This is a genomic window from Methylobacterium sp. GC_Met_3 (assembly GCF_026540775.1).
Classification (GTDB): domain Bacteria; phylum Pseudomonadota; class Alphaproteobacteria; order Rhizobiales; family Beijerinckiaceae; genus Methylobacterium.
Genome location: NZ_JALNUL010000001.1, coordinates 110,860 through 222,983 on the forward strand (window position 1 = coordinate 110,860; position 112,124 = coordinate 222,983).

The 112,124-nt window shown below is 70.1% G+C and carries 107 protein-coding genes and 1 pseudogene (2 of these 108 only partly in view); 58 read left to right on the forward strand and 50 right to left on the reverse strand.

Features of this window, described 5'->3' with window-relative positions; translation table 11 throughout:
* Positions 1–92, reverse strand: partial view of a DUF3971 domain-containing protein gene (locus OXS27_RS00550; RefSeq protein WP_267353514.1) — the beginning only. 3,274 nt of this gene lie to the left of the window's left edge; the window shows 92 of its 3,366 coding nt (coding positions 1–92); its start codon is at positions 90–92; the stop codon falls past the left edge of the window.
* Positions 93–344: 252 nt separating this feature from the next.
* Between OXS27_RS00550 and OXS27_RS00555 the strand changes: the two genes are divergently transcribed.
* The 6 genes from OXS27_RS00555 to OXS27_RS00580 all read left to right on the forward strand — a co-directional run bounded on the left by OXS27_RS00555 (position 345) and on the right by OXS27_RS00580 (position 6,167).
* Positions 345–812: a peroxiredoxin gene (locus OXS27_RS00555; protein ID WP_267353516.1), complete on the forward strand. Its 468-nt coding sequence runs from the start codon at positions 345–347 to the stop codon at positions 810–812.
* Positions 813–897: 85 nt separating this feature from the next.
* Positions 898–2,091 (forward strand): M23 family metallopeptidase, encoded by a 1,194-nt coding sequence (locus OXS27_RS00560; protein ID WP_267353518.1) that lies wholly within the window; start codon positions 898–900, stop codon positions 2,089–2,091.
* A 57-nt stretch (positions 2,092–2,148) separates the two neighbouring features.
* The gene (locus tag OXS27_RS00565) at positions 2,149–2,709 is read left to right on the forward strand and encodes a Uma2 family endonuclease (RefSeq protein ID WP_243919903.1); all 561 of its coding nucleotides are present in this window, start codon (positions 2,149–2,151) and stop codon (positions 2,707–2,709) included.
* A gap of 149 nt (positions 2,710–2,858) precedes the next feature.
* Positions 2,859–3,200 (forward strand): hypothetical protein, encoded by a 342-nt coding sequence (locus OXS27_RS00570; RefSeq protein ID WP_243919976.1) that lies wholly within the window; start codon positions 2,859–2,861, stop codon positions 3,198–3,200.
* Between the two features lie 100 nt (positions 3,201–3,300).
* Positions 3,301–4,152 carry a DUF1206 domain-containing protein gene (locus tag OXS27_RS00575; protein ID WP_243919902.1) on the forward strand — a complete coding sequence of 284 codons (852 nt, stop codon included), beginning with the start codon at positions 3,301–3,303 and terminating at the stop codon, positions 4,150–4,152.
* A 77-nt stretch (positions 4,153–4,229) separates the two neighbouring features.
* A complete protein-coding gene (locus OXS27_RS00580) occupies positions 4,230–6,167 on the forward strand; it encodes an SDR family NAD(P)-dependent oxidoreductase (protein ID WP_267353520.1) in 1,938 nt (645 codons plus the stop codon).
* A gap of 143 nt (positions 6,168–6,310) precedes the next feature.
* Here OXS27_RS00580 and OXS27_RS00585 read toward each other — a convergent pair whose 3' ends face one another.
* The 4 genes from OXS27_RS00585 to OXS27_RS00600 form a co-directional block, all read right to left on the reverse strand.
* Entirely contained in the window at positions 6,311–7,231 is a 921-nt protein-coding gene (locus OXS27_RS00585; protein WP_267353521.1) for an NAD-dependent epimerase/dehydratase family protein, read from the reverse strand.
* Positions 7,228–8,265 (reverse strand): glycosyl transferase, encoded by a 1,038-nt coding sequence (locus OXS27_RS00590; RefSeq protein WP_267353522.1) that lies wholly within the window; start codon positions 8,263–8,265, stop codon positions 7,228–7,230. The genes OXS27_RS00585 and OXS27_RS00590 overlap by 4 nt, the downstream gene beginning before the upstream one ends.
* Before the next feature lie 47 nt (positions 8,266–8,312).
* A complete protein-coding gene (locus OXS27_RS00595) occupies positions 8,313–9,998 on the reverse strand; it encodes a methyl-accepting chemotaxis protein (protein ID WP_243919895.1) in 1,686 nt (561 codons plus the stop codon).
* Positions 9,999–10,108: 110 nt separating this feature from the next.
* Positions 10,109–12,163 carry a protein meaA gene (locus OXS27_RS00600; RefSeq protein WP_267353523.1) on the reverse strand — a complete coding sequence of 685 codons (2,055 nt, stop codon included), beginning with the start codon at positions 12,161–12,163 and terminating at the stop codon, positions 10,109–10,111.
* 451 nt (positions 12,164–12,614) lie between these two features.
* Here OXS27_RS00600 and ccrA point away from each other — a divergent pair, with 451 nt between their 5' ends.
* Together ccrA and OXS27_RS00610 are read left to right on the forward strand one after the other, a co-directional pair.
* A complete protein-coding gene (ccrA, locus tag OXS27_RS00605; RefSeq protein ID WP_243919892.1) occupies positions 12,615–13,901 on the forward strand; it encodes a crotonyl-CoA carboxylase/reductase in 1,287 nt (428 codons plus the stop codon).
* Between the two features lie 187 nt (positions 13,902–14,088).
* Entirely contained in the window at positions 14,089–14,388 is a 300-nt protein-coding gene (locus OXS27_RS00610; RefSeq protein ID WP_243919891.1) for an alkylphosphonate utilization protein, read from the forward strand.
* Positions 14,389–14,534: 146 nt separating this feature from the next.
* Here the strand turns inward: OXS27_RS00610 and OXS27_RS00615 are convergent, their stop codons facing one another.
* The 3 genes from OXS27_RS00615 to OXS27_RS00625 form a co-directional block, all read right to left on the reverse strand.
* Positions 14,535–14,726, reverse strand: coding sequence for a hypothetical protein (locus OXS27_RS00615; RefSeq protein ID WP_243919890.1), 192 nt, complete (start codon positions 14,724–14,726; stop codon positions 14,535–14,537).
* A 68-nt stretch (positions 14,727–14,794) separates the two neighbouring features.
* Entirely contained in the window at positions 14,795–16,114 is a 1,320-nt protein-coding gene (locus OXS27_RS00620; protein WP_243919889.1) for an MFS transporter, read from the reverse strand.
* A 117-nt stretch (positions 16,115–16,231) separates the two neighbouring features.
* Complete coding sequence (locus OXS27_RS00625; RefSeq protein WP_267353528.1) at positions 16,232–16,792, reverse strand: cupin domain-containing protein; 561 nt, start codon at positions 16,790–16,792, stop codon at positions 16,232–16,234.
* 167 nt (positions 16,793–16,959) lie between these two features.
* Between OXS27_RS00625 and OXS27_RS00630 the strand changes: the two genes are divergently transcribed.
* Complete coding sequence (locus OXS27_RS00630) at positions 16,960–18,294, forward strand: aspartate aminotransferase family protein (protein WP_267353530.1); 1,335 nt, start codon at positions 16,960–16,962, stop codon at positions 18,292–18,294.
* A gap of 475 nt (positions 18,295–18,769) precedes the next feature.
* A complete protein-coding gene (locus tag OXS27_RS00635) occupies positions 18,770–19,831 on the forward strand; it encodes an SDR family oxidoreductase (RefSeq protein ID WP_267353532.1) in 1,062 nt (353 codons plus the stop codon).
* A 56-nt stretch (positions 19,832–19,887) separates the two neighbouring features.
* On the opposite strand, the gene OXS27_RS00640 is transcribed toward OXS27_RS00635, so the two are convergent.
* Positions 19,888–21,180 (reverse strand): ArgE/DapE family deacylase, encoded by a 1,293-nt coding sequence (locus OXS27_RS00640; RefSeq protein ID WP_267353534.1) that lies wholly within the window; start codon positions 21,178–21,180, stop codon positions 19,888–19,890.
* Between the two features lie 323 nt (positions 21,181–21,503).
* On the opposite strand from OXS27_RS00640, the gene OXS27_RS00645 reads away from it, so the two are divergent.
* The 3 genes from OXS27_RS00645 (at position 21,504) to OXS27_RS00655 (ending at position 23,580) form a co-directional block, all read left to right on the forward strand.
* Positions 21,504–22,139: a L,D-transpeptidase gene (locus tag OXS27_RS00645; protein ID WP_267353536.1), complete on the forward strand. Its 636-nt coding sequence runs from the start codon at positions 21,504–21,506 to the stop codon at positions 22,137–22,139.
* Positions 22,140–22,552: 413 nt separating this feature from the next.
* The gene (locus OXS27_RS00650; protein ID WP_243919873.1) at positions 22,553–23,038 is read left to right on the forward strand and encodes an SRPBCC family protein; all 486 of its coding nucleotides are present in this window, start codon (positions 22,553–22,555) and stop codon (positions 23,036–23,038) included.
* Between the two features lie 197 nt (positions 23,039–23,235).
* Complete coding sequence (locus OXS27_RS00655) at positions 23,236–23,580, forward strand: hypothetical protein (protein ID WP_267354264.1); 345 nt, start codon at positions 23,236–23,238, stop codon at positions 23,578–23,580.
* Here OXS27_RS00655 and OXS27_RS00660 read toward each other — a convergent pair.
* A complete protein-coding gene (locus OXS27_RS00660) occupies positions 23,571–24,521 on the reverse strand; it encodes a LysR family transcriptional regulator (RefSeq protein WP_267353538.1) in 951 nt (316 codons plus the stop codon). The two genes, OXS27_RS00655 and OXS27_RS00660, sit on opposite strands and share 10 nt — an antisense overlap.
* Before the next feature lie 92 nt (positions 24,522–24,613).
* Between OXS27_RS00660 and OXS27_RS00665 the strand changes: the two genes are divergently transcribed.
* Positions 24,614–25,399, forward strand: a complete 786-nt coding sequence (locus OXS27_RS00665) for an NAD(P)H-dependent oxidoreductase (RefSeq protein WP_267353540.1) — start codon at positions 24,614–24,616, stop codon at positions 25,397–25,399.
* Positions 25,400–25,418: 19 nt separating this feature from the next.
* Here the strand turns inward: OXS27_RS00665 and fdhE are convergent, their stop codons facing one another.
* The 5 genes from fdhE to OXS27_RS00690 all read right to left on the reverse strand — a co-directional run bounded on the left by fdhE (position 25,419) and on the right by OXS27_RS00690 (position 31,947).
* Positions 25,419–26,402, reverse strand: a complete 984-nt coding sequence (fdhE, locus tag OXS27_RS00670) for a formate dehydrogenase accessory protein FdhE (protein ID WP_267353542.1) — start codon at positions 26,400–26,402, stop codon at positions 25,419–25,421.
* Between the two features lie 3 nt (positions 26,403–26,405).
* On the reverse strand, positions 26,406–27,128 hold the full coding sequence (locus tag OXS27_RS00675; RefSeq protein ID WP_267353544.1) for a formate dehydrogenase subunit gamma: 723 nt from the start codon (positions 27,126–27,128) through the stop codon (positions 26,406–26,408).
* A gap of 283 nt (positions 27,129–27,411) precedes the next feature.
* Entirely contained in the window at positions 27,412–28,347 is a 936-nt protein-coding gene (gene fdxH, locus OXS27_RS00680) for a formate dehydrogenase subunit beta (RefSeq protein WP_243919854.1), read from the reverse strand.
* Between the two features lie 13 nt (positions 28,348–28,360).
* The gene (gene fdnG / locus OXS27_RS00685; protein WP_267353547.1) at positions 28,361–31,441 is read right to left on the reverse strand and encodes a formate dehydrogenase-N subunit alpha; all 3,081 of its coding nucleotides are present in this window, start codon (positions 31,439–31,441) and stop codon (positions 28,361–28,363) included.
* Between the two features lie 164 nt (positions 31,442–31,605).
* Positions 31,606–31,947, reverse strand: coding sequence for a hypothetical protein (locus OXS27_RS00690; RefSeq protein ID WP_243919850.1), 342 nt, complete (start codon positions 31,945–31,947; stop codon positions 31,606–31,608).
* Between the two features lie 201 nt (positions 31,948–32,148).
* On the opposite strand from OXS27_RS00690, the gene OXS27_RS00695 reads away from it, so the two are divergent.
* The 7 genes from OXS27_RS00695 to OXS27_RS00725 all read left to right on the forward strand — a co-directional run bounded on the left by OXS27_RS00695 (position 32,149) and on the right by OXS27_RS00725 (position 37,898).
* Complete coding sequence (locus tag OXS27_RS00695; protein ID WP_267353549.1) at positions 32,149–32,334, forward strand: hypothetical protein; 186 nt, start codon at positions 32,149–32,151, stop codon at positions 32,332–32,334.
* 364 nt (positions 32,335–32,698) lie between these two features.
* Positions 32,699–33,736, forward strand: a complete 1,038-nt coding sequence (locus OXS27_RS00700; protein ID WP_267353551.1) for a sulfate ABC transporter substrate-binding protein — start codon at positions 32,699–32,701, stop codon at positions 33,734–33,736.
* Positions 33,737–33,748: 12 nt separating this feature from the next.
* Positions 33,749–34,603: a sulfate ABC transporter permease subunit CysT gene (gene cysT, locus OXS27_RS00705; RefSeq protein ID WP_267353552.1), complete on the forward strand. Its 855-nt coding sequence runs from the start codon at positions 33,749–33,751 to the stop codon at positions 34,601–34,603.
* Positions 34,596–35,477, forward strand: a complete 882-nt coding sequence (cysW, locus tag OXS27_RS00710; protein WP_267353554.1) for a sulfate ABC transporter permease subunit CysW — start codon at positions 34,596–34,598, stop codon at positions 35,475–35,477. Before cysT ends, cysW begins: the two co-directional genes overlap by 8 nt.
* 28 nt (positions 35,478–35,505) lie before the next feature.
* Positions 35,506–36,531 (forward strand): sulfate ABC transporter ATP-binding protein, encoded by a 1,026-nt coding sequence (gene cysA / locus OXS27_RS00715; RefSeq protein WP_313899331.1) that lies wholly within the window; start codon positions 35,506–35,508, stop codon positions 36,529–36,531.
* Positions 36,532–36,570: 39 nt separating this feature from the next.
* Complete coding sequence (locus tag OXS27_RS00720) at positions 36,571–37,620, forward strand: cysteine synthase A (protein ID WP_267353556.1); 1,050 nt, start codon at positions 36,571–36,573, stop codon at positions 37,618–37,620.
* Positions 37,621–37,742: 122 nt separating this feature from the next.
* Positions 37,743–37,898, forward strand: a complete 156-nt coding sequence (locus tag OXS27_RS00725; RefSeq protein WP_085987623.1) for a DUF3309 domain-containing protein — start codon at positions 37,743–37,745, stop codon at positions 37,896–37,898.
* Between the two features lie 148 nt (positions 37,899–38,046).
* Here OXS27_RS00725 and OXS27_RS00730 read toward each other — a convergent pair whose 3' ends face one another.
* Complete coding sequence (locus tag OXS27_RS00730; RefSeq protein ID WP_267353561.1) at positions 38,047–39,438, reverse strand: serine protease; 1,392 nt, start codon at positions 39,436–39,438, stop codon at positions 38,047–38,049.
* Between the two features lie 208 nt (positions 39,439–39,646).
* On the opposite strand from OXS27_RS00730, the gene OXS27_RS00735 reads away from it, so the two are divergent.
* Positions 39,647–39,823, forward strand: coding sequence for a hypothetical protein (locus OXS27_RS00735; protein WP_243919840.1), 177 nt, complete (start codon positions 39,647–39,649; stop codon positions 39,821–39,823).
* A 184-nt stretch (positions 39,824–40,007) separates the two neighbouring features.
* Here OXS27_RS00735 and OXS27_RS00740 read toward each other — a convergent pair whose 3' ends face one another.
* The 3 genes from OXS27_RS00740 to OXS27_RS00750 form a co-directional block, all read right to left on the reverse strand.
* Positions 40,008–40,877 (reverse strand): amidohydrolase family protein, encoded by an 870-nt coding sequence (locus tag OXS27_RS00740; RefSeq protein WP_243919838.1) that lies wholly within the window; start codon positions 40,875–40,877, stop codon positions 40,008–40,010.
* Between the two features lie 2 nt (positions 40,878–40,879).
* Positions 40,880–42,184 (reverse strand): MFS transporter, encoded by a 1,305-nt coding sequence (locus tag OXS27_RS00745; RefSeq protein WP_267353566.1) that lies wholly within the window; start codon positions 42,182–42,184, stop codon positions 40,880–40,882.
* Between the two features lie 132 nt (positions 42,185–42,316).
* Positions 42,317–42,811, reverse strand: coding sequence for a hypothetical protein (locus OXS27_RS00750; protein ID WP_267354265.1), 495 nt, complete (start codon positions 42,809–42,811; stop codon positions 42,317–42,319).
* A 209-nt stretch (positions 42,812–43,020) separates the two neighbouring features.
* Here OXS27_RS00750 and OXS27_RS00755 point away from each other — a divergent pair, with 209 nt between their 5' ends.
* The gene (locus OXS27_RS00755; protein ID WP_267353568.1) at positions 43,021–43,773 is read left to right on the forward strand and encodes a phosphodiester glycosidase family protein; all 753 of its coding nucleotides are present in this window, start codon (positions 43,021–43,023) and stop codon (positions 43,771–43,773) included.
* Positions 43,774–43,924: 151 nt separating this feature from the next.
* On the opposite strand, the gene OXS27_RS00760 is transcribed toward OXS27_RS00755, so the two are convergent.
* Complete coding sequence (locus OXS27_RS00760) at positions 43,925–44,503, reverse strand: TetR/AcrR family transcriptional regulator (RefSeq protein WP_267353570.1); 579 nt, start codon at positions 44,501–44,503, stop codon at positions 43,925–43,927.
* 113 nt (positions 44,504–44,616) lie between these two features.
* Here OXS27_RS00760 and OXS27_RS00765 point away from each other — a divergent pair, with 113 nt between their 5' ends.
* Positions 44,617–45,315, forward strand: coding sequence for a glutathione S-transferase C-terminal domain-containing protein (locus tag OXS27_RS00765; RefSeq protein ID WP_267353572.1), 699 nt, complete (start codon positions 44,617–44,619; stop codon positions 45,313–45,315).
* A gap of 313 nt (positions 45,316–45,628) precedes the next feature.
* On the opposite strand, the gene OXS27_RS00770 is transcribed toward OXS27_RS00765, so the two are convergent.
* Positions 45,629–46,303 (reverse strand): PAS domain-containing protein, encoded by a 675-nt coding sequence (locus OXS27_RS00770; RefSeq protein ID WP_267353574.1) that lies wholly within the window; start codon positions 46,301–46,303, stop codon positions 45,629–45,631.
* Between the two features lie 119 nt (positions 46,304–46,422).
* Between OXS27_RS00770 and OXS27_RS00775 the strand changes: the two genes are divergently transcribed.
* Entirely contained in the window at positions 46,423–46,689 is a 267-nt protein-coding gene (locus tag OXS27_RS00775) for a hypothetical protein (RefSeq protein WP_267353576.1), read from the forward strand.
* A gap of 217 nt (positions 46,690–46,906) precedes the next feature.
* Here the strand turns inward: OXS27_RS00775 and OXS27_RS00780 are convergent, their stop codons facing one another.
* Positions 46,907–48,025 (reverse strand): NADH:flavin oxidoreductase/NADH oxidase, encoded by a 1,119-nt coding sequence (locus tag OXS27_RS00780; protein ID WP_267353578.1) that lies wholly within the window; start codon positions 48,023–48,025, stop codon positions 46,907–46,909.
* 190 nt (positions 48,026–48,215) lie between these two features.
* Here OXS27_RS00780 and OXS27_RS00785 point away from each other — a divergent pair, with 190 nt between their 5' ends.
* Positions 48,216–48,692 carry a hypothetical protein gene (locus OXS27_RS00785; protein WP_267353580.1) on the forward strand — a complete coding sequence of 159 codons (477 nt, stop codon included), beginning with the start codon at positions 48,216–48,218 and terminating at the stop codon, positions 48,690–48,692.
* Between the two features lie 21 nt (positions 48,693–48,713).
* Here OXS27_RS00785 and OXS27_RS00790 read toward each other — a convergent pair whose 3' ends face one another.
* The 4 genes from OXS27_RS00790 to OXS27_RS00805 form a co-directional block, all read right to left on the reverse strand.
* Positions 48,714–49,934 (reverse strand): PHB depolymerase family esterase, encoded by a 1,221-nt coding sequence (locus OXS27_RS00790; RefSeq protein ID WP_267353582.1) that lies wholly within the window; start codon positions 49,932–49,934, stop codon positions 48,714–48,716.
* 74 nt (positions 49,935–50,008) lie between these two features.
* On the reverse strand, positions 50,009–50,428 hold the full coding sequence (locus OXS27_RS00795; RefSeq protein WP_267353584.1) for a CopG family transcriptional regulator: 420 nt from the start codon (positions 50,426–50,428) through the stop codon (positions 50,009–50,011).
* 167 nt (positions 50,429–50,595) lie between these two features.
* A complete protein-coding gene (locus tag OXS27_RS00800; RefSeq protein ID WP_267353586.1) occupies positions 50,596–52,521 on the reverse strand; it encodes a propionyl-CoA synthetase in 1,926 nt (641 codons plus the stop codon).
* Between the two features lie 215 nt (positions 52,522–52,736).
* Positions 52,737–52,919 (reverse strand): DUF465 domain-containing protein, encoded by a 183-nt coding sequence (locus tag OXS27_RS00805; RefSeq protein WP_243919813.1) that lies wholly within the window; start codon positions 52,917–52,919, stop codon positions 52,737–52,739.
* Positions 52,920–53,095: 176 nt separating this feature from the next.
* On the opposite strand from OXS27_RS00805, the gene OXS27_RS00810 reads away from it, so the two are divergent.
* The 4 genes from OXS27_RS00810 to OXS27_RS00825 all read left to right on the forward strand — a co-directional run bounded on the left by OXS27_RS00810 (position 53,096) and on the right by OXS27_RS00825 (position 56,207).
* Positions 53,096–53,314 carry a DUF465 domain-containing protein gene (locus OXS27_RS00810; RefSeq protein WP_243919811.1) on the forward strand — a complete coding sequence of 73 codons (219 nt, stop codon included), beginning with the start codon at positions 53,096–53,098 and terminating at the stop codon, positions 53,312–53,314.
* Positions 53,315–53,392: 78 nt separating this feature from the next.
* Positions 53,393–53,884, forward strand: coding sequence for a 5-(carboxyamino)imidazole ribonucleotide mutase (gene purE, locus OXS27_RS00815; RefSeq protein WP_243919809.1), 492 nt, complete (start codon positions 53,393–53,395; stop codon positions 53,882–53,884).
* 22 nt (positions 53,885–53,906) lie between these two features.
* Complete coding sequence (locus OXS27_RS00820; protein WP_267353589.1) at positions 53,907–55,016, forward strand: 5-(carboxyamino)imidazole ribonucleotide synthase; 1,110 nt, start codon at positions 53,907–53,909, stop codon at positions 55,014–55,016.
* A gap of 318 nt (positions 55,017–55,334) precedes the next feature.
* On the forward strand, positions 55,335–56,207 hold the full coding sequence (locus tag OXS27_RS00825) for a tetratricopeptide repeat protein (RefSeq protein ID WP_243919805.1): 873 nt from the start codon (positions 55,335–55,337) through the stop codon (positions 56,205–56,207).
* A gap of 173 nt (positions 56,208–56,380) precedes the next feature.
* Here OXS27_RS00825 and OXS27_RS00830 read toward each other — a convergent pair whose 3' ends face one another.
* From OXS27_RS00830 to OXS27_RS00845, 4 genes are all read right to left on the reverse strand, one after another.
* Positions 56,381–57,535, reverse strand: coding sequence for an acyl-CoA dehydrogenase family protein (locus OXS27_RS00830; protein ID WP_267353592.1), 1,155 nt, complete (start codon positions 57,533–57,535; stop codon positions 56,381–56,383).
* A 47-nt stretch (positions 57,536–57,582) separates the two neighbouring features.
* Positions 57,583–58,779 (reverse strand): acyl-CoA dehydrogenase family protein, encoded by a 1,197-nt coding sequence (locus OXS27_RS00835; RefSeq protein WP_267353594.1) that lies wholly within the window; start codon positions 58,777–58,779, stop codon positions 57,583–57,585.
* A gap of 4 nt (positions 58,780–58,783) precedes the next feature.
* The gene (locus OXS27_RS00840) at positions 58,784–59,971 is read right to left on the reverse strand and encodes an acetyl-CoA C-acyltransferase (RefSeq protein WP_267353596.1); all 1,188 of its coding nucleotides are present in this window, start codon (positions 59,969–59,971) and stop codon (positions 58,784–58,786) included.
* A 166-nt stretch (positions 59,972–60,137) separates the two neighbouring features.
* A complete protein-coding gene (locus OXS27_RS00845) occupies positions 60,138–62,210 on the reverse strand; it encodes a 3-hydroxyacyl-CoA dehydrogenase NAD-binding domain-containing protein (RefSeq protein WP_267353598.1) in 2,073 nt (690 codons plus the stop codon).
* Positions 62,211–62,538: 328 nt separating this feature from the next.
* Here OXS27_RS00845 and OXS27_RS00850 point away from each other — a divergent pair, with 328 nt between their 5' ends.
* The 4 genes from OXS27_RS00850 to OXS27_RS00865 all read left to right on the forward strand — a co-directional run bounded on the left by OXS27_RS00850 (position 62,539) and on the right by OXS27_RS00865 (position 66,803).
* Positions 62,539–63,555: a nitronate monooxygenase family protein gene (locus OXS27_RS00850; protein WP_267353600.1), complete on the forward strand. Its 1,017-nt coding sequence runs from the start codon at positions 62,539–62,541 to the stop codon at positions 63,553–63,555.
* Between the two features lie 390 nt (positions 63,556–63,945).
* Positions 63,946–64,701 carry an enoyl-CoA hydratase-related protein gene (locus OXS27_RS00855; RefSeq protein ID WP_267353602.1) on the forward strand — a complete coding sequence of 252 codons (756 nt, stop codon included), beginning with the start codon at positions 63,946–63,948 and terminating at the stop codon, positions 64,699–64,701.
* Positions 64,698–65,513 (forward strand): IclR family transcriptional regulator, encoded by an 816-nt coding sequence (locus tag OXS27_RS00860; RefSeq protein ID WP_267353604.1) that lies wholly within the window; start codon positions 64,698–64,700, stop codon positions 65,511–65,513. Before OXS27_RS00855 ends, OXS27_RS00860 begins: the two co-directional genes overlap by 4 nt.
* Before the next feature lie 87 nt (positions 65,514–65,600).
* The gene (locus OXS27_RS00865) at positions 65,601–66,803 is read left to right on the forward strand and encodes a CaiB/BaiF CoA-transferase family protein (RefSeq protein WP_267353606.1); all 1,203 of its coding nucleotides are present in this window, start codon (positions 65,601–65,603) and stop codon (positions 66,801–66,803) included.
* 280 nt (positions 66,804–67,083) lie between these two features.
* Here the strand turns inward: OXS27_RS00865 and OXS27_RS00870 are convergent, their stop codons facing one another.
* Positions 67,084–68,052 carry a GDP-mannose 4,6-dehydratase gene (locus tag OXS27_RS00870; RefSeq protein ID WP_267353608.1) on the reverse strand — a complete coding sequence of 323 codons (969 nt, stop codon included), beginning with the start codon at positions 68,050–68,052 and terminating at the stop codon, positions 67,084–67,086.
* Positions 68,053–68,093: 41 nt separating this feature from the next.
* Positions 68,094–69,329, reverse strand: a complete 1,236-nt coding sequence (locus tag OXS27_RS00875; protein ID WP_267353610.1) for a complex I NDUFA9 subunit family protein — start codon at positions 69,327–69,329, stop codon at positions 68,094–68,096.
* A 220-nt stretch (positions 69,330–69,549) separates the two neighbouring features.
* Here OXS27_RS00875 and OXS27_RS00880 point away from each other — a divergent pair, with 220 nt between their 5' ends.
* Positions 69,550–69,750: a hypothetical protein gene (locus tag OXS27_RS00880; RefSeq protein ID WP_243923316.1), complete on the forward strand. Its 201-nt coding sequence runs from the start codon at positions 69,550–69,552 to the stop codon at positions 69,748–69,750.
* A 31-nt stretch (positions 69,751–69,781) separates the two neighbouring features.
* On the opposite strand, the gene OXS27_RS00885 is transcribed toward OXS27_RS00880, so the two are convergent.
* Together OXS27_RS00885 and OXS27_RS00890 are read right to left on the reverse strand one after the other, a co-directional pair.
* On the reverse strand, positions 69,782–70,723 hold the full coding sequence (locus OXS27_RS00885; RefSeq protein ID WP_243923318.1) for an MBL fold metallo-hydrolase: 942 nt from the start codon (positions 70,721–70,723) through the stop codon (positions 69,782–69,784).
* Between the two features lie 205 nt (positions 70,724–70,928).
* Positions 70,929–72,113: a murein L,D-transpeptidase family protein gene (locus tag OXS27_RS00890; RefSeq protein ID WP_267353614.1), complete on the reverse strand. Its 1,185-nt coding sequence runs from the start codon at positions 72,111–72,113 to the stop codon at positions 70,929–70,931.
* An 855-nt stretch (positions 72,114–72,968) separates the two neighbouring features.
* On the opposite strand from OXS27_RS00890, the gene OXS27_RS00895 reads away from it, so the two are divergent.
* Positions 72,969–74,288, forward strand: coding sequence for an MFS transporter (locus OXS27_RS00895; RefSeq protein WP_243923327.1), 1,320 nt, complete (start codon positions 72,969–72,971; stop codon positions 74,286–74,288).
* Between the two features lie 222 nt (positions 74,289–74,510).
* On the opposite strand, the gene OXS27_RS00900 is transcribed toward OXS27_RS00895, so the two are convergent.
* On the reverse strand, positions 74,511–75,125 hold the full coding sequence (locus OXS27_RS00900; RefSeq protein ID WP_267353617.1) for an NIPSNAP family protein: 615 nt from the start codon (positions 75,123–75,125) through the stop codon (positions 74,511–74,513).
* A gap of 497 nt (positions 75,126–75,622) precedes the next feature.
* On the opposite strand from OXS27_RS00900, the gene OXS27_RS00905 reads away from it, so the two are divergent.
* On the forward strand, positions 75,623–76,735 hold the full coding sequence (locus OXS27_RS00905; protein WP_267353619.1) for an FAD-binding domain-containing protein: 1,113 nt from the start codon (positions 75,623–75,625) through the stop codon (positions 76,733–76,735).
* A gap of 82 nt (positions 76,736–76,817) precedes the next feature.
* On the opposite strand, the gene OXS27_RS00910 is transcribed toward OXS27_RS00905, so the two are convergent.
* Positions 76,818–77,291, reverse strand: coding sequence for a hypothetical protein (locus OXS27_RS00910; RefSeq protein WP_243923332.1), 474 nt, complete (start codon positions 77,289–77,291; stop codon positions 76,818–76,820).
* Positions 77,292–77,486: 195 nt separating this feature from the next.
* A complete protein-coding gene (locus OXS27_RS00915; RefSeq protein WP_243923334.1) occupies positions 77,487–80,060 on the reverse strand; it encodes an ABC transporter ATP-binding protein in 2,574 nt (857 codons plus the stop codon).
* A gap of 279 nt (positions 80,061–80,339) precedes the next feature.
* Here OXS27_RS00915 and OXS27_RS00920 point away from each other — a divergent pair, with 279 nt between their 5' ends.
* From OXS27_RS00920 to OXS27_RS00990, 15 genes are all read left to right on the forward strand, one after another.
* Positions 80,340–80,999, forward strand: a complete 660-nt coding sequence (locus OXS27_RS00920) for a cytochrome c3 family protein (RefSeq protein ID WP_243926000.1) — start codon at positions 80,340–80,342, stop codon at positions 80,997–80,999.
* On the forward strand, positions 80,996–83,956 hold the full coding sequence (locus tag OXS27_RS00925) for a TAT-variant-translocated molybdopterin oxidoreductase (RefSeq protein ID WP_267353622.1): 2,961 nt from the start codon (positions 80,996–80,998) through the stop codon (positions 83,954–83,956). Before OXS27_RS00920 ends, OXS27_RS00925 begins: the two co-directional genes overlap by 4 nt.
* A 2-nt stretch (positions 83,957–83,958) precedes the next feature.
* Entirely contained in the window at positions 83,959–85,971 is a 2,013-nt protein-coding gene (locus OXS27_RS00930; protein ID WP_267353624.1) for a quinol:electron acceptor oxidoreductase subunit ActD, read from the forward strand.
* A complete protein-coding gene (locus tag OXS27_RS00935; protein WP_267353626.1) occupies positions 85,968–86,501 on the forward strand; it encodes a cytochrome c in 534 nt (177 codons plus the stop codon). The genes OXS27_RS00930 and OXS27_RS00935 overlap by 4 nt, the downstream gene beginning before the upstream one ends.
* Complete coding sequence (locus tag OXS27_RS00940) at positions 86,498–87,559, forward strand: hypothetical protein (RefSeq protein ID WP_267353628.1); 1,062 nt, start codon at positions 86,498–86,500, stop codon at positions 87,557–87,559. The genes OXS27_RS00935 and OXS27_RS00940 overlap by 4 nt, the downstream gene beginning before the upstream one ends.
* Complete coding sequence (locus OXS27_RS00945) at positions 87,556–88,041, forward strand: hypothetical protein (protein ID WP_243925990.1); 486 nt, start codon at positions 87,556–87,558, stop codon at positions 88,039–88,041. The genes OXS27_RS00940 and OXS27_RS00945 overlap by 4 nt, the downstream gene beginning before the upstream one ends.
* The gene (gene coxB / locus OXS27_RS00950) at positions 88,038–89,027 is read left to right on the forward strand and encodes a cytochrome c oxidase subunit II (RefSeq protein WP_243925988.1); all 990 of its coding nucleotides are present in this window, start codon (positions 88,038–88,040) and stop codon (positions 89,025–89,027) included. Before OXS27_RS00945 ends, coxB begins: the two co-directional genes overlap by 4 nt.
* Entirely contained in the window at positions 89,024–90,700 is a 1,677-nt protein-coding gene (locus OXS27_RS00955) for a cbb3-type cytochrome c oxidase subunit I (protein ID WP_243925987.1), read from the forward strand. Before coxB ends, OXS27_RS00955 begins: the two co-directional genes overlap by 4 nt.
* On the forward strand, positions 90,697–91,356 hold the full coding sequence (locus OXS27_RS00960; RefSeq protein ID WP_243925985.1) for a cytochrome c oxidase subunit 3: 660 nt from the start codon (positions 90,697–90,699) through the stop codon (positions 91,354–91,356). Before OXS27_RS00955 ends, OXS27_RS00960 begins: the two co-directional genes overlap by 4 nt.
* A 1-nt stretch (position 91,357) precedes the next feature.
* Positions 91,358–91,669 (forward strand): oxidase, encoded by a 312-nt coding sequence (locus OXS27_RS00965; RefSeq protein WP_243925983.1) that lies wholly within the window; start codon positions 91,358–91,360, stop codon positions 91,667–91,669.
* Between the two features lie 131 nt (positions 91,670–91,800).
* Positions 91,801–91,998 (forward strand): hypothetical protein, encoded by a 198-nt coding sequence (locus OXS27_RS00970; RefSeq protein WP_267353633.1) that lies wholly within the window; start codon positions 91,801–91,803, stop codon positions 91,996–91,998.
* 79 nt (positions 91,999–92,077) lie between these two features.
* Positions 92,078–92,863 carry a class II glutamine amidotransferase gene (locus OXS27_RS00975; RefSeq protein WP_243925979.1) on the forward strand — a complete coding sequence of 262 codons (786 nt, stop codon included), beginning with the start codon at positions 92,078–92,080 and terminating at the stop codon, positions 92,861–92,863.
* Positions 92,864–93,026: 163 nt separating this feature from the next.
* On the forward strand, positions 93,027–93,767 hold the full coding sequence (locus OXS27_RS00980; RefSeq protein WP_243925977.1) for a NepR family anti-sigma factor: 741 nt from the start codon (positions 93,027–93,029) through the stop codon (positions 93,765–93,767).
* A 138-nt stretch (positions 93,768–93,905) separates the two neighbouring features.
* Positions 93,906–94,319, forward strand: a complete 414-nt coding sequence (locus OXS27_RS00985) for a DUF1236 domain-containing protein (protein ID WP_243925975.1) — start codon at positions 93,906–93,908, stop codon at positions 94,317–94,319.
* A gap of 134 nt (positions 94,320–94,453) precedes the next feature.
* Positions 94,454–94,744 carry a hypothetical protein gene (locus OXS27_RS00990; protein WP_243925973.1) on the forward strand — a complete coding sequence of 97 codons (291 nt, stop codon included), beginning with the start codon at positions 94,454–94,456 and terminating at the stop codon, positions 94,742–94,744.
* 5 nt (positions 94,745–94,749) lie between these two features.
* Here OXS27_RS00990 and mscL read toward each other — a convergent pair whose 3' ends face one another.
* The 5 genes from mscL to OXS27_RS01015 form a co-directional block, all read right to left on the reverse strand.
* On the reverse strand, positions 94,750–95,169 hold the full coding sequence (mscL, locus tag OXS27_RS00995) for a large conductance mechanosensitive channel protein MscL (protein ID WP_243925972.1): 420 nt from the start codon (positions 95,167–95,169) through the stop codon (positions 94,750–94,752).
* Positions 95,170–95,229: 60 nt separating this feature from the next.
* On the reverse strand, positions 95,230–96,090 hold the full coding sequence (locus OXS27_RS01000; protein WP_267353637.1) for a phosphatidylcholine/phosphatidylserine synthase: 861 nt from the start codon (positions 96,088–96,090) through the stop codon (positions 95,230–95,232).
* A gap of 4 nt (positions 96,091–96,094) precedes the next feature.
* Positions 96,095–96,805 carry a phosphatidylserine decarboxylase gene (locus OXS27_RS01005; RefSeq protein ID WP_243925968.1) on the reverse strand — a complete coding sequence of 237 codons (711 nt, stop codon included), beginning with the start codon at positions 96,803–96,805 and terminating at the stop codon, positions 96,095–96,097.
* Positions 96,806–96,897: 92 nt separating this feature from the next.
* Positions 96,898–97,176, reverse strand: coding sequence for a type II toxin-antitoxin system RelE/ParE family toxin (locus OXS27_RS01010; RefSeq protein ID WP_267353639.1), 279 nt, complete (start codon positions 97,174–97,176; stop codon positions 96,898–96,900).
* A complete protein-coding gene (locus OXS27_RS01015) occupies positions 97,173–97,403 on the reverse strand; it encodes a hypothetical protein (protein WP_267353641.1) in 231 nt (76 codons plus the stop codon). Before OXS27_RS01015 ends, OXS27_RS01010 begins: the two co-directional genes overlap by 4 nt.
* Before the next feature lie 137 nt (positions 97,404–97,540).
* On the opposite strand from OXS27_RS01015, the pseudogene OXS27_RS01020 reads away from it, so the two are divergent.
* Both OXS27_RS01020 and OXS27_RS01025 read left to right on the forward strand, forming a co-directional pair.
* A pseudogene (locus tag OXS27_RS01020) lies at positions 97,541–97,639 on the forward strand (type II toxin-antitoxin system RelE/ParE family toxin); the annotation flags it as partial.
* A 2-nt stretch (positions 97,640–97,641) separates the two neighbouring features.
* Complete coding sequence (locus tag OXS27_RS01025; protein WP_267353643.1) at positions 97,642–97,938, forward strand: addiction module antidote protein; 297 nt, start codon at positions 97,642–97,644, stop codon at positions 97,936–97,938.
* A gap of 18 nt (positions 97,939–97,956) precedes the next feature.
* Here OXS27_RS01025 and OXS27_RS01030 read toward each other — a convergent pair whose 3' ends face one another.
* Both OXS27_RS01030 and OXS27_RS01035 read right to left on the reverse strand, forming a co-directional pair.
* Positions 97,957–99,894: an ABC transporter ATP-binding protein/permease gene (locus tag OXS27_RS01030; protein WP_243925960.1), complete on the reverse strand. Its 1,938-nt coding sequence runs from the start codon at positions 99,892–99,894 to the stop codon at positions 97,957–97,959.
* Between the two features lie 88 nt (positions 99,895–99,982).
* Complete coding sequence (locus OXS27_RS01035; protein ID WP_267353646.1) at positions 99,983–100,177, reverse strand: translation initiation factor IF-2; 195 nt, start codon at positions 100,175–100,177, stop codon at positions 99,983–99,985.
* A 104-nt stretch (positions 100,178–100,281) separates the two neighbouring features.
* Between OXS27_RS01035 and OXS27_RS01040 the strand changes: the two genes are divergently transcribed.
* Positions 100,282–101,616 (forward strand): PLP-dependent aminotransferase family protein, encoded by a 1,335-nt coding sequence (locus OXS27_RS01040; RefSeq protein ID WP_267353648.1) that lies wholly within the window; start codon positions 100,282–100,284, stop codon positions 101,614–101,616.
* 7 nt (positions 101,617–101,623) lie between these two features.
* Here the strand turns inward: OXS27_RS01040 and OXS27_RS01045 are convergent, their stop codons facing one another.
* Positions 101,624–103,069 (reverse strand): LysM peptidoglycan-binding domain-containing protein, encoded by a 1,446-nt coding sequence (locus OXS27_RS01045; RefSeq protein WP_267354266.1) that lies wholly within the window; start codon positions 103,067–103,069, stop codon positions 101,624–101,626.
* Positions 103,070–103,278: 209 nt separating this feature from the next.
* Here OXS27_RS01045 and OXS27_RS01050 point away from each other — a divergent pair, with 209 nt between their 5' ends.
* Positions 103,279–103,875, forward strand: a complete 597-nt coding sequence (locus OXS27_RS01050; RefSeq protein ID WP_267353650.1) for a TIGR00730 family Rossman fold protein — start codon at positions 103,279–103,281, stop codon at positions 103,873–103,875.
* 393 nt (positions 103,876–104,268) lie between these two features.
* The gene (locus tag OXS27_RS01055; protein ID WP_276592776.1) at positions 104,269–106,056 is read left to right on the forward strand and encodes a methanol/ethanol family PQQ-dependent dehydrogenase; all 1,788 of its coding nucleotides are present in this window, start codon (positions 104,269–104,271) and stop codon (positions 106,054–106,056) included.
* Here the strand turns inward: OXS27_RS01055 and OXS27_RS01060 are convergent.
* Positions 106,010–106,939, reverse strand: coding sequence for a LysR family transcriptional regulator (locus tag OXS27_RS01060; protein WP_267353651.1), 930 nt, complete (start codon positions 106,937–106,939; stop codon positions 106,010–106,012). The genes OXS27_RS01055 and OXS27_RS01060 overlap by 47 nt on opposite strands.
* A 92-nt stretch (positions 106,940–107,031) precedes the next feature.
* Between OXS27_RS01060 and OXS27_RS01065 the strand changes: the two genes are divergently transcribed.
* Entirely contained in the window at positions 107,032–107,901 is an 870-nt protein-coding gene (locus OXS27_RS01065) for an aldo/keto reductase family oxidoreductase (protein WP_243925952.1), read from the forward strand.
* Positions 107,902–108,055: 154 nt separating this feature from the next.
* Here OXS27_RS01065 and OXS27_RS01070 read toward each other — a convergent pair whose 3' ends face one another.
* The 4 genes from OXS27_RS01070 to OXS27_RS01085 form a co-directional block, all read right to left on the reverse strand.
* The gene (locus OXS27_RS01070) at positions 108,056–109,285 is read right to left on the reverse strand and encodes an ABC transporter substrate-binding protein (protein WP_243925950.1); all 1,230 of its coding nucleotides are present in this window, start codon (positions 109,283–109,285) and stop codon (positions 108,056–108,058) included.
* A gap of 351 nt (positions 109,286–109,636) precedes the next feature.
* Positions 109,637–110,521 (reverse strand): 3-keto-5-aminohexanoate cleavage protein, encoded by an 885-nt coding sequence (locus OXS27_RS01075; RefSeq protein WP_267353654.1) that lies wholly within the window; start codon positions 110,519–110,521, stop codon positions 109,637–109,639.
* Between the two features lie 17 nt (positions 110,522–110,538).
* Positions 110,539–111,297: an SDR family oxidoreductase gene (locus OXS27_RS01080; protein ID WP_243925946.1), complete on the reverse strand. Its 759-nt coding sequence runs from the start codon at positions 111,295–111,297 to the stop codon at positions 110,539–110,541.
* Positions 111,294–112,124 carry the 3' portion of a 3-hydroxyacyl-CoA dehydrogenase NAD-binding domain-containing protein gene (locus OXS27_RS01085; RefSeq protein ID WP_243925944.1) on the reverse strand. Its footprint extends 120 nt past the window's final position, so only the last 831 of its 951 coding nucleotides appear in the window; its start codon lies beyond the right edge, outside the window; the stop codon is at positions 111,294–111,296. Before OXS27_RS01085 ends, OXS27_RS01080 begins: the two co-directional genes overlap by 4 nt.

The window sequence follows — 112,124 nt, forward strand, 5'->3', positions numbered from 1 at the left end:
AGGCCGTCGATCTGCAGCGGCCCGTTCGACAGGCGCAGGGCCACGAGGCCGATCCCGGCGCCGAGGACCAGCACCAGGGCGAGCGCGCTCACGAGGCAGGCGCCTCCCACGCGCCGTGCCCTCCCCCGGGGGTTGCCTGCCGACGTCGTCTCGTCCGCCATCGGGACCCTTGTTCCGGGGACTCTGCCCGCGGAGCCCGCAGGCTTCGCGGCCGGTGGATCGAAGCGCGCCTGCGCTTTACAGCGGCCGCGACTCCGGTTTTGGCTCAGATGTGCGCGGCGCGATTGCATGTTGCCGGGCACGAGATCGGTTGCACATCATCATTCGGCCGAAAGGAAGGCACGATGCCGCTGTCAGAGGGCGATCCGGCCCCGGATTTCGATCTGCCCGCCTCTGCGGGAGGCCGCATTGCGCTGTCTGCGCTCAAGGGTCACAAAGTCGTGCTCTACTTCTACCCGAAGGACGACACGAGCGGCTGCACCCTGGAGGCGCAGGACTTCAACCGCCTGCTGCCGGATCTCGCGGCGGCCGACGCCAAGGTCGTTGGCCTCTCGCCGGACCCGGTGAAGAGCCACGACAAGTTCTGCGGCAAGTACGGCCTCGCCTTTCCGCTCGCCTCCGACGAGGACAAGGGCGTGCTCGAATCCTACAGTGTCTGGGTCGAGAAGAGCATGTACGGGCGCACCTACATGGGCGTCGAGCGCACCACCGTGCTGGTCGACCGTGAAGGCCGGATCGCAAAGGTCTGGCCGAAGGTGAAGGTGCCGGGCCACGCCGAGGCGGTGCTGAAAGCCGCCCGGGCGCTTCCCTGAGGAAAGTTTCGGCAGACCGTAATTGGTCTCGACGGATCCTTAACCTTACCCGGTCTTGAATGACGGCTCTCGCGGGGCCGTCCCGATGTATCGTCTGAAGATTTCTTCACCCTCCACCTCGCGCCGGGCCGCGCCGTGGCTCGCCGGGGGGCTCGCGCTCGCGCTGCTCTGGGCGTTGGGCGCGACCTACCTGATCGTCTTCCACGATGAGGTGCTGGCCGGTTTCGTGGCCCGGCAGGCGGCGATGCGCGACGCCTACGAGGCGCAGCTTGCCGACCTGCGCGACCGCCTCGACCGCGGCGGTCGCGACCGGGCCGGCACCGAGGCCGGGCTGGCAGACCGCGTCACGGCGGCGCTGGAGCGGCAGGCCGAGCTGGAGCGGCGTGCAGCCGCCCTGGCCGGCCTGGCGCGGCAGACGCCCCCTGACCCGACCGTCACCGGCGCGCTGCCCCCACGCCCCGGCGCGGGCCTCGCGCCAATCGACGATGAGCCGAGCCTGCGCTCCGATGATGGGGCCAGGCCCGCCCGCGCCCTGCCGCGCCGGAGCGCCCTCGAGGTCGAGACCGGGCTGATCCGGCTGGAGGCCCGTCTCGAGGGCCTGCAGGCGGCTCAAGGCGAGCGCCTCGTCGGCCTGGCCGCGCGGGCCGGCGAGGAGGTCCGGCGGCTGCGCGGCCTGATCCGCCGGACCGGCCTCGATCCCGGGCGCTTTGACGCGCCGTCCGCCGGGGTTGGCGGCCCGCTGGTCCCCCTCGACAGCCGCGTCCTGGACGGCGCCGGCTTCGAGGCCGGCCTCGCATTGGCCCGCCGGGCTCTTGCGGAAAGCGAGCACCTGCGCCGGAAAGCCGCCGGGCTGCCGCTCGGTCGGCCGATCCGGGGCGAGGCGATCGTGTCGAGCCCGTTCGGGACCCGTCTCGACCCGTTCACCCGCGGCCTCGCGCTCCACACGGGGCTCGATCTCAAGGCCGAATACGGCGAGCCCGCCCGGGCGACCGCCGCCGGTCGGGTGATCGCCGCCGAGGCCGCGGGCGGCTATGGCAACATGGTGGAGATCGATCACGGGAACGGCCTGACCACCCGGTTCGGCCATCTCGCGCGCATCGCGGTTTATCCCGGGCAGCACGTCGCCGCGGGCGACATGATCGGTTCCGTCGGTTCGACCGGGCGCTCCACCGGAGCGCACCTGCACTACGAGACCCGCATCGACGGCGTGCCGGTCGACCCGCAGCGCTTCCTGAATGCCGGCGCGACGCGCCTGAGCGCGCAACTCGGCGCCGACTGAGGCCGTCGCGGCGGTACCCGGCCCGTGCTAGTCTCCGAGTCGCGATCGGAGGCCGTCATGGCATTGGCTGTGAAGCGCGACGCACGCATGAGCGTCGCCGAATACAGGCGCTGGGTGGAGCCCCGCCCGGACGAGGAGCGCTGGGAACTGCTCGACGGCGAGCCCGTGCTGATGGCGCCGCCGAGCGCCCGGCACCAGCGCATCGTCACAAACCTTATCAGGCGGCTCGATTCGTCGGCCGAAGCGCGTGGTTGCGGCGCCTATCCAGGCTTGGCGATCCTCAGCGACGCGATGGACGATTACGCGCCCTACCCGGATGTCGTGGTCCAGTGCGGGCCGATGCCGCCCACCGGCTTCGTCGACGATCCCCTCGTGATCGTCGAGGTGCTGTCGCCGGGCACCATGACCAACGACCGCGGGCGCAAGCTCGCCTTCTACGCCACCGTGCCCAGCCTTCAGACCCTGCTGATCGTCTACCAAGACGAGATCCGGATCGAGGTCTGGCGCCGCGATGCCGGCTGGATCATGCGGCCGGTCGGAGCGGACGCGGTCGTAGACCTGCCGGAACTGGGCGGTCCCCTACCGGTGGCCGACATCTACGACCGCGTGACCTTTTGAACTGGCGCTGGTGCGCGCCGGCACCGTGGCGTTGCCGGAGCTTGATGACGCCGTGCTGGTGCCCGACATCTATCATGGGCTCACATCCTGAGCCGCATCCGATCTCAACGGCCGGCTTCCCCGGCCCGGCAGAGCACCAAGGCACCGACTTGCCCCATTTCGAAGACTTCTACGCGGCCAAGCTGCGCGGCTCCCTCGGGGTGACGGACGCGGATTCGGTGCTCGACCTGCGCGGCGCCAACCGCGCGCGCGCCGAGGCCTCGCTCAAGGACATGCTGGAGCGCAGCCGCTTCGCCAAGGGCAAGACCGTGGCGATCCGGCTCGATCCGCCCCCGGAGGGCGGTGGCGAAACCCTGTTCCAGCCGGCGGGTCGTCTGCTCCTGGACGCGAAGCGCCGCGGCCTGATCGAGCGGCTGCAGACCCTGCCGTCGCAGGATGGGCTCGGCTTCTACGTGGCGCTGTCCGGCCGGGCCGAACGGACGCCGATGTAGATCGGCGCCGGGTCCTGCGCTGGCAACGGATCGTGCGCGCGCCGCCGGACGTTGACCGGTCCAGCATCGGACGCCCGACCCACCGCACCCAGATCCCGGCATGAGCACCCTCCCCGGCGGCCGCAACACGATCGAGCGCATCGCCCGCCTGGGCTACGGTGCCCGCGGCGTGGTCTACCTCGTGGTCGGCGGCTTGGCCCTGTTGGCGGCGCTCGGCCAGGGTGGACGGGCCGGCGACAGCAAGGATGCCCTGCGCGCCGTGCTGGCCGGGCCCTTCGGAGCGGCCGTTGTCGGCCTGATCGCGCTGGGGCTCGCTGGCTTCGCGCTCTGGCGCCTTGTCGAGGCCGTCACGGATGCCGACCGGCGAGGAACCGGACTCAAGGGGCTGGGGGTGCGCGGCGCGCATCTGATCAGCGCCGCGCTCTATGTTGGCCTCGCCGCCAGCGCCGCATCGCTGAGCCTCGGGCTCGGCCTGAGCGGCGGCGACGGCATGCACGATGGCACCGCGTGGCTGCTCGCCAAGCCCTTCGGCCGCTGGCTCGTGGCGCTCGCCGGCCTCGCGGTGGTCGGCGGCGGCTTCGGCTTCCTCGGGAAGGCGTGGCGCGGGGACGTCACGGACCGGCTCGCCCTCGATGCCCAGGCCCGCGCGCGCTGGGCCGGTCCGATCGGCCGATTCGGCTACGCGGCGCGGGGCTTGGCCTTCCTGATCATCGGCGGGTTCCTCGTCGCGGCGGCGTGGCACCAGCGCTCGTCCGACGCCAAGGGGCTGGCCGAGGCCTTCGCGCTGCTGCGCGCCCAGCCCTACGGTTCGGTCCTGCTCGGGCTGGTGGCTGCGGGCCACGCCGCCTTCGGGGCGTTCGGGCTGATCCAGGCCCGCTACCGGCACATCGAGGCCCCGGACATCGACCGGGTCGACGACGCGGCGGGCGCTGCGGCCCGGGCCCTGACCTGACGCGGGTCCGGACGGCCCGTCGCGTTGACAGGACAGGTCCCGCGGCGGATACCCCGCGGCACCCCATCCGGCCCCCGATGCAGCAGCGCCACTACAAGACCGCGGTGATGGTGGCCCACGACCTCGCGGCGACCGCCGCCGCCGTGGTGCTCACCTTCCTGTTCCGATTCCAGGGCGGGATGCTGGACGAGCGCCTGCACGCCCTGCCCCTGCTGCTGCCGCCGTTCCTGGCCTTCGCGGGCCTCGTCTACGCGCGCTTCCGGCTCTACCGGACCAAGTGGCGCTTCGCCTCGCTGCAGGATCTCGCCGGCATCGTCCGGGCGGCGAGCGTGCTGGCGCTCGCCCTGCTGGTGATCGACTGGGTCTTGGTCTCGGCCGATCTCTACGGGTTCTACTTCTTCGGCAAGATTGCGATCCTGCTCTACTGGGTGCTGCAGATCTTCTTCCTCGGCGGCGCACGCCTCGCCTTTCGCTACCTCAAGGATACCCGCTCCCGGCAGTCGAGCGCCCGGGCCGCCACCGTGCCGACTCTGCTCCTCGGGCGCGGGGCCGATATCGACGTGCTGATCCGGGCGATCGAAGCGGGTTCGGTCAAGAAGCTCGCGCCCCGGGGCATCCTCTCGCCGCGGGCGGACGAGCGCGGCCAGTTCATGCGCGGCGTGGCCGTGCTCGGCGGCTTCCCGGATCTTGAGCGGGTGGTGGCCGATCTCGCGGCACGGGGCGAGCCGGTGCGGCGCCTCGTGGCGACGCCGAGCGCCCTCGTGCCGGAGGCTTCGCCCGACGATCTGATCGCCCGTGCCCGCCGGCTCGGCCTGCCGCTCGCTCGCGTTGCCGGCCTCGGCGAGGGCGCGCAGGGTCCGGAACTGGCGCCGCTGGAGATCGAGGACCTGCTCCTGCGCCCGACCGTGCCCATCGACCGGGCGCGGCTGAAGGCGTTTCTCACCGGGCGCCGGGTGGTGGTGACGGGGGGCGGCGGCTCGATCGGCTCCGAGATCTGCCTGCGCGCCGTGGCGTTCGGGGCCGCCGCCGTGCTGGTGCTCGACGCCTCCGAGCCGGCACTGCACAGCATCCTCACGCATCCGGCGATCCTCGCCGCCGAGGCCACGGTGACGGGGGTTCTCGCCGACATCCGCGACCGGGAGCGGACGCATCAGGTCATCGCGGAGTTCCGGCCGGATTACGTGCTCCACGCCGCTGCCCTGAAGCAGGTGCCCTACCTGGAGCGGGACTGGCAGGAGGGCATCAAGACCAACGTGTTCGGCTCGATCAACGTCGCCGAGGCCGCGGTGGCGGCCCGCGCCCGGGCGCTGGTGATGATCTCCACCGACAAGGCGATCGAGCCGGTCTCGCAACTCGGCGTCACCAAGCGCTTCGCCGAGATGGTCGCTCAGGCGCTGGACGCCGAGCAATCCGCTCAGCCCGGTCACCCGACCCGTCTGATCGCCGTGCGGTTCGGCAACGTCCTGGGCTCGGCCGGCTCGGTGGTGCCGGTGTTCAAGGCGCAGATCGCCCGGGGCGGGCCGGTGACGGTCACCGATCCCGACATGGTTCGCTACTTCATGACCGTGCGGGAGGCCTGCGACCTCGTCCTGACGGCGGCCTCCCACGCCGACGGCGAGGCCCGCACCGCGCCGGATTCCGAGCGCGCCGCGGTCTACGTGCTCAAGATGGGCCAGCCGGTGCGGATCGCCGACCTCGCCGACCGGATGATCCGGCTGGCCGGCTTCGAGCCCGGGGAAGAGATCGAGATCGCGTTTACCGGTGCGCGGCCCGGCGAGCGGCTCAACGAGATCCTGTTCGCCCGGGATGAGCCCCGCGTGGCGCTTGCGGGGATCGACGGCGTGATGGCGGCGCGACCCATCTTCGCCGACCGGGCGCGGCTCGACGGTTGGGTAGCAGAGCTGCGCGCCGCCGTGGCGGCCGGCGACCGGGCCGCCGCAGAGGCCGTGTTCGAGGCGGCGGTGCCGCATTTCCGCGAGCGCCACGCCCAGCGGCTGGAGCGAAGCGCGGCGTAAGCCGCAGCGGGCAAAACCCGGGTTTCGAAAGGGATCATCCCTTTCGTGGGTCCAGGGCAAAGCCCTGGGAGGTTCGTCGGGCTCTGCCCGACACCCCCAAAGGGATGATCCCTTTGGAATCCCGGATTTGACGCTTCGTATCTTCAGCCGCCGGCCTGCGCGAGCCGCGCCAGCCCGTCCCGGGTCGATCCCGCTGGGCGCCAGCCGAGCGCCGCGAGGCCGTCGGCACGGGCCACCAGCCCCTCGGCGATGCGGGCGAATTGCGCGTCGCGGCCGGTCATCCGGCAGGCCAGCTTGAGGAGGCCGGCCGGCACCGGGACGAGCCCTGGGCCGCGCCCCAGGCCCACGCGGAGCGCCGCGATCATCTCGGGCAGGCTGAGCGGATCCGGATCGGCCGCGATCAGCGCCGCCCGCACGGGGCCTGGCGCCTTCAGGACCGTGTCGACGGCCTCCGACAGGCTCTCCAGGGAGATCAGCGAGCGCCGGGCCGCGAGGCCGCCGAGCGGCAGCGGGTACGGGCTGCGGGCGAGCCGCAGGAGCGCGGCCATGTTGCCCTTCACGCCGGCGCCGTAGACCAGGACCGGGCGCAGGGCGACCCAGTCGAGCCCGGTCTCGGCCAGGGCCCGCTCGGCCTCCAGCTTGGAGCGGCCGTAGGCATCGGTCGGCACCGCGGGATCGCCCTCCCCGACCGAACCCGACGCGCTCGGGCCCACCTGCGCGCGGATCGAGGACAGAAACACGAACCGGCGCACCTTTGCGCGCGCGGCCGCCTCGGCGAGCTTGCGCGTCGCCTCCGTGTTGAGCGTGCGGTAATCGTCCTCGGGCGCGCCCGACATGGCATGGGCGAGGCCTGCCGAATGCACCACCGCGTCGACGCCGGCCAGCGCCGCCGCCATGTTGATCGGGCGGGTCAGGTCGCCCACCACTGCGCTCGCGGCGCCCTCCGGCAGGGCGGTGGGCCGGCGCAGCAGCACCCGCACCCTGTAGCCGCGGGCCGTGAGGTCGGCGAGCAGGTGGCGGCCGATGAAGCCGGTCGCCCCGGTGAGCGCGATCAGTCCAGTCACGGGTGGGCGGCACCTTCGGCGGGGGCCGGCGCCGGGGCGCGGGCGAAGCGGCGGAGCAGGCCGGCGACCAGGGCCGACCCGACTGCCAGCGCCGCGAGGGTGACCGGCCAGGACGGCCAAAACAAGGTCGCGGCGGCCAGCGCCGCCAGCGCGAGATTGACCGCGAAGACCCGCCCGACCACGCCCGGAACCGTGAGCCCGTTCACGGTCGCCCGCTGGTAGAAATGGCCCCGATGCGCCTCCCAGATCCGTTCCCTCCGGCCGGCCCGTGCGGCGAGCGTCAGGCTGGCATCGGCGAGATAGGTGAGCGGCAGCAGCAGCGCGGCGGCGAGTCCCCCCGCCGTGGCGAGATGCCAGAGCAGCCACGCGGTGACGAGTCCGATCGGCAGCGCGCCGACATCCCCCAGGAAGAGCCTTGCGGCCGGCCGGTTGAACGGCGCGAAGCCCAGCACCGCGCCGAGCAGGCAGGACGCCACCAGCGTGGGCAGCGGCGGCAGGAGCCCGGCGAGGCCGAACAGCAGCAGGGCGCCGGAGACCGGGACGATCTCCGCCACGATCATCCAGTCGAGCCCGTCCATGAAGTTCGTCAGATTCACGAACCACAGGCCCGCGACGAGGGCGAGGGCGCGTTCGAGCCCAAGGGGGAGGCCGGGCAGCAGCCGTCCGTCCAGGTGCCAGACCAGCAGGCCGATTGCCACGGCCTGCGCGACGAGCCGAAGGCCGGCCGGCAGCGGGCGCACGTCGTCCACGGCCCCGAGGAGTGCCAGGGCGAGCGCGCAGCCGGCGAGCCAGATCCAGTCCGGCCGGCCGCCGATCTCCGGCGCCGCGATGAGCAGGCCCGAGATCGTCACCAGCGCCGTCGCCACGGCGATGCCGCCCCCCTGCGGCGTCGGTACCGTGTGGCTGGAGCGGGCGTTCGGCCGCGCCAGGGCGTAGCGCTGCAGCAGCGGGAACAGCCGCAGGATGAGCCCCGCCGAGAGGGCGGCGGCCAGCGGTACGGCGAGGAGGAGAAGCGTGGGCAGGGCGGACGGCATGGTGCCGTCCTACGCGATCCGGGGCGCCATCGTGAGGGGCCGGTGGCTCACGCCGCCCGCACCGTGGCGAGGAACCGACCGACCTCGGCGGTGAGGTGCTCGGACTGGCGGGACATGTCGGAGGCCGCGCCCAGCACCTGGGCGGCGGCCGCGCCGGTCTCCTCGGCCGCCTGGGCAAGGCTCGCGATGGTGCCGGTGACCGCGCCGGTGCCCACCGCCGCCTCGGCGACGTTGCGCACGATCTCCTGGGTTGCCGCGCCCTGCTGCTCCACGGCGGCGGCGATCGAGGCCGCCACGCCGTCGATCTCGCGGATGCGCCGCCTGATCCCGTCGATCGAGTTCGCGGCCTGCCCGGTGGAGGCCTGAATCCGGGTGATCTGACCGGTGATCTCCTCGGTCGCCCGCGCCGTCTGGCTGGCCAGTTCCTTGACCTCGGTGGCGACCACCGCGAAGCCGCGCCCCGCCTCGCCCGCGCGGGCCGCCTCGATGGTGGCGTTGAGGGCCAGAAGGTTGGTCTGGGCCGCGATGGTCGAGATCAGGCCGACCACGTCGCCAACCTTCGCGGCGGCGGCGCTCAGGTCCTGCACCAGGGCGACCGTGTCGGCCGCCTCGGCGACGGCGATCCGCGCCAGTTCCGCCGAGCCGCTGACCTGCCGGCCGATCTCCTGGACCGACGAGCCCAGCTCCTCGGCCGCCGCCGCCACGGTGTTGACGTTGGCGGCGGCCTCGTTGGCAGCCGACGCGACCGTGCCGGACTGACCGGCCGAGTCCGCCGCGCTGCCGGTCAGGGACCGGGCAGTCGCCTCCAGCTCGGTGGCGGCCGCCGAGACGCCGCCGACGATGCCGCCGACCGCCTGCTCGAAGGCGTCGGCCATGGCCCGGGTCGCGGCCCGGCGCTGCGTTTCGGCATCCGCGCGGGCCAGCGCGGTCTCGGCCTCGAGGGCGCGGCTCCGGACCAGATTGTCACGGAACACCACCACGGAACCGGCCAGCGCGCCGATCTCGTCCCGGCGGCCCTGGCCCGGGATCTCGGCCGCGATGTCGCCGGCGGCGAGGCGTTGCGTCGCCGCGGAGATCGCCCGCAGCGGCCGGCTGACGCCGCGCAGCACCATCACGAGGGCGCCCAGGGCGACGATCAACGCGAGGCCGGCGAGGGCCAGAATGTCCCGGTTGGCGGCCGCGTAGGTCTCCGCGATCCGCGTGCCGCTCGCCTGCGAGCCGGCGGCGTTCAGGTCGACCAGCCGGTCCCACTCCGAGAGCACGGCGTTGATGCCGGCCGACATCGTGGTGTTGTAGATCCGCTGCCCGCCGGCGATGTCGCCCGTGGTGGCCTTGTCCAGGGCCTGCTTCTGCAGGGCGTTGTAGGCTTCGAGGTTCCGGCGCAGCGCCGCGTAGCTCTCGCGCTCGGCCTGCGTGAGCGGCTCGGCCTCGTAGCGGCCGAACTGCGCCGCGAGCTGCTCGCCGCGCTTGGCGATGAGAGTCGAGACCTCTGCCCGCAGCTCCGGCGTGTCGGCCGTGATGAGCCGGCCACCATTGACCCGCTGGCGCATGATGAGGACGCCCATCCGGCCCAGCGCATCAGTCGCCGGCACGCGCACGTCGCGGAGTTCCGCCGCCGTGGCGTTGACGCTGTGCAGCTCCGCCAGGGAGAGACCGCTCGTCGCGGCGATCAGGAGTATCAGGGCGGCAAGGCAGGCCCCGAGTTTGGCCGCGATCGAAATACCGGTGCGCATGTGATGTCGCCTTCGGTCCCGGGGGGCAGGACCGAAGGCGGTATGGCGGCGAAACAGTTAAACTTGTTTGAGATTCCTAAGCGATCGATTCAACCTGTGCGTACAGCCCCTCAGTAGACCTGGGCCTCCTCGCGCGGCCTGTCGGACGGGCCGTCCCGGCGATCCAGGCTCTTCTCCACCACCTTGGCCAGCCCGACCATGATCTGGTCGATGGCGTAGTCCTTCGGCGTGTAGACGGCGCGCACGCCCATGTTCTTGAGGACGAGTTCGTCCTCCGCCGAGATGATGCCGCCGACCACGACGGGGATATGGTCGAGGCCCGCCTCCCGCATCTTGGCCCGGACCTCCCGCACCAGCGGCACGTGGGAGCCGGACAGGATCGACAGGCCGACCACGTGGGCGCCCGTCTCCTTCGCCTTGGCGACGATCTCGGTCGGGGTCTGGCGGATGCCGTCGTAGGTCACGTCGAAGCCGACGTCGCGGGCGCGCAGCGCGATCTGCTCGGCGCCGTTGGAATGGCCGTCGAGGCCCGGCTTGCCGACCACGATCTTGGGCGTCTCGCCAAGCCGCTCGCCGAGATCGGCGATCAGCAGCTTGGCCTCCTCGGCGGCCCCGGCCGAGACCGTCTCGAGGGTCACGCCGGTGGGCGCCCGGTACTCGCCGAACACCGCGCGCAGGCGCTCGCCCCACTCGCCGGTGGTGATTCCGGCCTTCGCGGCTTCGATCGAGGGCGGCATGATGTTGGCGCCCGAGCGGGCCGCCTGCTCCAGGGCGTCGAGGGCTTGGCCCACGGCCTGCTCGTCGCGGCGGCTGCGCCATTCGCGGATGCGGGTCTGCGCCTCCATCTCGACCGTCTCGGAGACCGAGAAGATGGCGCCCTCCCCGGCGGTGAGCGGCGAGGGCTCGCCCTGCTGCCACTTGTTCACGCCGACGACGATCTGGTCGCCGGCCTCGATCGCCGAGATCCGCCTTGCGTTCGACTCCACCAGCGCGCGCTTGAGCGCCCCGGTCTCCACGGCAGCGACCGCACCGCCGATGCCGCCGATCCGCTCCAATTCGGCCCGGGTCTCGACCTTCAGCGCCTCGACCTTGGCCTCGATCACGTGGCTGCCGTCGAAGATGTCGTCGTATTCGAGGAGGTCGGTCTCGAAGGCCAGGATCTGCTGCATGCGCATCGACCATTGCTGGTCCCAGGGTCGCGGCAGGCCGAGCGCCTCGTTCCAGGCCGGCAGCTGCACGGCGCGGGCGCGGGCGCGCTTGGACAGCGTGACAGCCAGCATCTCGATCAGGATACGGTGGACGTTATTTTCCGGTTGCTGCTCGGTGAGCCCCAAGGAGTTCACCTGCACGCCATACCGAAAAATCCGCTTCTTCGGGTCGTCGATGCCGTAGCGCTCCTGGGCGATCTCGTCCCAGAGTTCCGAGAACGCCCGCATCTTGCAGATCTCGGTGACGAACCGCAGCCCGGCATTCACGAAGAACGAGATCCGGCCGAAGACGTCGGAAAAGCTCGCGGCGTCGAACTCGGGATCATCCCGCACCGTGTCGAGCACCGCGATCGCGATGGCCAGCGCGTAGGACAGCTCCTGGACCGGCGTCGCCCCCGCCTCCTGCAGGTGGTAGGAGCAGACGTTCATCGGGTTCCACTTCGGCACGTTCTTGGTCGTGAACAGGATCACGTCCTTGGTGAGCCGGAGCGAGGGCGCGGGCGGGAACACGTAGGTGCCGCGCGACAGGTATTCCTTGATGATGTCGTTCTGGGTCGTGCCCTGGAGCGCGGCGAGCGGCGCGCCCTGCTCCTCGGCCACCGCCAGATAAAGCGCCAGCAGCCACGGGGCCGTGGCGTTGATGGTCATCGAGGTGTTCATCTGGGCGAGCGGGATGTCCTGGAACAGGGTCCGCATGTCGCCGAGATGCGCGATCGAGACGCCGACCTTGCCGACCTCGCCGCGTGCCAGCTCGTGGTCCGGGTCGTAGCCGGTCTGGGTCGGCAGGTCGAAGGCCACCGACAGGCCGGTCTGGCCCTTGGCGAGGTTGCCCCGGTAGAGCGCGTTCGACTCCGCCGCGTTGGAATGTCCCGCATAGGTGCGGATGATCCACGGCTTGTCGCGGCTGGACTTGTCGCTCCGGGTTTCCGCGGCGCTCGCGCCCATCCTGGCCTCCATGTGATCTTTGTATCCGCGCTCGGGGCGCAGCGTTGCCGCCACCGTAGCGAAGGCTTGGCCACGCGTCATCCGGGACGGAAGTGCAAGAGGCCCCTGCGCGCGGCCGCAGGGCTTTAAAAAACTTGTTCGTCGGAACAGCGCGATTTGAGGGGGCGCGGTCTACGCGACCAGCCTCGCGCAGGTCGTTCACTGGTATAAAGTCCACCTGAGAGGCGCGGTAGCGCCGTGCAAGGTCTCGGGTCCGGTGGCGGCCCCGCGCGCGCGGAATAATACTTGGTCTCCCCGAAAGCCGAATTTGAATACGTGGGCGCCGTCCCTGTGTGGGCTGCCTTTTCACGTCGAAAACCTCCGGGTTTCGACTTTCGACCCACTTGGAGGCCTTTCGCATCGCCGCTATAGCGCGAGGGAGAACCGCGGCCGTGAGCAACACGCGGGACGAGAGGAGAGCGAGATGGCGGCGAGCGCTGCGTTGAGTCCGACGACCGGTGAGGTCAAAGATCTCTACGAGATGGGTGAGATCCCGCCGCTCGGTCACGTGCCGGCCAAGATGTATGCCTGGGCGATCCGGCGCGAGCGCCACGGACCCCCGGAACAGTCCCACCAGCTCGAAGTGCTGCCGGTCTGGGAGATCGGCGACGACGAGGTGCTGGTCTACGTCATGGCGGCGGGCGTCAACTACAACGGCGTCTGGGCCGGCCTCGGCGAGCCGATCTCGCCGTTCGACGTCCACAAGGGCGAGTACCACATCGCGGGCTCCGACGCCTCTGGCATCGTCTGGAAGGTCGGCTCCAAGGTGAAGCGCTGGAAGGTCGGCGACGAGGTCATCGTCCACTGCAACCGCGACGACGGCGACGACGAGGAGTGCAACGGCGGCGACCCGATGTTCTCGCCCTCGCAGCGCATCTGGGGCTACGAGACCGGCGACGGCTCCTTCGCCCAGTTCTGCCGGGTGCAGTCCCGCCAGCTCATGGTCCGGCCCAAGCACCTCACCTGGGAGGAGGCGGCCTGCTACACGCTCACCCTCGCCACCGCCTACCGCATGCTGTTCGGCCACGCGCCGCACACGGTGAAGCCGGGCCAGAACGTGCTGATCTGGGGCGCCTCCGGGGGCCTGGGCGTGTTCGGCGTGCAGCTCTGCGCGGCCTCGGGCGCCAACGCGATCGCGGTGATCTCGGACGAGTCGAAGCGCGACTACGTGATGAGTCTCGGCGCCAAGGGCGTGATCAACCGCAAGGATTTCGACTGCTGGGGCCAGCTGCCGAAGGTGAACTCGCCTGAGTTCCACGCCTGGACCAAGGAAGCCCGCAAGTTCGGCAAGGCGATCTGGGACATCACCGGCAAGCAGGATGTCGACATCGTGTTCGAGCATCCCGGCGAGGCGACCTTCCCGGTCTCGGCGCTGGTGGTGAAGCGCGGCGGCATGGTGGTGTTCTGCGCCGGCACGACCGGCTTCAACATCACCTTCGACGCCCGCTACGTCTGGATGCGCCAGAAGCGCATCCAGGGCTCCCACTTCGCCCACCTCAAGCAGGCCTCCTCGGCGAACCAGTTCGTGCTGGACCGGCGGATCGACCCCTGCATGAGCGAGGTCTTCCCGTGGGACAAGATCCCCCACGCCCACACCAAGATGTGGAAGAACCAGCACCCGCCGGGCAACATGGCCTGCCTGGTCAACGCGCCCCGCGCCGGTCTGCGGACCGTCGAGGACGTGATCGAGGCCGGGCCGCTCAAGCGGTAAGGCCCACTAAAAGGCCCCCTTCGAAGCCCCCTCCCCGGCCCCGCCGCCCTCGCGCGGGGCCGGCCCGATCGGTTAAGCTCGACCATCCCCCGCCGAATCGGTGACCGGTTCGGTGTGGCGGAATGCGCGGATGCGGGCCTGAGAGATCCTGACGGACCCGGCCCGATCCGAACCGGGGGTTTGGGATTTGACGGGCGCCGACGAGACTTACGTGTACGACGAGGCCACCGGCGAGTGGCTCCCACCCGGTCGGGCGGCCGCGGCGCCGGCTCGGGCCGAGGTCCGCGATGCGGCCGGCAACGTCCTCGCCGACGGCGATTCGGTCACGCTCATCAAGGACCTGAAGGTCAAGGGCGCGAACCAGACCCTCAAGCAGGGCACGGTCATCCGGTCGATCCGCCTCACGGACGATCCCGCGGAGATCGACTGCCGCCACGACACCATCAAGGGCTTGGTCCTGCGCACGGAGTTCGTGCGCAAGCGCTGATCCCTGCTGGGCGCACTGCCCTACGTGCTGGCCAGGGCCGTGTTGACCAGGGCCCCGTCCTGGACCCGCGAACGGTCGCGACCCTTCGAAACCACGACGGGATCGATCCGCGCAGCGGAAACCCAGTGCTCCGGTCGAGCGGTCCCTCAGACCCTCAGGTCGACGCTCAGGCCCTGGCCGGGGGGCGCCGGCGGCGCCGCGCTCTGGGCGCCCTCCGCCACGAGGCCGGCCACGGCCTTGTCGGCCGCGAGCTGCTGCCGGGCGATTGCCACGCCGATCTGCTGGTTCTGGGCTGCGCCCAGCATCTGGACGGCGGATGCGACGGAAACGGGATCCATGCCGTGGAGGCTAGACCGCTCGCCTGAATCCGGCGTTACGCCGATCCACGGCTTTCGATCGATCCGCCTCAGTCGTCGAGGAAGCCGCGCTGGCGCGCCCGGTAGCCGCCGATCAGCGTCACGCAGATGAAGGACACGCCCGCCAGCATCGTGCCGAACACGGCGATCGGCCACCAGTGGCCCTGGAAGCGCTCGGCCAGCACGGTGCCGACGATCGGCGTCAGGCCGCCGGCCAGCGCGCCGCAGAACTGGTAGGCAATGGAGATCGCCGTATAGCGCACCCGGGTCGGGAAGGCGCCCGCGAGGTAGCCCGCGATCACCGCGTAGAAGGTCGCGCTGCCGACCACGTTCAGCGCGAGGCCCACCACGATCAGCGGCACGGATTTGGTCTCGACCAGCCAGAACAGCGGATAGGGCGCCAGCATCGCCCAGATCAGCGTGCCCTGCAGGAACAGGCGCTCGTTGCGGATGAGTTCGGCGATCCGGGCGCCCACCGGGGTCATGATCAACTGCACCACGGCGGCGATCAGCAGGGCGTCGAGGATCGTCGCCCGGGCGATGCCGAGATACTGTGTGGTGAAGGCGATCATGAAGGTGTTGAACAGGTAGACCGAGGCGATCGCGAAGGTGTTGGCGCCGGCGGCCAGCAGCACCGGCTTGAGGCAGGTCGTCAGCACCTCGCGCACGGGGGCCGGCGGCGGGCCGCCGGCGGCCCGGGCCTTCTCGAAGGCCGGCGATTCCGCGACGCCGAGGCGAATTGCGAGCCCGACCGCGAGCAGCAGGATGCTGACGAGGAACGGCACCCGCCAGCCCCAGGCCAGGAAACTCTCCTTGTCGAGCAGGCCCGCGAGCCGGAAGGCCAGCAGCGACAGGATCTGCCCGGCGGGGCTGCCGAGCTGCGCGAAGGAGGCGAAGAAGGTGTTGCGCCCGGCCGGCGCGTGCTCGGCGGCCATCAGCACCGCCCCGCCCCACTCGCCACCGACCGCGAGCCCCTGGATCAGCCGCAGCACGACCAGCATCACCGGCGCCCACAGGCCGACCGACGCGTAGGTCGGCAGCAGGCCGATCCCCGAGGTGGCGATGCCCATCATCACCAGCGTCGCCACGAGCGCCCGCTTGCGCCCGAACCGGTCGCCCAGATGCCCGAAGATCAGGCCGCCCAGCGGCCGCGCCAGGAAGCCCACCGCGAAGGTGCCAAAGGCCGAGAGCGTCGCGATGTAGGGCGATTCCGCCGTGAAGAAGAGCGGCCCGAACACCAGGGCCGCCGCCGTGCCGTAGATGAAGAAGTCGTACCACTCGATCGTGGTGCCCACGAACGCCGCCAGCGCCGCCCGGGCGGACTGGTTCGTTCCGGATCCGGCGGCCGGGGCGGCGGTGGTGACGGCCATCGATCCTCGCGCAGCATTATGAATTCAGACGACGCCCTGCATGCGCCAGTCGGGCGGGCGACCGCAACGTCTGCGCGCGACAGGTCGGGTTTTTCATCCGGACCCGTGCACGCCGCCTCAGAAACTCGGCGGCGTGCAGGCGCTCACCACCTCGCAGGGGATCGGGCCCACGCAGCGGAAGCGGTGCGGCCGCCGGCTGTCGAAGCTGTAGGCGTCGCCGGGGCCGAGGATCCGACGCTCGGCATCCACCGTGACCTCCAGCCGGCCGGAGAGCACGATGCCGCCCTCCTCGCCCTCGTGGGAGAGCGGCACCCGTCCGGTATCGGCGCCGGGCTCGTAGCGCTCCTTGAGGAGCTGGAGCTTGCGCCCGAACAGGCTGTCGCCGACCTGACGGTACGAGATCGCCCCCTTCGCGGCCCGGCGGCCGATCTCGGTCAGCTCCTCGGCGGCGAAGAACGCCTTGCGCTCGGGCTCCGGCTCCAGGGCGAAGAATTCGGCCATGCCGATCGGCACCCCGTCGAGGATCCGCTTCAGGGCGCCCACCGAGGGGTTCACCCGGTTGGCCTCGATCAACGAGATCGCGGAATTCGTCACCCCGGCCCGCTTGGCGAGCGTCCGCTGCGACAGGCCGTGGCGGGCGCGCACGAAGCGCAGGCGCGCGCCGACATCGATGCTCATCCGGCCGGGCCCCGTTTCAGGTGTTGCGGATTCCGAAACGGTGCCACCCGCGGCCCCGTTCCTGCAAGGGGTTGGCGGCGACCAGAAAAGGACTTGTTGCCCGATCGGCGAAGGTGTCCCCTGGTCCCGTTGCCAGATCCGCGCCGCCTGCCCCGGAGAGCCGCCCCATGACCGACCATCCGCTCCGCAACACGCCCGCGATGGACGCCTTCTGGATGCCGTTCACAGCCAACCGCCAGTTCAAGGCGGCGCCGCGCCTGCTCGTCTCCGCGGAAGGCATGCACTACACCGCCGATGACGGCCGCAAGATCCTCGACGGCTCTGCGGGCCTGTGGTGCGTCAACGCCGGGCATGGCCGGCGGGGCATCGCGTCGGCCGTGGAGCGCCAGCTCGCGACGCTCGACTTCGCCCCGACCTTCCAGATGGGCCATCCCATCGCGTTCGAGTTCGCCGAGCGGCTGGCGGAGATCGCACCGGGCGGCCCGGACAAGCGCCTCGACCGGGTGTTCTTCACCAATTCCGGCTCGGAATCGGTCGACACCGCCCTCAAGATCGCGCTCGCCTATCAGCGGGCGATCGGCCAGGGCACCCGCACCCGGCTTGTCGGCCGCGAGCGCGGCTATCACGGCGTCGGCTTCGGCGGCCTGTCGGTTGGCGGCATCGTGTCGAACCGGCGCGTCTTCCCGCAGCTCAACGGCACCGACCACCTGCGCCACACCTACGACCCGGCCCGCAACGCCTTCGTGAAGGGCCAGCCCGAGCACGGGGCAGAGCTCGCCGAGGATCTGGAGCGGCTGGTGGCCCTCCACGGGGCCGAGACCATCGCGGCCTGCATCGTCGAGCCGGTGGCGGGCTCGACCGGCGTGCTGGTGCCGCCGAAGGGCTACCTGGAGCGCCTGCGCGAGATCTGCACCAAGCACGGCATCCTGCTGATCTTCGACGAGGTCATTTCCGGGTTTGGCCGCCTGGGCGCGCCGTTTGCGACCGATTTCTTCGGCGTCGTCCCCGACCTGGTGACCAGCGCCAAGGGGCTGACCAACGGCACGGTGCCGATGGGCGCGGTGTTCGCGAGCCGGGCGGTGCACGACGGGCTGATGAACGGCCCGGACGGGATCGAGCTGTTCCACGGCTACACCTATTCCGGGCACCCGATCGCCTGCGCGGCCGGGATCGCGACGCTGGACATCTACCGGGAGGAGGGTCTGCTCACCCGCGTCGCCGACATCGCCGACGATTGGGCCGCGGCGATCCACGACCTGCGCGGGCGCAAGGGTGTCATCGACATCCGCACCATCGGCCTCGTCGCCGGCGTCGAGCTGGCGCCGCGTCCGGACGCGCCGGGCAAGCGCGCCTACGATGTGTTCGTGGAGTGCTTCGAGCGCGGCCTGCTCACCCGAGTGACCGGCGACATCATCGCGCTGTCGCCGCCGCTGATCATCGAGCGCAGCCAGATCGGAGAGATCGTCGACATCCTTGGCGCGGCCATCGACCGGGTCGCCTGACGGCTTTTGACCCTGGTTTCCAAAGGGCTTCAGCCCTTTGGTGGGTTGTCAGGGCAAAGCCCTGACGGATTCTGGAGCGTCGCCCTGGACCCACGAAAGGTCTCGACCCAGCCCTTTCAAGGTGTTTGCGGATGGATCGGGATACCAGCGAAGCGCGCTCTCCTCCCCCTTGCGGGGAGGAAGTGGAGGTGAGGGTGGTGCAGGAGGCACCGGAACGCTCGATCCTGAACCACCCCCACCCCTGACCCCTCCCCGCACGGGAGAGGGGAAAAGGCGGTTCTTCTTCAATATGTTAAAGCCACGAATTGCGATCCTTTCAACCAGCCCAAACACCTTGAAAGGGCAGGGTCCCGACCTTTCGAAACCACGCCCTGAGCCCGCCGCATAGGTGCCTGCCCTGCACGGTGGGGTTGTTGCGACACCACCCGTGCCCATCTGCCCCGGACCCGGATTTTCGCCGGGCGCGAGGCTTTCCATGTCGAACACCGCCCTGATCGTTGGCGCCAGCGGGATCGTCGGCAGCGCCACCGCGGCGCTGCTCCATCAGGAGGGCTGGCGGGTCACAGGCCTCGCGCGCAACCCCGTGGCCCAGGCGGGCGTCGAGCCGGTGGCGGGCGACCTGCAGGATCCGGCCTCGCTGGAGCGAGCCCTGGCCGAACTCGCACCGACCCACGTGTTTCTCGCGACCTGGCAGAGGCGCCCGACCGAGGCGGAGATGATCCGCGTCAACCGGGCCATGATCGAGAACGTCCTCGATGCGCTGCGCCCGAAGAAGAGCGTCCGCCACGTCGCCCTGGTGACCGGGCTGAAGCACTATCTCGGCCCGTTCGAGGCCTACGGCAAAGGCACCCTGCCGCAGACGCCGTTCCGCGAGGACCAGGGTCGCCTGGACATCGAGAATTTTTACTACGCGCAGGAGGATGCGGTGTTCGCGGCCAGCGCGCGCGACGGCTTCACCTGGAGCGTCCACCGCCCGCACACGATCATCGGCAAGGCGGTGGGCAACGCCATGAACATGGGCACGACGCTCGCCTGCTACGCCACCCTGTGCCGGGAGCTGGGCCGCCCGTTCATCTTCCCGGGCTCGGCCGTGCAGTGGAACGGCCTCACCGACATGACCGACGCACGGCTGCTCGCCCGCCAGCTGCTCTGGGCCTCCACCGAGCCCAAGGCCGCCAACGAGGCGTTCAACGTCGTCGACGGCGATGTCTTCCGCTGGAGCTGGATGTGGGGCCGGATCGCGGCGTGGTTCGGGATCGAGGCGGTGCCGTTCGACGGCACGCACCGGCCCCTGGAACCCCGGATGGCGCAGGACGGCCCGGCCTGGGCCGAAATCGCGCAGCGCTACGGACTGGCCGAGCCGAGCCTGGAGAAGCTGGCCTCGCCGTGGCACACGGATGCCGATCTCGGCCGGCCGATCGAGGTCGTGACCGACATGAGCAAGAGCCGCCGCCTCGGCTTCACGGCGTATCAGCCGACCGACGACGCATTTTACGACCTGTTCGCCCAACTCCGCGCGGACCGGCTGATCCCCTGAGGCACCGCGCGCGGGATATCGCGCATCGGAGCCTTCCGAGCGCCGGCCCGTCGACGTCACCCGGCCTTGCGCTCCGTCCCGCACCACTCGGCCACGAACAGCGCCATGGTGGTCGTGATTCGTTTCACCGAGGCGAGGCTCACGCGCTCGTCGAAGCCGTGGATGTTCTGGGACGTCGGGCCGTAGCACAAAGCCGGCACCCGGTCGTAGAGGGCGTGAACCCGGGTATCGAGGTAGCCCGCCGTCATGAAGCTCTGAAGCGGTGACCCGATCGCCCGCTCGTGGGCGCGGGTGAGCACCGCCTCGGCCTCGGAGCTCTCTTCCAGCACGTAGCCCTCGGCGAAGAAGCCGTTGAACACCACTCGTGGCGGGCTGTTGGCGAGGAACGGGTCGGTGCGGGAGAAGGACGCGACCGCAGCCTCGATCTCGGCGGCGGCCTGCGCGGCGGTCACGCCCGGATAGAGTGCGACCCGGCAATGGATCCGGCACCAGGCCGGAACCGAGGAGGCCCAGTCGCCGCCCTCGATCTTGCCGATGTTGAGGTTGATCGGGTGCTCCTCGGCCTCGAAATGCGGGTGCGACGCCTTCTCGGCGTTCCAGCGGGCCTCTACGGCGCGTAGCGCGCCGATCACTCGATAGGTCGCGTCGATCGCGTTGGCGCCCGCCCCCATCTCGCGGACATGGACCGGCACGCCCCGCACCTCCACGGTGAACCAGAGTACGCCGGTATTGGCGCGCACCAGCTTCTCGTCCTCCGGCTCGGGGATCAGCACCGCGTCGGCCCGGTAGCCGCGCAGATGGGTCATCAGGGCACCATTGCCGGTGGATTCCTCCTCGACCACCGACTGGACCGTCACGGAGGCCGCCGGCTGCAGGCCGAGGCGGCCGAGCGCGTCGAGGGCGAACAGGTTGGCGGCGTGCCCGGCCTTCATGTCGCCGGCCCCGCGGCCATACATCCAGTCGCCTTGGATCACCGGATCGAACGGCCGATGGCTCCAGAGGTCGAGGGGCCCCGGCGGCACCACGTCGACATGGGCCTGGAGGATCAGGGAGCGACCCGTCTCGGTGCTCGGCCGGTGGTGGCAGACCACGATCGGCGCGTCCGAATGGAGCGCGTCGTCGATCTTCGAGCCGCCCGGATGGGCCGCGATGGCGTCCCGGTCCATGGCGAAGCGCTCGGTGGCGTAGCCGCGGGCGCGGAACTGCTCGAACACGTAATCCTGGCAGGCATGCTCTTCGCCCCGCAGGGAGGCGAACCGGACCAGCGCCTGCGTGTGGGCGACCTGATCGGCAAACCCCTCCGCCACGGAGGCTTCGATCTCGGCGGCGAGGGCGGGGTCGAGGGCCATGGGAACTCCGAACCGGTTTCAGAGCGCTCGCCGCCGAAGGGGACGCCGGTTCGGCGCAGGAGAGCGCGGCCAAGCAAACACCGAGAGCTGATCGCAACGCGATCGGCTCTCGGCCGGAGGAGGCGCCCGGGCCCGGGCCGCTGTCAACCGGCCGGTTGGCAACAGCACGGTTCGTGCCGGACCGCCCGAACCTGGATCAAGGCGGCGCCGGACCGGCACTCAGCGAAGCGTGACTGCGCAGGGTTGGAGCCTGCCGGAACCTTGGCGTTGCCAAAGGCTTAGCGTGTCGGCAAACCGTCTCGGTTTTCCGGTCGGAGTCTCGCATGCGTATCGGTCTGGTCTCGGTCCTGTCCGGCCTGCTCCTATGGGCCACCGTCCCGGCTTCGGCCTCCGCGGACGTGCTGATCAACGTCGACAAGAGCGCCCAACGCATGGCGGTCACGGTCGACGGGCAGCCCCGCTATTCCTGGCCCGTCTCCACCGGTATCGAGAGCCACGACACGCCCTCGGGATCCTATCGTCCCTTCCGGATGGAGCGCACCCACTTCTCGAAGGAGTGGGACGACGCACCCATGCCGTTCGCGATGTTCTTCACCAACCAGGGCCACGCGATCCACGGCACCAACCATGTCCGCAACCTCGGGCGGGCTGCGTCGCATGGCTGCGTGCGCCTGTCGGTGCGCAACGCCGCGACCCTGTTCAACTTGGTCAAGGCCGAGGGCATGGGCCGGACCCGGGTGGTGATCGACGGGATGGATGCTCCGGTGGCGGAAGGCCGGTCGCGCGGCACGCGCGTCGCCCGGAACCGGAACCCCTACGGAACGGACGATCTGCTGGTGGATGGCGACCAGATGGGCCGCCGCTCGCTGCCGGCCTATTACCGCCCCGTCGCCCCGCCCGCCTACGCCCCGGCGGCGGGCTACGGTTACCCCGCCCAGGCCGACGACGACAGTTGGTAGGCCGAGCACCGCCCGACTGATCGGCGCGACCCCGAGCCTCTAGGCCCGCCCGCGCCGCGAGATCAACGGCGGTCACTTCGAGATCTTTCGACTGCCCGGCGACCGCGATTGGACCGTGGGCGACATCGCGGCCGTCACGGTCGTGGGCTCTCCGGTGGTGCGCTTCCCCGAACGCGACGGGTGCGTCCGCCACCCGAACCTCGACCGGTTGAGCGACCGAACGGAGGCACGTCCCTCCGTCCGAGGCTCCGTGCCCTTGCGCAGACGATCAGCGGCCGGGTCGTCTGGACCTGAAGGCCGGGTTCCGGTGCCCTGCCCCATTGCCGCCGGGGCGATCCAGGCTTAGCTCCCCGGCGGCCCCAGAGCCCGCGCGGCGCCTGCCGCGACCTGAGACGGATGGAGACACCCCCGAGATGCCTTTCGCTTTCTGCCGGTCCCTTCCCCTCGCCGCCCTGGCGCTCGCCGCGGCCACGGTGCCGGGCTACGCCCTGGATGTGACGCGCACGGCCGACATCGCCGCGCCGCCGGCCAAGGTCTGGCAGACGATCGGTGAGTTCTGCGGCATCGGTGACTGGCACCCGGCCATCGAGAAATGCGCCCTGTCCGATCAGGACGGCATGAAGGTCCGCACACTGAGCCTGAAGGGCGGCGGCACCATCAAGGAGGAGCAGGTCTCCCGGGACGACAAGGTGATGAGCTACACCTACACGATCCTGGAGAGCCCGCTGCCGGTCGCCGACTACAAGTCGACTCTCTCGGTCGCCCCCGAGGGCTCCGGCTCGAAGGTGACGTGGACCGGGACGTTCAACGCCAAGGGCGCCCCCGACACGGTCGCGGTCGACGCGATCCAGGGCATCTACGATTCCGGCCTGAAGGCGCTCGCCGACAAGGCGAAGTAGGCGCTCACGATTCGGCGCGCGCTGTTGAACCGAACCGGTCACAGCGCGTGCCAACCCACTCCGATGACAGCAGAATCCTACAGTTCCGGTGCCCGACGTTCCACGTCGCGCGCCAGCATGGCGTGTCGCGGCGGCGATTGACCCATTGCCAAGCTCGGCCCAAAACCCTGGCGGCGCTGCCCCCGCGCCCCAACAGGATGATCGCCGTGCCCGCGCCCCGTCTCCCGATGCGCCTTAGCCTCGCCGCCCTTGCCGTCGCGGCGCTGGCGGCCTGCCAGCAGCGTACCACCCCGGCGGTCATGGAACCCTCGCCCGTCATCCCGGCCCCCATGGCCCTGCCGACCGGCAGTGGCTGCGGTCCCGAGATCGCGCGCACCAAGGCGATCGTCGACAGCGACGTGGCCACCGGCAACCTCAACAAGCCCGTGGGCGACCACTTCAACGCCGACCTCGCGCAGGCCGCTGCCGCGTGCTCGGCCGGCAAGGCGGGCGAAGCGTTGCATCTCCTGGCCGCCGCCAAGAGCCGGTACGGCTACCGCTGAGCGGACGCCGTGGCAGCGCCGGCCTCCGGCGCGATTCCCGGGACTGCGCGGAGCTGTGCGGCTAGGAAATCCGCCAGCAGGCGGACTCGTGCGGTTCCGGCCCGCTCGGGTTGGATCAGCAGGCTGAGCGGCACCGACGGCACGGTGTAGTCCGGCAGGACCGTTTCCAGCCGGCCATCGGCGAGGCAATCCGCGACCAGCCAGTGGTGCGCGGGGGCAATCCCCCGCCCCGCCAGCATCGCCGCCCGCGCGGCAAGCCCGTGATCGACCCGCAGGCGGCCGGCGAAGGGCACCGTGTGCCGCGCCGCGTCCGGTCCTTCGAGGACGAGGGTGCCGCTCCCGGCCACGTTCGTCATGCGGATCCCCTCGTGGTCGGAAAGCTCCTGCGGTGACTGCGGCCGGCCGCGCGCCATCAGGTAGGCGGGAGCGGCGACGAGCCGGCGTTCGGACTGGCCGAGGGCGCGCAGCTTCAACGCGCTGTCGGCCAGGGGCCCCAGGCGGATCGCGAGGTCCATCCCCTCGCGAACCAGATCGATGCGTTCGTCGGTGAGGCTCAGATCCACCGCGATCTCGGGATAGTGATCCTGGAACGCGAACACGATGGCGCCGACGTGCAGGACGCCCAGCGCCGCCGTGCACGACAGGCGGACGATGCCGGACGGCGCCTGCGCCCGGCTGTGCGCCTCGGCCCCAGCCTGCTCGACGAGGCGCAGGATGCGCAGGCTATCGGAATAATAGGCCGCCCCCTCCGCCGTCAGCGCAAGGCGCCGCGTGGTCCGGGTGATCAGGGCCACGCCCAGGGCGTCCTCGAGTTCGCGCAGATGCCGGGTGATGGTCGATTGCCCGACCCCGAATTCCCGCGCCACCGCCGACAGGCTGCCGCGCTCGGCCACACGGACGAAGCTGCGCATCCGCTCCAGCGTGACGTCGGATTGATCCATTCTGCGGCATAATCCTATTCCGGCGCGTCACGTACCGGAACGGTCGACCGCCGGATAGCAAGGGAGCCCCGGTTCGACACGGATCCCGCACCATGAACATCCTGATCATCTTCGCGCATCCGGAACGGCGCTCCCTCTGCGGCGCGCTCCGCGACGTGGCCGTGGCTTCCCTGGAGGAGCGGGGCCATGCCGTCGCGGTCTCGGACCTCCACGCCATGGGCTGGAAGGCTAATGTGGACCGGGCCGATTTTCCCGGCCTCGCGCCGGGGGCACGCCTTCAGGTCGCCGCCGCCTCGGGGGAGGCCTTCGGGGCAGGCGCGCTCACCGCCGATGTGGTTGCCGAGCAGGAGAAGCTTCTCTGGGCCGACCAGCTGATCCTGCTGTTCCCGCTCTGGTGGTTCGGCCTGCCGGCGATCCTGAAGGGCTGGGTCGACCGGGTCTACGCCTACGGCTTCGCGTATGGCGTCGGCGAGCACAGCGACCTGCGCTGGGGCGACCGCTACGGCGAGGGCCGCCTCGCGGGCAAGCGCGCCATGCTGATCGTGACCGCCGGCGGCTGGGAGGAGCATTACGCCGAGCGCGGGATCAACGGGCCGATCGACGACCTGCTGTTCCCGATCCAGCACGGCATCCTGTACTATCCGGGCTACGCCGTGCTGCCGCCCTTCGTGGTCTACCAGGCCGATCGCCTCGACGCGGGCGGGTTCGCGACCGTCGCGGAGCGCCTGCGGGAGCGCATGGCCACCCTCGCGACGACGCCCCCGGTCCCGTTCCGGCAGCAGAACGGCGGCGATTACCGGATCCCGAGCATGCAACTCCGCTCGGGATTGGAGGCCCCCGGCGCGACCGGGTTCGCCCTCCACCGGGCCGGCGATTGAACGAGCCTGGACCCGGTGTTCAGATCACGAACAGCAGGTTCAGCCCGGCCCTCCGGAACCCTTCCTCGGCGATCTTCAGATCGAGCCCGTAGGACGCGATGTCGTCCGCCACCGGGTCGAGCCGCGGGGCCCGGTGCTGGTGCAGGTGTTTGATGTAGCTGTGGCAGGTCGAGCAGGTCTCGACCTGGACATCCTTCGAGACCTCGTCGAGCCCGTAATAGCTGATGTTCTCGCCGTCACCGCAGGCGGTGCAGCGGATCCGGACGTGGTTCCAGTAGGTGCCGCAGAGCGAGCAGCTCAGATACCGGGCCTTGTCGGCCGGGGTCCAGGCGACGACGACGCTCGCCGCCGGCGCGCCGCCGCAGCACGGGCAGACGCCGTCGGCTACCGGCTTCAGGATCTTGGGATCGAGGGCGGCCGCCTGCTCGGCGAGGCGGACCTGCAGGGCCGCGGAGACCAACACGCACTCGGCGATCCGGTCGACCGGCAGCGCACCCTCGAAGACCTGCAGGGCCAGATCGAGGCGATCCTCCCGGGATGCGGCGCGCAGGCTCTCTCGGGCCGCGGCGGAAGCCTCGGGTGCGGTCGTGAGATCCAGGGCGTCGAGCAGCGCCAGCAGGCATGCGTCGAAGCCCGGATCGGCCTCCAGACCGTGCCGCGACAGGGGCGGCATCCCGTGCTCGCTCCGCAGCGCCAGATCGGCGCCGTCCGGCGGCGGTGGGAGCGCCACCTTGGCCTGGATCGCCGCCTGGGCGCGGGCGACCTCTGCCACGAACCGAAGATAGGCCTCCAGCGGGTGCCCGGGGGCCGCCTCGTCCAGGCGTGCCGCACGGTCGGCGAACAGGGTCGCGGGATCGGGCAGGCGGACGAACGGGACCGAGCCGGAAATCCCAATCTTGTCGGGATCGGGCTTCAGCTCGTTGAAGTCCCGGCGGCGCGGTTTTGGCGCCTCCGCTTGTGTCGGGGTCTTGTCCGCGGATTTACGCTTGAAGAAATTGGCCACGCCTCAGGACCCGCGCTTGTCCACCGAGCCGTGGCGGGCCTTGCCGCCGGCGATCTGCCGGAACCACTTGCGGTGATGCCGGTAGGCCCAGCCGCCCGTGACCGTCCCGCGGATCATCGCCCGGCCGGTGCCACGCACCCAGATGCCGGCATAGATGTGGACCACGATGATCGCGATGGCGATCACGGCCGCGAGCGAGTGGGCGAGCAGCGCCCAACGCTGGGTCTCGATGGAGGTCAGGCCGCCGAAATAGGTGTTCCAGATCACCAAGCCGGTGACGAACATCACGCCGATCAGCGCGGTCTGGCCCCAGAATACGCCCTTCTGGCCGGCATTGTACTTGCCGAGTTCGGGCAGCCGGTCCTCGCGGTTGGTGACCACGTCGCCGATCTTCATCGACCACGCGACATCGTCCTTGTTGGGGATGTTGAGCTTCCAGAAGCGCACGAACAGGAAGAAGAAGCTCACCGCCAGCGCCACGCCGAACCACGGGTGGATCGCCCGGGTCGCCTGCCCGCCGCCGAACAGGCCGGTCAGCGAGAACAGGTAGGGCGTGAACATCGCCAGCCCCGAGAGGGTCAGGACGGTGAACAGGATCGCGGTGATCCAGTGGTTCACCCGCTGCACACCCGTATAGCGCGGGACGTACAGCACCTCCGGCGCCGTGGACTTGGCGTGATGCAGGGGACGGGTCTCGCCGTCCCGGATATCGTTCTGGGTCGTCATCGGCCTTCTCGCGCCTGACGGGCCGGCTCCGCATGCGGGCGGGGGCGGCTCTGAAATCGAAGATAGGGCCTGTCGGCTCCATCGTCGCCGGTTTTACGGCCCCTGCGTTGAAAGGAGGGACCGCGGGTCCCCCTCTCCCGTGCGGGGAGGCCTGCTTTCGCAGAAAGCCGGGTGAGGGCCACGACCGATCCGGAAAAACCTGATCCCTCACCCCAACCCTCTCCCGCACGGGAGAGGGGGCGCGTCGCGTCTCCCGGGCCACGTCAGCAGCCCGGGAGACCGCTCAGTGCGGCCGAAGCTCGTCGCCGCCGGTGTCCCGGCGCTTGGCCTCGTCGTACTCGACCGCCTCTTCCTCTTCCTCGGGCACGACCTCGTTGGGGCCGGCCGTCACGTAGTGGAAGAAGCCCGCCACGGCGGCAAAGCCCATCGCGGCGAGACCGAACACCTTGGCGCCGCCCTTCCAGAAGGCCACCAGCGGCGAGATCTTCGGGTCGTTCGGCAGGCCGGCGTAGAGGCTCGGCTGATCGGCATGGTGCAGCACGTACATGACGTGCGTGCCGCCGACGCCGGCCGGGTCGTAGAGGCCGGCATGCGCGAAGCCGCGTGACTTCAGGTCGACGACCCGGGTCTCGGCCTGCTCGATCATCGCCTGCTTGGTGCCGAACATGATCGAGCCGGTCGGGCAGGCCTTGGCGCAGGCCGGAGCCTGACCCACCGCCACCCGGTCCGAACACAGGGTGCACTTGTACGCCTTGTGGTCGGTCTGGCTGATGCGCGGGATGTTGAACGGGCATCCCTTCACGCAATAGCCGCAGCCGATGCAGTTCTCCTCGATGAAGTCGACGATGCCGTTGGAGTACTGCACGATCGCGCCCGGCGACGGGCACGCCTTGAGGCAGCCCGGCTCGGAACAATGCATGCAGCCGTCCTTGCGGATCAGCCATTCGAGGTTGTTGGTCTCCGGGTTCTCGTACTCGGTGAACCGCATCAGGGTCCACGACTTGGGCGTGAGGTCGTGGGGGTTCTGGTAGCTGCCGGTGTTCACACCGATATCGTCGCGCAGGTCGTTCCACTCTTCGCAGGCCGATTGGCAGGCCTTGCAGCCGATGCACTTCGACACGTCGATGAGCTTGGCGACCTCCACCTGACGGCGGATCTCCGGCGGCGTCTCCGTGGAGGCGGAGCGCTGGCGGATGTCGAGGGAGCTGTAGTCGGCCATGATTCAGCTCCCCTTACGCGACCGCATCCGACGGGGGCGTGGTCGGCTCGATATTCACGAGCCAAGCCTTGAACTCCGGCGTCTCGGTGTTGGCATCGCCCACGACCGGCGTCAGCGAGTTCGGATGCCATCCTTTCTTGGTGTGGCCCATGAAGCCCCAATGCTGCGGGATACCGACGACGTGGACGGGCTTGCCGTCGCAGATCAGCGGCTTGATCCGCTTGGTCACCATGGCCTTGGCCTTGAGCGAGCCGCGCTTCGACCAGACGCGGACCCAGCCGCCCCGGGCGATGCCCTTCTCCTTGGCGAGCTCCTCCGAGATCTCCACGAAGGCCTCCGGCTGAAGGATCGCGTTGATCCGGGCGTGCTTGGTCCAGCCGTGGAAGTGCTCGGTCAGCCGGTAGCTCGTCGCCGCGTAGGGGAACTCCTCCGCGGTACCGAGATCGGCCAAGTCGTCCTTGAAGATCCGGGACGCGGGCGCGCCCTTGATCTTCGGGAACGGGATGTTGGCCATCGGTGATTCGAACGGCTCGTAATGGGTCGGGAACGGCCCATCGCGCATCAGGCCCCGGGTCCACAGGCGGGCGACGCCCTCCTGGTTCAGGATGAACGGCCCGACACCCTTATCGGGGGCGACGGTGACGCCGTAATCCGGCACGTCGAAGCCGATCCACTGCTTGCCGTTCCACTCGATGAGCTTCTTCTTCTCCGACCACGGACGACCCTCGGGGTCGCACGAGGCGCGGTTGTAGAGCACGCGGCGGTTGGCCGGCCACGCGAAAGCCCAGTTCGGGGCGATGCCGCGGTCGCCGGGATCGGTATTGTCCCGGCGGGCCATGGTGTTGCCCTTCTCGGTGTAGCAGCCCGAGTAGATCCAGCAGCCGCAGGCGGTGGTGCCGTCATCCTTGAGCTGGGCGAAGCCGTCGACCTGCTTGCCCGCCGGGATGATGGTCCCGTTGAGATCCGGCGTCGGCGCCACCGTGTAGCCGTTGAGCTCGCGGGCGAGCTCCGTCGGCGTCGGCGACTCGGCAATCGCGTAGTCCCACTTCAGGTTGACGATCGCATCCGGGAACGCGCCGCCATCCTTCTTGTAGGCCGCCTTCATGCGGAGGAAGATCTCCGACATGATCTCGATGTCCGAGCGGCACTCGCCCGGCGGCTCCTGCGCCTGCCAGTGCCATTGCAGCCAGCGGCTGGAATTCGAGAGCGAGCCTTCCTCCTCCACGAACAGGGTGGTCGGCAGCTCGAACACCTCGGTCTGGATCTGGGTCGGATCGACGTCGTTGTACTCGCCGTGGTTCTCCCAGAACCGGGCCGTCTCGGTCTTGAGCGGATCCATCACCACGATGAACTTCATCTTGGAGAAGGCTTCCGTCATCTTGGCGCGATTCGGGAACGACAGCAGGGGGTTGAAGCCCTGGATGACGTAGCCGGTCATCTTGCCCTGCTTGGCGAGTTCGAACCCGCGCAGCACGTCGTAGGTCGGCACATCGAGCTTGGGCAGGTAATCGTACGCCCAGTCGTTGTCCTTGGTGGCGTAATCGCCCCACATCGCCTTCTGGAACGAGACGAAGAACTTGTTGTAGTTCTGCCAGTAGCTCGTCTGTCCCGGACGCAGCGGCTTGAACTGCCGCTTGGCGACGTAGCTCGCGTAGGTCGGCTCCTTCTCCACCGGGATGTTGAGATAGCCCGGGATGAGGTTCGACATCAGCCCGATATCGGTCAGCCCCTGGATGTTGGAGTGACCGCGCAGGGCCTGCATGCCGCCGCCGAGCATGCCGATGTTGCCGAGCAGCGTCTGCACGATGCACATCGAGCGGATGTTCTGCGAGCCCTTGGAGTGGTGCGTCCAGCCGAGCGCATAGAGCGACGCCATGGTGCGCTCCGGCGAAGACGTCGTCGCCATCAGCTCGCAGACCTTCAGGAAGGTCTCCTTGGGCGAGCCGCAGATCCGCTCGACCATCTCGGGCGTGTAGATCGCGATGTGCTTCTTCAGGAGCTGCATGACGCAGCGCGGATGCTGCATCGTCTCGTCGACCACGGCGTAGCCATCGGGACCGATCTCGTAGTCCCAGGTGGTCTTGTCGTAGTCGCGCTTGTCCGCGTCGTAGCCCGCGAACAGCCCTTCGCTGAAGTCGTAGCCCTCGCGGACCACGTACCCGGCGTTGGTGTAGGCGGACACGTAGCGGTGCTGCACCTTGTCGTTGTCGAGCAGGTACTTGGCCACGCCCGACAGGAAGGCGATGTCGGTCCCCTGCCGGATCGGGCAGTAGAGATCGGCCACCGACGCGGTGCGGGTGAAGCGCGGATCGACGACGATCAGCTTGGCATTGTTATGGGCTTTCGCCTCGACGACCCACTTGAAGCCGCAGGGGTGAGCTTCGGCGGCATTGCCGCCCATCACGGTAATCACGTCCGCGTGCTTGATGTCCATCCAGAGGTTGGTCATCGCACCGCGTCCGAAGGAGGGCGCCAAACTGGCGACCGACGGACCGTGTCAAACTCGGGCCTGATTATCGAAGACGAGGGCCCCCATGCTTCGGACTGTCTTGTAGGTCAGCCACGCCGTCTCGTTGGTGGTGGCCGAGGCGCCGAGGAAGCCCATCGTGGTCCAGCGGTTGACCGTGAGGTCGCCGTTCTTGGCCACGAAATTCTTGTCGCGATCCGCCTTCAGGAGCTCCGCGATCCGGTCGAGGGCGAAGTCCCAGGAGACCCGCTTGAACTCCGACGTGCCCGGGGCGCGATGGAGCGGGTACTTGGTGCGGGTCTCGGCATGCACGAAGTCGAGCAACGCTGAGCCCTTCGGGCAGAGCGTGCCGCGGTTGACCGGATGATCCGGGTCCCCCTCGATATGCATCACCGAGGAGCGCGCGTTCTTCGAACGGTCACCCAGGCTGTACAGGATGACGCCGCACGCCACCGAGCAGTACGGGCAGGTGTTGCGGGTCTCGCGCATCTGCGCGAGCTTGAAGGGCCGCACAGCGGCGGCCATGGCGGGCTCGAGTCCGCCGAATCCGAGTGCGCCCAGCGAGCCGCCCGCGAGACCGGCACCGGCCCCCTTGAGCAGGCCACGCCTTGAGACCTGGACCGTCATCTCCGCTCCATAAAGCGACTTGGTATAATTCCAGGGTGTCCCAAAAAAGCGTGCACGAGGCAAGTGCGGTTGCGTGACACAGACGTGACACGGCTCGAGCTGTGTTGCGGGCGACGCAGTACGTTCGCCCGTGCCGTTATCATCCTCTTAGGAAATGCCCTTTTTTACTTGCTCGGGACAGAGGGATTCGTGCCGGACGGGCTCGCCGTCCGGTGATCGAGGGGCGCCTGCGGCTCCGTGGCCGCGGTGCCGCCGGGATCCGCCTTGGGGACCGGACGGTCGGCGTTTTCCTTAATCGACTGGCCGCCGGGATTCGGCGCGTCCTTGGCGGCGGATTCCTCGCGGGGAACGGGGGCTTGGCTCCAGCCGTCCTGAGCGCTCCGCGACTTGTCGCCCATGGCGTCCACGCCCTTGATCTCACCGGGCTTCGTTTGGGCGAGACAGGGAGACCCGGCGAGGGCCGCGCCGAGGAACACCAACGTCGTCAGGGAGATCGGGCGGGACACGAGGAGGCTCCGGGCAGCTTGGTTGTCTCAAGGGCGGGGAACGTATCCCCCGGGGTGCCAGTTCCGGCCTGCGACAGCCCCTGCACAAACGCCGCGCCCATCCCCTACCCAGGGGCGGGCCTGTCCCGCATGGGAGGCAGTGACGGGTCCTTAACCAAGCTTTGCCAGTCTGTTGCGGAGCCGCCGTGGGGATGTCCGATCATGTCGAAGCCGCATCCCGAGCGTCCGGCTCCGCTGGAGGCCACGGCCGACGTGCCGTCCCTGGCCCCCGGAATCTGCCGCCATCTCGGCCGGACACTGCGTTCGCAATACGCCGATTCCCTCGCGGCGCCGGTGAGTCAGCGCCTGGAAGCGCTCATCGCGCAACTGGTGAAGCCGAAGGATTGACGGAGACGCGACCGATCACGGTCCGATTCCTGTCGGGTGGGCTTCGCGGCCGCCTCCCGCATCCCGACAGGATCCCGCAATTCGGGGTGCGCCATCGCACATCAGATCGTTCTTTCTGCGAAACTGCCTGAGACGCTCTGATTCTTCCCCGCATCCTGCGAGCGGGAGAAGATCCATGCGTTCCGCTCCCGTAGCACGCTGCGGATGCTTGCCTTCTCGCCAATTCCATTGATCTTACGCTGGCCGACGGGCCCGGCAAGACAGTGCCCGCGGCTTGACATCGTTCGATAAAAAGAACGATTTCGTCTGTTCCCGGGGGGTTGTTCCCCTGTGGCGCGATGCGGCTGGCCGGGGATCGGACGAGATGACGAACGTTGTGGGTCGAGGGCACGCCGTCCGGACGATCGGGCTATCCCTGCTGGCCGGCGCCGGCCTCTGGGCAGGCGTGGTGCAGGCCTCCGCCGAAACGGCCCTCCTGAACGTTTCCTACGATCCGACCCGGGAACTCTACCGGGAGATCAACGCCGTCTTCGCCGAGGACTGGAAGGCCAAGACCGGCGAGGCGATCACGGTCCGGGCGTCCCACGGCGGCTCGGGCGCGCAGGCGCGCACGGTGATCGACGGGGTCGACGCCGACGTCGTGACGCTGGGCATCCCCTCCGACATCGACGCCATCGCCAAGCTCACCCACAAGATCCCGGACGATTGGCGCAGCAAGCTGCCCAACACCGCCACGCCCTACACGTCGACGGTGGTGTTCCTCGTCCGCAAGGGCAACCCGAAGGGCGTCCAGGACTGGGCCGACCTCGTGAAGCCCGACGTCAAGGTGATCACCCCGAACCCGAAGACTTCGGCAGGCGGGCGCTGGAACTTCCTGGCGGCCTGGGGCTACGCCTTCAATCAGGACAAGGATGCCGCCAAGGCCGACGCCTTCGTGGGTCAGGTCTACAAGAACGTGCCGGTGCTCGACACCGGCGCCCGCGGCTCGACCGTGACCTTCGCGCAGCGCGGTCTCGGCGACGTGCTGCCGACCTGGGAAAACGAGGCCTATCTGGTCCTTCAGGAATTCGGCGCCGACAAGTTCGACATCGTCTCGCCGCCGACCTCGATCTACGCCGAGCCGCCGGTGGCCCTTGTGGCCACCAATGCCGAGCGTAAGGGCACGACCAAGGCCGCGCAGGCCTATCTCGACTTCCTCTACACCGACCGGGCCCAGGCGATCTTCACCAAGCACCATTACCGGCCGATCAAGCGGGAGGCGGCGGCACCGGCCGACCTCGCGCAGCTGCCCGAGATCAAGCTGTTCAAGATCGAGGATCTGCAGGGCTCCTGGGACGAGATCCAGAAGCGGAACTTCGACGCCGGCGGCCTGTTCGACCGCTTGAGCCGCGCCGGCCGCTGAGGCTCCAGGATCATGGTCGAGACACCCCGTCCAAGGCGGATCTTCCGTCGACCGAGCGTGATTCCGGGCTTCGGGATCAGCTTCGGCTACACGCTGACCTGTCTCGGCCTGATCGTGCTGCTGCCGCTGGCCGGTCTGGTGGTGAAGGCCTCGGGGCTCGGTCTGTCCGGCATCTGGGATGTCGCCACCGATCCGCGGGTGGCGAGCGCCCTGCGGATCAGCTTCGGCGTCTCGGCCATCGCGGCGCTGGTGGCCTCCACGTTCGGCTTCCTCGTGGCCTGGGTGCTGACCCGCTACCGGTTCCCGGGGCGTAAGCTGGTCGACGCGGCCGTCGATCTGCCCTTCGCGTTGCCGACCGCGGTGGCCGGGATCGCGCTGGCCTCGCTCTACGCCCCGGACGGGCTGGTGGGTGCGCCGCTCGCCCGGCTCGGCATCCAGGTGGCCTACACGCCGATCGGCATCTTCATCGCCATGGTGTTCATCGGCCTGCCTTTCGCGGTGCGGACCGTGCAGCCGCTGATCGCCGAGATCGACAAGGAGATCGAGGAGGCCTCCGCCACCCTCGGGGCCACGCGGATCGCGACCCTGACCAAGGTCGTCCTTCCGCCGCTGATCCCGGCAGTGCTGACCGGCTTCGCCCTGGCCTTCGCCCGGGGGGTCGGCGAGTACGGCTCGATCATCTTCATCGCGGGCAACCTGCCCTACGTGTCGGAGATCGCGCCGTTGCTGATCGTGATCAAGCTGTCCGAGTTCGACTACAGCGGCGCGGCTGCGATCGCGACGATCATGCTCGGGATCTCGTTCCTGACGCTGCTCGCCATCAATCTCATCCAGGCCTGGTCACGGCGGCGGTTCGGCTATGTCTGAGATTTTCTCCCCGATCTCCGTGCCGGCCGCCAAGCCCGCCCAGGCCGCCTCCGAGGGCGCCGCCACCCGCGGGGTGCTGATCGGGATCTCGGTCATCTTCCTGGCGCTGTTCCTGGTGCTGCCGCTGTTCGCGGTGTTCACCCAGGCCTTCTCGAAGGGGATCGGCGCCTTCCTGGATGCGTTCCGGGAGCCCGATGCCTGGAGCGCGATCCGCCTGACGCTGACCGTGGCGGCGATCGCGGTGCCGTTCAACGTGGTGTTCGGGCTGGCGGCCTCCTGGGCGATCGCCAAGTTCGAGTTCCCCGGCAAGGCGCTGCTGATCACCCTGATCGACCTGCCGTTCTCGGTCTCGCCGGTGGTCTCCGGCATGATCTACGTGCTGCTGTTCGGGTCCCAGGGCCTGTTCGGCTCCTGGCTCATCGACCACGGGATCCAGATCCTGTTCGCGCTTCCCGGCATCGTGCTGGCGACGGTGTTCGTGACCTTCCCGTTCGTCGCCCGTGAGCTGATCCCGCTGATGCAGGAGCAGGGCACCGCCGAGGAGGAGGCGGCGCTGACGCTCGGCGCCTCGGGCCTCCACGTGTTCCGCACGGTGACGCTGCCCAATATCCGCTGGGGCCTGCTCTACAGCGTGCTCCTCTGCAATGCCCGGGCGATGGGCGAATTCGGAGCGGTGTCGGTGGTGTCGGGCCACATCCGCGGCCTGACCAACACCATCCCACTCCACGTGGAGATCCTCTACAATGAGTACAACTTCGTCGCCTCATTCGCCGTCGCTTCGCTCCTTGCCGTCCTTGCCCTCATCACCCTCGTCCTCAAATCCTTCCTCGAATGGCGCTTCGCCGGTGAACTCGCGCACGGCCGGGCACACTGACAGCCCCTTGGATCGCCCCTCCACGACGATCCGGGTCGAGAGCGTCTCGAAGACCTTCGACACGGCTGCCGTCCTGCACGACCTGTCCCTCGACGTGCGGGCGGGCGAGCTGATCGGTCTGCTGGGGCCCTCGGGCTCGGGCAAGACGACGCTGCTGCGGATCATCGCCGGGCTCGACGCGCCGGATCGCGGCCGGATCCTGTTCGGGGACGACGACGCGACCGGCCTCGCCGTGCAGGAGCGGGCGGTGGGCTTCGTGTTCCAGCACTACGCCCTGTTCAAGCACATGAGCGTGGCCGACAACATCGCCTACGGGCTGAACGCGCGCCGCCGCGCGGACCGTCCGGCCAAGGCCGAGATCAAGCGCCGGGTTGGCGACCTGCTCGACCTGATCCGCCTCTCGGGGTTCGGCGACCGCTACCCGTCGCAGCTCTCGGGCGGCCAGCGCCAGCGCGTCGCGCTCGCCCGGGCGCTTGCGGTGGAGCCGCGGGTGCTGCTGCTGGACGAGCCCTTCGGAGCGCTGGACGCCCAGGTGCGAAAAGACCTGCGCCGCTGGCTGCGCGAGATCCACGACCGCACCGGCCAGACCACGATCTTCGTGACCCACGACCAGGACGAGGCGCTGGAGCTGTCCGACCGGGTGGCGGTGCTCGATCGCGGCCGCCTGGAGCAGGTCGGCACCCCCGACGAGGTGCAGGAGCACCCGGCCTCCGCCACGGTGATGAAGTTTCTGGGTGATTCCGTCGAGGTCGAGGCGATCGCCGAGGGCGGCCGGGTGCTGGTGCGCGGCCGGGAGACGCCCGTGGTAGCCCCGGCCGGCATCATCGGCCCGGTGAAGCTCTACGTCCGCCCCTGGCAGCTGCAGCTCGCCGAGGCCGAATCCGCGCACCTGTCCGGCACGGTGCGCAGCTCGTACCGGACGCAAGGGCGCCAGCGGATCGAGGTGGTGGATGCGGAGGGCCGCGTGCTCGCCGTGGAGGATTTCGATGGCGTCCGCCACCCGGCCGGGCACCCGGTGGGCCTGCGGATCAACGGGGGGCACGTGTTCGGGTGAGGCTCGCCAGCGCCAGCGCAGCATCCTAGGCTCCCGCTTATGACCGCACCGAGTCGCGAACCCGCCCCCGATGTCCTCGCCGCCATCGGCCAGACACCGCTGATCCGCCTGCGCCGGGCCTCCGAGGAGACCGGCTGCGCCATCTACGGCAAGGCCGAGTTCCTCAATCCCGGCCTGTCGGTGAAGGACCGTGCGGCGCTGTCCATCGTGCGGGACGCCGAGGCGAAGGGCCTGATCCGGCCGGGCGGCACCATCGTGGAGGGCACCGCCGGCAATACCGGCATCGGTCTCGCCCTGGTGGCCTCGGTGCGGGGCTACCGGACGCTGATCGTCATCCCGGTCACCCAGTCCGAAGAGAAGAAGCAGACCCTGCGGCTCGCCGGCGCGCGCCTCGTCGAGGTGCCGGCGGTGCCGTTCGCCAACCCGAACAACTACGTCCATGTCGCCCGGCGGCTCGCCGAAAAGCTCGCCGCCACGGAGCCGGCGGGCGCCTTCTTCGCCGACCAGTTCGACAACGTCGCCAACCGGCAGGCGCACGTCGAGGGCACCGGCCCCGAGATCTGGGCGCAGACCGGCGGCCGGGTCGACGGCTTCGTCTGCTCGGCCGGGACCGGCGGCACGCTGGCCGGCACCGCGGAGGCGTTGCGGGCCCGCAACCCGCAGATCAAGATCGCGCTCTCGGATCCGGAGGGCTCGGCCCTCTACGCGCACTACACGACCGGCACCCTGAAGGCCGAGGGCTCCTCGATCACCGAGGGGATCGGCCAGGGCCGGATCACCAAGAACCTCGATGGCTTCACCCCGGACCACGCCTTCCGCATCCCGGACCGCGAGGCCCTCGACCTCGTCTTCGGCTTGATGCGAGAGGAGGGGCTGTCGCTCGGCGGCTCGTCGGGGATCAACGTCGCCGGCGCGATCCGGCTGGCCCGGGAACTCGGGCCCGGCCACACCATCGTGACGATCCTGTGCGACGGGGCGGCGCGCTACGCCTCGAAGTTGTTCAACCCGGCCTTCCTTGCGGAGCGCAACCTGCCGGTACCGGGCTGGCTCGACGCCCCGCAGGATCCGCTACCGGACTGGCACGCCTGAGACTCAGGGCCTCATCCGTATTTTTCTCACAAAAGCTGAGGCGGCGATTGAACGGAACGGAATGTCGCAGCGTTTGAACGGTCACGCTCGCACCAGACGCGACCGTTCGGAGTTCTCGCCAGATGTCCCTTGTTACCATCCTCCTCATCATCCTGATCATCCTGGCCTTCGGCGGCGGCGGCTTCCTCGGCGGCGGCGCCTATCGCGGTCCGGGCTTCGGCCTCGGTGGCATCCTGCTGATCGTCCTGATCGTCCTGCTGGCCACCGGCCGGCTTTAAGCCGCGGCGTCGTTCCCGGCCGCCTCGTGGCCGGGAACGACCCCAGATCCCGGTTTCGAAAGGTCGAGACCATTTGCGGGTCCAGGGCAGAGCCCGAGTCGTTCTCCAAGTCGCTCTCTCCGAGCCCTGCCCTGAGCACCCGCGACCCCTAGCGGCAGACGATCCCCACCACCACCGGCGCGAATGCCCCGGGCCCACCGTCCGAGGGCATCTTCGCTTCGGCGATGCCCTGGCCGGCGAGGAAGGCGGTGATCGCCCCGGCCGGTACCAGCGGCAGCCGCGCGGGAGGCACGATCCCGGCGACCCGGCGAGGCGCGGCCGGGTAACGGGCGATCAGCCCGACGAGCCGTCCGGACCGGTCGAGCACCGGCGCACCGGCCGAGCCCGGCTGAAGGGCCGCGACGACATCGCCCGCGACGGCGCTTCCGGGGGCGGCCACGATTCCGTCCGGGCTCGGCGCGAGGGCGATCAGGTTATCCTCGGCCCCGACCGGTTCCGTCCGTGCCACAGGCCGGATCGGCGCGGGTGCCCCGGGCGCATCGAGCAGCGCGAGGCCGGAGGGGTCGGCGGCGAGCTTGCGGGCCGGCGCCGCGCCGATGCGGGGCGCGGCACAGCCCTCCAGCATTGCGGAGGCCGTGAGCACCCGGCCCGGCGCCACCGTGAGGCCGGCGCCCGCCACGGCAGGATCCTGCGCCACGATCGCGCCGGTCTCGGGGCGGGCCGGGGCCGATGGAATCGCGGCGACAGGGGCAGGCGCGGCGGCTTCCGGGAACGGCACGAAGGCATTCGCCACCGCGATCACCAGCCGATCGACCTCCGGCGCCAGGGCTTTGTCGTAGCCGAACAGGAAGCCGCGCACGCCCGCCGGCCCGGCGGCGTAGCGGATATAGGACAGGCCGGCCCCGGTCTCGGCGGTCACCACCACGACGTCGGGCCGCTTCAACTTGTAGGTCACCTTGCGGCTCGGCAGCGGCGCGGTCGCCTTCTCGAACAGGGTGTCGAGGGTCTCGGCCTCCGGCGGATAGGCGCGGGTCTCCAGGGTGACGCGCCCGTCCGGGCTCTGCCAGCGCGTGCCGGAGGCCAGGGCGGTGCGCTTCGACAGCAGGCGCTCCGGCACCCCCATCACCGCAGAGCTGCCGGGATCCGGGGCGATCCGGAAGCGCGCCGCATTCCGGGCCGCCGCCCCCGCCCCCAGCAGGGCCGCCCGGCCGCGCGGATCGAGGGGATCGGCGCTCTGGGTGCGGGCGCGATAGGCGTTGAGCGCCTCGAAGGTCCGGCGCCCGAACGCGCCCGACACCACGGCGTTGAAGCCGCCGGTCCAGACGAGGGCGTCCTGGATCGCCTTCCGTTCCGGCTCGGGCAGCGCCTCGAACGCCGCCTTCGCGCCCTCGAAGGCGGGATCGGCCGGCGCCGCGCGGGACGGCCGCGGCTGGTCCTGCGCGGCGGCGGGTCCGGTGGCGAGCAGAAGTGCCAGCAGAGCCGCAGCTTGCCGGCGGCCTGCCCCCGGCAAACGACCCCACCGCGACGCACCCGAAGCCATGACCGCCCTCCCCGATCGGAATCACCCGGATCCTGGCAGAGGCGTCCGGGGCGGACCAGATCGAATCCGTGGGGTTACGGCACCAGACCGCGGTGCGCCCGCCGCCGGGATGCGCTACAGGGCGGATGTCCGGCCCGCGGCGGCAGCCGGACAGCCCGATCGGCCCTCCGGCCACGCGATGCCGCCACGGTTCGACGCGGAGCCCGGCATGACCGATGCGAGCAACACCTTCAAGAAGGCGCCCAAGCGCAAGCCCGCCAAGGGCAAGAGCGTCAGCGTCTCCCCCGAAATGCGGCAGGCCTATGCCGACCTGATCCGCGAGCGCGCGGAGAAGCAGGAGGTCTACGGCCGCCACCTGCCGCAGGACGAATCGCGGCGGCGTTGAGCGCTGCAAATCGGGGACTTGGAGCCGGTTCGACCTGGAACCCGGGTTTCCAAAGGGCTTGCCCTTTGGCGGGTTCTTAGGGCGGGGCCCTGAGATCTTGACCAGGGCTCCGCCCCGGACCCGCGAAAGGTCTCGACCTTTCGAAACCGGGACTTGAGCCCGGCGCGGGATGCAGGCTCCGGCCCTATCCGAAGCCGTAGAGCCGGCGCGGATTGTCGACGAAGACCTGCCTGCGCCGGTCCTCGTCCGGCACCCAGTCGGCCATCAGGTCGAGGAGCGTCGTGGTCCGCGGCGGCCCATCCCAGGCCGCGACGTGCGGCCAGTCCGAGCCCCAGAGGCAGCGTTCCGGGGCGGCCTCATTGAGGGCGCGGGCGAAGGGGATCGTGTCGGCGTAGGGCGGCCCGGTGACGGAATCGCGGAAGGCGCCCGAGAGCTTCACCCAGTTCCCGTCGGCGACGAGGCCGAGCAGCGCCCGGAAGCCCGGATGGTCCACGCCGGCCGAGGTCGGCATGTGCCCCATATGGTCGAAGACCAGCGGCACCGGCAGCCGGGACAGGCGACCGGCGATCGGCGGCAGGTCCCGGGCATCGAGCAGGAACTGGAGATGCCAACCCATCTCCCGGGCAAGCGCCCCGTAGGACTCGACCGCGTCGAGACCGACCCCGCCGCCGAACAGCACGTTCAGCCGCAGGCCGACCACGCCGGCTTCCTTCAGGGCGGCGAGGTCCGCGTCGGGCAGGCCGAGCGGGATCACCGCGATGCCGCGCAGGCGCTGCCGGTTGGCGCGCAGGGTCTCGACCATCAGCCGGTTGTCGGTGCCGTGGACGCTGACCTGCACCAGCACGCCGTTGGCCATGCCGGTCCCGTCGAGCATCGCGAGATAGGCCTCTGCCGGGGCTGCCGGAGGCGTGTAGCTGCGGTCCGGCACCAGCGGATAGGCGGGCGGCAGGCCGATGACGTGGGCGTGGGTGTCGACCGCGCCCGCCGGCACGGCGTAGCGGGTCGGACCGCCCGGATGCGGGTCCGGGGCTGGGCAGTCTCGGATCTCGGGCATGATCAGCTATCCGCGTGCAGGACCTTGCCGCGCGTCTCGGGCAGCGCGAAGGCCGCTACGAAGAACACCCCGTAGGCGACCGCCGCGAAGATCGCGATCGCCGAGGCGAGGCCGACGCGCTCGGAGATATAACCCACGAGCGCCGGGAACAGGGCGCCGATGCCCCGGCCGAAATTGTAGCAGAACCCCTGCCCCGAGCCGCGCAGGCGGGTCGGGTACAGTTCGGTCAGGAAGGCGCCCATGCCGGAGAAATAGCCCGAGGCGAAGAAACCCAGCGGGAAGCCCAGCACCCAGAGCACGCCGTTCGAGAGCGGGATCTGCGTGTAGGCCACCACCACCGCGATGGCGCCGAGCGAGAAGATCAGGAACAGCGGCCGCCGGCCCAGGCGGTCGGCGAGCCACGCGCCGACCAGATAGCCGGCGAACGAGCCGATGATCAGCGCCGAGAGGTAGCCGGTGGAGGAGACGATCGACAGGTGGCGCTCGGTGGTGAGGAAGCGCGGCACCCAGGTGGTGATGGCGTAATAGCCGCCCTGGCAGCCCGCCGCCGCCAGGGAGGCGAGCAGAGTCGTCTTCAGGATCGGGCCGGAAAAGATCTCCCAGATCTGCGGCCGGTCGCCGGCGGCCGCCGCCCGGGCCCGGGTCTCGGCGGCGACCTTCGGCTCCTCGACATAGCGGCGCAGGTAGAAGATCAGCAGAGCCGGCAGGGCGCCGACCGCGAACATCCAGCGCCACGCGGTCTCGGGCGGCAGGAGCGAGAACAGCACCGCCTGCGACAGCACCGCGAGCCCCCAGCCGATCGCCCAGCCCGATTGCACCGAGCCGACCGCCCGGCCGCGATACTCGGCTCGGATCGTCTCGCCGATCAGCACAGCGCCGGCCGCCCACTCGCCGCCGAAGCCGAGGCCGAGGATCGCCCGGGCGATGAGCAACTGCTCGAAATTCTGCACGAAGGCGCAGAGCAGCGAGAACACCGAGAACCACAGGATCGTGATCTGGAGGGTGAGAACACGGCCGATCCGGTCTGCGACGAAGCCCGCGAGCCAGCCGCCGAGCGCCGAGGCCAGCAGCGTCACCGTGGCGGCGAGCCCGGCCGTGCCGGAATCCACGTGCCACAGGCTCATGATCGTTCCGATCACCAGCGGGTAGATCATGAAATCCATGCCGTCGAGGCACCAGCCGGCGGCGCACGCCCAGAAGGTGTGCCGCTCCGGCGGCGTCATCGAGCGGTAAAAAGCGGTGAGGCTGGCGTCGTGGATCTCGACCGCCTCGACGCGTCCATCGCCCTGCCCGGTGGCCGTACTCATACACCCTCCCCTGCCGTCCGATACCAGTATCGGCGTGCCAGGCGGCGCTGTCCAACGCCACGGGGGTCCCTGGCAAGAAAAAAGGCCGCCCGAAGGCGGCCTTTCCTGACATGTCCGCTGTCGCCGTGCGGCTCAGTAGCAGCGCTCGACCAGCACCCGACGGTAGCCGTAGGGGGTCCAGCGCACCCGCGGGACCGTGTAGCAGCCGCCGCCGTAGCCGTAGTCGCCGCCGCCATACCCGTAGCCGACCGGGGCGTAGCCGCCGCCGTAGCCGTAACCCGGGTAGCCGTAGCCACCGTAACCGCCGTAGAGGCCGCCGGCCGCCAGGCCGAGGCCGACGCCGAGACCCAGCCCGCCAAGGCCGTAGCCGTAGCCGCCGCGATAGCCATAGCCGCGACCGTAGAAGCCACGGCCGTAGCCGCCGCCGTATCCGCCGCGATAGCCGAACCCGCCGCCGCGGAACCCGGCGCCCCGGAAGCCGCCGCCGAAGCCGCCCCCGTGGAAGCCGCCGCCGAACCCGCCGCCATGGAACCCGCCGCCGCCGAAGCCGCGCGCATCCGCGCTGGCAGGCGCGAGCGCCAGAGCGCCCGCCGCCAGCAGGGTTGAGCAGAGCACTGCACCCTTCATCACGTCATCTCCGTCGAAAACCGCCCTCTAGCCGTAGAAACGTCGGACTGTACGAAACAGTTCAGGTGAAGACCGCGACCTGCCGCCGCTGTTCGGCCGGCGCGGCGCCGCTGGGTCGGCAAGCCCCGGGACGGCTTCGGACTCGAAAATCGCCGCTTTCAGGGGCGACAGGCGCCGCTATCGCTTCTCCGAGCAGCATGGAACGCGTCATGACGCTACGCCCGGCTCACGCCCTGTTGATCGCGCTCGTCGCGCTGACCCTGCCGCCGCGCGCCCTGGCCGCGCCCACGGCCTCCGAGCCCTGCCGGGCGGTGGAGACCCAGGGCGAGACCTTCACGGTCTGCACGATCGACCTGCGGCGGCAGCGGCTGAGGCTGTTCTGGCTGCAAACGGACGGGCGGCCCTACGGATCGCTCGGGACCCTCGCCGAGGCGCAGGGGCGGCACCTCGACTTCGCGATGAATGCCGGCATGTACGACAAGGATCAGGCGCCGGTGGGCCTCTACGTCGAGGGCGGGCGCGAGATGAAGCACGTCTCCACCGCGGACGGGCCGGGCAACTTCCACCTCAAGCCGAACGGCGTGTTCTGGGTGAAGGGCGAGCGCGCGGGGGTGCTCGATACGCCCCGCTACCTCCGGGCAAAGATCCGTCCGGACTATGCGACGCAATCCGGGCCCATGCTGGTGATCGACGGCCAGATCCACCCGAAAATCTCCGCCGACGGGCCAAGCCAGAAGATCCGCAACGGCGTCGGCGTGGCCGAGGACGGGCACGTGGCGATCTTCGCGATCTCCGAGCGCCCGGTGACCTTCGGGGCCTTCGCGCGGCTGTTCAAGGACGACCTCGGCTGCCGCAACGCCCTGTTCCTCGACGGCTCGGTGTCGAGCCTCCACGCGCCCAATCTCGGCCGCACCGACATCAGCCGGCCGCTCGGGCCGCTGATCGGGGCGGCACCGCGGTAGGACCGGATCCGATCGACGCGACCGGGTGAAGGGCGGCTTCGGGTCTAAAACAGCCGGTCTGCTTCTGGATGAGATATGCACTGAACCGCTCGTCCGGCGTGGATCGGATGCGGCGGAGGCACCCAAACTCGCAATGTCCGGACACGAAGCTTCACGAGCTCGGGAGCAAACCCATGCGTTGGTAGCTTTCGATCAACGTGTCGAACACGTCTACATCCGAACGGCTGCGAGCGATCATCTGCGCCCCGGCGACGGCAGCATAAATGGCACGGGCCCTTAACTCACCTTCGGCTGGCGCGGCGCGTTTGGCGGCGACCAAATGTTCGCATAGCCATGCGGTGTTCACGTCGGCGAACGTTTGCACCTCCTTCAACACCAGCTCGGGCAATTCGTCATGTTCCGTCGCCATGAAGCTGCTCAGGCACATGCGATTGTCGCGCTCCAGGGATAGCCGGAAGATGCTCGGGTATCGCTGCAACGCTTCGGTTGGGCTTCGGGCATTCGTTGAGATGGCTTCGAGATCGCGGGCGATGTCTTCCCAGTAGCGCCGTGCAACCGCCTCGCCGAGGAGAGCCTTGGTGGCGAAGTGGTAGTTGATGCTGGCCGCCTTGATGCCGACGGTCGCCGCAAGGTCGCGGAAGTTGAGGCCGCCATAGCCATAAGCCATCGCCGCCTCCCGTGCGGCTACGAGGATGGCCTCTCTCACATTCCCCTTCGACGTCGCTGCCATGTCCAACCTCCACCTGTCATATGGCAGACAGGGGTTGACGGCACAAGATACGGGCTCTAGCTTGCTACCTGTCATCTGACAGACAGACTGAGTATCTCGAAAGCGAGCAGACGATGTCCGACAAGCTCAAGCTCTTCACCTCCCCCTCGGCGTTCCCGAACCCGCAGCGCCTGCGGATTTTCATGCACGAGAAGGGCATCGCCGACCGCTTCGACGAGACGATCTACGACATGTCGCCAGTGGGCGAGCAGCGGGGTTGGAGACACCTGAAGATGAACGCCTGGGGCGAGACGCCGACCCTTGCGCTCGCCGATGGTTCTTACCTCAGCGAGACCTCCGCCATCGCTCGCTACCTCGACGACACGTTCGAGGGCCGCAAGATCATGGGGGCGACGGCGCGTGAGCGCGGTCTCGATCAGATGTGGGACAGCCGGGTGTGGGTGCACATCCTCTACCCTATCGTCACTGCCTTCCACGTCCTGCACCAGGGATTGGGCCCGAAGCTCGAACTGACCAGCAACCCGGCTTGGGGCGAGCATTCACGTAAGGTGGCGCTGGCGCATGCTGGTCTCGTAGACCGGCACCTCGCGGATGGCCGCGACTGGCTGCTGGGTGGCGATCAGCCGACGTTCTCCGACATCACGTTGGCGACGGCGATTGCGTTCTCCAAGTTCCCCGTCAACGCCACCCCGCTCGATGAGCGGTTCGAACATCTCGATGCCTTCTGGCGGCGCTGGCAGGCTCGACCGGCCTTCATCGCCGCGTATGCCGACCGTAGCAGCGGCGTGCCGGAGATCGACAATCGCACATGAGCGTTCGGCGGTCGGGCTTGGCAATAGCCCGACCGCAAGGCTGCTTGAAGCGGCGTTCTGCGATGGCTGCTTTGGAGGTGCGACAGCGAAGGTCCCCACCACTGGCTTGGATCGGACGCTGAATGACGGCTTGGGGTGAATTTCTGCGTGTCTACGTTTGACCGGCAAACGCGTGAAGCTGGACAGCGCTGTTTTACACCCCTCAGGCACCCCGGAAGCTCTCGGAAACGATCAGCTCGCGTTCCTCACCGGCAAAACAAACCATGATCCGTCGACGGTCGCCGCCCGATGCGCGTGCACGATTATCGCGCAATCAGTGACCGGGCTCGGACTCGCTGGCTGCCAATGCACGGCCGATGGCGAACAGCAGGACATCCGTGGCGGCGCGTACATCCGCGGGGACGTCCGCCGTCAGGATGCGCTTCAGTTCCATGGCGTGATCGGCTGCCCGTTCCAGCATATCGGCGTCCGCAGCCGAGCCGCTCGTGACGACGTAGCGCTCGCCGTCGCTACGCAACTCGGTGATGTCGATGATAATCCCGCGTGAGCGCACCGGCTGACCCGTTGCATTCTGGTAGGTTCGTCCACGGCTCAGCAGCCAGCGCACGTGGCCGTCGGCATCAACGACGCGATACTCGGCCAGCATCAGGCCGCCGGCCTGCACCGCTGCTTGGACATGCTCGATCAGCCAAGCGTGGTCGGCTGGATGGACAGCCGCGATTGTCTCCAGACCACTGATTTCCTGTTCGGCCAGCGACGCGTCTCCAGTCAGAAGCCGAGCCGCACCAGCGTCGTACACCATCGTGCCACGCACGATGTCCCAGTCCCAACTGCCGACGACGCAGGAGGCGTCCAGTGCGGCGTGCAGCCGGTCGAGCGGCTCGCTGAAACTGTCGATCGCGTTGACCCAGGTCGTTGACCGCTGTCCCATTGGCCCGCCGCCGTAATCCAGATCAGTATAGTTTGCCCGAGTTTGCGCCGCCGTCACCAGACAAGAATGAAAAAAAATTCACGCGCAGGTTGAAAAGCATCTGCGTTATGAAGGGGCGATGCAGGTTCGCCATCATCGCCAAGCGAGATGCGTCACGTCCTGATCGAAAGCCACGCATGCATGACGACCCCAAACCGTCGATGGCCGTCCATCGGACTGCGTCGTCCGCCCGGACGCTGAGACGCGTTGCGGACGCGCTCGGCGTGCCGGTGTCGAGCTTTGGCGACGTGGCTGCCGATCTGGGGCCAACGCATGATCCGTCTGGTCCGGAAGAGGCGGCAGTATTGGCGACAGTCCGATCTTATCTCAAGCGCGTGAGCCCCGCAGCGCGCGATCGGTTCGTGGCGGCGGTTCAGACGATGGTCAAGCTTCCTTCCGCCTGAGCAGCAAGGCGAAGAAAAGCTGCGATGAGCTTGTCAAATCGGCACGCTGCAGCTGCGTCCACTTCTGATGACATCGCTCACCGGTCGCGACGACTTGGTTGGGTCGATAGCAGTCCCCCGCACGGCCGAGCGCATCAGGTTTCAACTCTGATGCGCTTTCCCAAAGATGAGCCGGTCCCCCGAGACGAACGCGTCGTCTCAAGGTGTGGGAGCCGCGTCACCGCTGGCCGAACGCCGTGTCCGTGAACAGGTCCTTGTACTCCCGTGGCTGCGAGCGCCAGTACTGCTTGGGGGCCCGAACCCGGGCGCCGAGTTCGGCCGCCGCGTGCCAGGGCCAGCGCGGATCGTACAGCATGGCGCGGGCGAGCGAGATCGCGTCCGCCCGTCCCTCCTGCAGGATTGTCTCGGCTTGTTGGGCTTCGGTGATCAGCCCGACCGCGATGGTGGTGAGCCCGGTCTCGGCCTTGATCCGCTCGGCATAGGGCACCTGATAGCCCGGTCCGAGCTTGATCGCCTGCTTGGGCGAGACGCCCCCCGTGGAGACGTGGAGCGCCGGCGAACCTGCCCGCTTGAGCGCCTTGGCCAGCTCCACGGTCTCGTCGATGTCCCAGCCATCCTCGACCCAGTCGGTGGCCGAGACGCGCAGCCAGACGGGGCTCCCCGCGGGGACGACGTCGCGCACCGCGTCGTAGATCTCCAGCGGGAAGCGCATCCGGTTTTCCAGGCTGCCGCCGTACTGGTCGGTGCGCTTGTTGGCGATCGGCGACAGGAACTGGTGCAGCAGGTAGCCGTGGGCGCCGTGCAGCTCCACGGCCTCGATGCCCAGCCGTACGGCGCGTTTGGCGGTGGCCACGAACTGGTCGCGGACCCGCTTCAGGTCGCTGGCGTCCAGGGCATGGGGTGGGACCTCGCCCTCCCCATGCGCCACCGCCGAGGGCGCCTCGGTGCGCCAGCCATAGGCCTGTTCCGGCGGGATCTGCTGGCCGCCGTCCCAGGGCGCCGCGCTCGAGGCCTTGCGGCCGGCATGGGCGATCTGGATGCAGACCGGGATCGGCGCGTATTCGCGGATCGCATCGAGCACGCGGCCGAGCGCCCGCTCGCAGCCGTCGCTGTAGAGGCCGAGATCCCAGGCGGTGATCCGTGCCTCCGGCGAGACCGCGGTGGCCTCCAGGGTCAGCAGGCCGGCCCCCGACATGGCGAGCTGCCCCAGATGCATCATGTGCCAGTCGGTGGCCTCGCCGTCCCGGGCCGAATACTGGCACATCGGCGCGATCAGGATGCGGTTCTCGAGCGTGAGCGCATCGAGCGTCAGCGGTTCGAACAGACGAACGGTCATCGGCAGCTCCTGGTGGAGCGGTTACTCTGGCGCAGGATCGGCGCGGGAGCCAGTGCGGTGCGACACAACACATCTGTGGACGGTCGTGGCTGGAACTTGCGAATGTAGCCGACCGTTTTCCGACCTGTCGCCGCATTGCGGCCACCGACGCGAACCGCCTGAGGGGGCGAGATCGCTTGAGGTCCTGACGATGCTCACGAGACTTACCGCCCCGCTCCTCCTGGCTGCCGGCTTCGCCGCCCTCGCGGCACCGTCGCAGGCCCAGCCCGCCGCCTTCGGCGGCCCGAAAATGCTGATCTACGGCAATTACTGCGGGCCGGGTAACAACGCCCCGCTGCCGCCCATCGACGCCCTCGACGCGGCCTGCGCCCGCCACGACAGCTGTACGCCGGATGGCGGCCTGCCCACGCCGGCCTGCAATTTGCGCCTGCAGCAGGATGCGGCGCTGATCGCCCGCGACCCGCGCCAGCCCGAGAAGCTCCGCTCGATGGCCGGCCTGATCGCGGCGACCGCCACCCTGATCCCGTCCGAGCGAGGCCCGCAGCGGATGCCGGCCTCGCTCGCCGCCCGGTCGGGCCCGGATGCCTATGCGTCGACCCTCTCCGGTCGGGCGCCGGATGCCGGCCTCCCTTCGGACGATGGCTCGGACGACGCCGATTCCGAGTGAGCGGAGCCCGCGTCCCCGGCCTCAGGCCCGGGCGCGCGGTTCCAACACGTGGGACAGGAAGAAGCGCACCATCGCGCGGCTTGCATCCGGTCCCCGCGGTTCCGTGTAGGACCCGGCGGGGCTGCCCCCGGACCAGGCATGGCCGGCCCCGTGCAACAGCCACTGCTCTTGGACAGCGCGGTCGTTCGCGTCGCTGCGGACCGTGCGGGTGTAGGCAATGCCCCCGGGGCTCGTCTCCCGCGTCACCGTCTTGGTGAGCCCCGGAGCGGCGCCGGCCTGGGCCATCACCTGATCGCCATTGGCGGCATGCACGGTGCGGTCGCCGTCGCCGTGGAACACGATGGTGGGCACCGGCTGACGGTTGGTCGCTGCGGGCCCGGCCTGCCCCTTCATCGCCGTAAGCGCACTCGGCAGGTCGCGGGCGGCCCCGCAGGCCAGCCCGGAATGGATCCCGACGGCGGCGAACAAGTCCGGGTAGGTCGCCCCCAGGATCGCCGCCGCGGCACCGCCGGCCGAGAGCCCGGCCGCATAGACCCGGGTCGGGTCCGCCGAGAACTCCGCCATCACCGCACGGGCGATGCCGGCGATGAGTTCCGGCTCCCCGCCCTCGCGGACTTGATCGCCGGCGGCGTACCAGTTCCAGCACCGCTGCATATGTGCCGACTGCGCCTGTGCCGGATAGGCAACCAGGAAGGTCTGCTCCTCGGCCAGCGCGTTCATCTGCGTGCCCGCGGCGAAATCGTCCGGATCCTGGGTGCAGCCATGCAGCATCACCACCAAGGGCAGGGCCTGACCGGTGTAGCCGCTCGGCACGTAGACCTTGTAGCGTCGGCTGCCGGCGGCGCTCGTGAACACCCGCTCCTCGAACCGCGCGCCGGGCGGGACCGCAGCCGGTGACCGGCCGCGGGATGTCGGGCGTCCCTCACGCAGCGTGCGCATCATCGCCGACAGATCGAGCTCCGGCTCCGCCGCCCTGCCCCGAGCCGGCGGGGGGGCCGTCCAGGCGCCGCCGGGGGCTTCGGGCGCCTCCATGTCGACGATCGTCTCATCGCCGCCGGCCGGACGGGGGGGCTGCCCCGGCTGACCATAGGTCCGCGCCCATTTGGTGAAGGCCGCCTTCTGCGCGCGCTGAAGCCGCGCCATCCGCTCGGCGAGGCGGTCGGTGCCGGGGCCGCCGTTCAGGGTGGGGTCGAATTTCGGCAGGTCGAGTTTGGACAGGTCGATTTTGGGAAAGCGGAACATGAGGCCGATCCTTCGAAAGGGGGACGGACAGGGCCGGACGGTTCACCCGCCTCTGCGACCGGCTGTGTGGGACGTCAGACGATCCGGTCGGCCAGGGCGGCCTTCACGGCAGGGCTCGCCTGGAAGGTGCCGAGTACCTCCACAGAGGCGATGGCGGCGCGGGCGAGTTCCGGTGTGACATCGCCCGCGATGGTGGCGAGGCCCAGGACCTGGATGTGCAGCGGGCGCCCGGCATCTCGAGCCGCTTCGAGATCGGCCCGCCCGTAATGCGCGATCCCGAGGCGGAGCTGGCGCCGGGCCACGGATTGGCGGACCGCATCGTCGTGGCGGTCGAGCTGGTTGCGCACGGCGGTGCGGATGAAGTCGGCCCGGTTGGCGTAGAAGCCGTCCCGGACCATCAGGTCGACGCGGCCCAGATCGACGAAGCCGAGATTGACCGTGATCTTCTCGCTGTCCGGCACCTTCGGCCGGGGCTCGGGTCCCGTGTTGGTCATCGCCTCGCCATCTCCAGGCCATCCGAATGGATGGTCTAGAGATGGTCACGGGCTGGCGAACCGCAAGGAGCGCCTTCCGGAAATGTCAGGGTTTCGAAACGGCGAGCCCTTTCGCGCTTGCAGGGTGGAGCCCCGACACCCCCCAAAGGGCACGCCGTTTGGGAACCCTAGTTTTCGCCGATCCCTCGGTCCTTCAGGCTCTCGCCGATCTCGTCGAGGGCCGTGGCGTCGTCGATCGTGGCGGGCATCGTCCACGGTTCGTGGTCGGCGATGCGCTTCATCGTGGCGCGCAGGATCTTGCCTGACCGGGTTTTCGGCAGCCGCGGCACGGTGAGGGCCAGCTTGAAGGCGGCCACCGGGCCGATCTCGTCGCGGACCTTGGCGACCAGTTCCCGCTCGATTGCGTCGGTCGACCGGTCGACGCCGGCCTTCAGCACCACGAAGCCGCAGGGCACCTCGCCCTTGAGCGCATCGCGGATGCCGATCACCGCGCATTCGGCCACGTCCGGATGGCCGGCCAGCACCGCTTCCATGCCGCCGGTCGAGAGCCGGTGGCCGGCGACGTTGATGATGTCGTCGGTCCGCCCGAGGACCGTGATGTAGCCGTCCGCGTCGATCATGCCGGCATCCGAGGTGTCGTAATAGCCCGGGAAGGTGGCGAGGTAGCTCGACCGCATGCGCGCGTCCGAGCCCCAGAGGGTCGGCAGGCAGCCGGGCGGCAGGGGCAGGCGGATCGCGATGGTGCCCATCGTGTCGGCCGGGACGGGCTTGCCGCCCTCGTCCAGAACCTCGACCCGGTAGCCCGGCATCGGCACGCAGGTGCTGCCGTGCTTCACCGGCAGCAGGCCGAGCCCCATCGGATTGCCGGCGATCGGCCAGCCGGTCTCGGTCTGCCACCAATGGTCGACCACCGGCCGGTTCAGCACCCGCTCGGCCCAGGCGACCGAGTCCGGATCCGCGCGCTCGCCGGCCAGGAACAGGCTGCGGAACGCGGACAGGTCGTAATCGGCGATCCGGGCGCCCTTGGAATCCTCCTTCTTGATCGCCCGTAACGCCGTCGGCGCCGTGAACAGGCACACGACGCCGTACTCGGCGACCACCCGCCAGAAGGCGCCGGCATCGGGGGTGCCCACGGGCTTGCCCTCGTACAGCACCGTCGTGCAGCCGTGCAGGAGCGGCGCATAGACGATGTAGGAATGACCGACGACCCAGCCGATGTCGGAGGCGCAGAAATAGGTCTCGCCGGGCTGCAACCCGTAGAGATTGGGCATCGACCACGCGAGGGCGACCAGATAGCCGCCCGTGTCACGCACCACGCCCTTGGGCTTGCCCGTCGTTCCGGAGGTGTAGAGGATGTAGAGCGGGTCGGTGGCGGCAACTGGCACGCAGGCCGCCCGCTGCCCCGCCGCCTCGGCGTCCGCTACGGCCTCGGCCCAGTCGCGGTCCCGCCCCGGCACAAGCGTCGCGGAGCCTTGCGGGCGCTGGAGGATCAGGCAGGCCTCGGGCTTGTGGCGCGAGGCGTCGATCGCCGCGTCGAGGAGCGGCTTGTAGACGACCACCCGGTTCGGCTCGATCCCGCACGAGGCCGCCAGTATCACCTTCGGCGCCGCATCCTCGATCCGCACCGCCAGCTCGTTCGCCGCGAACCCGCCGAACACCACCGAGTGGACCGCGCCGAGTCGGGCGCACGCCAGCATGCCGAACAAAGCCTCGGGCACCATCGGCATGTACAGGATCACCCGGTCGCCCTTGCCGACGCCGAGCCCGGCCAGGATAGCGGCCAGCGTCGACACTTCATCGCGCAACGCCCGATAGGTGATGCTGCGCTTCGTGCCGGTGACGGGGGAATCGTAGCGGATCGCCACCTGCTCGGCCCGAGCTCCGTCGGCGTGGCGGTCCACCGCGTTGTGGCAGGCGTTGAGTGACCCGTCCGGGAACCAGCGGCCGTAGGGGCCGGATTCCGGCGCAAAGGCTTGGGCGGGCGTCTGCGCCCAGTCGATCGCCTGGGCCGCATCGAGCCAGAACGCCTCCGGGTCGCGGAGCGCCGCTTCGTAGATCTCGGGATAGCGGCCCGGAAGGCTGGCATTCGTCATCGGTCGGCGTTCCCCCGCGGTCCGCTCTCCGGCGGCGGCAGCAGAGTAGCGCATTCTCATGCAGGCGCGCGACGGGGCCGCGCCCGTGAGAAACCAGCGTATGCCAAGCCGCCGAGTGGCTCTGCCTGGACCAAACGAGAACCGCCGCACCGGGGCGCCCGATGCGGCGGCGACTGTCGTGCCGGGTCTATGAACTGTGAAGACGAATCAGCGGCTCAGTGCAGGGTGTCGCCGGCCCCCCGCAGCCGGTTGATCTCGTCCTTAAGGAGGAGTTTCCGTCGCTTCAGTTCGGCGATGTGGAGGTCGTTCGCCGAAGGTCTGTGGATCGCTTCGTGAATCTCGCGCTCGAGGGCTTCGTGCTTCCGGGCGAGTTGGCTCAGATGCGTCTGCAGCGACATGAGTCGAATCTCCTGTCATCGTTTCGACACGCCAAGACTGACACAGGATGCCGCACCTGTTGAAGCGTTTTCTCCGGCTAAGCTTGGTGAAGGCTTTCCGGCATGGCTTGTCCCAGGGAAGGGCGTGACGCATGCTCTCATCGGGTGATGAGCGATCCTTTGGCCCGCAGGTGACGATGGCGGATGAGTCGGGTGAGAGCGCGCAGTCGGAACTCGAGGCCGAACTGGCCCGGTTGCGCGAGGAGCACCGGGATCTCGACAGCGCCATCGAGGCGCTGGAGCGGAGCGTCGCCGGTGATCAGCTGCAGATCCAGCGCCTGAAGAAGCGCAAGCTGACCCTGCGCGACCGGATCTACCACATCGAGGACGCGATTACGCCGGACATCATCGCCTGATGCCAGTGGACGCCGTCCGGCGCAGCCTTGCCGCAGGGTCGCCGCGCCTGTAAGCGCCCTCTTTTGCCGGGATCAACGATGGTGTCGCCTCCGGTTGCGATCATCATGGGCAGCCAGTCCGACTGGGCGACCATGCGGCACGCCGCCGAGACGCTCGACGCGCTCGCCGTGCCCTACGACGCGCGCATCGTGTCGGCCCACCGCACCCCGGATCGGCTCGTGGCCTTCGCCAAGGGCGCGGTCGCGGCCGGTCTCAAGGTCGTGATCGCGGGGGCGGGCGGCGCCGCGCACCTGCCCGGCATGGCGGCGGCGATGACCCGCCTGCCGGTCTTCGGCGTGCCGGTGGAATCGAAGGCGCTTTCCGGCCAAGACAGCCTGCTGTCGATCGTGCAGATGCCGGCCGGAATTCCCGTGGGGACCCTGGCGATCGGCCGGGCCGGGGCGGTCAACGCGGCGTTGCTGGCCGCATCGGTGCTGGCGCTCTCCGACCCGGGTCTGGCGGAGCGTCTCGAAGCGTGGCGCGCGGCCCAGACCGCCTCGGTGGCCGAGCGGCCGGAGACGGAAGCGTAATCGTGACGGACGAGTTTTTCGCGTGACGGACAAGACCCTCGGCCCCGGCTCCACGCTCGGCATCGTCGGTGGTGGGCAACTCGGGCGCATGATCGCGCTCGCGGCGGCGAATTACGGGCTCAAGGTGCACGTCTACGCCCCCGACCGCGACAGCCCCGCCTTCGATGTCGCCGCCCGCACCACCTGCGCGGCCTATGACGATCCGCAAGCGCTGGCGGATTTCGCGCGCAGCGTCGATGTCGTCACCTACGAGTTCGAGAACATCCCGCACGCCACCGCCGACATCCTGGCCCGGCACGCCCCCCTGCACCCGAACGCGCATGCGCTGTCCACCACGCAGGACCGCCTATCGGAAAAAGAGTTCATCAATGGGCTCGGCATCCCGACCGCGCCGTTCCAGGCCGTCGACACGCCCGACGATCTCAACCGGGCGATCGCCACGATCGGCCTGCCGGCCGTGCTCAAGACCCGCCGATTCGGCTATGACGGCAAGGGCCAACGCATTTTGCGGGAGCGATCCGAAGGTGACCGCAACGCCCTGTTCGCCGAGTTCGGCGGCGCGCCGCTGATCCTCGAGGGCTTCGTGCCGTTCGAGCGCGAAGTCTCGGTGGTGGGCGCCCGCGCGCACGACGGCAGCTTCGCGGCCTTCGACCTGTGCGAGAACGAGCACCGCGACCACATCCTGGCCCTGACCCGGGTGCCGGCCCCCGGCCTGACGCCCGAGACCGGCCGCGCCGCGCTCGATATCGCCAAGCGCATCGCCGACGCGCTCGATTATGTCGGTGTGCTCGCCGTCGAGATGTTCCTGGTGCGGGAGGACGGCGTCGAGCGCCTCGTGGTCAACGAGATCGCGCCGCGGGTCCATAATTCCGGCCACTGGACCATCGAGGGCGCGCGGACCTCGCAATTCGCCCAGCATGTCCGGGCGGTCTGCGGCTGGCCGCTCGGCGATCCGGCGCGGACCGGCGGCCTGCCGGTGGAGATGCGCAACCTGATCGGCGCCCAGGCCGACGACTGGCATGCGCTGCTGGCCGAGCCCGGCGCTCACCTGCACCTCTACGGCAAGGGCGAGGCCCGGCCCGGCCGGAAGATGGGGCACGTCACCCGCCTGGGATCCGAACCGGTCGGCTGAGGCCTCAAAGGCACACCCCTGCCGCTGCGTGCCGGCCTGAGCGCCTGCCGCGGGGCCGGCGCGCGCGCGGGCCATACCTTCGCCACATCCCGCCGCTTCCACCACGACGTGGTCGGTGCCGAAGGCTGCCGGTCGATTCCCCCACGCCTGGATGGGCGACGGGGCGGATCACGCAGGTGTGCTTCTTAAGCCGGCCTTCACCGTAATGCGCGACGGTCCCCCGGAGCGGGTGGACCCGGCGCGCGGCGCGGGTTTGAGAACGGCGAGGGGCGGGGCGGGCGCGCAGGATGCGGGTCGCGCCTCGGGGAGAGTGGGGCGATGATCGTACGCAACGGGCTGGCACGGAAGACGGCACTGATCGGCGCGGCCCTGGTTTCGGCCGCGGCGCTCGCGGGCTGCGAGACCGTCGGGAGCGCCGCTGGCCCGCGCCAATACGCGGTGCTGGAGTCGGACACCACGGGCGCCACAACGGTCAACATCGCGTCGCTCTCCGAGGTGATCCAGCGCAACCCGAATGACGCTGCGGCCTACACGACCCGCGGCGCCGCCTATGCCCGCGCCGGCCAGTTCAACGACGCCATCGCGGATTTCACCAAGGCGATCCAGCTCGATCCGAACTCGGCTTCCGCCTACAACAACCGGGCGCTGGCCAGCCGCCAGGTCGGCCGCGACGGTCCCGCACTGCAGGACTTCACGAAGGCAATCGGCATCGATCCGAATTACGGCCCGGCCTATATCGGTCGCGCCAATGTCGAGCGCGCCCAGGGCAACGTCGATCAGGCGCTGAACGACCTCAACGTCGCGATCCGGCTGATGCCCGAATCGGCCGAGGCCTACCACGCCCGCGGCCTCGTGCGGCAGAAGCAGGGTCAGGAGAGTCAGGCGATCGCCGATTTCGACGCCGCCATCGACCGCAACCCCTTCGTGGCCGCGCCCTACGCGGCCCGCGGCCAGAGCCTGATCGCCACCAACCAGTACGGCAAGGCGATCGAGGACTACAACGCGGCGCTCAACGTGAACAACAAGGACGCCACCTCCTGGGCGTATCGTGGCCTGGCCTACGAGAAGCAGGGCCAGCGCAAGGAGGCGATGGAGAACTACCAGCGCGCCGCGACCATCGACCCGAACAATTCCGTCGCCCGCACCGGACTCGGCCGGGTGCAGGGCGGGGTCGGCTCGCTGTTCAACTGACCGCGCGACGGCCTGAACACGGTTTCACTAGGTCGAGACCTTTTGCGGGTGCAGGGCAGAGCCCTGCAGGCGGATCTCCGCCCCCCGGAAGGGGAGCTGAGATCCGTTCGTCGAGTTTCACCCCGACACCCCACCAAAGGGCACGCCCTTTGGAAACCCTTTGTCCGCCCGGGTTACGCCGCCAGCAGGCCGTTCTCGTCCTGCGTGATCCGGCGCAGGTGGTGGGCGGTGTCGCCGAGCTGGTACTCGATCATGGCGAGCCGCTTGAAATGATGGGCGCCGATGTATTCGAGCGTCATGCCGATGCCGCCGTGAAGCTGCACCGCCTCCTGGCCGACATAGCGGCAGGCCTTGTTGATCTGGACCTTCACGGCTGACAGCGCTGCGTCCCGCGCTCTGGCGTCGGGCGTGTGCACCATCATGGAGGCGTAGAGCGCCATCGAGCGCGCCTGCTCCAGCTGGATCAGCATGTCCACGGCCCGGTGCTGCAGGGCCTGGAACGAGCCGACGCTGACGCCGAACTGCTTGCGGGTCTTGAGATACTCGACGGTGAGCCTGTGGAGCGCCTCCATGGAACCCACCGCCTCGGCGGCGAGCGCCGCGATGCCGTGCTCCACCACCCGCTCCAAAAGCGGCAAACCGCCCTCCGGATCGCCGAGCGCCGCGTCGGCCGGCAGCGTCACGTCCGAGAAGGAGACCTCGGCGGCCCGGCCACCATCCTGGGTCGGATAGGCCTCGATGGCGACGCCAGCCGCATCGGCCGGGACCAGGAACAGGCCGATCCCGTGCAGATCGCGCCGTTCGCCCGAGACGCGGGCGGAGACCACCATCAGTCCGGCCGCATCGGCATTCGGCACGATGCTCTTGCCCCCGCTCAGCACGAAACCCTCACCGCTGCGCCGGGCCGTGGTGGCCACATCGGCGAGGTCATAGCGGGACTGGCGCTCGGTATGGGCGAGGGTCAACCGCAGGTCCCCGGTGACGAGGCCGGGAACGAGGCGTTCCTTCTGCGCCGCGCTGCCGCCGAGCCGCAGGGCGGTCGAGCCGAGCACGAGGCTCGCCAGCAGCGGCTCGACCACGAGGTTGCGGCCGACCGCTTCCATGACCAGCATGGTCTCGACCGGGCCGCCGCCGAGCCCGCCCTCTTCCTCCGCGAACGGCAGGCCGGTGACGCCGAGTTCGGAAAACGCCGCCCAGCCCTCCGCGGGGAAGCCCAGCGGCGCCTTCAGCCGCGCCTGCCGGCTTTCCAGGGACGGGTAGAGATCGGCGGCGAGACGCTCGATCGAGTCGCGCAGGAGCGACTGGTCTTCGTTGAGATCAAAATCCATGGTGGCGTTCCTCTGCCCTCCTCCCCGCAAGGGGGAGGGGAAATCGCTCACAACCCCAAGATACCCTTGGCGATGACGTTGTGCTGGATCTCGTTCGAGCCGCCATAGATCGAGACCTTGCGGTTGTTGAAGTAGCTCGGCGCCGCCGCATCGACCCAGTCGAAGCCGCCGGGCAGGTTGTTGGCCCCCGCCCCGCGTGACGGCGCTGCCAGCGCGAACGGGCCGGCGAGTTCCACGAGCAATTCGGTCGCTGCCTGCTGGAGCTGCGAGCCGCGGATCTTGAGGAGCGAGGAGGCCGGATCCGGCTCGACCGAATCCGCCCTGCCCTGCTTGGCCGCCACCCGCATCTGAGTGATTTCCAGGGCCTTCAGCTCGATCTCGACCTCCGCGACCCGGATCCGGAAGGCGGGATCGTCCCACATCGTGCCGGACCCGGCCGGCATCTCGCGAGCCAGCCGCTTGATCCGGGCGATCCGCTCCTTGGTCAGCCCGATCCGGGCGATGCCGGTGCGCTCGTTGGCGAGCAGAAATTTCGCGTAATCCCAGCCCTTGTTCTCCTCGCCCACGAGATTCTCGACCGGCACCCGGACGGAATCGAAGAAAACCTCGTTGACCTCGTGCCGGCCCTCCAGGGTGAGGATCGGCCGCACGGTGATGCCGGGCGTCTTCATGTCGATCAGCAGGAAGGAGATGCCCCGCTGCTTCTTGGCCTCGAAATCGGTGCGGACGAGGCAGAAGATCCAGTCGGCGTGCTGGCCGAGCGTGGTCCAAGTCTTCTGGCCGTCGACGACGTAATGGTCGCCGTCGCGCACCGCCTTGGTCTTGAGCGAGGCGAGATCGGATCCGGCGCCGGGCTCGGAAAACCCCTGGCACCACCAATCGTCGAGGTTGGCAGCGCGGGGGAGAAAGCGTTCCTTCTGGTCCTGCCGGCCGAAGGTCGCCAGCACCGGGCCGAACATGTAGCAGTTGAACTGCTGCGGCAGCGGCACCGCCGCCTGGAACAGCTCCTCCGTGTAGATGTAGCGGTGAATCGAGGTCCAATCCCGGCCGCCCCATTCCTGCGGCCAGTGTGGCACCGCCCAGCCCTTGGCGTTGAGGATCCGCTGGCTGGTGACGTAATCTTCCTTCGAGAGGCTGCGCCCCTCCGAGACCTTCTTTCGGATTTCGGCCGGAATCTCCGTCCGGCAGAAGGTCCGGACCTCATCGCGGAACGCGATTTCTTCGTCGGTGAAGCGTAGGTCCATCGGCTCAGCTCCGGGCGATCTCGAACAGGCCGGCGCAGCCCTGGCCGCCGGCGACGCACATCGTGACCACGGCGTAGCGCGCGCCGCGGCGGCGGCCCTCCAGCAGGGCGTGGCCCACGAGCCGCGCGCCCGACATGCCGAACGGGTGGCCGACCGCGATGGCGCCGCCGTTGACGTTGACCTTGTCCGGGTCGATCCCGAGCCGGTCGCGGCAATAGACCGACTGGGACGCGAAGGCCTCGTTCAGCTCCCACAGGTCGATATCGGCCACTGTGAGACCCTGCCGCTCCAGCAACCGTGGCACGGCGAAGACCGGGCCGATGCCCATCTCGTCCGGCCCGCAGCCCGCAGACGCGAAGCCCCGGAAGATTCCGAGCGGTTCGAGGCCCCGCCGTGCCGCCTCTCCGGCCGACATCAGCACGCTGGCTGCGGCCCCGTCCGAGAGCTGGCTGGCATTGCCCGCCGTGATGAAGGCGCCCTCCCCGCGCACGGGTTTGAGCTTGGCGAGACCCTCCAGGGTCGTGTCGGGCCGGTTGCCCTCGTCCTTGGAGAGCCGCGTCTCGACCTCCCGGGTTTCGCCGGTGGCCTTGTCGGTCACCGCCATGACCGCGCTCATCGGGACGATCTCGTCGTCGAACAGCCCGCGTTCCTGCGCCGCCGCAGTGCGGCGCTGGCTCTCCAGGGCGAAGAGATCCTGCGCCTCGCGGGATATCCGATAGCGCTCCGCCACGATGTCGGCGGTCTCGATCATCGGCATGTAGATCGCCGGCAGATGGGCCTCCAGCCACGCGTTGCGGGTCAGCTTCCGCTGGACCTTCGGCTGGACGAGGCTGATCGACTCGACGCCACCCGCCACCGCCACCGGCACGCCGTCGAGGATGATTCTTCGGGCCGCGCTGGCGATCGCCTCCAGGCCCGAGGCGCAGAAGCGCGAGACGGTGACGCCGGCCGAACCCACCGGGATCCCCGCCACCAGGGCGGCATGCCGGGCGACGTTGCCACCCGTGGCGTTCTCCGGATAGCCGCAGCCGAGCACCACCTCCTCGACCGCCTCGGGCTCCAGCCGCGCCCGGTTGAGGGCGCCGCGGATCGCATGGGCCGCGAGGTCGGCACCGCGGATGAGGTTCAGGGCGCCGCGATGCGCCTTGCCGATCGGCGTGCGGGCGGTCGCGACGATCACCGCGTCGGTCATGCCGGACTCCTCCGGGGTTTCCAAAGGGCGTCACGCTCTTTGGTGGGGTGTTGGGGTAACGCCCTGACGGCTGCGGCCTCGGCCGCCAGCAGGGCGCTGCCCTGCACCCGCCAAAAGTCGCGGACCTTTGGAAACCGGACCGAGGCCCGTGCGGGCCGGCACGGACTCATGCTGGGGCTTTCCAGTCGGCGAAGCGGCCGCCCTCGGCGGCGAGGCGCTTCAGGAGGGGCGCGGGCTCCTGGCTGTCGTCGCCGGTCTCGGCCGCGAAGCGCGACAGCGCCTCCGCGACCGTCCGCAGCCCGACCGTGTCGGCCCAATGCATCGGCCCACCGCGCCAGGCCGGCCAGTTGTAGCCGTTGATCCAAATCGTATCGATGTCGCCCGGCCGGGCCGCGATGCCCTCTTCCAGGATCCGCGCGCCTTCGTTGACCATCGGGTACATCAGCCGCGCCACGATCTCGTCGGGCGTGAAACTGCGGCGCGCGATGCCGTGCTCGTCAGCCACGCGCGTGATCAGCGCGTCGACCTCCGGATCGCGGGTGCCGGTGCGGGCGCCGTCCGGGTAGAGATAGAAACCGCGGCCGGTCTTCTGGCCGAAGCGGCCCTGCTCGGCGAGCGAATCCGCCACCGGCGCCCGGCCGCCGAAATCCTTGCGCGAGCGCCAGCCGATATCGAGCCCCGCGAGGTCGCTCATGGCGAAGGGTCCCATCCGGAAGCCGAAACCGGTCACCGCCGCATCGACCGCGTGCGGCAGCGCCCCTTCGAGCAGCAGGCGTTCGCCGGCGCGGCTGCGGCGCTCCAGCATGCGGTTTCCGACGAAGCCGAAGCAGACCCCCACCGTCACCGGCAGCTTGTTGAGGCGTTTGCCCAGGTCCACGGCGGTGGCCAGCACGTCCGGTGCGGTCTTGTCGGCGCGGACCACCTCCACGAGGCGCATGACGTTGGCCGGGCTGAAGAAATGCAGGCCGAGCACGTCCTGCGGCCGGCTTGTGACCGCCGCAATGGCGTTCACGTCGAGGTAGGAGGTGTTGGTGGCCAGGATCGCGCCAGGCTTGGCGATGGTATCGAGCTTCGAAAAGATCGCGCGTTTGACGCCCATATCCTCGAAGGCCGCCTCGATGACGATCTCGAAGTGGCTCGCGTTCTCCAGGCCGATCGCCCCGGTGATCCGGCCGATCCGCGCGTCGCGCTCGGCCTCGGTGATCGAACCGCGCTTGGCGGAGCCGGCATAGAGGCCCTTCACCCGGTCGAGGCCGCGGGTCAGGGCGCCCTCCTCCGTCTCGATCACCGTCACGGGGATGCCGGCATTGGCGAAGCACATCGCGATGCCGCCGCCCATCGTGCCGGCGCCAATGACGGCGGCCGCCTGGATGGGGCGCCGCGGGGTGTCCTTCGGCAGGCCGGGCACCCGCGCCGCCTCGCGCTCGGCGAAGAAGGCGTAGCGCAGGGCCTTGGAGCGCGGATCCTCCACCAGGGTGCGGAACTCGGCCCGCTCGGTCGCCACGGCGGCATCGAAATCCTGTTCCAGGCCAGCCCGCACGGCTCGGATCAGGGCGTGGACGTTGGTGGCGTCGGGGTCGCGCTTCACCGCCTCGGCGGCCCCCGCCTCGAACGTTTCGCGCGCCTCCGGAGTCAGCGCGTCGGACCGGTCGCGCACCCGCGGCAGGGCGCCGGAATCGGCGAGTTCGAGGGCGCGGGTCCGGGCCGCCGCCACGAGGTCGCCCAGCACCACGGCATCGACGATCTCGAGCGCCGCCGCCCGCTCGGCGGAGACCGGCTCGCCGGTCAGCATCATCGCGAAGGCGGCGTCGGGCCCGATCAGGCGCGGCAGGCGCTGCGTGCCCCCCGCCCCCGGGATGATCCCGAGCTTGATCTCCGGCAGGCCGAGCTTGGCGGACGGCGCTGCCACGCGGCCGTGGCAGGCCATGGCCAGTTCCAGGCCGCCACCCAAAGCCGCGCCGCCGATGGCCGCCACCACGGGCTTCGGGCTGGCATCGAGCCGGCCCAGCACATCCGGCAGGCTCGGCGGTTGCTGGGGCTTGCCGAACTCGGTGATGTCGGCGCCGCCCACGAACACCTTGCCGTCGGCGGCCAGCACGATCGCCCGGACCGACGCGTCCGCGATGGCCTGCGCCAAAGCCCCGTCGAGGGCCGCCCGCAGCGCGGCGCCGAGCGCGTTGACCGGCGGGTTGGCGAGCGTGAGCACGGCCACGCCGCCCGCGACCTCCTGACGAACCACCCGGGACTCCCTGTTGTTCTGCAATGCAGAATGAGTGTCTGCAATTCGTCGGGATGTTGATCGGCGACGCTGCCATCGTCAAGAACGGATCGCGGTGACCGGCAGAGCAAGGCGGCATGTTCTGCAGTGCAGAAGGCTGCTGGCCTGGAGGTTTGACCGGCGGCCCGGGGGCGTGGCATCAAAACGGCCCGGGCGGGACTCGGCTGCGGTCGGTGACCGATGGCCGGGCCGCCGGAGGCTGGGGGAGAATCGCGGTGGGCAGCATCGAGCGGGGCGCGCGGCGCGGAAGCGCCGCTGCGGCGCAGGTTCAGGCCGCGGGGAGCCGGCGGTGAGCGACGGCCCCGAACAGGTTTCCGCCGGCCGTCTGCCCGAGACCCTGCGCGGCCGGCTCGCCCTGCCGGTGATCTGCGCGCCGATGTTCATCGTCTCCGGGCCGGAGCTGGTGATCGCCCAGTGCCTCGCCGGCGTGGTCGGCGCGTTTCCGGCGCTCAACGCGCGCCCGGCCGAACTGCTGGACGAGTGGCTGACGCGGATCACCCGCACCCTCGCGGAGGCCCGTGCCGCCGATCCGTCGAAAAGGATCGCGCCGTTTGCGGTGAACCAGATCGTCCACGCCTCGAACGACCGGCTGGCGCAGGATGTCGAGGCCTGCGTCCGGCACCGGGTGCCGATCATCATCACCTCGTTGCGGGCGCCCGACGCGGTGATCCGCCCGGTCCACGCCTATGGCGGCGTGGTGTTCCACGACGTCACAACCGTGCGCCACGCCGAGAAGGCGCTGGAGGCCGGCGTCGACGGGTTGATTCTGGTCTGTGCCGGCGCGGGCGGGCATGCGGGGACGATGAGCCCCTTCGCCCTGGTCGGCGAGATCCGGCGGTTCTACGACGGGCCGCTGATCCTGTCGGGCGCGATCACCTCGGGCGCGTCGATCCTGGCCGCCCAGGCGATGGGCGCCGACCTCGCCTACATGGGCACCCGGTTCATCGCCACCCGGGAGGCGAACGCGGCCCCGGCCTACAAGGACATGATCGCAGGCAGTGCGGCCTCCGACATCCTGTACACCCCCTACTTCACCGGCGTGCCGGGCAATTACCTGACGCCGAGCATCCGCGCCGCCGGGCTCGATCCCGACGCGCTGCCGGTGCGCGACAAGACCGCGATGGATTTCGGCAGCAGCAGCGTGAAGGCGTGGCGGGATGTCTGGGGCGCCGGCCAGGGCGTCGGCACCATCGCGGATGCGCCGGCCACCGCCGATCTGGTGACGCGGCTGGCCCGGGAATACGCGGTGGCGCGGGCGCGGATGGCCGGGCTGTCGGCGGATTATGTCGGGGAGGCTGCGCCGTGAGCGTCAGGGCGCACCGGACCATCGCGGAGCAGGCGGCACTTGTCTCCCCCTTGCGGTTTCACACTGCGTCCGCCGCGCTGACGATGACGGCTGTTTCCCCCTCGCCCCGCTTGCGGGGAGAGGGATGCGGCGACCTTGTCGTCGTCGCATCGAGGCGGCAGCCGAAGGTGAGGGGGCGATTCAGGACGAGCCTCTTCCGGAATCGCCCCCTCACCTCCGCTCCGGCCTCGCCTCTCGCTTCCCGCACGGACGACGAGGTCCGAGCGGGCCTCTCCCCGCAAGCGGGGAGAGGGGGGCGTCGCGCCTCTCCCCGAGGAAGATGCGTGAACATCGTAATCTTCAGGAGAGAGGGGAGAAGCGTTCAGCTTCAGAGCACCGTCGGCGCCGCCCATGCGTGACGCCGCCCCCCTCAATCCGCGCCTGACCGACCCGGAGCCCGGGATCCGGCTGGTCACCCTCGACCGGCCGGAGCGGCGCAACGCCCTCGATCGCGCCGCCTATGCGGGGCTGGCCGAAGCCTTTCGGGCGGTGGCCGGGGACGAGAGCGTGGCCGTCGTGGTGCTCACCGGCGCGGGCGGCTGCTTCACCGCCGGCAACGACCTCAGGGATTTCCAGGATATCGAGACCGGGGGCGACAGCCCCGGCCTGACCTTCCTCAAGGCCCTGCGGGCCTGCCCGAAGCCGGTCGTGGCGGCCGTCGAGGGGCACGCGGTCGGCATCGGCACGACGCTGCTGCTCCATTGCGACCTCGCCTATGCGGGGGACGGCGCCCGGTTCCGCCTGCCGTTCGCGGCGTTGGGCCTCAGTCCGGAGGGTGGATCGAGCTACCTGCTGCCGCTGGTGGCGGGCACGAAGCGCGCCGCCGAGCTGCTGCTGCTCGGCGAGCCGTTCACGGCCGCGGATGCCGTGTCGGCCGGCCTCGTCAACGCCGCCGTGCCGGCGGGGACGGCGCTGGAGGTGGCCCTCGCCAAGGCGCGGTCGCTGGCCGCCCTGCCCCGGGCCTCGATCGCCGCCACCAAGCGGGCCCTCCGCCGGGGCCAGGATGAACCCGTCGCCCGCGCCCTCGCCGAGGAAGCGGAGGTGTTCCACACCCTGCGCCGCGGTCCGGATGCGCAGGCGGCCTTCGCGGCCTTCCTGCGCCGATGACGACCGGAGAGACCCTGCTGGCCGAGCCCGACGGCGCCGGGTCCGGCGCCAAGGAGGATCGCCACTTCGTCACGGCTCTGGCCCGGGGATTGTCGGTCCTGGCTTGCTTCGGCCCGGGCCGGACCAGCCTCGCCAACCACGACATCGCGGCGGCCTGCGGCCTGCCCCGCTCCACCGTGTCGCGGCTGACCTACACGCTGACCAAGCTCGGCTACCTGCAGCACGAGCCCGAACTCGGCCGCTACCGCCTCGGCACCGCCACCATCGCGCTCAGCGCGGCGGCGCTCGGCGGGCTCGACGTGCGGGCGATCGCCCGGCCGGTGCTGCGGGCTGTGGCGGAGGCGGCCAACGCCTCGGTCGGGCTCGGCGTGCGCGACCGGCTCAGCATGCGCTACGTCGAGTGCCAGCGCGGCCCGGCGGCGATCTCGCTCAATCTCGATACCGGCTCGCGCATCTCGCTCGCCCGCAGCGCCATGGGGCGCGCCTACGTGGCGGTCTGCCCCGACCGGGAGCGCAGAGGCATCTACGAGGATCTGGAGGCGCTGGACCCGGTGGCCTGGCCGGTGTTGCGCGCCGGCCTCGACCGGGCGGTGGCGGAGCACCGGGAGATCGGCTGCTGCACCTCGTTCGGCGAATGGCAGGAGACGGTCTGTGCCATCGCGGTCGGGTTCCATCCCGGCGGCGGGCTGCCGCCCATGTCGATCAATTGCGGTGCCCCCACAATCATCACCGATGCGCGCTTCCTCCTGGACGTGGCGCGCCCGAAGCTGATCGAGGCCGTGCGCAGCCTCGACGGCGTCATGGGAGCTTGAGCCGTGAGGACGGGATTTCCAAAGGTCGAAGACCTTTTGAATCCGGGACTTTTCCCAATCCGAGACCCTGCACCGAGGAGCTCTTCGATGGATGCTGATCCGGCTCACGATCTGCCGCTCGCCGGGATCCGGGTGCTCGACCTGTCCCGGGTGCTGGCGGGGCCTTGGTGCGCGCAGGTGCTGGGCGACCTCGGCGCCGACGTGATCAAGGTCGAGCACCCGGAGCGCGGCGACGACACGCGCGACTGGGGTGTGTCCACCAGCCCCGGCAACACCTCGTATTTCGACAGCGTGAACCGCAACAAGCGCTCGATCGGCGTCGATCTGGCCACGCCGGAGGGCTTGGCGATCGTCAGGGCGCTCGCCCGCGAGAGCGACGTGCTGGTGCAGAACTTCAAGACCGGCGGGGCCGAGAAGCTCGGCCTCGGCTACGCGGATCTGGCGGCGGAGAATTCCGGGCTGATCTACTGCTCGATCGCCGGCTACAGTTCCGATGGCTCGGAGGCGGGCCGGCCCGGTTACGACCTCGTCGTCCAGGGCGAATCCGGCGTGATGGCGCTGAACGGCGAGGCCGGGGGGCCGCCCCTGAAGTTCGGGGTCGCGGCGGTGGACCTGTTCACCGGGCAATACGCCGCCCAGGCCGTGCTGGCCGCCCTCTATCAGCGGGAGCGCACCGGGCGCGGCAAGGCGATCGACCTCGCCCTGTTCGATTGCGGCGTGGCGCTGACCTCCTATTACGGCCTGGAGGCGCTGGCCCGGGGCATCGACCCGCCCCGCTACGGCAACGCCCATCCCTCGATCGTGCCCTACGGGGTGTTCGAGGCCGCGGACGGGCCGGTGGTGATCACGGTGGGCAACAACGGCCAGTACCGCCGCTTCTGCGAGCAGGTGCTGGAGCGGCCGGATCTCGTCGCCGATCCGCGCTTCGCCACCAATCTCGACCGCTCGAAGAACCGCGCGGCCTTCATCCCGGTGCTGGAGGCCGCGCTGGCGCACTGGCAGCGCGGCCCGCTGATCGCCCGGCTGCGGGCGGCCGGCATCCCCTGCGGCGAGGTGATGGGCCTGCGCGAGGCGCTGACCTGCGACCGGGCCCGGGAGGCGGGTCTCGTGGTCGGCGGCGCCGACAACGCCCACGTGATCGCTCCACCCTATCGCCTCGACGGGCGGCGCCTGCCGGTGCGCCGGATGCCGCCGGGGCTCGGGGATTCGAGTGCGGAGATCCTGGCGGAGCAGCTGGCGTATCCGGCGGAGGCGCAGGACGCGCTGCGGGCTAAGGGGGTGGTGCGGTAGGGGCCGAGGCGCATCTCCCGCCCTTCCACCTCTGGGGCTTGCAGACTGAACGCCAGGGTTGAGGGCGAGAAACCCCTCGCCCCGCTTGCGGGGAGAGGGCCGCGTCTCCCCCCCGTCGGGGAGCGCGGCGAGGCGGCAGCCGAAGGTGAGGGGGCTCGAAAGTATAAGTCTCTTCCGGAATCGCCCCCTCACCGCCGCTGCGGCTTCGCCTCCGCTTCCCGCACGGACGACGAGGTCCGTGCGGGCCTCTCCCCGCAAGCGGGGCGAGGGGAACCCGCGCTCAAGCTTGAGAGGTGTAAACGCCCCCCAGCCGCGCCCGCGCGTCGTCCAGCACCCGGTTCACGGCGGCGTCCCAGGCGATCCGTGGCCGCCAGCCCGTCATGGCGCGCAAAAGCCCGGCATCGCCGGCCGCCACGGGGATCTCGGTCGGGCGCACCCGCTCGGGGGCGACCCGGATCTCGAACGGCACCCGCGCCCGAGCGCGCAGATCCTCGAGCACGCTGGCGATCGTGCGCGGCACACCGGAGCTGATGTTGAACACGCTGCCGTCCCTCAGCGCGTCCGATTGGCCGATCAGGTCGGCATAGGCCTGCGCCACGTCCGCCACGTCCAGGAAGTCGCGGTACGAGGAGAGGTTGCCGACCTCCAGGCAGGGCGGCACCGAGCCGGCCTCGATCCGGGCGATCTGGCCCGCGAAGGACGCCACCACGAAGCGCTCATCCTGTCCGGGGCCGATATGGTTGAACGGCCGCAGCACCACGAGCTTCACGCCGATCCGGGGCAGCAGATCGCGCAGCAGCTGCTCGCCGACCCATTTCGACCGGGCATAGGTGTTGCGCGGCAGCGGCTCGGCCGCCTCGGTCAGCGCGTTGCCGGACAGGAAGGCGCTGCCGTAGACCTCGCCGGAGCTGACGTCGAAGAACGTGCAGCCCGGTACGGCCTCGACAGCGGCGACGAGGTTCATCAGCCCGTTGACGTTCACCCGCCACGTCTGCCCGGGCCCGCTAGCGGAATCGGCCACCGAGGCGAGACCCGCGAGATGCAGGATTTCGGTCGGCCGGAACCGGTCCACGAAGCCGCGCAGCGCCGCCTCGTCGAGGAGATCCACGGTCTCGTAGGTGACGCCCTCCGGCAGCCGGGGCGCAGGCCCCCGCCCGATCCCCGCCACGCGGTCGCCCGCCGCCGCCAGGAGCGGCAGGACGTGCCCGCCGACGAATCCGGCGGCCCCGGTGACGAGGATGCGCCTCACGTCCAGGCCGTGGCGGCGCAGGTGCGGATGTGGCTCACCATCTAGCTTGGCTTCCGGGTCCCCCAGCGCACGCCGATGCCGGCCCCCGGAGAGCTTCCCGCATCGGCGCCGATCGCCGGGCCCGAGGCGGTCTGCGGCCGGTGCTGGGAGCTGGCCGCCAGGGGCCGCGGCGCGATCGAATCGGGCACTTCGGACAGGTGTTCCAGGTCCCGCTCCGTGGAGAACTGGCCGGCCTTCCGGTAGGTCCAGAGATAGCCCGGCACCACCGCCTCGGCGGCGGTCGGGATGATCCCCATCCCCTCGAAGGTGCGGCCCTCGGCCTTGGCGGCCTCCGAGACGACGTTGTCGTTCTGGAGCAGGATCACCTGATCGCGGGTGAGCTTGAGCGTATCGGGCAGCAGGCCGAAGGTGAGCGTGTCGGCGATTTCGAGCAGGCGGGCCTGGAGCTTGGCCGCCGGCAGCGGCAGGTCGACCACGACGCGTTTGCGCCGGATCGTCTTCAGCATGTAGCGCACGAAGTGCTCCAGCGTGCCGACCTCCGGGCCGCCGAGCTCGTAGACCTTGCCGCGCGCCAACGTGCCGTCGACCGCGCGGGCGATCGCCTCGGCGACATCACCCACGAAGGCCGGCTGGAAGCGCGACTGCCCGCCCGCCAGCGGCAGGACCGGGAGCGCCCGCGCCAGCCCGGCGAAGCGGTTGAAGAAGCCGTCGCCCGGCCCGAAGATCAGCGACGGCCGGACCACCACCGCGTCCGGGCAGGCGGCGAAGACCTTCGCCTCGCCCTCGGCCTTGGTGCGGGCGTAGAGCGAGGGCGAGGCCGCATCCGCCCCGATCGCCGAGACGTGGATCATCCGGGCGCCCTGCCGGGCCGCTGCGCGGGCGATCGTCTCGGCCCCGTCGACCTGCAGGCGCGCGAAGCTCTGGGAGCCGGTCTCCTGCAGGATGCCGACGAGGTTGATCAGCACGTCCGCGCGCTCGGCGGCGCGGGTCACCGAGTCGGGGTAGCGCAGGTTCGCCTGGACGGCCACGATCTGGTTGACCTGCCCCAGGGGCTGCAGGAACAGCGCGAGATCCGGCCGCCGCACCGCGACGCGGATCCGGTAGCCGCGCTTGGCCAGCGCCCGCACCACGTGCCGGCCCAGGAAGCCGGAGCCGCCGTAGATCGTCACGAGCTGATCCTGCGGCCGCAGGGGGCCCGACGTCGCCGGGACGGCGGCTCCGCTGTCCCGGGGCGTGTCCGCGCTCGCGGTCGTGTTCGTGGTGTCTGGGCCGGTCATCGCCGTGGTCTCGGGCTCCGCGCGCCCCGGGGCGCCATAACGGGGCCTACTTAGAGCGGGGGCCGAGGGCGTTGCAATCAGGCGCCGCGCGAAGATCGCGGTTTGCGGCGCTTCTGACGCCGGGCGGCCCCGATCCTGGGACGGAACGGCCGCCGGTCCCGCGCATTCTCACGGTCTCGCGCCGCATCGGCCGGCGCGGTCGCGTCCGCCGGAGAGTGCGATGATTGTAGGGATGTTCGTCTCCGCGGCGATCGCCGTCCTCGGCCTGCTCGTCGCCCTCGGCTGGATCGGCCATCCGATCGACGATCAGCTCATCAGCAATTACGGCTGGAGCATCCTGACCATCGGCGTCGCCCTGTTCGTGCTGTTCGGGTTCCGCTGGTTCAACCGGTCGCGCAAGGCCCGGTCCCTGGCCCGCTGAGCGGCTCGCATCCGCTCCGCCCGCGCCCTGATCAGGCGACCTTCACTCGGCGGCGCACCTCGCGCGCCACGGCGGGCCGGCCGCTCGCCCGGCGGCTCACGGTACGGGGGGCACCGACCGTGATGCTCTGGGATTCGCGGGCGATGAAGGCGGTCGGCATCTCGGCCTGAAGGTCGGCCTCCATGTCGCGCAACGCCGTGTCGGAATGGGCGGGGTGCAGGTGGATGATGGCCAGCGCCTTCACCCCCGCCACCTGCGCCAGTTCGACGCCCTTCTGCCACGTGGAATGGCCCCAGCCCCGGCAGGTCGGATACTCACCGTCCGTGAACATGCCGTCATAGACCATCAGGTCGGCCCCGGCGACGAAGGCGGCGAGCGCCGGATCCGGCCAGGGATCGCTGTGCTCGATGTCGCTGATCAGGCACAGGCGGCGGCCGCCATGCTCGAACCGATAGCCCACCGAGCCCTGCGGGTGGTTCAGCGCGATCGTGTCGACCCGCGTCCCGTCCGGGAAGGTCAGGGTCTGGCCCGCCTCGAACCCGTGATGGTTGAAGGTGCAGCACAGCTTGTCGAGCGTAACCGGGAAGAGCGGCGGGGCGAACAGCCGGTCGAGGGTCGGGCCCGCCGACTCGCCGCCGAGATTGCCGCAATAGGTGTTGATCACCCGGTTGCAGTCGAGCACCGCGGGCTTGAAGAACGGCAGACCCGCCGTGTGGTCGAGGTGCAGGTGGCTGAACAGAAGGTCGACTTCCTGCGGCAGATCAGTCCGATGGCCCTGCCCGAGGTTATAGATACCCGAGCCCGCATCGACGATGAACATCCGCTGCCCGCAACGGACCTCCAGGCAGGGCGTGCTGCCACCGAACTCGACATACTGGGGGCCGCTGACCGGGGTCGAGCCGCGGACGCCCCAGAAGCGCAGTACGAGGTCCTGATTGGCCGCCGGGACGGTCGGCCCATACGTATTGGACATGGCGATCACGAATCTGCGGACGTCGATCCCGATCCGTTACGATCGAGACCCCGTCGCCGTTCCGGGAAGAGGGCAAAGATTACGGCAGGCCGACGGTTCGAGAGTACCGTACGTCCCCTGCCGTACCATGAATTGGTGTGCCGCACGCCCCCGTGATGTGCGTCTGCGCACACGGATGGGCCGGGGTGGCGGGCTCCCGCATGCCTCACGGGGTCTCGGCCGACGCGATGAGGCCGGCGGTCGAACCGAACGGATGTGCTTGGCCGAGGGTGAGTCCGCCGCGGCCGGCAGTCAGCCAGGAGGGCAGGCCGTAGCGGGTCGGGATCGGGCCGGCGAGCGCCCCGAACGGATCCGCGGCGCGCTCGTAGACCGGGACGAAGCCGGCCATCCGCCGGGGCGACAGGGCGGAGCCCGACGCCCAGGTACTCCAGACCGCCTCCGGGACCGGGCGCGCGGCGCGGTGACCGGGTACGATCACCACCTCCTGCCCCGCGAAGGCCAGGGCTTCCGGCCGGCTGACGTCGCCGACCGCTCCGCCCCGGGCCGTGTAGGCCGCCCAGAAGGCGTTCTGCCCGCCGTCGGAATAGGTGGTGCGCACGGCCGGCTCCCCCGCCTCGGCGAGCGCCGCGATCCGCGCCTCCTCGACCGCCTGGCGGGTCGCCACGGCCGCCTCGACCGCGGGGTTCCTGGACGGCGCGAAGGCGTAGCGGCCGGCGACCACCGAGACCTGGAGTTCCTCGCGGCTCGCCTCGAACCGGTCGGATCCGGCCTTGAGCTCGCGCCAGAAGGCGAAGTTCGGGTCGGTCCGGTGGCGGGCCATGGCCTCGGCGCTCATCCGGAACGGGTAGGACTGGAACTGGAACGCCGCCTGCCCGCCCTTCAGGGCGTCGCGGGCGATGGCGTAGATCTCGCCGACCGTGCCGTCGGTCATGGCGAAGCAGCCCATCGACGAGCAGATGCCGTGGACCATCACGGCGGATCCGGTGCCGCCATGGGCCCGGTCGTAGGCGTTCGGATAACCGACGTCGAACGACAGATAGTAGTGCGAGTTCGGGTTCATCTGGCGCTGGGGCACCGTGTAGAAGCCCTCCGGGGTCTGGCGGTCGCCGCTCTTGCGCTTGGGGCCGAGCTGGCCGGACCAGCGGCAGATCGGGAAGGTCTTGATGAAGACGTAGCCGGCCGGGCCCTTCTTCCAGACCTCGATTTCCGATTCCTTCTTATAAGCCCGGAACAGCACCGGTGACGCGGCCGTGACGCCCTTCTGGGCCATCAACGCGAGGGTCGCGGCCGGAATCGGCGCCTCGGCCTTGCCGGCCTGGGCTGCGGCAGGGCCGGAGAGTGCCAGGAGGACGAGGCCGGCAGCGCGGATGATCGAAGGCGTTCGAGGCATGAACCGTCCGGGCTGGATCGGCCGGGATGGCGCCGAGCGGGCCGGATTCCCGACCTGACGGAGTATTGCGGCGGCGGTGAGGCTGCCATCGGACAGCCGTCCATGGGGGCCCGCGGACGTGCCAGCCGCTGCGCCTCGAAGCGGTGGGCGACGGTGTTCTGTTGCGCCCGAGGGTCTGGACCCAGCCCTTTCAAGATGTTTGCGGAGGCGCCGGCACACTGGCCAGGCTTGCTCTCCTCCCCCTTGCGAGGAGGAGTTGGAGGTGGGGGTGGTGCGGAAGTGCGCGGAGCGGTGCCTCCTGCACCACCCCCGCAAGGAGGAGGGGAAAACGCGGTGCCTCTCAATATGTGAGTGCCACAGTTTGCGATCCTTGCATCCGGCCCAAACACCTTGAAAGGGCTGGGTCGGAACCCAATCCGCTTGACCGTGTGAGGGGCTGCCTCCGATCCAAGTCCGCCGCTCGGACGCCCGTTGTCGTTTCTCAGAAGCGGCCGTTCGTCGGTCGTCCGGCCATTTCGGCTCGCGCCAGCGAGCGGACGCTCACCCTTCGTTCTTTGCGAGACGGTCCGCCTCCGAATCACCCGTGTCGTATTGGCTGCCGCCAACCTGCTGACGCGGTCGGCTTGTGTTGCGGACCCAGGGGCAAGCAGGGGTCAGCCAAGCGCCGTTCGCCCGCCCTGAACGCCAAAAGCTCAAAGCCGAAGTCGTCGGATGTCAGTTACATAAGCACCGGAATTGGCCGTCACCTCCTGTTTTTGGTCGCCCGACGCGTTGCGTCGATTAGTGCGGGGATTAAACCGAGCTTCAACATATGCGGCCCTCAAACCGGCCGCGGCTTGGTTCTGGAGCGACGCCGTGGCTACGTTTTCGGAGAGCGATCGATCCAGGTCCAAGGTGGCGACGGTGCTTCGCGTCACCAGCGGAAACTTCCTGGAGATGTTCGACTTCTTTCTGTTCGGTTTCTACGCCTCGTATATCTCCAAGGCGTTCTTCCCGGTCGCCAACGAATACGCGTCCCTGATGCTGACGTTCGTCACGTTCGGCGCGGGTTTCTTGATGCGGCCCCTCGGGGCGGTGATCCTCGGCGCCTACGTGGACCGCATAGGACGACGCAAAGGCTTGATCGTCACGCTGATGATCATGGCCCTTGGAACAGTCCTTATTGCCTTCGTGCCGAGCTACGCGACGATCGGGCTGTTCGCACCCTTCCTCGTGCTCATCGGACGCCTCCTGCAAGGGTTCTCGGCCGGCGTCGAACTCGGCGGTGTCTCAGTCTACCTGGCCGAGATGTCTACCCCCGGCAACAAAGGCTTCTACGTGTCGTGGCAATCAGGCAGCCAGCAGGTCGCGGTGATGTTCGCCGCGATCATAGGCTACTTCCTGAACCATGCCCTTGTCCCCGCCGAGATGAACGACTGGGGCTGGCGCGTCCCATTCTTCATCGGCTGCGCGATTGTGCCGTTCCTGTTCTACATCCGCCGCTCGCTGGAGGAAACCGAGGAGTTCCTTCAGCGCAAGGTTCGGCCGAGCACGCAACAGATATTCAGCTCGCTCGTGCAAAACTGGAGGATCGTCGGCCTTGGCATGCTGCTCGTCGCCATGACGACCGTGTCGTTCTATACGATCACCGTCTACACACCGACGTTCGGCAAGACCGTTCTCAAGCTTTCGGACACGGACAGCCTGCTCGTGACGTTCTGCACGGCCCTGTCGAACCTGTTCTGGCTGCCCGTCATGGGAGCGCTGTCGGACCGGGTTGGTCGCAAGCCGCTTCTGCTGATCTTCTCGGCGCTGACCTTGCTGACGGCTTACCCTGCGCTGTCTTGGCTGGTCGCAAATGCGTCCTTCACGAACATGCTGATCGTCCTCCTTTGGCTGTCGTTTCTCTACGGCAGCTACAACGGTGCGATGGTTGTCGCCCTCACCGAAATCATTCCGACCTCTGTGCGCACGGCAGGGTTCTCGCTCGCCTATTCGCTGGCGACGGCCTTCTTTGGAGGGTTCACGCCCTTGATCTCCACATGGCTGATCGAGCGGACGGGCAACCCAGCGGCTCCGGGATACTGGATGGCGTTCGGGGGATTTTGCGGCCTTGTCGCAACGATTGTCATCTACAGGGGCGTCGCTGTCAGGGACCGGTTGTCGACCCTCGAAACGACCGCTGCCCTGCGCTGAACCGGCCACCAGCCGGTGAAATGGCCTGCCAGCCAGCGCGCCTGTGACGGTCCAACGGCGCTCGGCGCTTGCATATCGTGAAGCGGACCGGCGGATATCCGCCGCGAGCCGCCGATCCGTTCGCGACCCATGCCGGGCCTGCGGGCGACCTTTGACGCAACCCGAACGCAGTCATGTGCGAGCTACTGCTCAGGGGCGTCTGAGGGTGGGGCAGAGGGCTATTCAGGCCAAGGGAGACGGTCCCTGGGGAAGCGCAATCGTCGACGTCGCTTCGGCGATCTGCTCCGGGCCTCCCTTCGGCGGCCAGACACCGGCTCCATAGGCGTGCGCGCGTAATTCCGCCCGCTCCTTCAAGCTCGCAAAGCCCCAGATGTGCGTGATCCGCGGCGCTCCATCGAGGGCGTACATGTTCGCGACGAGATGCTCGGTATACGCACGTGCTGGTGCGATAGCCGTTTCCCAGCCTGCGAGGGTTGGCGGTAGCCCACCGGGCTTCAAGCGGTAGCTTCGGAACTCGTACACCCCGCCACGGTCCCCGGTCCGGATCGGCGGTAGGAAGGGAAACGGTGCGTAGCTGTCCATCTCCAGCGCCGTCACCACGCTCCCCGCATTGAACGGGCTAGCACTCAAGAGCGCACGGCGACGCTCGGCCGTCATATCCTCCGGTGCCTCGAACCCGCGCAGCACGATCAACCGGCCGAGTGTTCCCATCTCGGTCCGCCAGCACCCGAACAGGTTACCCTTGGCTTCTGCGTCATTCACCCAGTGATAAACGCCTTCGGATGCCCGGCCGACTGCAAGCAACGGGCACGAAAGGGTCGCGAGTTCGTAGAGCATGTGAACCTCGGTGTCGTGCCTTCAAAGCGAGAGCGCGCAGTTGGTTTCAACGGGCCCGTTCTGCGCCTGCGGGGGTCGGTATCGGGGAAAGACACACCGTCCATTGCCGCCCAGAAGCGGACCGGCTCAAATCCACCCGGTGCGGACGTCACCACGGCCAAGCTGGTCGCGTTCAGGTCCTGACAATTCTTCGCTGCCGCTGCGTCCGCGGTGACCGCCAGGGCGCAGGGACCTCCTCACCGCCCCCATAGTCGGCCCAGACGACCTCGGCGACGCGGTTCCGGCAGGTCTGGAACGGGCGCCGGAACCGGTGCCGGCCGGACAGGATCGTTGAGCGCCGACGTGTCAAATGTCCGCGCCTGTCCAGCACGCCAGCCCTGGGCAGGCGCATGATCGATTCAGATCCGCCCCCCACCGGGCGAACGCGCAAGTCCTCCGTGCCGCAGACGGGCCGTGAAACTCCGCCCTATCTTCCCGGCATGGATCGCAGCTTTCCCATGACCCGCGACGCCGCGCTCGACCGGCTGTCCGCTTTTCTCGCGGAGGCGGGCCTCGCCTATGCCGGTGCCCGCAACACCGACCGCGGACCGGACGCGGAGCCGACGACATCGGCGCTCTCGCCCTACCTGCGTCGGAGGCTGATCACCGAGGCCGAGGTGGTGGCCGCGGCCGATCGCGCGTTCGGCGACGGGGGCGCCGAAAAATTCGTGTCCGAGGTGTTCTGGCGGACCTACTTCAAGGGTCATCTGGAGACCCACCCCGAGGCCTGGACCGGATTCCTGGCACTCGCCGCGGCGGACCGCGAGCGGCTGGCCACAGAGCCGGGGCTGCGCCGCACCTACGAGGCCGCCATCGCGGGCCGGACCGGCATCGACGGGTTCGACGACTGGGTCGGCGACCTCGTCGAGACGGGCTGGCTGCACAACCACACCCGGATGTGGTTCGCCTCGATCTGGATCTTCACCCTGCGCCTGCCCTGGGCGCTCGGGGCCGCGTTCTTCATGGCGCATCTGATCGACGGAGATCCGGCGAGCAACACCCTGTCGTGGCGTTGGGTGGCCGGCCTGCACACGCGCGGCAAGCACTATGTCGCCCGGGCCGAGAACATCCGGCGTTACACCGACGGCCGCTTCGACCCCGTCGGCCTCGACGAATATCCCGACCCGCTGGACGAGGCCACGCCGCCGCGCGAGGTCCCGATGCCGCGGGCCGACGCGGCGCCGGCCGGCGACGCCGCATTGCTGCTGCATCTCGACGACCTGAACCCGGAAAGCCTCCCGCTCGGCGAAGCCAGGATCGTCCGGGTCGGCGGCCTCGTCGTCCATGCGCCGGACGCCTCGGACCGGGTGCGGGACGCCGATCGAGCCGCGATGGCCGACGCCCTGAAGCGGGCCGCGGCGCATTTCGACTGTCCGGCGACCCTCGTCCCGGCCGACTGGGATGCGGGTTGCCCGACGGTGACGGCCTGGGCACCGGTCGGCCCCTCCGCCGATGCGCTGCCGGCCGGCTGCCTGCGGCTTCGCCGCGACTGGGACGAGGCCGCCTGGCCCCTGGCTACGCGCGGCTACGCGCGCCTGCGGAAGGCTATCCCCCAGCTCATGCCGCACTGAGCCCTGAACGACGTGGCGTGGAGCCGTGAGGCAAGCCCTCCGCGCGTCTCGCCGCGGCCGCTTTGGCGGTCGCGTAGGGGCTCTATGTGCAGGCCTGGGCCAGCTTCCCGTGCAGGTCTTTCAGGCCGGCCAGATCGACGTCCTCCGTGATCGCCTCGTGCCATTTGTCGAGGATGCGGATCTGAAAGCGACGGCCGTTTAAAATCTCCGCCAGCGCGTCACCATCAAGGGCGATGAGACCTTCGCTCTGCATGGCGCTGGGCGGAAACGCCGGTGTCGAGGCGGGCTTGTCGTCGATTCGGTACTGATAATTGAAGATCGCGTTTTTCGGCAGTCCGGTGACCACGAGCCTGTCCTTGCTCACCTGGATCCGTGACGGTGTCTTCGGCGTCAGAAGGCACGCGGCCTCGCCCGTCGCATTGCCGTCCGCCCGCTTCAGGTCCCAGTTGCCGGCACTGGCCAGGGGCGCGTCGCCCGCCTGGGCAGGGGCGGCGGGCGCGGTCAGTGCCGCCAGGACCGCCAGGACCGACATTCTCATGGGGATCTCCTCAGCCACGCGGCCGTCCTTCGGCCCGCGCGGGCACCCTTGGGCAGATCGGGCGCGCTGGGCGTCTGGCCACCCCGGACGCGCACGCGGATCCGCGCAAGGCGCGGTCGCCATCGACCCGACAGGGCCCGGCTGGCCTCCCGCGGGCGGTGAGGGCCCGCTTGGAGAGACGGTCGCGGACCACCCTTCGCGACCAATGGCCGCTCACGCCACCGCCACCGGCTCCGCCTCCGCGCTCACCGGCTCGGGCGCCACCACGGCGCTGTTCTCCACCGCGATCACCGCGTCGAACGGGGCGATCCCGTCCAACACCGCGGCCCCGGGCAGGCAGACGATCAGGCCGCGCCCGGCCCGCACCTGACGCAGCCCGGCCAGGCGGTCGCTCAGCCCCTCCTTGCGCTCGTCGGCGGCGATCGCGACGACCAGGATATCGGGCTCGCGGGCGAGGCAGCGGACCAGCTCGATCGCCATCCGCTCCCGGGCGTTGATCGCGCCGTCCGCCAGGGCGCCGGTGCTCGGCTGGATCTCGACCTTGCTGTCGAGGCCGAGTTCGTAGACCGCGGCTTCCAGGCCCTCCTCGGCGAGCACGCGCCGCACCAGCGCGCGCACCCGCGGCTCGGCATTGGCTTCGCCCAGGCTGATCCGGCCGAACAGCAGGTTCTCCTGGAGGCTCGCGGCCGGGTTGACCCGGCTGGGATCGTGGAACTCCACCGCGCCGGCGAGATGGGCCGGCAGCATCCGCGCGAAGGAGCGCCGGGCCTGGACCAGCCGGTCCTCGAAGGCGGTGTCGATCAGGCCGAAGCGATGGCGCGATTCGCTGTAGCGCAGAGCGAGCCCGATCAGCCGCATCCGGTCGCGCTGGCCCGCGGGGCCTCGGCGCAGGCCCCCGGCATCGGGCAGGCGCACCACGAGGTCCTCGAAATACCCCCGCTCCGCAGCCTGGAACAGCGAGTAGGCGTCGAACAGCGGATGGTCGTTGGGCAGGTCGGCGAAGATCTCCACGGTGCTGCGGGCGACCGACAGGCCGATCTCGGTCAGGGCCCGCACCAGCCCCTCGGCCTCCAGCACCGCCCGCAGGTAGGGATGCCGGGCGAAGCGCAGGGGCGCGAAGGCGCCGCCCACCGGCTCGCCGAACAGGATGTTCTCGCCGATGCTGGCCTGATGGTTGTAGCGATCGGGGTCGAACGGCTCGATGAGGCGCTCGGCCCCCTTGGTGGCCAGCGCCTGCCGCATGGTCCGGCGAGCCGAGACGATCGCGGCCGCGAGCCGCGGCCGGGCCGCGGGATCGAGCCGTCCGGTCAGGCCGCGGGCATACACGAAGCCGTCGAGCCCGGTCAGCCGGCACAGCCCTACGAGGGCGATGTCGTCGGGCGCCCGGGCCGGGTCGGTGCCGTAGAGCAGGTTCTGGCGCAGCGAGCCCGCCATGAGGATCGCCTCGCCGGCCGCGAAGGCGATGCGGCGGGCGCGCTCGGCGGAATCGAAGCCCCGCAGGTCCGTGCCCGCGTAGGTGACGGTGCCGGCGGTCGGCTCGACCTGCCCGGCGAGCACCGCGGCCAGCGCCCGGGCGCCGCTGCCCCGGCTGCCGGTGATCGCCACGTGGCCCGGCATGGACACCGCCACATCGACGCCGGTCAGCCGCTCGCCGGTGGCCGGATCGAAGGCGCCGACCCCCTGGGTCGCGAGGAGGCCCGAGCGGGGCAGCGGCACGGGCGCGCCGGGCCGCGCCCGCCGGCCTTCGAGGGACGCGACGATGCGGGCGAGGTCGCGCAAGCGCGGACGTACGGCGCGGCGCACCGTCCAGAGGCGCGCGCAGGCGGCGGCGAGCCAGCCCGCGAGGCCGAAGGCGCCCACCGCCGCCAGGAAAGCCGCCGGATCCACCGGCGGCGCCGGGGACGCCCCCGGAGCGGCCGTCCGCCACAGGGCTGTGCCGATCGCGATCGCGGGCAGGATCACCGCCAGCGCCAGGGCGGGGGCCCGCGCATAGGCGAGCCGCGCCTCGGCGCGCGCGACGGTGCCGCGCATCGCCGTCACGCGGGCGGCGATGCGCGTCCGTTCCAGGGCGGCCGCCCCGTGGTTGCGCACCGCCGGCAGGCGGCGCACGAGGTCGTTCAGGTTCTCCTCGGCGCGCACGCTGCTGCGCAGGCGCAGGTCCTGCCGGTCCCGGGCCCGTTCCAGCACCAGCCCGTAGGCGAGGCCGACCGCCCCGAGGCCGACCACGGCGGCCGGGATCAGCCGGGGCGCCGCCAGGGCGGCGAACCCCAGGGCCAGGATCAGCGCGGCGAGCGTCATCGCCGGCAGGACGATGCCGGCCGCGAGCAGCCGGTCGGCCCGCGCCAGCACCTCGCCGACGAGGCGGGCGAGGCTGCGCGCCTCGTCCCGCGCCCCGGCCGGGGCGTCGAGGACCGCCCGCAGGACCCCCTCGCGCACCGTGTCGGCGGCGCGGGTCTGGGCCTTGAAGCACAGGCGCGCCACCCACCAGCCGAGACCCGCCAGGATCACCGCGCAGGCGGCGATGCACAGGAACGCCGCGAGTTCGAGCCCGGCCGCCCGCATCGGCACGCCCGGTGCCAGGACGAACTCGCGGCCCTGCAGGGGCACCGCGAGGCGCAGGAAGGCGAGCGTCGGCGCATCGTCGCGGGGCAGCACCGCGACGAGGTCGCGCAGGCACAGGATGGCCAGCGCGCAAAGCGGGGCGCCGACCCCGACCGCGAGGGCCACGGCGGCCCCGTGCAGACGCCGCGCGGCACGCCAGGTCAGGAGGAGAGGATCGGATTCCATGCGTCTCCGGAGGGGAACGGGGGCGTCCGCGGCGTCCCATCGCGAGCCGCATCGGCATAGGCCCTCGCGCCGGCCACGGGAAGCGTTCCGGGGCCGTGCGACATGATCGGTCCGCCTAACCCAAGTTCTAGCCCCGGTCTGGAAGCGCTCTAGGTTAGACGTGTGGTGCGGTGCGCGGCCCGGTCGCGATCGGGATCTGAAGGTGGGGCAAGGCTTGCGGCGAGAGCTTGACCGGAGCGCGCACGACATCCCGGCCGCCTTCCGGCGCGGGCAGGGCTGATGGCGCAGCTGTTCACCCCCGGCGCCGATGCGATCTACCGGCTCGCGCTGATGACCGGCGTCGCCTGCTTGGTCGGGCTGCCGGTGCTGGCCGCCGGGATCGTGCGCTCGAACTACGTCACGGGCGTCGGCGTGGCGCCGGCCCAGCCGGTGCCGTTCAGCCACAAGCACCATTCCGGCGAGCTCGGCATCGATTGCCGCTACTGTCACACCACGGTCGAGAAGGAGGCCACCGCCGGCATCCCGCCGACCCACACCTGCATGACCTGCCACTCGCAGATCTGGACCGGCTCGGACATGCTCAAGCCGGTGCGCGACAGCTACGCGCAGGACAAGCCGCTGGAATGGACGCGGCTGAACAAGCTGCCGCAATACGTCTACTACAACCACTCCGTGCACGTGACGAAGGGGATCGGCTGCTCGACCTGCCACGGCGACGTCACGTCGATGCAGATGACCTACCGGGCCAACGCCTTCGAGATGAAGTTCTGCCTGGACTGTCACCGGGCGCCGGAGAAGTACGTGCGCACCCCCGATCAGGTCTGGAACATGACCTGGAAACCGCCGGCCGATCAGGCGACGCTGGGGCCGAAACTCGTCGCGCAGAACCATATCCGCGGCGGCGCGCGGCTCACCGAGTGCGGGATCTGCCACCGATGACCGGCGCCCCCGACCTCGCGACCCTTCGTGAAAAACTCAGCCGCGGCGACGGCCCGCGCTTCTGGCGCAGCCTCGACGCCGTGGCCGACAGCCCGGAGTTTCGCGCCTATCTCGCCGCCGAGTTCCCCTCGGCCTCCCGGCTCGCCGCGGCGCCCGAGCGGCGCGGCTTCCTGAAGCTGATGGCGGCCTCGTTCGCGCTCGGCGGACTCACGGCCTGCGGCGCGGGCGGCGGCCGCGACTACGAGGTGCCCTACGTCAACCAGCCCGAGCGGATCGTGCCGGGGACGGACCTCTCCTACGCGTCCTCGTCCGTCTTCGACGGGTTCGGCAACGGCGTGCTGGTCACCACCCGCAACGGACGGCCGCTCAAGATCGAGGGCAATCCCGACCATCCCTGGAGCCGCGGCGGCACGGACGTGATGGCCCAGGCCTCGGTGCTCGGCCTCTACGATCCGTTTCGGTCGCAGGCGGTGCAGCATCTTGGCCGGCCGAGTTCCTGGGCGGCCTTCCGATCGGATCTGCAGGCGCAGTTGCCGGCGTGGCGCGAGAACCGGGGCGAGGGCCTCGCCCTGCTCACCGGCCCGGTGACCTCGCCCACGCTGGCGGCGCAGATCGCGCGGCTGCGGGCCGCCTACCCGGCTTTGCGCTGGCATGTCGGCGCCGGCGCGGCGCGCGACGGGCTCTACGAGGGCGCCCGCCGGGCCTTTGGCCGGCCGCTGGAGACGATCCCGGCGTTCGACCGGGCGCGCACCATCGTGGCGCTCGACGGGGACTTCCTCGACCTCGGCCCGGGCCAAGTCGGCCTGTCCCGGCGCTGGATCGATGCGCGGCGGGCCGCCTACGCGGATGGGCGCCTCCTTACGCTCCACGCCGCCGCCCCGACGCCGACGCTCACCAGCGCCAAGGCCGATCACGGCGTCGTGGTGCCGGCCGGACGCCTCGAGGACCTCGCCCGGGACCTCCTCGGCATGGCCGGTGGCGGTGCTGCGCCGGGGGGCGACGATCCCGTCGCCCGCTGGGCGCGGGAGGCCGGCAAGGCCCTCGCGGAGGCCCGGGGCGCCGGGATCGTCACGGCGGGCCTGACGGCGGGCCCGGACCTGCACGACCTCGTCCACCGCCTGAACGGCGCGCTCGGCAATACCGGCGCGACCCTGCAGCACCTTGAGCCCGCCGCGGAACAGGGGGCCGGCACGCTGGCGGAGCTGTCCGAGGCGATGGAGCGCGGCGCGGTCAAGGCGTTGATCGTGCTCGCCGCAAACCCGGTCTACGACGCGCCGGGCGCCCTCGACTTCGCGGCCCGGATGGAGCGGGTGCCGCTCAAGATCCATGCCGGGCTCTACTACGACGAGACCGGTGCCCACGCCGACTGGCACCTGCCGATCGCGCATCCGCTCGAATCCTGGGGTGACGTGCGCTCCCTCGACGGGACCGTGGGGTTGATCCAGCCGACCATCGCGCCGCTCTACAACGGGCGTACGCTGCCGCAGATGCTGGCCTTCCTGTCGGGCGGCGACGATGCCGAGGACGCGCTGGCCCTCGTCAAGGCGCGCTGGCGCAGCGATGGGGAAGACGAGGCCGCCTTTGAGGCCCGCTTCTCGGAGGCCCTGCGCCGGGGCTTCTGGGCGGACAGCGCGCGGCCGGCAGAGACCGTGGCGCTGACGCAGGACGCCGCCCCTGCCCCCGCGCCTGCCCCGCCCGCCGGCGGGATCGAGGTGCTGTTCCGCCCCGATCCCACGCTCTGGGACGGCGCCCATGCCGACCTCGCCTGGCTTCAGGAACTGCCGAAGCCCCTGACCAAGGTGGTCTGGGAGAACGTGATCGCGGTGAGCCCCCGGCTCGCCGAGCGCGAGGGCCTCGCCACCGGCGACGTCCTGCGGATCGAGGCGGCGGGCCGCGCGGTCGAGGGCCCGGCCTGGATCCTGCCGGGCCAGGCCGACGACACGGTGACCCTCACCCTAGGCTACGGCCGGGACGCGCCGGACCACCTGTCGCGCGGCCTCGGCTACGATGCCGGGCCCCTCCGGCCGGTGGGTACGCCCTGGCGGCTCGCAGGGGCGCGGCTGTCGAAGACCGGGCGGCGCAGCATGCCGGTCACCACCCAGCACCTCGGCACGATGGAGGGCCAGGATCTCGTCCGCGTGCAGGCGCTCGGCGCCGCGCCGGTGGGCGACCCGAAGGGCGCACCGAGTCCGGCCTCGTTCTATGCAGCCCCGGAGAGCCAGGATCGCTGGGTCGCGGCGCAATGGGGCATGGCGATCGACCTCGACGCCTGCACCGGCTGCAACGCCTGCGTCACCGCCTGTCAGGCAGAGAACAACATCCCGGTGGTCGGCCGCGAGGAGGTCGCGCTGGGGCGCTGGATGGGCTGGCTGCGGATCGACCGCTACTACGCGGGCGAACTCGATGCCCCGACCACGCACTTCCAGCCGGTGCCCTGCATGCATTGCGAGCAGGCGCCCTGCGAACTCGGCTGTCCCGTGGAGGCGACGCTCCACGACAGCGAAGGGCTGAACCTGCAGGTCTACAACCGCTGCGTCGGGACCCGGACCTGCCAGAGCTACTGCCCCTACAAGGTCCGCCGGTTCAACTACCTCGACTATACCGGCGGCATGACCCCGGTGGAGCAGCAGCAGCGCAACCCCGAGGTCACCGTCCGCGCCCGCGGCGTGATGGAGAAGTGCACCTACTGCATCCAGCGGATCACGGCGGCGCGGATCGCGTCCGCCAAGGACGACCACGCCCCGATCCCGGACGGCGCCGTCGAGACCGCCTGCCAGGGCGCCTGCCCGACCCGGGCGATCACCTTCGGCAACGTCGCCGACCCGGGCAGCCAGGTCTCGGCCGCCCGCCGGGATCCCCGGGAATACGCGCTGCTCGGCCACCTGAACACGCGGCCGCGCACCACCTACCTCGCCGGGCTCGCGCCCGCCGCGGAACCCGGCGGACGGGAGGGCTGAGCATGGCCGGTTCTGTCACGGGCGGCCCCCTGATCCGGCCGGACGAGACCCTGCAGGGCATCGGCGGCACCGTCACGGCGATCCCGCTGACCCATCCGGGCAACCGGCGCTGGTGGATCGCCTTCGCGGGGGCGGCGGCGCTGCTCGGCCTGTTCCTGCTGACCCTCGGCTACCTGCTCGCCGCGGGGCCCGGTATCTGGGGCAACAACAACGCCGTCGTCTGGGCGCTCGACATCGCGAGCTACGATTGGTGGATCGGCGTCGCCTCCGGCAGCCTGCTGGTCTCGGCCGTGCTGCTCCTGCTCGGGGCCGAGTGGCGCGGGGCGGTCAACCGGGTGGCCGAGACCCTGGCGCTCATCGCCACCGCGTCGGCCGGGCTCTACCCGATCATCCATCTCGGGCGGCCGTGGTTCTTCTTCTGGAACCTGCCCTACCCCAACACCTACGACCTCTGGCCGCAATTCCGCTCGCCGCTCCTCTGGGACGCGATCGACATCGTGGCGTTCCTGGTGATCTGCGTGAGCCTGTGGTTCATCGGCCTGCTGCCGGACCTCGCGACCCTGCGCGACCGCGCCCAGGTCGAGGCGATGCGTCAGGCCGACGCCAAGGCGCCGACCCGCAAGATCGCCCTGCTGCGCGCCCAGGTCTACGGCATCGTCGCCTCGGGCTGGCGCGGCTCGGCGGCCCATTGGCAGATCTGGGTCCAGGCCTACCGGACGGTGGCTCTGCTCGGCGTTCTGCTGGTGGTCTCGGTCCAGACCGGCGCCTCGGTGATGCTGGCGGGCTCGCTGATGCCGGGCTGGCACAGCACGCTCCTGCCGGTGAGCTTCCTCGTCAACGCGGTCTATTCCGGCGTCGGCGTCACGGCGGTGATCGTGATGCTGATCCGCCTCGTCTACGGCCTCGACGCCCTGGTGACGCCCCGCCACCTCGACGTGCTGGGCCGCCTGCTCCTCTGCCTCGGCTGTGCCAGCGCCTATTGCTACGCCGCCGAGTATTTCGACACCTTCCTCAACGGCGACGCCCAGGCGCGCGGCGTCCTGGCCCGGCGCATGACCGGCGACCACGCCCTGGTCTCGTGGACGGCGATCCTCAGCCTCGTCCTGCCGGCGCAGATCCTGTGGTCGGCCCGGGCCCGGACGGCACCGCTGGCGCTGGCGGCGGTTGGGCTGCTCGTCGCCATCGGCGCCTATGCCGACCACGTCATGGTCCTCGTCGTGACCCTGTCGCAGGATTTCCTGCCCTCCTCGCGGTTGCCCTACGGGGTCGACATCTGGGGTATCGCCACCTTCGCGGGCTCCGTCGGCCTGTTCCTGACCCTGCTGCTGCTGTTCCTGCGCTACCTGCCGGCGGTCTCGATCGTCGAGAGCCGCCGCCTCGCCCTGACGGAGGCCCCGGCGGTTCAGGACGCCGCACGCGCCGCCGCCGCCCGGACCGCCGCCGGGCCGGAGGAGAACCCGACCGAGGCGCCCCTGTGGGGTGTGGCGGCGAGCTTCGCCAGTCAGGGCGACCTCGCGGCCGCGCTCAAGGCCGTGTCGGGGATCGGCCCGGACCACGTCCATCTCGACGGGCACGGGCCCGTGCCGATGACCCGGACCCTGCGGCCGCTCGGGCTAGAGGGCCGCTCGATCCTGCCCTACGCGCTCGCCGGGGCGCTCCTCGGTGGCGCGGGCTTCTACGGGATGTGCGTCTACGCCACGGCCTACGACTACGTGTTCCTGATCGGCGGGCGCCCGCGCCTGTCCTGGCCCTCCTTCGTGGTGCCGAGCATCTCGTTCGCGATGATGGCGGGCTGCGTGGCGATCCACCTCGCGCTGCTCGTGCTCAACCGCCTGCCGCGGCTGAACCATCCGGCCTTCAACATCCCGGGCTTCCTGCGCGCCTCGGACGACCGCTTCTTCCTGACCGCCGAGGCGCGCGACGATCGCTTCGACGCGGCCCGCATCGAGCGGCGGCTCGCCGGCCTGCCGGCCGAGGCCGGGCGCCCCCTTGAGATCCGGCGGATCCCGCGATGAAGGCCGCCCTCCCCTTGATCCTCATCGCCCTGGCACCGCTGGCCGCTTGCGACAAGGCCGACATGGCCGATCAGGCCCGGGCCAAGACCTGGGACAAGAACCCGTTCTTCCCGCGTGAGATCACCATGCGCCAGCCGGTGGCCGGCACCGTGCCGCGGCGCGATCCCGCGCAGCCCGCGCCGCAGCCGCAGCGTGTCAGCCGGGACCTGCTCGACCGGGGGCAGCAGCGCTACGCGGTGTTCTGCACCCCCTGCCACGGCCAGGACGGGCGGGGGCAGGGCATGATCGTCGCCCGCGGCTTCCCGCATGCCGGCGACCTCACGGGCGAGGACCTGCGCAAGGCCTCCGCGACCGAGCTCTACGATGCGATCTCGAACGGCCGGAAGGCGATGTTCGGCATGGCGCAGATGATCCCCTCCGCCGACCGCTGGGCGATCGTCGCCTATGTCCGCGCCCTCCAGCTCGGCCAGGATGCCCCGGTGGCGCGCCTGCCGGAGCCGGACCGGGCCCGGCTGGAGGCGGCGCGATGAGGCGCCCTGCCCTGCTCGGCCTCGCGGGCCTCGTCCTCCTGGCCCTCTGCCTGCTCGCGGGGGGCTGGCGCGGGGCGATGGCCTCGTATCTCGCGGCCTGGCTCGTGCTCCTCGCCCTGCCGGTCGGCGCCCTGCCGGTGGTCATCGTGGCCGAACGCTTCGGCAAGCGGGTCCGCGAGCGCGGCGGCGTCGAGATGCTGGCGGGTCTGCGCCGTCTGATGGCGCTGATGCCGGTGGCCGTGCTCCTGTCGCTGCCGGTGCTGGCCGCCGCCGGCCTGCTCTACCCCTGGTCCGGCGCGCCCGCCCATACGCCGCTCGCCGCGATCTGGTTCACGGCGCCGTTCTTCGTGGCCCGGGTGATCGCCTATCTCGCCGCCTGGACCTGGCTGTCGCTGCGCTTCGCCCGGCCCTTCGACGCCCCCGGCGAGAGCCGGACCGTCCCGGCGGTGGGGCTCCACGCGGTGATCGGCACGCTGTTCGTCACCGACGTGATCGCCTCCCTCGATCCGCGCCTCGACTCCACCCTGTTGGGCCTGCTGGTGATGACCGCCTGGAGCGGCCTCGCCTTCGCGGCGGCGATCCTGCTCGCCTGGGAGGAGCCCGAGCCCGTGGGCCGCGGCCGCACCGCGCCGGGGCGCGGCCGGCTGGTGCCCCTCGTGGTGCTGCTCGGCCTGTGGGCCTACATGCACTTCGTGCAGTTCCTGATCGTCTGGTCGGCGAACCTGCCGCCGGAGGTGTCGTGGTACTTCGCCCGCGGCGGCTGGCTCGGGCGGGCGCTGTCGATCGTGGCGGGCGCCCTCGTGGTGCTGGCCGGCCTCGCGACCCTGCGGCCGGGCCGCCCGACCACCCGGATCCTGGCCGGGGCGGCGCTCGCCGTGCACGCCGTGGAGATGTTCTGGCTCGTCACGCCGGCGATCCGCGACCGGTTCGTGATCCGCCCGAGCGACGTGCTGGCCGCCGGCGGCGTGGCCTGCCTCGCCGCCGCCCTGCGGCCGTTCCTGCGGCCGCGGGCCGACCGGGCGGCCTCGGCGGCACGGCGCGCCGGGAGGCCGGCATGAGCGGCGGTCCCGCTGGCCTGATCCCGGCGATCCTGGCCGGGCTGACCCTGCGCGGCAGCGGCCTCTTCACCGGACGCCCGCCGCGCCCGCCCGCCAACACGCAGCGGGATCCCAACGATCCCGGGCACGAGACGCGGGACGTCAACGTCCGCAACACCGCCCTGGTCATGGCCGGGCTCGCCCTCACGGCCCTGGCGGTGATCGGCACCATGATCTGGCTGATGAGCACCTTCGCGGCGAGCCAGCGCCGGGCGCTCCCGGCGCTCACCCCCCAGCAGACCGCCCGCCTCGCGCCGCCGCCCCCGAACCTGCAGGCCAACCCCTATGCCGATATCGACCGTGAGCGCGCGGCGTCCGAGGCACGGCTCGCCGGCTACGGCTACCGGGACGAGGCCCATACCCGCGCCCGCATCCCGATCGGCCGCGCCATGGAGTTGACCGTCGGCCGCTCCCTCGAACCGGCGGAGCCCACTGCGCGATGACGCCGAGCCACGAATCCCTCCAGCTCTGGCCGGCCGCGGTCTCCGCCACGGCGACCGAGACCGACCTGCTCATCCTGGCCTTCACGGTGCTGACGCTGCTGCTCACCGTGCCGGTCTTCGTGGCGATCACCTATTTCGCCCTGCGCTACCGCGAGGGCTCGGAGGCGGACCGCAGCCCGTCGGGCATCCGCTCGAACCTGATCGAGATCAGCTGGATGCTGATCCCGTTCCTGCTGACGCTGATCTTCTTCGTCTGGGGGGCGCGGCTCTACATCCATTCGCGGAATGCGCCCCCCGATGCCATGGTGGTCGAGGCGATCGGCCGGCAATGGATGTGGAAGTTCCAGCATCCGACGGGGCAGGCGGAGATCAACAACCTGCACCTGCCGATCGGCCAGCCGATCCGTCTGCACATCATCAGCCAGGACGTGATCCACGCCCTCTACCTGCCGGCCGTGCGCCTGCAGGTCGCCGCCCTGCCCGACCGCTACACCGACCTGTGGTTCAAGGCGGACAAGACCGGCACCTATCATCTCTACTGCTCGGAATATTGCGGCACCGACCATTCGGTCATGGGCGGCGAGGTCACCTTCATGAACCCGGGCGACTATCAGGAGTGGCTGACCCACGCGGGCGCCCAGCAGGGCAAGGTCGCGGCGGGCCGCGCCCTCTACGAGGCCTATGGCTGCGCCGGCTGCCACGAGCCCGGCTCCGCCGTGAAGGCGCCGAGCCTCGCGGGCCTGTACGGGAGCCCCGTGAAGCTCGCCGACGGCCGCACCGTCACGGCCGACGAGGGCTGGCTGCGCGAAAAGATCCTCAACCCGAACGGCGACCGGCTCGCCGGCGGGGGCAAGCAGATCATGCCCAGCTTCGCCGGCCGAATCCCGGCGGATGAACTCACGACGCTGATCGACTTCCTCAAATCCTATTCGAGTCCGGCCGCCGGTAAGGCTGCCGACGCGACACCGGCAGGGTCGACACGATGAGCGCATCGGGCAGCATCGGCGGCACCGCCCGCCGCGAACCCCACGCCCCGGAATCGACGATCGGGCGCAAGGCCGATTATCTGCATGCGGAATCGACCCTGCGCTCGTGGTTCCTCACCACCGATCACAAGCGCATCGCCCTGCTCTACCTCGCCTCGATCACCGGCTTCTTCGTGATCGGAGCGGTCGCAGCGGGCGTGGTGCGCCTCGCGCTGGTCGTGCCGAACGGCGCGATCATGACCAACGACACCTACAACAAGGCCTTCACCATCCACGGCGTGGTGATGGTGTGGTTCTTCCTGATCCCGTCGATCCCCGCGACCTTCGGCAACTTCCTGATCCCCCTCATGATCGGGGCCAAGGACCTCGCCTTTCCGAAGCTCAACCTGACGAGCTGGTACGTGTTCATGGCGGGCGCCCTGTTCACCCTGGTCTCGGTGGTGCTGGGCGGGGTCGATACCGGCTGGACCTTCTACGCCCCGCTCTCCACGGCGTTCTCCAACACCTGGGTGCTGCCGGCGCTGATCGGCGTGACCATCGTGGGCTTCTCGTCGATCCTCACGGGGCTCAACTTCGTGGTCACGATCCACACCATGCGGGCGCCCGGCATGACGTGGTTCAAGCTGCCGATCTTCGTCTGGGCGCATTACGCCACCAGCCTGATCTTCCTGCTGGCGACGCCCGTGATCACGACCGCGCTGATCCTGCTGATCGCGGAGCGCGCCTTCCATGTCGGCGTGTTCGACCCGGCCTATGGCGGCGACCCGGTGCTGTTCCAGCACCTGTTCTGGTTCTACTCGCACCCGGCCGTGTACATCATGGTCCTGCCCGGCATGGGGGTGATCTCCGAGATCGTCCCGGCCTTCGCGCAGAAGAAGCTGTTCGGCTACCGCTTCGTCGCCTACGCGTCGATCGGGCTCGCCTCGGTGACCTTCTTCGTCTGGGGCCACCACATGTTCGTCAACGGCCAGAGCGACCTGGCCTCGCTGGTGTTCTCGGCCCTGTCCTTCGCGGTGGCGGTGCCCTCGGCCGTAAAGGTCTACAACTGGACCGCCACGATCCATAAGGGATCACTGCGGCTCGACACGCCGATGCTCTACGCGATGGGCTATATCGGCTTGTTCGTGCTCGGCGGGCTCACCGGCCTCTACCTCGCGACGCTGGCGATCAACCAGCACATCCACGCGACCTACTTCGTGGTCGCGCATTTCCACTACATCATGGTCGGCGGCACGGTGCTGGCGTTCCTCGGCGGCCTGCACTTCTGGTGGCCCAAATTCACCGGCCGGATGTACAGCGAGCCCTGGGGCCGGGTCTCGGCGCTGCTGATCTTCCTCGGCTTCAACGTGACGTTCTTCCCGCAATTCATCCTCGGCTACCTCGGGATGCCGCGGCGTTACGCGACCTATCCGGCCGAGTTCCAGCTCCTCAACGTCCTGTCCTCGGCCGGCGCCACGATCCTGGCCGCGGGCTACATCTTCCCGATGCTCTACCTGGTCTATTCCCTGTGGTTCGGCCGCAAGGCACCCGCCAACCCGTGGAACGCCAAGGGGCTCGAATGGGAGACCGCTTCCCCGCCCCCGACCCATAATTTCCTCACACCCCCCGAGGTGCCGCGCATCCCCTACGACTACCCGATCCAGGCCAAGGAATCCCGGGACCAGCACGGATGAGCGAGGGGTTGGCCGACGGCGTCGGGATCGTTCGCGCCGAGCATTTCGAGAGCGTGGCGCAGCAGCGCGAGGCGGCGACCCTCGGCATCTGGGCATGGCTGATCACCGAATTGCTGCTGTTCTCGGCCCTGTTCCTGGTAGCTCTGATCACCAGGATCCAGCACCCCGAGGCGACGGTCGCGGCGGCCAAGCATCTCAAGTTCTGGATCGGCGCCACCAACACGGTGGTGCTGATCTGCTCCAGCCTGACCATGTCGATGGCGATCGAATTCTCGCGCATGGGCTGGCAGCGCGCCATGGTGCGGGCGATGCTGGCGACCGCGGCGCTGGGCGGCCTGTTCCTCGTGCTGAAGGGCTACGAGTACTATGCCGACTGGGCCGAGCACATGATGCCGTTCCTGGCCGACCGGCCCTTCGCGCTGGCCGAGACGCCGGCCGCGCGGCTGTTCGTGAACCTCTACTACGTCGCCACGATCCTGCACGCCGTGCACCTGTTCACCGGCATCGCGCTGCTGCTCGGCATGACCTGGATGGCCGCCAAGGCCGGGTTCCTGTCCCGCCACCAGAACTGGATCGAGGTCTACGGCCTGTACTGGCACTTCATCGATCTGGTCTGGATCCTGGCCTTCCCGATCCTTTACGTGGTGAACCGGTAGGATGCGCAATCCGCTCGCCACCCTGAGCACCGACGACCGCGCCCTCCTGCGCAAACGCCTGCGCACGCCGGTGCTGACCTTCCTGGCCCTGCTCGCCCTGCTCGCCGTCAACGTGACGCTCGGCGCCACCCTGCCCTTCGCGCAGGTCTGGATCGTCGAACTCGCCGTCGTCGCCGTGATGGTGGCGCTGATCCTGCTGGTCTCCATGGAGGTGATCCACGAGCCGCCGCTGATCCGGCTGTTCTCGGGGCTCGGCTTCTTCTGGGTCGCCATCATGGTCGGGATGACGCTCACCGACTATCTCGCACGGTAACGGCTGAGCGGAGGCCAGAGATGACCGCATTCGGAGAAGGACTGGTCGAAGCCGCCCAGCAGGCCCTGGCCATCGCCCGCGGTGAGGCACAGCCAGGGACCTAACGCGTTCACGGCTCACCAAACCTTGATGTGAAGGCCGTTCGTTTAGGGCTCGGTTTCACGCAGGCCGAGTTCGCGGCCCGCTTCGGCTTTCCGATCGGGATCCTCCGCGCCCTCGAACAAGGCCGCGCCCAGCCGGATACGCCGATGCGAGCCTACCTGACGGTGATCCGGCACGACGCCGCCGCGGTGCTCCGGGCCCTGGATCATGCTCAGGAAGCGCGCTGAAACGTCGGTTGTCCCAAAGATCGAACGCATCTAAATCCGCTCGTCCGCACCTGTGGCGCGCGGCGGAAAGTGGGAGACCATGTGCGAACTGCTCGGCATGAGCGCCAACGTGCCGACCGACATCCGCTTCTCCTTCGCGGGCCTCGCCCGGCGCGGCGGCGACACCGGGCCCCATGCCGACGGCTGGGGCATCAGCTTCTACGACGGGCGGACCTGCCGCAGCTTCCACGAGCCGGAGCCGAGCGCCCGCTCGCAGCTCGCCCGCCTCCTGCGGGACATGCCGATCAAGAGCCGGATCGTCGTCGCCCATGTCCGCAAGGCCAACCGCGGCCGGGTCAGCCTCGAGAACACGCACCCGTTCGCCCGGGAATTGTGGGGCCGCCGCTGGACCTTCGCGCATAACGGCCAGCTCAAGGGCGTGAAAAGGCTGCCGCTCGGCGGCTTCATGCCGATCGGCTCCACCGACAGCGAGCACGCCTTCTGCTGGATGCTCGGACGCCTGCAGAACCGCTACAAGGCCCTGCCCCGGCCCGGGGCCCTCGACCGGGCGGTGGCCGACCTTGCGGGCGAGTTGCACGGGCTCGGCGTGTTCAACATGCTGCTGACCGACAGCCGCACCCTCTACGCCCATTGCGGCAAGAGCCTCTGCTACCTCACCCGCCGCGCCCCCTTCGGCAAGGCCACCCTGATCGACGAGGATTGGCAGGTCGATTTCGCCCGGGAGACCACCGAGCACGACATCGTCACCGTCATCGCCACGAAGGCGCTGACCCGGGACGAGAGCTGGACCGACCTCGCCCGCGGCGACGTCTTGACCCTGCGGGACGGGACGATCCGTCTGTTGAGACCGGCCAACTTAGCTTAAGTGTGTTTTGGCTGAGGGTGCATGCCTGCGCCCGATGCGTTAGAACGCCGGTAACAGGAGCGCAGCGGCCGGACCTTTGCCCGGGTTCAAGCCGGCAAGCGATCCGCCTCGATCCTGTCGGGATCACCGGTCGAGCCACGATGAGTTGACGAGCGCGATACGCATGACCCGCGACGACACCGACACCGTCCTGTCCCAGGAGGACGCGACTCGGGATGGCCGCCCGAACCTGAATGCCGGCATCCGCACGCATCTCGGCGAGCATCTGCGCACCGTCTACGAGCGGATCGGCGAGGAGACGCTCCCGTCCCGCTTCGGCGACCTGATCGAACAGCTCGAGGCGGCTCTCCGCGCCCGGGGCGAGGCGATCGAGCCGGAATTCCGCAACGGGCTGCTGGCCGCCGTTCCGTCCCTGCGCGCCTTCGCGCTGTCGTTGACCTCGAATCCCGCCCGGTCCGACGACCTCGTCCAGGACACCCTGCTCAAGGGCTGGCAGCACCGCGCCCGGTTCCAGCCGGGCACCAACCTGAACGCGTGGCTGTTCACGATCCTGCGCAACATCTTCTACTCGGATCACCGCAAGCGGGTCCGCGAGGTAGAGGATCAGGACGGGTCCTACGCGGCGCGCCTCGCCACCGCCCCGCACCAGGGCGACCGGCTCGACGTCGAGGATCTGCAATCGGCGCTCGCCAAGCTGCCGCCGGACCAGCGCGAGGCCCTGGTGCTGGTCGGCGCGGAGGGCGTCTCCTACGAGGAGGCGGCCACGATCATGGGCTGCAAGGTCGGCACCGTGAAGAGCCGCGTCAGCCGCGCCCGGGGCCGCCTGGCGGAGCTGCTCGGCTACGACGAGGAGGATCTCGGCTCCGACCGGTTCATCCAGTCGGCGATGCCCAAGGACGCGTGAGGCCCGGACCGTAAGGCCACGTTAGCCCTCGGCCCCCGTCCGCAAAAAGGGATGCATCCGATTCCGGGTATCGGGCGTTACCGGCCCGAGCTTCGCCGCGTGACCGCGGCGGAACGCCACGGAACGGAGCAATCCCGTATGACCATCAAGACCCTCATCGCCGCCTCGGCCCTCGTCCTGTCGCTGCCGCTGGCCGCCCAGGCCCAGGGCACCATCCCGGGTGCCGAGCGCGGCGCGGCCGCGGGTGCCGATGCGGCCGGCCCGATCGGCGGGATCGTCGGCGGCGCCGTCGGTGCGGCCACCGGTACGGTGGGCGGCATCCTCGGCGTCGACATGGCGCCGCGCTTCCGCAGCTATGTCCGCGAGCGCAACGTCCGCTCGTACGATTACGACGGCCGCGTCGCCGTCGGCTCGACCCTGCCGTCCGCGGGCGTGACCTACTACGACGTCCCGAGCGAGTACCGCGTGCAGCCGGGCTACCGCTACACGGTGGTGAACGACCGTCCGGTGCTGGTCGATCGCGGCCACCGGATCGTCGAGGTCATCGACTAATCCCACGGGCCGATCTCGTATCGGCCCCTGGGACCCCGGAGCCCTGTGCTCCGGGGTCCCCCACTTGATGCTGCCGTCGGCGCAACGCTTCATCCGACCGGCCGTTGATCAGCGGATCGACCCGCGAGGCGACCATGAACGACAATCCCCTAGAGCCCGGCTCTCATGAACCCGGCGCCGTGTTGCCCGAGCCGGTGCGCGACCATCTCGGCCAGCAACTCCGCGGCGTCCTGCCGGTGGAGGCCGACAAGCCCCGATTCCTCGGCGACGATTCCGTGCCGGAGGTGTTCGAGCCGCAGATCCGCCGACTCGAGACGCGGCTGAAGACCCACGAGGAGGGCACGGAGGCGGTGGGCCAGGCCCTCGACCAGATCCTCGATGCCTTCGGCGTCAAGCCGGAGGAGCCGGGCTCGCGCGGGACCTGAGGGTTTCAGACCCGCGGCTTCGCGGCCAGGAGGTCGCGGATCTCCGAGAGCAGCTTCACGTCGGCCGGGATAGCCTCCGGCTCCTTGGGCTGCGCGGTCTGCAGGCGGTTCATCGCCCGGATCACGAGGAACAGCACGAAGGCCACGATCACGAAGTTCAGCGTCAAGGTCAGGAACTGGCCGTAGCCGATGACCGCGCCCTGCTTCTTGGCGTCCATGTAGGGCAGGCCGGCCTGCACCTTGGACGAGAGCGGAATGTAGTAGTTCGAGAAATCGAGCCCGCCGGTGACCGCACCGATCACCGGCATGAAGACGTCCTGGACCGCTGAATTGACGATCGCCCCGAAGGCGGCGCCGATGATCACGCCGACCGCGAGATCGACCACGTTTCCGCGCAGCGCGAATTTCTTGAACTCGTCAAGCATCGTCGAATCCCCCTCGCCGGACATGGCCAAGGTAGGGGATTATTCGGCGACGGCCAGCGGTTATTCCGCTGTTGCGGTGGCGGGCGGTTCCCCTGCTACCGCGACGGACCGCTCCTCGGCACCCACGGCCGGCTCCGCCTTGAGACGGCGGCGGTACTGCGCGGCGACGACCGGGATGGTCAGGAGATACCCTCCGCTCACCGCCACCAGGGCCTCGAACGGGTAGCTGATCAGGATCCCGAAGGCCGCCACGCCGAACAGGAAGATCGGCAGCACGAGGCTGCGCGGCACCCGCTTGCCCATGGTCTTGCCCGAGTAGGTCGGGACCGTGGAGACAACCAGCAGGGCGATGCACAGCACGTAGATCAGGATCGCGGGCGCCGCCCAGCGCTCCAGGCCGAAGCCGAGGAAGTGCAGGTAGAGCGGCAGCATCGCGGTCAGCGCGCCGGCCGGGGCCGGCATGCCGACGAAGAAATCCTTCTTCCAGTCCGGCCGGTTCGGATCGTCCAGCATCGCGTTGAACCGGGCGAGCCGCAGCGCCATCGCGATGGCGAAGATCAGCGCCACGATCCAGCCCACCGACTTCAGGTGGAACAGCACGAAGCCGTAGAGGATCAGCGCCGGGGCGCAGCCGAAATTCACGAAGTCGGCGAGCGAATCGAGTTCCGCCCCGAAGCGCGAGGTGCCCTTGAGCAACCGCGCCACCCGCCCGTCGATGCCGTCGAGCACGCCCGCCACCACCACGGCGATGACCGCGGGCTCGAACTTGCCCTCGAAGGCGAGGCGGATCGCGGTCAGCCCGAGGCAGAGCGCCATCAGGGTGATCATGTTGGGCGCGATCATCCGGAACGGCACCGGCTTGAATCGGCGCGGGCGCGGCTCGTTCGGATCGGGCTCGAAGGGCGGGAAGAGATCGTCCATAGGGTCAGATCCGCTTGAACACCCGATCCGGGCCGCCGCCGAGATCGGCCAGCACCGTCTCGCCGGCCACAGCCTTCTGGCCGAGCCCGACCAGCACGGTCGCGCCCGCCGGCAGATAGACGTCGACCCGGGAGCCGAAGCGGATCAGTCCGAATCGCTCGCCGACGCCCAGCACGTCGCCCGCGGAGACGAACCCGACGATGCGCCGGGCCACCAGCCCCGCGATCTGCACCACGCCGACGCGCTTCGGCGCGCCGGCATGAGTCGTCTCGATCACCATGCCGTTGCGCTCGTTGTCGTCGCTCGCCTTGTCGAGCTCGGCGTTGAGGAACAGGCCGGGCGTGTAGTGGATCTGGCCGATCCGCCCCGAGACCGGCGCGCGGTTCACGTGGCAATCGAACACGTTCATGAACACGGAGACGCGCAGGGTGGGGACCTGCGGCAGGTCGAGTTCAGGCGGCGGCAGGACGGTGGCGATCAGGTTGACGCGCCCGTCGGCCGGCGAGACCACGAGCCCGTCGGCCACGGGGGTGACGCGCTCGGGATCGCGGAAGAAGTAGCAGACCCAGAGGGTGAGGATCAGGAAGATCCAGCCGAAGAACTGGGAGAAGGTGCCGGCCAGCACGGTCAGCACGATGCCGATCAGGATGAAGGGATAGCCCTCCTTGTGAATCGGCACGAGCGTCCGGCGGATCGTCTCGATGAGGTCGGTCATTCTGTGGGGGCTCGAGGATCAGGGCTCTGCCGGGCGGATGGCAGCCTGCCGGTCCGGCGTCAACTTATCTCGGGCAAGGCTGGGTGTCGCGGTCAGGACAGGGGCTGCCGGGAGGCGTGACGGAAGCGGCGCACGATGATCGCGTCCCGGCCGATCGAATAGTCCACGAGATAGGGATAGGTCCCAAGCGGAAACCGGCGGATGTGCCGCACGCTGGTTCCGTGTCCCATGAACGGATGGGCTTCCAAGAGGGTCGTCACCACGAGCAGGCGCTCTCGCAATCCCCGGGCGGCCTCCAGGGACTGCGCAGCCAGGTAGTCAAGCGCGGCCTCGACTTGCCGCGCCGCCGTGAGGGTATACCGAACGCTCACGGTCCATGTTTCGCCCAGATGGCGCGGATCTGTTCGTCCGTCGCGAACTCGCCGCGTGCCACTTCCGCATCCGACGCCGCAAGGTCCGCCTCCTCCTCCGGCGTCAGCTGGTACACCGGTTTGTCCGCCTCACCCGCGAACAGCAACAGCATGCGGGCGGCATCGTCCTGCAGGGTGTCGGGGAGCGCGCGGACGCACGCGATGGCTCGTTCCAGAAGCTCGGTCATGGCGCCATGATACACGCCGCCGGTTCGGACGGAAGTCATCGGCGGATCGTCTCTCTCGGGTCGGTCATGGCTCTCTCGGACGCGCGTTATCGTCCCCACCCGCCTTTCGGCGCCGGGGGAATGGCCCAAGCTATATCCAGCGAGGCAACAGGATCATCATCTTGCTGTGCGGCGGCGACAAGGGCTCGCAGGCTCGCGATATCCGTGAGGCCAAGCGCTTGGCGAAGGAGATATGACCATGGCCCTGGAGACGTTCCCCTACGATACCGCCGAGCATCTGAAGACGCCGGAGCATATCGCGGCATATCTGGAAGCCGTGTTGGAAGATAACGATCCGGCTCTGCTGAGTCATGCCCTCGGTGCGGCCGCACGCGCGCGTGGGATGATACAGATCGCGCAGGAGACAGGCCGCTCCCGCGAGCAGCTCTACCGGACCCTCTCGGAGAAGGGGAACCCGCAGCTCGACACGCTGATGGGCGTGCTCAAGGCCATCGGTCTGCGCCTGAGCGTGAAGCCGATCGAGACCGAGGCCTGAGCCGGCTCCTCCCGCCCCCTACTCCGCGGCCGCCGTCTCCGGCACGCCCGCGCGTCCGGTTCGCACCGGCACCACTGGCGCGTCGGCGCGCTGGAGCACCTCGAGCGCCGCGTCGGCCTCGCGCTGGCGGTCCCAGAGCGCCGCGTAGACGCCCCCAGCCTCCAGCAACTCGGCATGGGTGCCGCGCTCCACGATGCGGCCGTGGTCGAGCACCAGGATCGCGTCGGCGTTCACCACCGTCGACAGCCGGTGGGCGATCACCAGGGTGGTGCGGCCGCGGCTGACCCGGTCCAAAGCCGCCTGGATCTCGGCCTCGGTGAAGCTGTCGAGCGCCGAGGTCGCCTCGTCGAGCACGAGGATCGGCGGCGCCTTCAGGATCGTGCGCGCGATGGCGACCCGCTGCTTCTCGCCGCCCGAGAGTTTCAGGCCGCGCTCGCCGACCGGGGTGTCGTAGCCCTCCGGCAGGCTCGACACGAACCCATCGATCTGGGCGAGCCGGGCGGCCTCGCGCAGCTCGGCCTCGGTGGCGTCGGCCCGGCCGTAGCGGATGTTGTAGCCGATCGTGTCGTTGAACAGCACGGTGTCCTGCGGGACCATGCCGATCGCCGCCCGCAGGGATTCCTGTGTCACCGCGGCGATGTCCTGCCCGTCGATGCCGATCCGGCCGCCCTGCGGCTCGTAGAACCGGAACAGCAGGCGCGAGAGGGTCGACTTGCCGGCCCCTGAGGGCCCCACCACCGCCACCGTCTGGCCCGCCGGGATCTCGAAGGAGACGCCGCGCAGGATCGGCCGTTCGGGATTGTAGGCGAAGCGAACATCCTCGAACCGCACCGTGCCGCCCGCGACGTGTAACGGCGCCGCCCCCGGCCGGTCGGCGATCTCGGGGTTCTGCCCGAGGATGCGGAACATGTCGTCGATGTCGATCAACGCCTGTTTGATCTCGCGATAGATCATGCCCATGAAGTTCAAGGGCATCGAGAGCTGCACCAGCATGGTGTTGGCCAGCACGAAGCCGCCGATCGTGGTGCGCCCGGCCAGGATGTCGCGCGCGGCGAGCCACATCACGGCGGTCATGCCCAGCGTGAAGATCACCGCCTGCCCGGCATTGAGCACCGCCAGCGACACGTAGGTCTGGGTCGAGGCCTTTTCGTACTTGGCCATCGACACGTCGTAACGGGCGGCCTCCCGCTGCTCCGCGCCGAAATACTTCACCGTCTCATAGTTGAGCAGCGAATCGACCGCCTTGGTGTTGGCGTCGGTATCCGACGCGTTCATCCGGCGGCGGATCGCGATCCGCCACTCGGTCGCCTTGTAGGTGAAGGCCAGATAGGCCGCGACCGTCGCGAAGGCGGTCGCCGCGTAGGTCCAGCTGAACTCGTAGGCCAGCACGCCGAGCACAAGCACGAACTCGACGATGGTCGGCACCAGCGTCAGCACCATCAGGCGCGACAATTCCTCGATGCCGGAACGGCCGCGCTCCAGCACCCGGGTCAGGCCGCCGGTCTTGCGCTCCAGGTGGAAGCGCAGGGACAGGCGATGCATGTGCTCGAAGGTCTGGAGCGCCAGCCGCCGCACCGCATGCATCGCCACCTTGGCGAACAGCCCGTCGCGCATCTGGGTCAGCGCCGACATGGCGATCCGCGAGACGCCGTAGAGGGCGATCAGCAGCATCGGTGCGGCGAGGAGGCCCGTCGGCACCGGCGCATCCTTGCCCCCGATGGCCGCGACCAGCGCGTCGGTGATCCACTTGAAGGTGAACGGCGTCACCATGGTCACCAGCTTGGCGGCGAGCAGCAGGCCGAACGCCAGGAACACCCGGCGCTGCAGGTCCGGCCGCCCGTGCGGCCAGAGATGCGGCCAGAGCCGGCGGTAGGTGGCGATCAAGCCTGGGCGCTCGGCAGAAAGACCCCCAGCCTGGGGCGTCGGCCCGGCCGGGGGCGCGTTCGTGTCGGTCATGAAGGATTCTGCGGGGCGGGGTGTCGTGTACCCCGCATATAGGCCCGTGGCGGCGCGGGATCACCCGCGCTGCGTGCAGGGCACCGCGTCACGCTTGCCAGAACGGCTTTCGGATCTCGGCGCGCAGGCGCCACGGATCCAGGCCGGCCTCGCGGATCTGCTCGGGATGCAGGGCGGCGAGCGACCGGCGGTTGCGCAGCCGCATCAGCCAGAGGCGCAGCAGGGCAGGACCGGAAGCGGGACGATCGACGGCGGGGGAGCGGGTCAGCGTGAGGGCGGGCATCAGGAAAGATCCGGTGGCGGTTGGGCAGTCCGGCCGGGATTGCGGGGGCAGCATTGATCCGATACAGATCTCGGATCAATCGAAACATTGACCTCGGAGCAATCATGGGATCGGCGGATTTCCGGTCCGTCGCCGACGCGATCGCCGCCGACATCGCGGCCGGCCGGCTCCCGCCCGGGGCGAAGCTGCCGCCGCAGCGCGACTTCGCGTACGCGCAGGGCATCGCGGTCTCGACGTCGAGCCGGGTCTATGCGGAACTGGGCCGCCGGGGCCTCGTGACCGGCGAGGTCGGGCGGGGCACCTATGTCCGGTCCGCACCGGGCCGGAACGGGCTGCTCCAGCCGGAGCCGCCGCCCGCGGCGATCGATCTGCAGCGAACCCATTCGCGGCTGCCCGAGCAGGAGGCCGTGCTGGCCGAGACGCTCGCGGCGCTCGCCGGCGAGGGTGGCGCGATGGCGTTCGGCCAGTACGGGCCCGCGGGGACACCGCAGGCGCAGGCGATCGCGGCGGCATTCCTCGCCCGGGACGGCCACAGTCCCGACCCCGCCGACATCCTGTTCACCGGCAACGGGCGGCAGGCGCTCGCGGCGGCGCTCGCCGCGCTGGCGGCGCCGGGTGAGCGGATCGCCTGCGAGCCCCTGACCTACCCGATGGTGAAGGCGATCGCGGCCCGGCTCGGGATCACGCTGGTGCCGGTCGCCATGGATGCCGAGGGGATGTGCCCCGACGCGCTGCTCCAAGCCCACCGGGCGAACCCGCTGAGCGGGGTCTACCTCCAGCCGACCCTCCAGAATCCGCTGGGCGCCACGATGGGGCCGGGCCGGCGCTCCGCCCTCGCCGCAATGCTCACGCAGACCAGGCTGACCGCCATCGAGGATGCGGTCTACGGCTTCCTCGCGGATGCCCGTCCGCTGGCCTGTCTCGCGCCCGACCGGGTGATCCTGGTGGACAGCCTGTCCAAGCGGGTGATGCCCTCGCTGACGCTCGGCCTCGTGGCGGCGCCCCCACCCCTGACCGACCGGCTCGCCGCCTCGATCCGCCAGGGCGCCTGGACGGCCCTCGGCCTGGCGCTCGCCGCCGGCATGCACTGGATGGCGGGGGGCTCGGCCACCGCGCTGGCCGCGGTCAAGCGCCGGGACGCGGCGGCCCGGCAGGTGATCGCCCGGGCGGCGCTCGCCGATCTGCGGGTGGTGGGCGACAGCCGTGCCTATCACCTGTGGCTGGAACTGCCCGAGACGTGGCGGGCGGAGGCTTTTGCGGCGGCGGCCCTGCGCCAGGGTATCGCGCTGATCCCGGCCCCGGCCTTCGCGGTCGCCCCCGGCCACGCGCCGAACGCGGTCCGCTTGGCCCTGGCGGTGCCGTCGCACGATGACCTGGCCGCGGCCCTGCGCCGGCTGCGCCGGCTGGCCTTCGCGGGGGACGATCAGGTGGTGGAGTGAGGGGCGTTCAACCGCGCTTGTCGGCCGGCAGCACGAAGATCTGGCCCGGATAGATCAGGTCGGGATTGCGGATCTGGGTCTGGTTGGCGTCGTAGATCACCGTGTAGCGCTCGCCGCGGCCGTAGGTGCGCTGGCTGATCCGCCAGAGGTTGTCGCCGCGGGTGATCTTCGCCGTGCTGATCTCCGGCACGTAGACCGCGCCGTCGGCGCTCGCCTCCGCCGGGGTGCTCCGGGCCTCGGCCGGACCCGGCGCCACCGCGGCGGGGGTTTGCGGCTCAGGCCGTCCGGGCATCGCCTTCGTGCTGCCCGTCCCGCCATCCGTCGCGCTGCCTGGCCGCGCGCCTTGAGCGCCGCCCGGCCCTGCACCCCGACCCAGGCCGGGGCCGACGCCCTGCCCGGTCGATCGGGCTCCGTTCGCGGAGGGGCCCGAGGCGCGGTTCGCGGCAGGGTTCGGAATGGTGCCCTGGGCATGGCCCGGGATGGTCGCCGCCTGGGAGCCGGCGGTATCACGCGCGGCGATCCGGGTCGGCTCGGCCACGGACAGCGGCACCTCGGCGCGGGTTTCGACTTTGCCGGTGGCCGGGTCGATCTGGTCGATCCGCACCTGATACTGGCCGGGCTTCACGCCGCGCCCGATCGTGAAGCTCGCCCGCCCGTCCGGGCCGACGCGGCCGGGGGCGATCAGCGTGTCGTTGAGGTAGAGCCGGATCGCCGCGCCGGGGGTGCCGGTCGCCGTGACGAACAGCCGCCCGTTCTCCTGCACGTCCACGCTCGCGATCCGGGTCGGCTGTCCCGGCCCCGCGGCGCCGGGCGATGCCGCGGCGGCGGACTTGGCATCGGCTTTGGCGCCCGGCTGCGACAGAACCACGGTTGCCGCGTCCGGGGCGGTCAGGGCAACGAGCGGCTGGCGGTCGCGCCCGGGGGCGACCTCGACCGCCACGCTCTGCTCCGACTCGGCCGCCCGCCCGTCCTTGCCGGTCATGCGCAGCCGGATCTGGCTCGATCCCGCGGGCAGGGCCGGCGGCACCATGGCGAATTGTCCCCCCTCGTCGGCGGTCGCCCGGGCCACCGGCTTGCCGTTGACCAGCATCTCGACGACGGCGTTCGGCGCACCCTGGCCGGCCACCACGGCATCGCCGTTCGGCTCGACCCGGACGATGTCGAAGCGCGGCACCGCGGCGGCCGGCTTGCCGGATCCGGCCGCGCGGGCGGGGTCCGCTGGGGCGTCGGCCCGGGGCAGGCCCGCACCCGCACCCGGCTTGCCGTCGCGGGATGGGTCCTGGCGCAAGGCAAGCGCGCCGGGATCGGTCAACGACTGCGCGGCGTTCTCCGGCGTGCCGCGGCCGGTCAACTGGCGCAGCGACTCCCCGCCGAACAGGGCCGCCACGAGCCCGAGGCCACCGAGGAGGCCGACGAGCGCCAGGGCGAGACTGCGCCGCACCTGTCCCGACATCGCCAACCTGAGCCTCCCTCGATCTCGCTCGCCGTGCGGGAAAAACCGTCGACGGAACACGGCATAATACCGTACATGGTGCCGACACCAAGCCGTCCCGCCGCCCCGGCGGGTGAATCCCCCGCGACTTCAGCAGTTTGGCCCTTGGACCGATCGGCGCGGGGCATGTCTCGGACGGCTCGCAACAGACGCGCGAGGGAGGGCGCCGGATGGCCCCGGTGAGGACAGTCTGTGTCTATTGCGGCTCCGGCTTCGGGCGGGACCCCGCCTTCCGCGCGGCCGCCGAGGTGCTCGGGACGGCCATCGCGCAGGCCGGGATGCGCCTCGTCTATGGCGGCGGCGATGTCGGCCTGATGGGCGCGGTGGCGCGCGCCGCGCTCGAAGCCGGCGGCCACGTCACCGGCATCATCCCGGATTTCCTCCAGGCGCGCGAGCACATGCTGGCGGACATTCAGGAGACCGTGGTGGTGCCCGACATGCACACCCGCAAGCGCCTGATGTTCGAGCGCTCGGACGCCTTCGTGACCCTGCCGGGCGGCATCGGCACCCTGGAGGAGCTGGTCGAGCAGCTGACCTGGGCGCAGCTCGGGCGCCATCGCAAGCCGGTGGTGCTGGTCTCGGTGGCGGCGTTCTGGGCGCCGCTGCTCGCTTTGTTCGAGCACATGCGCGGCCACGGCTTCATCCGCGAAGGGCTCGACCTGAGCTACCTCGTCACAGGCGAGGCGGCCGAGGTGGTGCCCCTCCTGCGCGAGGCCGGCCACGAGCCCGATCCCGAGGCCGAAACGGTGGTCAAAGAGCGGATGTGACGGGGGCGCTCGCTTCTTCACCCGCAAGGCTTGCGGGGATCCACATTGTCTATGCTCGGATCCGGAAAGCGCGCGGATCCGCTTCTATGCCCCCTTGCGGGCTAACGGATCCACACTTCTCTGCCGAACACCAAGCCCTTGAACAACGAGCGCGTTTCTCCTCCCCCTTGTGGGGCGGGGTCAGGGGTGGGGGTGGTTCAGGAACACGCGTGACGGTGCCTTCTGCGCCACCCCCACCTCCAGCTCCTCCCCACAAGGGGGAGGAGAGCGCGTCTCCCCCAGCCGATGTGTGAATATCGTAGCTCTGCGGGGGAGGGAGAGGCGCGCGACGATCAGGAGGACTGTGAGAGAATGCTGAAGCCTCTGCGGACAAGATCGGACGAGAATCTCCCGATGCGGGCTTCACTCCTCGCGGCCCTGATGTTCGCCGGCCTCATCGGCACGGCTTCCGCGCAGCCGTCGCCGGTCCTCCAGACCCTCGACGACGCCAACACCCGCTATTCCGATCTCGCACAGATCGACGCCGGCAATGTCGGGCGCCTCAAGGTCGCCTGGACCTTCTCCACCGGCGTGTTGCGCGGGCACGAGGGCGCGCCGATCGTGGTCGGGCATCGGATGTTCGTGCACACGCCCTTCCCCAACATCGTCTACGCCCTCGACCTCGACCACGACGGCAAGATCCTGTGGCGCTACGCCCCCCGGCAGGATGCGGGCGTGATCGCCGTGATGTGCTGCGACACGGTCTCGCGCGGGCTCGCTTACGCGGAGGGGCGCCTCTTCCTCCAGCAGGCCGACACGACGGTCGTCGCCCTCGATCCGGAGACCGGCCGGGTGCTGTGGTCGGTGAAGAACGGCGATCCGGGCCGGGGCGAGACCAACACCGCCACGGTCCTGCCGGTCCACGGCAAGCTGATCGTCGGGCTGGCAGGCGGCGAGTACGGGGCACGCTGCCACGTCACGGCGTACGATCAGGCCAGCGGACAACGCCTGTGGCGCGCCTACGCCACCGGGCCGGATGCCGAGATGCTGGTCGATCCGGAGAAGACCACGGAGCTCGGCCGTCCGATCGGCCGGGATTCCTCGCTCAGGAGCTGGGAGGGCGACCAGTGGCGGACCGGTGGCGCCTGCAGCTGGGGCTGGTTCTCGTACGATCCCGCGCTGAACCTCGTCTATTACGGCACCGGCAATCCCGCGACCTGGAACCCGGCCCAGCGCCCCGGCGACAACCGCTGGGCGATGTCGATCATCGCCCGCGACCCCGACACCGGCATGGCCCGCTGGGTCTACCAGATGACCCCCCACGACCAGTGGGATTATGACGGCGTCAACGAGATGATCCTCACCGAGCAGGCGATCGGCGGGCGCTCCCGGAAGGTGCTGACCCATTTCGACCGCAACGGTTTTGGCTACACGCTGGACCGGGCGACCGGCGCATTGCTGGTGGCGGAGAAGTTTGACCCGAGCGTCAACTGGGCGAGCCGGATCAGCATGGATCCCGCCGCTTCCGATTACGGCCGTCCGGTGGTCGACAAGCGCTACGCGCCGGGCGAGGCCGACGAGGACGAAACCACAAAAAACATCTGCCCCGGGGCGCTCGGCGCCAAGAACCAGCAGCCGGCGGCCTACTCACCCAAGACGCGGCTGTTCTACGTGCCGACCAATCACATGTGCATGGATTACGAGGCGTTCCGGGTGACCTACACGCCCGGCCAGCCCTATGTCGGCGCGACCCTGACCCTGCACCCGCCCGAGGGCTCGGACCGGACCGGCGCCTTCATCGCCTGGGACGGGGCGAAGGGGCGGATCGCGTGGTCGCTTCCCGAGCCCTTCTCGGTCTGGTCGGGGGCGCTCGCCACCGCGGGCGACATCGTCTTCTACGGCACGCTCGAAGGCTACCTGAAGGCGGTCGATGCCCGGGACGGGCACGAGCTGTACCGGTTCAAGACCCCGTCCGGGATCGTGGGCAACGTCACCACCTACCTGCACGACGGCAGGCAATACGTGGCGGTGCTCTCGGGCATCGGCGGCTGGGCCGGGATCGGGCTGGCGGCCGGGCTGACCGACCCCGCCGACGGCTCGGGGGCGGTGGGCGGCTACGCGGCGCTGTCGCACTACACGGCGCCGGGCGGGCAGCTCACGGTGTTCGCACTGCCGGATCCAACACCGGCTGCCGCGCACTGACGAAATCCACGAAGGCGCGCAGCGGCGCCGGCAGGTGCCGCCGGCCCGGATAATAGAGGAACGGGCCGGAAAAGACCTGCCACCAGGGCTCCAGCACCGGCTCCAGGGCGCCGCTGTCGAGCTGCGGGCGCAGCCAGTCCTCGAACAGGTGGATGATCCCGGTCCCCGCGACCGCGGCCGCCACGGCAAGGTCGCTGGCGCCGACCCGCACGATCAGCGGCCCGGACGGGTCCACCCGGACGATGGCGCCGTCGCGCTCGAATTCCCAGGGCGCCGTTAGGGCACCGCTGGGGAACCGGCCGAGCAGGCAGGCATGGGCCAGGAGATCGCGCGGATGGTCCGGGCGTCCGCGCCTTTCGAGATAGGCCGGGGCTGCCGCCGTGGCGAAACGCTGCCGCCGCGGGCCGATCGGCACCGCGATCATATCCTGCTCCAGCCGCTCGTCGTAGCGGATGCCGGCATCGCAGCCCGCCGCCAGCACGTCCACGAACCCGTCCTCGACGACGATCTCCAGGCGGATCTCGGGGTACGCCGCCAGGAAGGGCGGCACGAGCACCGGCAGCACCAGCCGGGCCGCGCTCAGCGGCACGTTCAGCCGGAGCGTCCCGGCCGGCCGATCGCGGAACCCGTTCACCACGTCGAGGGCAGATTCGATTTCGGCGAGCGCCGGGGTGAGCCGTTCGAGCAGGCGGGCGCCCGCCTCCGTGGGGGCGACGCTGCGGGTCGTGCGGTTCAGGAGGCGCACGCCGAGCCCCGCTTCGAGCCGGCGCACGGCCTCGCTGAGGCGCGACGCGCTCCCGCCCCCGGCGCGGGCGCCCTCGCGAAAACCGCCGGCCCGCGCCACGGTCACGAAGGCGGTGAGATCGGCGAGATCCTGGGTCATTGTTCGAGAATGCGCACGGCCCGTGCCGATCGTCACGACTTATCGGCGCAATCGGTGCCGTCTACATCCGGGGCGCCAACAGGAGATTCGCCATGACGGATATTGCGCAGGCCGGGACGTTCCCGCTCGGAGACCGGACCGTGACGCGGCTGGGCTACGGGGCCATGCAGCTCGCCGGGCCGGGCGTGTTCGGGCCGCCCAAGGACCGGGACGCCGCCATCGCGGTGCTGCGCGCGGCCGTGGCGGCGGGCGTCGACCACATCGACACCAGCGACTTCTACGGGCCGCACGTCACCAACCAGATCATCCGCGAGGCGCTTCATCCCTATCCGGACGGGCTCGTGATCGTCACCAAGGTCGGCGCCAAGCGCGGAGCCGACGCCTCGTGGAACCCCGCCTTCTCGGCCGCGGAACTCACCCAGGCGGTCCACGACAACCTGCGCAACCTGGGCGTCGATGCCCTCGACGTGGTCAACCTGCGCCTGATGTTCGATGTCCACGGGCCGGCGGAGGGGCCGATCGAGGCGCCGCTCACCGTGCTGGCGGATCTCCAGCGCCAGGGGCTGATCCGCCGGATCGGCTTGAGCAACGCCACGCCCCGGCAGGTTGCCGAGGGGCGGCGGATCACCGAGATCGTCTGCGTGCAGAACCAGTACAATCTCGCGCACCGGGACGACGACGCCTTCATCGACGAACTGGCGGCTGCCGGCACCGCCTACGTGCCGTTCTTCCCGCTGGGCGGGTTCAGCCCGCTCCAGTCGGACAGCCTGTCGGCGGTGGCGGCCGGGCTCGGCGCGACGCCGATGCAGGTGGCGCTGGCATGGCTGCTGCGCCGGTCGCCCAACATCCTGCTGATCCCGGGGACGTCCTCCCTCGGCCACCTGCGCGAAAACCTCGCGGCGGCGGAACTCCGGCTGCCGGACGACGCGATGGCGGCCCTGGATCGGATCGGGGTGGTGTGACGGACATCCAAATCGCGACCTCATCCTGAGGCGCCGGAGCGAAGCGGAGGCCTCGAAGGAGCACTCCAGCAACCGCCCCGATTCCTGGAGCCCTCCTTCGAGGCCGCTGACGCGGCACCTCAGGATGAGGGGGATGGGTGGGATCAGCCGGCCCCTACTTGCCCGTCATGCCGGCCACCATCGGGCAGCCGCCCTCGCTCATCGGGCGGAAGGCCTGCTCGGCCGGGATCGTCTCCAGCACCTTGTAGAGGTCCCATTCGCCCTTCGACTCGGCGGGCGTCTTGGCCTCGAACAGGTACATCGGGTGGATCTTGCGCCCGTCCGGCCGGATCGTGCCCTGGCCGAACAGCGGGTCGTCGGTCGGCAGCTCCTTCATCTTGGCCACCACCGCGGCGCCGTCCTTGGCCGAGTGCAGCGCCGCCACCGCCTTCAGGTAGTGCAGCGTGCTGGCATAGACGCCCGCTTGGTACGAGGTCGGCTTCTTGCCGGGCATGCGCGTCTCGAACCGTTTCGCGAAGGCCCGGGTGCCGTCGTTGAGGTCCCAGTAGAACGAGGCCGTGAAGGTAAGGCCCTGCGCCACGTCCAGGCCCAGCGAGTGGATGTCGGTGATGGCGATCAGCAGGGCCGCGAGGGTCTGGCCCCCCTGGCGGATGCCGAATTCGTGCGCCTGCTTGATCGCGTTGGCGGCATCCAGCCCGGCATCGGCGAGCCCGATCACCTGGGCGCCCGACCCTTGAGCCTGGAGCAGGAACGAGGAGAAATCCGGGTTCGGGAACGGCGTGCGCACGCCGCCGACGACCTTGCCGCCATTCTTCTCCACGACCGCCTTGGTGTCGCGCTCCAGGGCGAGGCCGAAGGCGTAGTCGGCGGTGATGAAGTACCAGGACTTGCCGCCGCGCTTGAGGATGGCCTTGCCGGTGCCGTTGGCCAGCGCCGCGGTGTCGTAGGTCCAGTGGACGGTGTTGGGCGTGCAGGCCGGCCCGGTAAGGTCGGCGGTGCCGCCGCCCGAGTTGATGAAGGCCTTGTTCTTCTCCTTGGTGATCTGCGCGATGGCGAGCGCGACCGAGGAGGTCGGCACGTCGAAGACGGCATCGACGCCGTCGCGGTCGTACCATTGCCGGGTGATCGAGGCGCCGACATCGGGCTTGTTCTGGTGGTCGGCGGCCACGACCTCGACCTTCAGCCCGTGCGCCTCCGGCTTGAAATCCTCGACCGCCATGCGGGCGGCGACCACCGAGCCCTCGCCGGTGGAGTCGAAGTAGACGCCGGAGCGGTCGTTCAGCACGCCGATCTTCACCGGCACGAGATCGGCGGCGAGCGCCGCGCCGGCGCCGAGCGCGCACAGTGTCCCGAGCAGCGCCGCGGCGCGGTGGCGGAGCGTCATGTCTCTCTCCCTGTCCTTATCGAATGCGGCGGCGTTGATCGGCGCTCGCGGTCTTCGAAGACAGCGTATCCGTGGGCATTCGCGGCTGATACCGGCGCGGGTGAGGATGCCGCCGATCCGTAAGCGCTACCTCTTATCCCTCCCCCTCAGCGGGGGAGGGTGACCCCTGCGTCAGCAGGGGTCGGGAGAGGGGACGCGGCTTCAGGATCTGCCGCAGCCTTCATGACGGGCACGGCCCTTTTCTGCACCGTCGCTCCCCCCTTGCGGGACTACGTCCCGACCCGACCCCCTTCGGGGGCCACCCTCTCCCGCAGAGGGGCGAGGGAGATGCACGGTTTCCGTGCGCGCGATCTACTCCCGCGGCGCCAACCCAAACATCGCCCGCGCCTGATCGGGCGTGGCCGGCTCGCGGTCGATATGGGCGAGCAGGCTCACGGCCTTCTCCACCAGGGCGGCGTTGCTCGGCGCGAGCCGGCCCCGGGACAGGTACAGGTTGTCCTCCAGACCGACCCGGACGTTGCCGCCCATGCCGGCCGCCACGGCCAGGATCGGGAACTCCGCCTGGCCGATGCCGAAGGCTGACCAGATCGCGTCCTCCGGCAGCCGCGCCCGCATCGCCACCAGCGCCTCCGGCGTCGCCGGGGCGCCCCAGGGGATGCCGAGGCAGATCTGGAACAGGGGCGGGCGCGCCAGATGCCCCTCGGCGATCAGGTGCCGGGCCAGCTCGATCTGGCCGAGATCGAACACCTCGATCTCCGGCTTCGCGCCCGCGTCGCGGATCTGCCCCGCCATGGCGCGCAGATGGGCCGGCGTGTTCAGGAACAGGTGCTCGCCGAAATTCATTGTGGCGACGTCGAGAGTGCAGATCTCCGGCCGCAACGCCGTGACGTGCCGGGTGCGGGCCTCCGGACCCACGAAGGTCGTGCCCGGGCCGGCCATAGAGGGATCTGGATCGCCCGGCACGAACCGGCCCCCCGCCCCCGTGGTCAGGTTGAGGATCACATCGGCGTTCCGCTCGCGGATCCGCTCCACCACCTCGCGGTAATGGGCGAGCTCCATGCTGGGCGCGGCGGTTGCGGGATCGCGGACGTGGATGTGGACCACCGCGGCCCCGGCGGACGCCGCGTCCAGGGCGGATTGCGCGATGGCGTCCGGGCTCACCGGCACGGCCGGGTTCTTCTTCGGCGTGTCGAAGGAGCCCGTGAGCGCGCAGGTGATGACGGTGAGGTTCGACATCTCTGGTATCCCCGAACTCACATCGCCCCGCCGTCGACCGTGATGGTCTCGCCGGTGATGTAGGCCGCCCCCGCGGCGAGGAAGAAGATCGTCTCGGCGACGTCCTCCGGCCGGGCCATGCGGCCCAGCATGGTGCGCCCGACGGTGGAGGCCTTGCGCGCCTCCGACCAGGGTTGGGTCCAGGGCGTGGCGACGAGGCCGGGCGCCACCGCGTTGACGCGCACGTCCGGCGCCAGCGCCCGGGCGAGGCTGCGGGTCAGGTTGATCAGCCCGGCCTTGCTGGCCGAATAGGCCACCGACGAGCCCCGCCGCCCGAGCCCCGCCACCGAGGCGGTGTTGACGATGGCGCCCCGGCTCGCCTTCAGCGCCACCGCCGCAGCCCGGGCGCAGCGGAACGGCCCGAGCAGGTTGGTGGCCAGGATGGTGGCCCAAAAGTCCTCGGTCATCGCGTCGAGGTCCTCGAACGCGATGGGGGTGGTGGTGCCGGCCGTGCCGGCATTGTTGACGAGCACGTGGAGGCCGCCGAGCCGGTCGATCCCGGCCGCCACCATGGCTTCCGCATCACCGGCGGCCGACACGTCGCCGGGCAGCGCGAACACCGCGAGCCCCTCCCCCGCGAGCCGGTCGGCCTCGGCGGGGCCGCGGGGATCGTCGGCCAAGTGGTTCAGCGCCACCGTGGCGCCGTTGCGCGCGAACATCTCCACCGTCGCGAGCCCGATGCCCGACGAGGCCCCGGTGACGAGGACGCGCCGTCCGGTCAGATCCGCCCCGATCATGTCCCCTCCATCCGGCCGATCCCGGCCATCGCGGCCTTGAGCGCCAGGAGCTTGCGGTCGCGCTCGCGGAACAGGTCTTCCGGAGGGCGCCCGCCCCAGTCGAAATAGCCCCTGCCGGCCATCACCCCGGTCCGGCCTTCGGCGCACAGACCGTCCAGCGTCTCGGAGCGCGTGCGCGGGGGCGGGGGCGCGTAGCTGGCGTTGGCGAGCGCACGCTGCGTCAGCTCCAGGCCGGTGAAGTCGGCCTTGGCGAGGTGGCCGAGGATCGGGATGCGCAACGAGAGCCCGTGGATGATCGCGTCGTCGATGTCCTTCGGCGAAGCGACCCCCGCGTCGAGGAGTTCGAAGACCTCGGCGCTGATCGCCTGCTGGATGCGGTTGGCGATGTAGCCGGGGATGAAGCGCTTGAGCACGATCGGAACCTGGCCCAGGCCCCGCACGAGATCGGCCATCGCGCTGACCACGGCCGGGTCTGTGCCGGGGCCGGGCACCACGTCGACGAGATCGACGATGTAGGGCGGCGTGTACCAGTGCAGGATCAGCGCCCGAGCTTGGCGCGCCTTCGGGATCAGCGGGAAGACGTCGAGATAGCTGGTGTTGCTGGCCAGGATCGTGTCGGCTGAGCAGAGCCGGTCGAGTTCGGTGAACAGGGCGCGCTTGGCCTCCGGGTTCTCGGTGATCGCCTCGATGACCAGCCCGGCGCCCGCCACCGCCGGCTCGAGCGCAGCCTCGACCCGGACCGCTCGGCTGAGCCTGTCGGCATCCCAGCCCTCCGGGGCGGCGCCCGCCTCCCGCAGGGTCGCGAGCGCCGATCCCATGAGCGCCGG

Coding starts and splice junctions, on each gene's coding strand:
- OXS27_RS00555 (WP_267353516.1), top strand. CDS start 345: ATGCCGCTGTCAGAGGGCGATCCGGCCCCGGATTTCGATCTGCCCGCC.
- OXS27_RS00560 (WP_267353518.1), top strand. CDS start 898: ATGTATCGTCTGAAGATTTCTTCACCCTCCACCTCGCGCCGGGCCGCG.
- OXS27_RS00565 (WP_243919903.1), top strand. CDS start 2,149: ATGGCATTGGCTGTGAAGCGCGACGCACGCATGAGCGTCGCCGAATAC.
- OXS27_RS00575 (WP_243919902.1), top strand. CDS start 3,301: ATGAGCACCCTCCCCGGCGGCCGCAACACGATCGAGCGCATCGCCCGC.
- OXS27_RS00580 (WP_267353520.1), top strand. CDS start 4,230: ATGCAGCAGCGCCACTACAAGACCGCGGTGATGGTGGCCCACGACCTC.
- OXS27_RS00590 (WP_267353522.1), bottom strand. CDS start 8,265: ATGCCGTCCGCCCTGCCCACGCTTCTCCTCCTCGCCGTACCGCTGGCC.
- OXS27_RS00595 (WP_243919895.1), bottom strand. CDS start 9,998: ATGCGCACCGGTATTTCGATCGCGGCCAAACTCGGGGCCTGCCTTGCC.
- OXS27_RS00600 (WP_267353523.1), bottom strand. CDS start 12,163: ATGGAGGCCAGGATGGGCGCGAGCGCCGCGGAAACCCGGAGCGACAAG.
- ccrA (WP_243919892.1), top strand. CDS start 12,615: ATGGCGGCGAGCGCTGCGTTGAGTCCGACGACCGGTGAGGTCAAAGAT.
- OXS27_RS00615 (WP_243919890.1), bottom strand. CDS start 14,726: ATGGATCCCGTTTCCGTCGCATCCGCCGTCCAGATGCTGGGCGCAGCC.
- OXS27_RS00620 (WP_243919889.1), bottom strand. CDS start 16,114: ATGGCCGTCACCACCGCCGCCCCGGCCGCCGGATCCGGAACGAACCAG.
- OXS27_RS00625 (WP_267353528.1), bottom strand. CDS start 16,792: ATGAGCATCGATGTCGGCGCGCGCCTGCGCTTCGTGCGCGCCCGCCAC.
- OXS27_RS00630 (WP_267353530.1), top strand. CDS start 16,960: ATGACCGACCATCCGCTCCGCAACACGCCCGCGATGGACGCCTTCTGG.
- OXS27_RS00635 (WP_267353532.1), top strand. CDS start 18,770: ATGTCGAACACCGCCCTGATCGTTGGCGCCAGCGGGATCGTCGGCAGC.
- OXS27_RS00640 (WP_267353534.1), bottom strand. CDS start 21,180: ATGGCCCTCGACCCCGCCCTCGCCGCCGAGATCGAAGCCTCCGTGGCG.
- OXS27_RS00645 (WP_267353536.1), top strand. CDS start 21,504: ATGCGTATCGGTCTGGTCTCGGTCCTGTCCGGCCTGCTCCTATGGGCC.
- OXS27_RS00650 (WP_243919873.1), top strand. CDS start 22,553: ATGCCTTTCGCTTTCTGCCGGTCCCTTCCCCTCGCCGCCCTGGCGCTC.
- OXS27_RS00655 (WP_267354264.1), top strand. CDS start 23,236: ATGATCGCCGTGCCCGCGCCCCGTCTCCCGATGCGCCTTAGCCTCGCC.
- OXS27_RS00660 (WP_267353538.1), bottom strand. CDS start 24,521: ATGGATCAATCCGACGTCACGCTGGAGCGGATGCGCAGCTTCGTCCGT.
- OXS27_RS00665 (WP_267353540.1), top strand. CDS start 24,614: ATGAACATCCTGATCATCTTCGCGCATCCGGAACGGCGCTCCCTCTGC.
- OXS27_RS00675 (WP_267353544.1), bottom strand. CDS start 27,128: ATGACGACCCAGAACGATATCCGGGACGGCGAGACCCGTCCCCTGCAT.
- fdxH (WP_243919854.1), bottom strand. CDS start 28,347: ATGGCCGACTACAGCTCCCTCGACATCCGCCAGCGCTCCGCCTCCACG.
- OXS27_RS00695 (WP_267353549.1), top strand. CDS start 32,149: ATGTCGAAGCCGCATCCCGAGCGTCCGGCTCCGCTGGAGGCCACGGCC.
- OXS27_RS00700 (WP_267353551.1), top strand. CDS start 32,699: ATGACGAACGTTGTGGGTCGAGGGCACGCCGTCCGGACGATCGGGCTA.
- cysT (WP_267353552.1), top strand. CDS start 33,749: ATGGTCGAGACACCCCGTCCAAGGCGGATCTTCCGTCGACCGAGCGTG.
- cysW (WP_267353554.1), top strand. CDS start 34,596: ATGTCTGAGATTTTCTCCCCGATCTCCGTGCCGGCCGCCAAGCCCGCC.
- OXS27_RS00720 (WP_267353556.1), top strand. CDS start 36,571: ATGACCGCACCGAGTCGCGAACCCGCCCCCGATGTCCTCGCCGCCATC.
- OXS27_RS00725 (WP_085987623.1), top strand. CDS start 37,743: ATGTCCCTTGTTACCATCCTCCTCATCATCCTGATCATCCTGGCCTTC.
- OXS27_RS00730 (WP_267353561.1), bottom strand. CDS start 39,438: ATGGCTTCGGGTGCGTCGCGGTGGGGTCGTTTGCCGGGGGCAGGCCGC.
- OXS27_RS00735 (WP_243919840.1), top strand. CDS start 39,647: ATGACCGATGCGAGCAACACCTTCAAGAAGGCGCCCAAGCGCAAGCCC.
- OXS27_RS00740 (WP_243919838.1), bottom strand. CDS start 40,877: ATGCCCGAGATCCGAGACTGCCCAGCCCCGGACCCGCATCCGGGCGGT.
- OXS27_RS00745 (WP_267353566.1), bottom strand. CDS start 42,184: ATGAGTACGGCCACCGGGCAGGGCGATGGACGCGTCGAGGCGGTCGAG.
- OXS27_RS00750 (WP_267354265.1), bottom strand. CDS start 42,811: ATGAAGGGTGCAGTGCTCTGCTCAACCCTGCTGGCGGCGGGCGCTCTG.
- OXS27_RS00755 (WP_267353568.1), top strand. CDS start 43,021: ATGACGCTACGCCCGGCTCACGCCCTGTTGATCGCGCTCGTCGCGCTG.
- OXS27_RS00760 (WP_267353570.1), bottom strand. CDS start 44,503: ATGGCAGCGACGTCGAAGGGGAATGTGAGAGAGGCCATCCTCGTAGCC.
- OXS27_RS00765 (WP_267353572.1), top strand. CDS start 44,617: ATGTCCGACAAGCTCAAGCTCTTCACCTCCCCCTCGGCGTTCCCGAAC.
- OXS27_RS00775 (WP_267353576.1), top strand. CDS start 46,423: ATGCATGACGACCCCAAACCGTCGATGGCCGTCCATCGGACTGCGTCG.
- OXS27_RS00780 (WP_267353578.1), bottom strand. CDS start 48,025: ATGACCGTTCGTCTGTTCGAACCGCTGACGCTCGATGCGCTCACGCTC.
- OXS27_RS00785 (WP_267353580.1), top strand. CDS start 48,216: ATGCTCACGAGACTTACCGCCCCGCTCCTCCTGGCTGCCGGCTTCGCC.
- OXS27_RS00790 (WP_267353582.1), bottom strand. CDS start 49,934: ATGTTCCGCTTTCCCAAAATCGACCTGTCCAAACTCGACCTGCCGAAA.
- OXS27_RS00795 (WP_267353584.1), bottom strand. CDS start 50,428: ATGACCAACACGGGACCCGAGCCCCGGCCGAAGGTGCCGGACAGCGAG.
- OXS27_RS00800 (WP_267353586.1), bottom strand. CDS start 52,521: ATGACGAATGCCAGCCTTCCGGGCCGCTATCCCGAGATCTACGAAGCG.
- OXS27_RS00805 (WP_243919813.1), bottom strand. CDS start 52,919: ATGTCGCTGCAGACGCATCTGAGCCAACTCGCCCGGAAGCACGAAGCC.
- OXS27_RS00810 (WP_243919811.1), top strand. CDS start 53,096: ATGGCGGATGAGTCGGGTGAGAGCGCGCAGTCGGAACTCGAGGCCGAA.
- purE (WP_243919809.1), top strand. CDS start 53,393: ATGGTGTCGCCTCCGGTTGCGATCATCATGGGCAGCCAGTCCGACTGG.
- OXS27_RS00825 (WP_243919805.1), top strand. CDS start 55,335: ATGATCGTACGCAACGGGCTGGCACGGAAGACGGCACTGATCGGCGCG.
- OXS27_RS00830 (WP_267353592.1), bottom strand. CDS start 57,535: ATGGATTTTGATCTCAACGAAGACCAGTCGCTCCTGCGCGACTCGATC.
- OXS27_RS00835 (WP_267353594.1), bottom strand. CDS start 58,779: ATGGACCTACGCTTCACCGACGAAGAAATCGCGTTCCGCGATGAGGTC.
- OXS27_RS00840 (WP_267353596.1), bottom strand. CDS start 59,971: ATGACCGACGCGGTGATCGTCGCGACCGCCCGCACGCCGATCGGCAAG.
- OXS27_RS00855 (WP_267353602.1), top strand. CDS start 63,946: ATGCGTGACGCCGCCCCCCTCAATCCGCGCCTGACCGACCCGGAGCCC.
- OXS27_RS00860 (WP_267353604.1), top strand. CDS start 64,698: ATGACGACCGGAGAGACCCTGCTGGCCGAGCCCGACGGCGCCGGGTCC.
- OXS27_RS00865 (WP_267353606.1), top strand. CDS start 65,601: ATGGATGCTGATCCGGCTCACGATCTGCCGCTCGCCGGGATCCGGGTG.
- OXS27_RS00875 (WP_267353610.1), bottom strand. CDS start 69,329: ATGACCGGCCCAGACACCACGAACACGACCGCGAGCGCGGACACGCCC.
- OXS27_RS00880 (WP_243923316.1), top strand. CDS start 69,550: ATGATTGTAGGGATGTTCGTCTCCGCGGCGATCGCCGTCCTCGGCCTG.
- OXS27_RS00885 (WP_243923318.1), bottom strand. CDS start 70,723: ATGTCCAATACGTATGGGCCGACCGTCCCGGCGGCCAATCAGGACCTC.
- OXS27_RS00890 (WP_267353614.1), bottom strand. CDS start 72,113: ATGCCTCGAACGCCTTCGATCATCCGCGCTGCCGGCCTCGTCCTCCTG.
- OXS27_RS00900 (WP_267353617.1), bottom strand. CDS start 75,125: ATGCTCTACGAACTCGCGACCCTTTCGTGCCCGTTGCTTGCAGTCGGC.
- OXS27_RS00905 (WP_267353619.1), top strand. CDS start 75,623: ATGACCCGCGACGCCGCGCTCGACCGGCTGTCCGCTTTTCTCGCGGAG.
- OXS27_RS00915 (WP_243923334.1), bottom strand. CDS start 80,060: ATGGAATCCGATCCTCTCCTCCTGACCTGGCGTGCCGCGCGGCGTCTG.
- OXS27_RS00920 (WP_243926000.1), top strand. CDS start 80,340: ATGGCGCAGCTGTTCACCCCCGGCGCCGATGCGATCTACCGGCTCGCG.
- OXS27_RS00925 (WP_267353622.1), top strand. CDS start 80,996: ATGACCGGCGCCCCCGACCTCGCGACCCTTCGTGAAAAACTCAGCCGC.
- OXS27_RS00930 (WP_267353624.1), top strand. CDS start 83,959: ATGGCCGGTTCTGTCACGGGCGGCCCCCTGATCCGGCCGGACGAGACC.
- OXS27_RS00935 (WP_267353626.1), top strand. CDS start 85,968: ATGAAGGCCGCCCTCCCCTTGATCCTCATCGCCCTGGCACCGCTGGCC.
- OXS27_RS00940 (WP_267353628.1), top strand. CDS start 86,498: ATGAGGCGCCCTGCCCTGCTCGGCCTCGCGGGCCTCGTCCTCCTGGCC.
- OXS27_RS00945 (WP_243925990.1), top strand. CDS start 87,556: ATGAGCGGCGGTCCCGCTGGCCTGATCCCGGCGATCCTGGCCGGGCTG.
- coxB (WP_243925988.1), top strand. CDS start 88,038: ATGACGCCGAGCCACGAATCCCTCCAGCTCTGGCCGGCCGCGGTCTCC.
- OXS27_RS00955 (WP_243925987.1), top strand. CDS start 89,024: ATGAGCGCATCGGGCAGCATCGGCGGCACCGCCCGCCGCGAACCCCAC.
- OXS27_RS00960 (WP_243925985.1), top strand. CDS start 90,697: ATGAGCGAGGGGTTGGCCGACGGCGTCGGGATCGTTCGCGCCGAGCAT.
- OXS27_RS00965 (WP_243925983.1), top strand. CDS start 91,358: ATGCGCAATCCGCTCGCCACCCTGAGCACCGACGACCGCGCCCTCCTG.
- OXS27_RS00975 (WP_243925979.1), top strand. CDS start 92,078: ATGTGCGAACTGCTCGGCATGAGCGCCAACGTGCCGACCGACATCCGC.
- OXS27_RS00980 (WP_243925977.1), top strand. CDS start 93,027: ATGACCCGCGACGACACCGACACCGTCCTGTCCCAGGAGGACGCGACT.
- OXS27_RS00985 (WP_243925975.1), top strand. CDS start 93,906: ATGACCATCAAGACCCTCATCGCCGCCTCGGCCCTCGTCCTGTCGCTG.
- OXS27_RS00990 (WP_243925973.1), top strand. CDS start 94,454: ATGAACGACAATCCCCTAGAGCCCGGCTCTCATGAACCCGGCGCCGTG.
- mscL (WP_243925972.1), bottom strand. CDS start 95,169: ATGCTTGACGAGTTCAAGAAATTCGCGCTGCGCGGAAACGTGGTCGAT.
- OXS27_RS01000 (WP_267353637.1), bottom strand. CDS start 96,090: ATGGACGATCTCTTCCCGCCCTTCGAGCCCGATCCGAACGAGCCGCGC.
- OXS27_RS01005 (WP_243925968.1), bottom strand. CDS start 96,805: ATGACCGACCTCATCGAGACGATCCGCCGGACGCTCGTGCCGATTCAC.
- OXS27_RS01015 (WP_267353641.1), bottom strand. CDS start 97,403: ATGACCGAGCTTCTGGAACGAGCCATCGCGTGCGTCCGCGCGCTCCCC.
- OXS27_RS01025 (WP_267353643.1), top strand. CDS start 97,642: ATGGCCCTGGAGACGTTCCCCTACGATACCGCCGAGCATCTGAAGACG.
- OXS27_RS01030 (WP_243925960.1), bottom strand. CDS start 99,894: ATGACCGACACGAACGCGCCCCCGGCCGGGCCGACGCCCCAGGCTGGG.
- OXS27_RS01035 (WP_267353646.1), bottom strand. CDS start 100,177: ATGCCCGCCCTCACGCTGACCCGCTCCCCCGCCGTCGATCGTCCCGCT.
- OXS27_RS01040 (WP_267353648.1), top strand. CDS start 100,282: ATGGGATCGGCGGATTTCCGGTCCGTCGCCGACGCGATCGCCGCCGAC.
- OXS27_RS01045 (WP_267354266.1), bottom strand. CDS start 103,069: ATGTCGGGACAGGTGCGGCGCAGTCTCGCCCTGGCGCTCGTCGGCCTC.
- OXS27_RS01050 (WP_267353650.1), top strand. CDS start 103,279: ATGGCCCCGGTGAGGACAGTCTGTGTCTATTGCGGCTCCGGCTTCGGG.
- OXS27_RS01055 (WP_276592776.1), top strand. CDS start 104,269: ATGCGGGCTTCACTCCTCGCGGCCCTGATGTTCGCCGGCCTCATCGGC.
- OXS27_RS01060 (WP_267353651.1), bottom strand. CDS start 106,939: ATGACCCAGGATCTCGCCGATCTCACCGCCTTCGTGACCGTGGCGCGG.
- OXS27_RS01065 (WP_243925952.1), top strand. CDS start 107,032: ATGACGGATATTGCGCAGGCCGGGACGTTCCCGCTCGGAGACCGGACC.
- OXS27_RS01070 (WP_243925950.1), bottom strand. CDS start 109,285: ATGACGCTCCGCCACCGCGCCGCGGCGCTGCTCGGGACACTGTGCGCG.
- OXS27_RS01075 (WP_267353654.1), bottom strand. CDS start 110,521: ATGTCGAACCTCACCGTCATCACCTGCGCGCTCACGGGCTCCTTCGAC.
- OXS27_RS01080 (WP_243925946.1), bottom strand. CDS start 111,297: ATGATCGGGGCGGATCTGACCGGACGGCGCGTCCTCGTCACCGGGGCC.